This window comes from Pseudoalteromonas sp. MMG010, from assembly GCF_018100905.1.
GTDB lineage: Bacteria > Pseudomonadota > Gammaproteobacteria > Enterobacterales > Alteromonadaceae > Pseudoalteromonas.
In genome coordinates this window covers 1-100,889 of sequence record NZ_JAGJEG010000013.1, presented here as the reverse complement: position 1 = coordinate 100,889, position 100,889 = coordinate 1, and the positions used below count along the sequence as shown (strand labels likewise).

At 37.8% G+C, this 100,889-nt stretch carries 87 protein-coding genes; 59 read left to right on the top strand and 28 right to left on the bottom strand.

Features of this window, described 5'->3' with window-relative positions; all coding sequences use genetic code 11:
- Nucleotides 1–539: 539 nt before the first annotated feature.
- Nucleotides 540–1,511, bottom strand: coding sequence for a Solitary outer membrane autotransporter beta-barrel domain (locus J8L70_RS13240; RefSeq protein ID WP_211056071.1), 972 nt, complete (start codon nt 1,509–1,511; stop codon nt 540–542).
- Nucleotides 1,512–1,724: 213 nt separating this feature from the next.
- Between J8L70_RS13240 and J8L70_RS13235 the strand changes: the two genes are divergently transcribed.
- From J8L70_RS13235 to J8L70_RS13210, 6 genes are all read left to right on the top strand, one after another.
- Complete coding sequence (locus tag J8L70_RS13235; RefSeq protein WP_211056070.1) at nt 1,725–2,531, top strand: VOC family protein; 807 nt, start codon at nt 1,725–1,727, stop codon at nt 2,529–2,531.
- Nucleotides 2,532–2,609: 78 nt separating this feature from the next.
- Entirely contained in the window at nt 2,610–2,972 is a 363-nt protein-coding gene (locus J8L70_RS13230; protein WP_211056069.1) for a hypothetical protein, read from the top strand.
- A gap of 3 nt (nt 2,973–2,975) precedes the next feature.
- Nucleotides 2,976–5,309 carry a fatty acid cis/trans isomerase gene (locus tag J8L70_RS13225; protein ID WP_211056068.1) on the top strand — a complete coding sequence of 778 codons (2,334 nt, stop codon included), beginning with the start codon at nt 2,976–2,978 and terminating at the stop codon, nt 5,307–5,309.
- 106 nt (nt 5,310–5,415) lie between these two features.
- Nucleotides 5,416–7,149, top strand: a complete 1,734-nt coding sequence (locus J8L70_RS13220) for a response regulator (RefSeq protein WP_247664821.1) — start codon at nt 5,416–5,418, stop codon at nt 7,147–7,149.
- Nucleotides 7,142–8,578, top strand: coding sequence for an ATP-binding cassette domain-containing protein (locus tag J8L70_RS13215; protein ID WP_211056066.1), 1,437 nt, complete (start codon nt 7,142–7,144; stop codon nt 8,576–8,578). Before J8L70_RS13220 ends, J8L70_RS13215 begins: the two co-directional genes overlap by 8 nt.
- A 70-nt stretch (nt 8,579–8,648) precedes the next feature.
- Nucleotides 8,649–9,323 (top strand): alpha/beta hydrolase, encoded by a 675-nt coding sequence (locus J8L70_RS13210; RefSeq protein WP_348772160.1) that lies wholly within the window; start codon nt 8,649–8,651, stop codon nt 9,321–9,323.
- A gap of 83 nt (nt 9,324–9,406) precedes the next feature.
- Here J8L70_RS13210 and J8L70_RS13205 read toward each other — a convergent pair whose 3' ends face one another.
- Complete coding sequence (locus tag J8L70_RS13205) at nt 9,407–10,285, bottom strand: TraB/GumN family protein (protein WP_211056064.1); 879 nt, start codon at nt 10,283–10,285, stop codon at nt 9,407–9,409.
- A 585-nt stretch (nt 10,286–10,870) separates the two neighbouring features.
- Between J8L70_RS13205 and ilvG the strand changes: the two genes are divergently transcribed.
- The 6 genes from ilvG to can all read left to right on the top strand — a co-directional run bounded on the left by ilvG (nt 10,871) and on the right by can (nt 18,230).
- Complete coding sequence (gene ilvG, locus J8L70_RS13200) at nt 10,871–12,517, top strand: acetolactate synthase 2 catalytic subunit (RefSeq protein WP_211056063.1); 1,647 nt, start codon at nt 10,871–10,873, stop codon at nt 12,515–12,517.
- Nucleotides 12,517–12,765 (top strand): acetolactate synthase 2 small subunit, encoded by a 249-nt coding sequence (gene ilvM, locus J8L70_RS13195; RefSeq protein ID WP_211056062.1) that lies wholly within the window; start codon nt 12,517–12,519, stop codon nt 12,763–12,765. The genes ilvG and ilvM overlap by 1 nt, the downstream gene beginning before the upstream one ends.
- A 104-nt stretch (nt 12,766–12,869) precedes the next feature.
- The gene (gene ilvD / locus J8L70_RS13190; RefSeq protein ID WP_211056061.1) at nt 12,870–14,726 is read left to right on the top strand and encodes a dihydroxy-acid dehydratase; all 1,857 of its coding nucleotides are present in this window, start codon (nt 12,870–12,872) and stop codon (nt 14,724–14,726) included.
- A 2-nt stretch (nt 14,727–14,728) separates the two neighbouring features.
- Nucleotides 14,729–16,279, top strand: a complete 1,551-nt coding sequence (gene ilvA, locus J8L70_RS13185; protein ID WP_211056060.1) for a threonine ammonia-lyase, biosynthetic — start codon at nt 14,729–14,731, stop codon at nt 16,277–16,279.
- A gap of 96 nt (nt 16,280–16,375) precedes the next feature.
- A complete protein-coding gene (locus J8L70_RS13180) occupies nt 16,376–17,563 on the top strand; it encodes a methyltransferase (protein WP_211056076.1) in 1,188 nt (395 codons plus the stop codon).
- A 7-nt stretch (nt 17,564–17,570) separates the two neighbouring features.
- Nucleotides 17,571–18,230: a carbonate dehydratase gene (can, locus tag J8L70_RS13175; protein ID WP_211056059.1), complete on the top strand. Its 660-nt coding sequence runs from the start codon at nt 17,571–17,573 to the stop codon at nt 18,228–18,230.
- 79 nt (nt 18,231–18,309) lie between these two features.
- Here the strand turns inward: can and J8L70_RS13170 are convergent, their stop codons facing one another.
- From J8L70_RS13170 to J8L70_RS13160, 3 genes are all read right to left on the bottom strand, one after another.
- The gene (locus tag J8L70_RS13170) at nt 18,310–19,344 is read right to left on the bottom strand and encodes a methionine synthase (RefSeq protein ID WP_211056058.1); all 1,035 of its coding nucleotides are present in this window, start codon (nt 19,342–19,344) and stop codon (nt 18,310–18,312) included.
- Between the two features lie 31 nt (nt 19,345–19,375).
- Nucleotides 19,376–20,350 carry a putative oxygenase MesX gene (locus J8L70_RS13165; protein WP_211056057.1) on the bottom strand — a complete coding sequence of 325 codons (975 nt, stop codon included), beginning with the start codon at nt 20,348–20,350 and terminating at the stop codon, nt 19,376–19,378.
- Between the two features lie 436 nt (nt 20,351–20,786).
- Complete coding sequence (locus tag J8L70_RS13160) at nt 20,787–21,053, bottom strand: accessory factor UbiK family protein (protein ID WP_211056056.1); 267 nt, start codon at nt 21,051–21,053, stop codon at nt 20,787–20,789.
- 111 nt (nt 21,054–21,164) lie between these two features.
- Here J8L70_RS13160 and rep point away from each other — a divergent pair, with 111 nt between their 5' ends.
- On the top strand, nt 21,165–23,183 hold the full coding sequence (gene rep, locus J8L70_RS13155) for a DNA helicase Rep (RefSeq protein ID WP_211056055.1): 2,019 nt from the start codon (nt 21,165–21,167) through the stop codon (nt 23,181–23,183).
- Here the strand turns inward: rep and J8L70_RS13150 are convergent.
- The 3 genes from J8L70_RS13150 to elbB all read right to left on the bottom strand — a co-directional run bounded on the left by J8L70_RS13150 (nt 23,180) and on the right by elbB (nt 27,131).
- Entirely contained in the window at nt 23,180–25,750 is a 2,571-nt protein-coding gene (locus tag J8L70_RS13150; protein ID WP_211056054.1) for a diguanylate cyclase, read from the bottom strand. The genes rep and J8L70_RS13150 overlap by 4 nt on opposite strands.
- 166 nt (nt 25,751–25,916) lie before the next feature.
- The gene (locus J8L70_RS13145) at nt 25,917–26,312 is read right to left on the bottom strand and encodes a cytochrome c5 family protein (protein WP_211056053.1); all 396 of its coding nucleotides are present in this window, start codon (nt 26,310–26,312) and stop codon (nt 25,917–25,919) included.
- 171 nt (nt 26,313–26,483) lie between these two features.
- Entirely contained in the window at nt 26,484–27,131 is a 648-nt protein-coding gene (gene elbB, locus J8L70_RS13140; RefSeq protein WP_211056052.1) for an isoprenoid biosynthesis glyoxalase ElbB, read from the bottom strand.
- Nucleotides 27,132–27,624: 493 nt separating this feature from the next.
- On the opposite strand from elbB, the gene polA reads away from it, so the two are divergent.
- Both polA and J8L70_RS13130 read left to right on the top strand, forming a co-directional pair.
- Entirely contained in the window at nt 27,625–30,354 is a 2,730-nt protein-coding gene (gene polA / locus J8L70_RS13135; protein WP_211056051.1) for a DNA polymerase I, read from the top strand.
- A gap of 426 nt (nt 30,355–30,780) precedes the next feature.
- The gene (locus J8L70_RS13130) at nt 30,781–31,365 is read left to right on the top strand and encodes a YceI family protein (protein ID WP_211056050.1); all 585 of its coding nucleotides are present in this window, start codon (nt 30,781–30,783) and stop codon (nt 31,363–31,365) included.
- Nucleotides 31,366–31,614: 249 nt separating this feature from the next.
- Here J8L70_RS13130 and yihA read toward each other — a convergent pair whose 3' ends face one another.
- Nucleotides 31,615–32,259, bottom strand: a complete 645-nt coding sequence (gene yihA / locus J8L70_RS13125; RefSeq protein WP_211056049.1) for a ribosome biogenesis GTP-binding protein YihA/YsxC — start codon at nt 32,257–32,259, stop codon at nt 31,615–31,617.
- A 282-nt stretch (nt 32,260–32,541) separates the two neighbouring features.
- On the opposite strand from yihA, the gene J8L70_RS13120 reads away from it, so the two are divergent.
- The 3 genes from J8L70_RS13120 to J8L70_RS13110 all read left to right on the top strand — a co-directional run bounded on the left by J8L70_RS13120 (nt 32,542) and on the right by J8L70_RS13110 (nt 35,093).
- Complete coding sequence (locus J8L70_RS13120) at nt 32,542–33,174, top strand: c-type cytochrome (RefSeq protein WP_211056048.1); 633 nt, start codon at nt 32,542–32,544, stop codon at nt 33,172–33,174.
- 792 nt (nt 33,175–33,966) lie between these two features.
- The gene (gene yihI / locus J8L70_RS13115; protein WP_211056075.1) at nt 33,967–34,566 is read left to right on the top strand and encodes a Der GTPase-activating protein YihI; all 600 of its coding nucleotides are present in this window, start codon (nt 33,967–33,969) and stop codon (nt 34,564–34,566) included.
- 11 nt (nt 34,567–34,577) lie between these two features.
- Nucleotides 34,578–35,093, top strand: a complete 516-nt coding sequence (locus J8L70_RS13110) for a DUF2489 domain-containing protein (RefSeq protein ID WP_211056047.1) — start codon at nt 34,578–34,580, stop codon at nt 35,091–35,093.
- A 79-nt stretch (nt 35,094–35,172) separates the two neighbouring features.
- Here the strand turns inward: J8L70_RS13110 and hemN are convergent, their stop codons facing one another.
- Together hemN and yjgA are read right to left on the bottom strand one after the other, a co-directional pair.
- Nucleotides 35,173–36,546 (bottom strand): oxygen-independent coproporphyrinogen III oxidase, encoded by a 1,374-nt coding sequence (gene hemN / locus J8L70_RS13105; protein WP_211056046.1) that lies wholly within the window; start codon nt 36,544–36,546, stop codon nt 35,173–35,175.
- Nucleotides 36,547–36,668: 122 nt separating this feature from the next.
- Nucleotides 36,669–37,193: a ribosome biogenesis factor YjgA gene (gene yjgA, locus J8L70_RS13100; protein ID WP_211056045.1), complete on the bottom strand. Its 525-nt coding sequence runs from the start codon at nt 37,191–37,193 to the stop codon at nt 36,669–36,671.
- A 145-nt stretch (nt 37,194–37,338) separates the two neighbouring features.
- Here yjgA and pmbA point away from each other — a divergent pair, with 145 nt between their 5' ends.
- From pmbA to J8L70_RS13085, 3 genes are all read left to right on the top strand, one after another.
- On the top strand, nt 37,339–38,688 hold the full coding sequence (gene pmbA / locus J8L70_RS13095; RefSeq protein WP_211056044.1) for a metalloprotease PmbA: 1,350 nt from the start codon (nt 37,339–37,341) through the stop codon (nt 38,686–38,688).
- A 56-nt stretch (nt 38,689–38,744) separates the two neighbouring features.
- Entirely contained in the window at nt 38,745–39,221 is a 477-nt protein-coding gene (locus J8L70_RS13090) for a DUF721 domain-containing protein (protein WP_211056043.1), read from the top strand.
- A 229-nt stretch (nt 39,222–39,450) separates the two neighbouring features.
- Nucleotides 39,451–41,523, top strand: coding sequence for a M13-type metalloendopeptidase (locus J8L70_RS13085; protein ID WP_211056042.1), 2,073 nt, complete (start codon nt 39,451–39,453; stop codon nt 41,521–41,523).
- A 63-nt stretch (nt 41,524–41,586) separates the two neighbouring features.
- Here the strand turns inward: J8L70_RS13085 and glpD are convergent, their stop codons facing one another.
- The 9 genes from glpD to hslR form a co-directional block, all read right to left on the bottom strand.
- Entirely contained in the window at nt 41,587–43,083 is a 1,497-nt protein-coding gene (gene glpD / locus J8L70_RS13080) for a glycerol-3-phosphate dehydrogenase (protein ID WP_211056041.1), read from the bottom strand.
- Nucleotides 43,084–43,191: 108 nt separating this feature from the next.
- Nucleotides 43,192–44,709, bottom strand: a complete 1,518-nt coding sequence (gene glpK / locus J8L70_RS13075; protein WP_211056040.1) for a glycerol kinase GlpK — start codon at nt 44,707–44,709, stop codon at nt 43,192–43,194.
- A 15-nt stretch (nt 44,710–44,724) separates the two neighbouring features.
- A complete protein-coding gene (locus J8L70_RS13070) occupies nt 44,725–46,056 on the bottom strand; it encodes an alpha/beta hydrolase-fold protein (RefSeq protein WP_211056039.1) in 1,332 nt (443 codons plus the stop codon).
- A gap of 144 nt (nt 46,057–46,200) precedes the next feature.
- On the bottom strand, nt 46,201–47,355 hold the full coding sequence (gene galK / locus J8L70_RS13065; protein ID WP_211056038.1) for a galactokinase: 1,155 nt from the start codon (nt 47,353–47,355) through the stop codon (nt 46,201–46,203).
- On the bottom strand, nt 47,345–48,406 hold the full coding sequence (locus J8L70_RS13060) for a UDP-glucose--hexose-1-phosphate uridylyltransferase (protein ID WP_211056037.1): 1,062 nt from the start codon (nt 48,404–48,406) through the stop codon (nt 47,345–47,347). Before J8L70_RS13060 ends, galK begins: the two co-directional genes overlap by 11 nt.
- A 1-nt stretch (nt 48,407) precedes the next feature.
- On the bottom strand, nt 48,408–49,421 hold the full coding sequence (gene galE, locus J8L70_RS13055; RefSeq protein ID WP_211056036.1) for a UDP-glucose 4-epimerase GalE: 1,014 nt from the start codon (nt 49,419–49,421) through the stop codon (nt 48,408–48,410).
- A gap of 231 nt (nt 49,422–49,652) precedes the next feature.
- The gene (locus J8L70_RS13050; RefSeq protein ID WP_211056035.1) at nt 49,653–51,191 is read right to left on the bottom strand and encodes a phosphoenolpyruvate carboxykinase; all 1,539 of its coding nucleotides are present in this window, start codon (nt 51,189–51,191) and stop codon (nt 49,653–49,655) included.
- A gap of 262 nt (nt 51,192–51,453) precedes the next feature.
- On the bottom strand, nt 51,454–52,299 hold the full coding sequence (hslO, locus tag J8L70_RS13045; RefSeq protein ID WP_211056034.1) for an Hsp33 family molecular chaperone HslO: 846 nt from the start codon (nt 52,297–52,299) through the stop codon (nt 51,454–51,456).
- Between the two features lie 13 nt (nt 52,300–52,312).
- Entirely contained in the window at nt 52,313–52,735 is a 423-nt protein-coding gene (gene hslR / locus J8L70_RS13040; protein WP_211056033.1) for a ribosome-associated heat shock protein Hsp15, read from the bottom strand.
- A gap of 215 nt (nt 52,736–52,950) precedes the next feature.
- Between hslR and gspC the strand changes: the two genes are divergently transcribed.
- Genes gspC through J8L70_RS12975 form a run of 13 tightly spaced genes read left to right on the top strand, consistent with a single transcriptional unit; the run spans nt 52,951 to nt 64,862 of the window.
- Entirely contained in the window at nt 52,951–53,865 is a 915-nt protein-coding gene (gspC, locus tag J8L70_RS13035; RefSeq protein WP_211056032.1) for a type II secretion system protein GspC, read from the top strand.
- Between the two features lie 23 nt (nt 53,866–53,888).
- A complete protein-coding gene (gspD, locus tag J8L70_RS13030; protein ID WP_211056031.1) occupies nt 53,889–55,946 on the top strand; it encodes a type II secretion system secretin GspD in 2,058 nt (685 codons plus the stop codon).
- Complete coding sequence (gene gspE / locus J8L70_RS13025) at nt 55,939–57,498, top strand: type II secretion system ATPase GspE (protein ID WP_247664820.1); 1,560 nt, start codon at nt 55,939–55,941, stop codon at nt 57,496–57,498. Before gspD ends, gspE begins: the two co-directional genes overlap by 8 nt.
- A 2-nt stretch (nt 57,499–57,500) precedes the next feature.
- Nucleotides 57,501–58,736, top strand: coding sequence for a type II secretion system inner membrane protein GspF (gspF, locus tag J8L70_RS13020; protein ID WP_211056030.1), 1,236 nt, complete (start codon nt 57,501–57,503; stop codon nt 58,734–58,736).
- A gap of 58 nt (nt 58,737–58,794) precedes the next feature.
- Nucleotides 58,795–59,217: a type II secretion system major pseudopilin GspG gene (gspG, locus tag J8L70_RS13015; protein ID WP_211056029.1), complete on the top strand. Its 423-nt coding sequence runs from the start codon at nt 58,795–58,797 to the stop codon at nt 59,215–59,217.
- A gap of 40 nt (nt 59,218–59,257) precedes the next feature.
- Entirely contained in the window at nt 59,258–59,842 is a 585-nt protein-coding gene (locus tag J8L70_RS13010; RefSeq protein WP_211056028.1) for a prepilin-type N-terminal cleavage/methylation domain-containing protein, read from the top strand.
- A 2-nt stretch (nt 59,843–59,844) separates the two neighbouring features.
- A complete protein-coding gene (gene gspI / locus J8L70_RS13005) occupies nt 59,845–60,219 on the top strand; it encodes a type II secretion system minor pseudopilin GspI (protein ID WP_211056027.1) in 375 nt (124 codons plus the stop codon).
- Nucleotides 60,220–60,852, top strand: a complete 633-nt coding sequence (gene gspJ / locus J8L70_RS13000) for a type II secretion system minor pseudopilin GspJ (RefSeq protein ID WP_211056026.1) — start codon at nt 60,220–60,222, stop codon at nt 60,850–60,852.
- Nucleotides 60,842–61,828 carry a type II secretion system minor pseudopilin GspK gene (gene gspK / locus J8L70_RS12995; protein WP_211056025.1) on the top strand — a complete coding sequence of 329 codons (987 nt, stop codon included), beginning with the start codon at nt 60,842–60,844 and terminating at the stop codon, nt 61,826–61,828. Before gspJ ends, gspK begins: the two co-directional genes overlap by 11 nt.
- Entirely contained in the window at nt 61,825–63,033 is a 1,209-nt protein-coding gene (gene gspL / locus J8L70_RS12990) for a type II secretion system protein GspL (protein WP_211056024.1), read from the top strand. Before gspK ends, gspL begins: the two co-directional genes overlap by 4 nt.
- A complete protein-coding gene (locus tag J8L70_RS12985) occupies nt 63,030–63,503 on the top strand; it encodes a type II secretion system protein M (protein WP_211056023.1) in 474 nt (157 codons plus the stop codon). Before gspL ends, J8L70_RS12985 begins: the two co-directional genes overlap by 4 nt.
- 3 nt (nt 63,504–63,506) lie before the next feature.
- Nucleotides 63,507–64,265 (top strand): type II secretion system protein N, encoded by a 759-nt coding sequence (locus J8L70_RS12980; RefSeq protein ID WP_211056022.1) that lies wholly within the window; start codon nt 63,507–63,509, stop codon nt 64,263–64,265.
- Between the two features lie 15 nt (nt 64,266–64,280).
- On the top strand, nt 64,281–64,862 hold the full coding sequence (locus tag J8L70_RS12975) for a UPF0149 family protein (protein ID WP_211056073.1): 582 nt from the start codon (nt 64,281–64,283) through the stop codon (nt 64,860–64,862).
- Nucleotides 64,863–64,880: 18 nt separating this feature from the next.
- Here J8L70_RS12975 and J8L70_RS12970 read toward each other — a convergent pair whose 3' ends face one another.
- Entirely contained in the window at nt 64,881–65,087 is a 207-nt protein-coding gene (locus J8L70_RS12970; RefSeq protein ID WP_211056021.1) for a hypothetical protein, read from the bottom strand.
- Nucleotides 65,087–65,446, bottom strand: coding sequence for a hypothetical protein (locus tag J8L70_RS12965; protein ID WP_211056020.1), 360 nt, complete (start codon nt 65,444–65,446; stop codon nt 65,087–65,089). Before J8L70_RS12965 ends, J8L70_RS12970 begins: the two co-directional genes overlap by 1 nt.
- A gap of 407 nt (nt 65,447–65,853) precedes the next feature.
- On the opposite strand from J8L70_RS12965, the gene ccoG reads away from it, so the two are divergent.
- From ccoG to J8L70_RS12945, 4 genes are read left to right on the top strand one after another with little or no spacing between them, the layout of a single operon-like run.
- A complete protein-coding gene (gene ccoG / locus J8L70_RS12960; RefSeq protein WP_211056019.1) occupies nt 65,854–67,284 on the top strand; it encodes a cytochrome c oxidase accessory protein CcoG in 1,431 nt (476 codons plus the stop codon).
- 48 nt (nt 67,285–67,332) lie between these two features.
- The gene (locus tag J8L70_RS12955) at nt 67,333–68,307 is read left to right on the top strand and encodes a serine/threonine protein kinase (RefSeq protein ID WP_211056018.1); all 975 of its coding nucleotides are present in this window, start codon (nt 67,333–67,335) and stop codon (nt 68,305–68,307) included.
- Nucleotides 68,308–68,331: 24 nt separating this feature from the next.
- Entirely contained in the window at nt 68,332–68,955 is a 624-nt protein-coding gene (locus tag J8L70_RS12950) for a thiol:disulfide interchange protein DsbA/DsbL (RefSeq protein ID WP_211056017.1), read from the top strand.
- Nucleotides 68,956–68,971: 16 nt separating this feature from the next.
- Nucleotides 68,972–69,610 (top strand): thiol:disulfide interchange protein DsbA/DsbL, encoded by a 639-nt coding sequence (locus tag J8L70_RS12945; protein ID WP_211056016.1) that lies wholly within the window; start codon nt 68,972–68,974, stop codon nt 69,608–69,610.
- A 39-nt stretch (nt 69,611–69,649) separates the two neighbouring features.
- On the opposite strand, the gene J8L70_RS12940 is transcribed toward J8L70_RS12945, so the two are convergent.
- The 4 genes from J8L70_RS12940 to J8L70_RS12925 form a co-directional block, all read right to left on the bottom strand.
- Nucleotides 69,650–70,690, bottom strand: a complete 1,041-nt coding sequence (locus J8L70_RS12940; protein WP_348772159.1) for an O-antigen ligase family protein — start codon at nt 70,688–70,690, stop codon at nt 69,650–69,652.
- Nucleotides 70,691–71,046: 356 nt separating this feature from the next.
- Entirely contained in the window at nt 71,047–71,523 is a 477-nt protein-coding gene (locus tag J8L70_RS12935; protein WP_211056014.1) for a hypothetical protein, read from the bottom strand.
- A gap of 15 nt (nt 71,524–71,538) precedes the next feature.
- Complete coding sequence (locus tag J8L70_RS12930; RefSeq protein WP_211056013.1) at nt 71,539–73,524, bottom strand: EAL domain-containing protein; 1,986 nt, start codon at nt 73,522–73,524, stop codon at nt 71,539–71,541.
- 8 nt (nt 73,525–73,532) lie between these two features.
- A complete protein-coding gene (locus J8L70_RS12925; RefSeq protein ID WP_211056012.1) occupies nt 73,533–74,195 on the bottom strand; it encodes a transglutaminase-like cysteine peptidase in 663 nt (220 codons plus the stop codon).
- 424 nt (nt 74,196–74,619) lie between these two features.
- Between J8L70_RS12925 and wecB the strand changes: the two genes are divergently transcribed.
- From wecB to J8L70_RS12830, 19 genes are all read left to right on the top strand, one after another.
- Nucleotides 74,620–75,756, top strand: coding sequence for a UDP-N-acetylglucosamine 2-epimerase (non-hydrolyzing) (wecB, locus tag J8L70_RS12920; protein ID WP_211056011.1), 1,137 nt, complete (start codon nt 74,620–74,622; stop codon nt 75,754–75,756).
- Between the two features lie 42 nt (nt 75,757–75,798).
- Nucleotides 75,799–77,049 carry a UDP-N-acetyl-D-mannosamine dehydrogenase gene (gene wecC / locus J8L70_RS12915; protein WP_211056010.1) on the top strand — a complete coding sequence of 417 codons (1,251 nt, stop codon included), beginning with the start codon at nt 75,799–75,801 and terminating at the stop codon, nt 77,047–77,049.
- Between the two features lie 26 nt (nt 77,050–77,075).
- Nucleotides 77,076–77,624, top strand: coding sequence for a serine O-acetyltransferase (locus tag J8L70_RS12910; RefSeq protein ID WP_211056009.1), 549 nt, complete (start codon nt 77,076–77,078; stop codon nt 77,622–77,624).
- The gene (locus tag J8L70_RS12905) at nt 77,625–78,779 is read left to right on the top strand and encodes a VpsD family glycosyltransferase (protein WP_211056008.1); all 1,155 of its coding nucleotides are present in this window, start codon (nt 77,625–77,627) and stop codon (nt 78,777–78,779) included.
- 49 nt (nt 78,780–78,828) lie between these two features.
- Nucleotides 78,829–80,244 carry a lipopolysaccharide biosynthesis protein gene (locus J8L70_RS12900; protein WP_211056007.1) on the top strand — a complete coding sequence of 472 codons (1,416 nt, stop codon included), beginning with the start codon at nt 78,829–78,831 and terminating at the stop codon, nt 80,242–80,244.
- A complete protein-coding gene (locus J8L70_RS12895; protein WP_211056006.1) occupies nt 80,237–81,439 on the top strand; it encodes a VpsF family polysaccharide biosynthesis protein in 1,203 nt (400 codons plus the stop codon). Before J8L70_RS12900 ends, J8L70_RS12895 begins: the two co-directional genes overlap by 8 nt.
- Nucleotides 81,436–81,867, top strand: coding sequence for a DapH/DapD/GlmU-related protein (locus tag J8L70_RS12890; protein ID WP_211056005.1), 432 nt, complete (start codon nt 81,436–81,438; stop codon nt 81,865–81,867). The genes J8L70_RS12895 and J8L70_RS12890 overlap by 4 nt, the downstream gene beginning before the upstream one ends.
- 83 nt (nt 81,868–81,950) lie before the next feature.
- The gene (locus tag J8L70_RS12885; protein ID WP_211056004.1) at nt 81,951–83,309 is read left to right on the top strand and encodes a phenylacetate--CoA ligase family protein; all 1,359 of its coding nucleotides are present in this window, start codon (nt 81,951–81,953) and stop codon (nt 83,307–83,309) included.
- Nucleotides 83,306–84,385, top strand: a complete 1,080-nt coding sequence (locus J8L70_RS12880) for a glycosyltransferase family 4 protein (RefSeq protein WP_211056003.1) — start codon at nt 83,306–83,308, stop codon at nt 84,383–84,385. The genes J8L70_RS12885 and J8L70_RS12880 overlap by 4 nt, the downstream gene beginning before the upstream one ends.
- Nucleotides 84,375–85,553: an aspartate-semialdehyde dehydrogenase gene (locus tag J8L70_RS12875; protein WP_211056002.1), complete on the top strand. Its 1,179-nt coding sequence runs from the start codon at nt 84,375–84,377 to the stop codon at nt 85,551–85,553. Before J8L70_RS12880 ends, J8L70_RS12875 begins: the two co-directional genes overlap by 11 nt.
- A gap of 33 nt (nt 85,554–85,586) precedes the next feature.
- A complete protein-coding gene (locus J8L70_RS12870) occupies nt 85,587–86,348 on the top strand; it encodes a WecB/TagA/CpsF family glycosyltransferase (RefSeq protein WP_211056001.1) in 762 nt (253 codons plus the stop codon).
- A 6-nt stretch (nt 86,349–86,354) separates the two neighbouring features.
- Entirely contained in the window at nt 86,355–87,479 is a 1,125-nt protein-coding gene (locus tag J8L70_RS12865; RefSeq protein ID WP_211056000.1) for a right-handed parallel beta-helix repeat-containing protein, read from the top strand.
- Nucleotides 87,480–87,871: 392 nt separating this feature from the next.
- The gene (locus tag J8L70_RS12860; protein ID WP_211055999.1) at nt 87,872–90,091 is read left to right on the top strand and encodes a choice-of-anchor A family protein; all 2,220 of its coding nucleotides are present in this window, start codon (nt 87,872–87,874) and stop codon (nt 90,089–90,091) included.
- 109 nt (nt 90,092–90,200) lie between these two features.
- Nucleotides 90,201–91,601, top strand: coding sequence for an undecaprenyl-phosphate glucose phosphotransferase (locus J8L70_RS12855; protein ID WP_211055998.1), 1,401 nt, complete (start codon nt 90,201–90,203; stop codon nt 91,599–91,601).
- Nucleotides 91,591–92,799, top strand: coding sequence for an outer membrane beta-barrel protein (locus tag J8L70_RS12850; protein ID WP_211055997.1), 1,209 nt, complete (start codon nt 91,591–91,593; stop codon nt 92,797–92,799). The genes J8L70_RS12855 and J8L70_RS12850 overlap by 11 nt, the downstream gene beginning before the upstream one ends.
- A 14-nt stretch (nt 92,800–92,813) precedes the next feature.
- Nucleotides 92,814–93,317 carry a polysaccharide biosynthesis/export family protein gene (locus J8L70_RS12845; protein ID WP_247664822.1) on the top strand — a complete coding sequence of 168 codons (504 nt, stop codon included), beginning with the start codon at nt 92,814–92,816 and terminating at the stop codon, nt 93,315–93,317.
- A gap of 8 nt (nt 93,318–93,325) precedes the next feature.
- Complete coding sequence (locus tag J8L70_RS12840) at nt 93,326–95,545, top strand: polysaccharide biosynthesis tyrosine autokinase (protein ID WP_211055995.1); 2,220 nt, start codon at nt 93,326–93,328, stop codon at nt 95,543–95,545.
- A complete protein-coding gene (locus tag J8L70_RS12835) occupies nt 95,484–96,281 on the top strand; it encodes a CpsB/CapC family capsule biosynthesis tyrosine phosphatase (protein ID WP_247664819.1) in 798 nt (265 codons plus the stop codon). Before J8L70_RS12840 ends, J8L70_RS12835 begins: the two co-directional genes overlap by 62 nt.
- Nucleotides 96,256–96,972, top strand: coding sequence for a VpsP family polysaccharide biosynthesis protein (locus tag J8L70_RS12830; protein ID WP_211055994.1), 717 nt, complete (start codon nt 96,256–96,258; stop codon nt 96,970–96,972). The genes J8L70_RS12835 and J8L70_RS12830 overlap by 26 nt, the downstream gene beginning before the upstream one ends.
- 9 nt (nt 96,973–96,981) lie before the next feature.
- Here J8L70_RS12830 and trmA read toward each other — a convergent pair whose 3' ends face one another.
- Nucleotides 96,982–98,079 (bottom strand): tRNA (uridine(54)-C5)-methyltransferase TrmA, encoded by a 1,098-nt coding sequence (trmA, locus tag J8L70_RS12825; RefSeq protein WP_211055993.1) that lies wholly within the window; start codon nt 98,077–98,079, stop codon nt 96,982–96,984.
- 164 nt (nt 98,080–98,243) lie between these two features.
- Between trmA and J8L70_RS12820 the strand changes: the two genes are divergently transcribed.
- Together J8L70_RS12820 and murI are read left to right on the top strand one after the other, a co-directional pair.
- On the top strand, nt 98,244–99,371 hold the full coding sequence (locus tag J8L70_RS12820; RefSeq protein ID WP_211055992.1) for a DUF5610 domain-containing protein: 1,128 nt from the start codon (nt 98,244–98,246) through the stop codon (nt 99,369–99,371).
- A 78-nt stretch (nt 99,372–99,449) separates the two neighbouring features.
- On the top strand, nt 99,450–100,253 hold the full coding sequence (murI, locus tag J8L70_RS12815; RefSeq protein WP_211055991.1) for a glutamate racemase: 804 nt from the start codon (nt 99,450–99,452) through the stop codon (nt 100,251–100,253).
- Here murI and J8L70_RS12810 read toward each other — a convergent pair.
- Nucleotides 100,216–100,695: an RNA-binding protein gene (locus J8L70_RS12810; protein ID WP_211055990.1), complete on the bottom strand. Its 480-nt coding sequence runs from the start codon at nt 100,693–100,695 to the stop codon at nt 100,216–100,218. The genes murI and J8L70_RS12810 overlap by 38 nt on opposite strands.
- Nucleotides 100,696–100,889: the final 194 nt, after the last annotated feature.

Sequence of the window (100,889 nt, the reverse complement as noted above, 5' to 3'; positions counted from 1 at the left end):
TAGCGTCTCCTAAGCGAAGCGCCTCTGTGTGCATAAATATCTTAATCCCTAGCTTTAATCACTAACAAATCAAAGACAAAAACCATTGCTCACAAAGAGAAGTAAATGAGCAGTGAAAAAACAAGCACAATCACTAAATTACTAGGTCACTAAATCACTACTCTAAAGCGTAGCGTCTCCAAAGCGAAGCGCCTCTTTGTGCATATATGTCTTAGTTACTTAAAACCAAAGACAAAAGCCATTGCTCACAAAGAGAAGTAAATGAGGGTAAATGGGAAGCCAAAAAACAAAGACCATTACTAAATTACTAGGTCACTAAATTACTACTCTAAAGCGTAGCGTCTCCAAAGCGCAGCGCCTCTTTGTGCATAAATGTATTAATCACTAAAAAACTAAAGACAAAAAACATTGCTCATAAACAGAACAAAATGAGGAGACAATAAAAGCTTTCGTCATTGCATGATTTTTTTGTAAATATTTTTTATTACTTAAAACAATGCTGGAATAATAAAGACTCTGTTTATGTTAGAGAGGGAGATTCAAGTTTCATTGAAATATATCACAACGCTGCCACCACTAATGACACTACCTGTATTAATATTTACACCAATCCCTATATTTTTTAGCCACTGTGTTTGCGCCGGCATATCCCATAAAAAGCCTAATCCATATTCATAATAGTGGTTGGTGTCAAAAGGGGTTTTACTATCGCCGGTTAAATCAATACGTTGAGCTTTTAAATAAAAAGACTGCTCAACATCGTTAAAACTAAACATGTTAAATTTTGTTTTTATCGTATTATTAATGGTACTTGTTTCTGGATTTATTTTATTGAGTTGATTGGGCTGTGATAATGCCCAGCCAAAGAAATACTGTGCTTTGAGTTTATATCTCAATTCTCCCCATCCAAATACATTAGAGTAGCCTAAAGTAATGCTGGGATTAATGGCCAAAGTATTGCTGCTATTATTGACATATACCCCATCTATTGCGGGCTTTATAATCATTGAGCTTTGTTCACTTAAATAATCGTAATCGCTACTGTAGAGCATATACTGGCTATTTAAGCCAATTTGATAATACCAATGATCATTTATCGGCTTGTTAAGCTTAATGCCAATAGTCGCTGTTTTCATTTGCTCTGTGTAATTATCTGCGGGCACTTGATCGAACAGTAAAACCTTTTGTGTTTGTTTTAAATAACTAACTTGGGTTAAAAGCTGGGTGCTAAAACCAAGCACTTGCGTCTCTAACTGCCATTTTAAAGGCAAGCTATATAAATTAAGCTCACGTCGTACATCGAGCTCTGTTTGTTGTTGTTGATCGCTATGATGCGGACTAATTACGCTACTGGGATTAAATTGACTAAATCCAAGAGTGACGTTGTCACCATCGTTAAGGATTAACGCTACAGCATAGGCCTGCTCAATGAACTTACTTGGATGCAGCGGTGTGGCGTGAATTGAAACAGAGGCACTTAACAAGATAAAAACGACTGGATATTTAAGCATAAAGGATTGGTTTTAGAAATAAATAAAGTGTAGATAGTGAATTAGCAAAATACAACCTACCTCAGTTTTATTGTAAAACTGAAATGTACTAAATCGACAGTAATAAAAAACTCACCTAAGCTGATTACATTGCATTGCTGCGACACCGGTTAGTGATGCTTAAGATGATGACAAAGAAATCACCATATCATTGCGCTGTGAGCAGGAGATCAAATGAGTAACATTAACAAATATCAGCAAGGTCAATTTTGTTGGGCTGAGTTGTGCACAAGCCATTGGGCAAAAGCTAAAACATTTTATACTGGCGTATTTCAATGGGGACATGACGATCAGCCCATCGCAGAAGATGCGTATTACACTATGTTCAATAAGCAAGGTGATAACATTGCTGCGATGTATCAAATGCCAAAAGAGCAGTTAGCTCAAGGCGCAGCTAGCCACTGGTTGGCCTATATTGCGGTTGATGATATTGATGCGTGTGCACAAAAAGTTAAAGCGTTAGGCGGGCAGCTCATTGTCGGGCCACATCAGGTAATGAATGCTGGTAAAATGCTGTTATTGCAAGACCCCTCAGGTAGTGTGGTTGCATTATGGCAAGCTATAGAGCACCCCGGATGTAAACGACAAAATGAGTTCAATGTGCCGTACTGGCATGAGTTAGCCACTCGAAATACGGTGAGTTGTCGAGACTTTTATTGTCAATTATTAGGATGGCAGTATGAAATAAAGCCGATGGAAGGTATAGATTACACCTTATTTTTATTAGCAGGAAAACCTGTCGCTGGAATGATTGAAATGGATGAGCAATGGCCAGAGGATACTCCACCCCATTGGATGGTTTATTTTGCTGTATTACACTGCGATAGCACAACAGAGCAGGTAAAGCAGCTAGGAGGGGAGGTATGTGTTGTTCCTACTGATATTCCAGATGTTGGGCGTTTTAGTGTCCTAACCGATCCTCAGGGAGCTGTTTTTTCAATACTTGAATCGGCGTTTGATGATGTTAGCTGCGATCAATAATCACATTGTAGTTTTATCATAAATTTATTTAGGTTTGTTATACTACAGGCATATGTATTTAAGTATTGAGAACAACAGATGGAATTAGCACAAGATAGTCATTTAGCGCTGCCGCTATTTATTTTTGATGAAACCTTAAGTGAGCGAGATGTGGCTCAGCCTGACCTTGAAGTAAGCGCTGTTCTTAATGAAGAATTGCTCAGCCAGTTATGCCAAAATCCAGCCCCAGGTAGCAGTATCGCAATTACACTTACTGACTACCAATTAACATTGGTCAATCCACAGCACAATGAAGTACTTAACCTGCAACATAGTGCACAGCTAACAATAACACATGGTCCGTTATTAAATGCGGTGTTAAATACAGATCAAGAGACTATGTTTGTATCACCACAAGTCGATATGATGCCGACATTTGATTTAGGCGATGAGGATGAATAATGTATGAAAAAAATACTCATATGCACATTTATTTTAATTATTTTAACCGGTTGTGCATATTTAGGTAATGAGCACTACAACGAGCTATTTGGTGATGAACACACTCAAACCCGAATCGTTGCACATAATAGCGATGGCGGAGCTAAGTTTTTACAACATGTTAAACCGGTACTTGATACTCGATGTGTCGTTTGTCATGGTTGTTATGATGCTCCTTGCCAGCTTAAGTTGTCATCACCAGAGGGAATCGATCGAGGTTTAAGTAAAGATAAGGTATATGATGGTACGCGCTTACTCGCTACTAATCCAAGTCGATTATTTTACGATGCACAAAACACTCAGCAATGGCGCGATAAAGGTTTTACTGCTGTTTTAAATGAGCGAGCACAAACACCTGAAGCTAATTTAGCTGGCAGTGTATTATTTAATACCTTAGTACTTAAGCAAAGTTCGCCATTACCTAAAAATGCAGTGTTAGGTGATGAATTTAATTTTGCACTCGATCGCTCGCAAACTTGTGCTTCAATGGGGGAGTTTGATTATCTTGCAAGAAAACAGCCTCATGCTGGTATGCCTTATGGATTACCAGGGGTGTCGCGAGAAGAATTTAATCACTTACAAACATGGTTGCAAAGCGGTGGCAAAATGGCAAATATTGCCCCCCCAAGTAAACTAGAGCTAGCGCAAATAAAGCGCTGGGAGGCATTTTTAAATCAAGATGATTTAAAATATCAGTTAGCTGCACGATACATTTATGAACATTGGTTTTTAGCTCATATCTATTTTACCCCAGATAAGCCTAAAAGCTTTTTTAAATTAGTACGCTCTAGTACGCCAGTAGGTGAAGATATAAAGTTAATTAGTACGAGGCGGCCTTATGATGATCCAAAAGTGTCGCGTGTGTATTATCGTTTTATGCAAGATACAACCACTATTTTGTCTAAAACACACTTACCTCTTGCATTAAATGATGCAAAATTTACCCGAATTTATCAGCAATTTATTGAACCTGATTATACCGTAACAAAGCTGCCTAGTTATGAGCCCAAATTAGCATCAAACCCATTTAAGTCATTTGATGTTATTCCAATAAAATCAAAATATCAGTTTATGCTTGATGAAGCTGAATTGATTATTATGGGGTTTATTAAAGGCCCTGTTTGCCGTGGGCAAATTGCCTTAAATGTAATAAATGATCATTTTTGGGTGGCGTTTGCAGATCCAGATAAAGTTGCAACTCCTGCAGTCGGTGAAATGCTATTACAGCACGAAGACGAACTCGAGCTGCCTGCGGCAGAAGAAAGTAATGCATTGCCTGTATCTAATTGGATAAAATATTCAATTCGCGAGAAGAAATATTTACAGGCAAAAAGCAAATTAGCCAATACCTTGTTCAAAAAGGGAGAGCATTTAACCACTGATTTGCTATGGCGTGGAGAAGGGCATAATAAAAATGCAGCATTAACTATATTTAGGCATTTTGATAGTGCTACCGTCGTAAAAGGGTTTATTGGACAAGAGCCAAAAACAACTTGGATACTTGATTACGCTTTATTTGAGAGAATTCATTACTTGCTAGTTGCTGGGTTTGATGTATATGGCAATATTGGGCATCAGTTAGTTACTCGTTTATATATGGACTTTCTTCGTCATGAAGGTGAGCAGAACTTTTTAGCCCTACTACCGGAAAATAAACGAGATGAAATTAAAAGTGAATGGTATCGAAAATCACCGCCGGATTTATCTAAGTTCTTTAAAAATAATAAAGAGTTTAGCCAGCCAAGTGGGATTTCATATAAAACACAAGACCCACAACATGAGCTATATAGCTTAATGAAAGATACCTTAAGTGATGTGCTAAGTGAGCGTTATGATTACACTAAAGTACCTAGCCCGCTCAATAAACTAAATAGTTTACCGGCCAAAGCAATCAACTTATTACCACAAATCTCTTATATTCTGCATAAACAAGATGATGGTAGTCATAAAGCGTATACTTTGATTCATCATAATGCGCATTATAATATCTCAAGCTTACTTAATGAAGATGGGCAGCGTGCGTATAATGAAGATACAGCAACTATCGTACCTGGCTTTATTGGTGATTACCCCGCGGCCATTTGGTATTTAAATGCTGATGAGCAAGTTAATGAATTTGCACAGTTGTTACCTATGATGCAAATCGAAGCGGATTATCGTAACTTAAAAGAGCAATTTGGAATACGTCGCACTCATCCAGAGTTCTGGCATTATAGTGACATTTTGCACAATACCGCCAAGCAGTATAGAGGTATTGAATTTGGAATGTTTGATTATAATCGACTAGAAAACCGCTAGTCAGTCATACCCACAGCAGTGTTTGGCAAAAATAAGCCCAGCACTGCTGAAGTTTTATATAAAAAAGGCTATCTTTGATTATATAGATACTTTTTTGGCTACTCTTTTGGATATTATTTCAAATATACGTAACCGCTATCGCTGGGCCTTATTAGCGATAGCGCTATTAATTAGCGCCTCAGCAATACTATTACAGTATTGTTTTTCGGTGCAAAGTTATGATGCTAAAATAATTAATATGGCAGGTAAGCAGCGGATGCTAGTGCAAAAAATTGCTTGGCATGCTAATACCTTACTCACTTCAACAAATTTTCAACCACAGCATGCCCAATCATTAAAAGAAGCGCTTAATACATTTATAACAAACCACCACTATTTATTGTCAAAAAATAAAAGTGGGGAATATATATTTTTAACCTCCGAACTGAAAAGCTTGTATTTTAGTAAAGCGACTAATTTAAATGCAGGTTTTGTATATTATAGCGAACAAGCCACGAGCGTATTAAATAATCAAAAAAATAGTACGCAAGCCTTTACTATAAAGCATGTTGATGCACTTATAAATCAACTTGATGAGGCGGTTACCTTATTTGAAGTAGCGGCTACCAATAAGGTTAACTGGGTGTCTAATATCGAATTGGGTTGTTGGTTTTTTGCTATTTTATTACTTATGTTTGAAGTGAAGTTTGTTTTTCTGCCTATGGAAAAAGCAGTAGAAAAGCATCTTATAAAATATAAAAAGCAAAAAGAATTCTCGCAACAGGTTAGTAAAAACAAAGATCATTTTATATCCAGAGCAAGTCACGAATTTAGAACACCATTACAAGGGTTAATCAGCTCAATTGAAAATTTAACCGTTTCAGAGCAACAACAAAACGTAAAAAAAGAAGCCGCTTACTGCGCTTTACGGTTGTATTCAATGTTAGATGAATTGCAAGATTTACAAACATTGAGCCAAGGAAATTGGCAGCTAAAACCGTATTCAGATAATTTAAAAAACGTATTTGAACAAGCACTAATCCCTTTAATATTTGACTGCGACCGCAAAAAGTTAAAGCTGTCAGTCACCTTGGCTGATGAGCTAAACACGGATTACCTTTTAGACCATCACCGTTTTAAGCAGGTGTTATGTGAGTTAATAATTAATGCAATTAAATTCACAGAGCAAGGTGAAATATCTATAACAGCCAAGGTAGATAAAAATCGGCTGGCAGTGTCTATTTGCGATACAGGGCCTGGCTTTGAGTACGAAATTAAAAACTTAAATGAAAGTGCGACAGAGCAAAGTAGCCATTTTCAGGGATTAAGGACGGGCTTAACACGCGTGCAATATATAGTTAATGCGTTTGATGGAAAAATAAACTTTGAAAATAATACGTATGGCGGTGCTCTAATTACCTTAACGTTACCTATAAAAGTACCTAACCAAAAAATAACTACACACACACCAAAAGTTATAAAGTATGCTCTAATTGTTGAAGATAATACACTTAATACGATGCTATTAAAGAGGATATTAGATTTATTAAACCTAAGTTATGATTGTGCTGAAAATGGTGAAGTAGGGTGTCAAATGGCTCTTAAAAACAAGTACGATATTATATTTATGGACCTAAATATGCCGGTGATGGACGGTTACCAAGCAATACACGTTATTCGCAATAAATTAAAGCAATCAGTCCCTATTATTGTAGTAACGGCTAATACATCAGAGCAAGATATTAAACGTGCTTATGAGTGTGGTGCGAGTGAGCATATATACAAGCCAATCAACAAACAAATAATATTATCTGCATTAAAAAATTTAAATATGGCGCCATCAAAATCTATTAATGAATAATAAAGGGGGGGATGTGAAGTTTATAAAGTTCACAGGGTTTAATGGGTATTTAGCAGAAAAAAAACACTCACTTTATCCAATACATAATCTTACTTGGCAGGTAAATGAAGGTGAGCATTGGCTATTATTAGGTGCAAATGGAGCGGGTAAATCTGCATTAAGCTTTGCACTTACTGGGGCTGCAAAATCTGAAAGTGGGGAGTTTTATAGCACTTTTAATCACATCGAAATCGTCTCCAGCGATATACAAAAACAAATGCTTAAAGAAGAGCTAGACAAAGAAAGTCCAACATTAAACTGTGATTTTTTATATAGCTCAACCCCAAATAATATTGATATTTCCCTAAGTAAGTCATTAATAAATTTGTTTAACTTTGAACATTTACTACAACGTTATTTTAGAGATTTATCAACTGGCGAAACACGTAAACTTTTACTGATTAAAGCGATTAGCAGCCGCCCCGAACTATTAGTTTTAGATGAGCCATTTGATGGCTTAGATACAGAGATGGTTAAAACATTACATGCGTTACTGCAAACGTTGAAGAACCAAGTTACGTTTGTTTTTGTATTAAATAGGTACGGCGAAACGCCGCATTTTGTTAGTCACTATGGGTATGTTAATAAAGGTGAGCTACAACATACTATTGCAACCCCAAATGCAGAGCAGCGTGATGATTTATTAAAATTATTACACTTAGAGCGTACCCCATTAGTTATCCCACCCCCGAACTCTAATCAGGTTATCACTCAGAAAAATGTTGTGAGTCCATTAGTCACCCTTAAAGAAGCTAAAGTTACCTATGCAGATAGGGTTATTTTTTCGAATTTAAACTGGCAAATAAACAAACATCAACATTGGCAATTAACCGGTAGTAATGGGTCGGGAAAAACATGTTTACTCAACCTTATTACCGGCGATAACCCACAGTGCTACAGCAATGATATAAACGTATTTGGCTTTCAGCGTGGTAGTGGTGAGAGTATTTGGGATATTAAGCAACATATTGGTTATATTTCAAATGCATTGCACATGGATTATCGAGTGAGTGTGTCTGCTTTAAATACTATTATTTCGGGGTTTTTCGATAGCATTGGCTTATATCAAAAACCCACAGATGAGCACATTGTCGTGGCAAAAAAATGGCTGGCTTTACTTGGCTTAGCCGACAAGCAAAATATTTCATTTACGCAGCTTTCGTATGGCGATCAACGAATGCTATTAATTGCTCGGGCTATGGTAAAGCATCCAACTTTACTTATTTTAGATGAACCTTGCCTTGGTTTAGACGAGCCCAATCGACAACGCGTTTTATTATTAATAGAAAAAATATGCGCTGCTAAAAGTAGTACTGTGGTGTATGTAAACCATCATAGCGAAGATAAAATAACGGGTATAGAACACTACCTATCAATGAATGATTATTAATAAATGTCATTTTTAAATTATGTTTACGCGTAAATAAACAAGGATATTCGCGATTAAAACACTTTATTTATTGCCCGGTACTTTGTGTAATAAACTGCTTTGGAGTGCGTTATCCCCGTTATTAGAAAATGGCTTTGAGCTAATTTACTTAACTATTCCAACCGGTAAAAGCATGGATGAATTAGCTGATTTTTATAATGATACCCTTGGCGATGATAAAATTAACTTAATAGGGTTTTCTCTGGGCGGCTATATTGCGACCTATTTTGCGGCAAAGTTCCCAAAACATGTACGCGCATTATTCATTATTGCTAATAGCTCTACATTATTACCATCTTTTGAAATTAAAAAGCGAGAAGCTGCCGTTAAGTTTATAGCTAAAGGAGGGGGGTTAAAGCTCAAGGAACAGCAGGTTAATAGGTTGTTTGATAAACCTGCAGATAATAAACAGCAAGTTGATTTAGTCATGCAAATGATACGTCAGCAAGGTGAAAGCGAGTTATTGAGTCAGTACCAACATACTAGCGACAGAAAAGATTTAGCTGAGCAGTTAAACACCCTTTCTATACCTATGTGGTTTTATTATAGCGAACATGATCCTTTAGTGAATGCTAGTTGGTTTAAGCAACTTCACTTAAAAAAGCAATTAACAATTAGCAGTACCACAGGAAGGGGGCATATGTTGCCATTAGAAAAGCCAGCAGAGCTGGCTAATCATATTATTACTTGGGCTGGGACGTATTAATTTTTATAGATTGCAATGTGTTTAAATAAAATAGCGCAAAGCGTTTGCTAAAATAACTCACATAACTTTCATTCGGGCTTATGCTATAAACGAGTCACATTAAAGCCATTGGCTTGTAACTGTTTAATTAAACCATGCTTCTGAGGTAGGTGTAATGCGCCGACTGCAATAAACAAACGCGCTTTAGTCAAGCGTTCAGAAAGCGCCTCGACCCATTTATTATTACGATTAATCAGCATCACTTGCTCACTCATTTGGCCATATTGATCGTTATCAAACGTTTTATTGTAATAATGGCTAAGAGTCGCCATGTCACCTTTTTTCCAAGCCGTCACTAAATCTAAAAAGTAAGTTTGTATATCGTTTAACTGCTCAAATGTTTCTTCAATCATTTGGTTATTTAACGTGGTGAGTTGATCAAACATTTGCATTTGTACTTCAAAAGTTTCTAACTCGCCAATCGGCTTGTTTTTATCTTTGGCAAAGGCAAGTATTTGTTTATCAATTCCTAGCTGATCAGAGTAACCTGCATTTTGAAACTCAATTTGTAGCATCGTCATCATCACAGCCCATGGCTTTAAGCTGTTAAACATCGCAATATTAATATTCTTTTTAGCAAAGTAATTTGATAATTTAGCGTAGTTTTCAGGGCTTAACTCTGTTTTTAAACTTTTACCAGGGCTCAGTAGCATATAAGGCATAGAACGTTGCTGCATTTGTAGTGGCGTTAGTTTTGTTATATCAACCTCTACAATCACTTCTTCACTGGCTGTAATTGCGTGTTTAACGTTCTCGGGTAAGCCTTCCATACTGGCATTACCTACATGCACAGTGCCAAATAAATACGACTGCATACCATTTTTTTCAACTTTAAATAAAGCGGGTGCAGCATGGCTGTTCGTACTAAAAATAAGTATAAAAAATACAATTAAAATGTAATTAAAGCGTTGTAAAGCGTGCATGACATGATCCTAAATAAAAAAGCGTAACCCAAATGCTACCTAAATTTTAATTTTTCGCCATGTTTTATTGTTAGCAGTAAAAATTTGCAAAAAGAGGCTGAAGTCTTAAAGGTTAATATTTTTTTTAAAACATATTAAATATAATGATAACTAATGAGATTTATAAAGAACACCCAAGTTAAAGGGAGTGAAATAAATAGATAGCAAATATTAAAAATTATATTTTGCGCATGATTTTTTCTCTATATGTAATTATGTTGAATTATTAAATCATGTAATTTCATTTTAAGTGTTTTTTTTGGATTAAGTTAGGTGTTGACTTAAAGGCTGTAGGGCTGTAAAAAGAGACTAACAAAGCAAAAAGTTAATTTTTGCTGCAATATAAACAAATTTGGTAAATGACATGCTTGCAAATGCACTAAACCTAGTCCTGATTATTATCGTGGTAATTATTACCGCGGGGGCCTTGTAGTGCTATAAAGTTTCAAGCATTTAAAAGCCCTCCGCACTCACAAGTTCGGAGGGTTTTTTAGTTTAAGATACAAATAATGTAATAGGTTATTACACACGAATAAGGGGTTACACATGACGGGCGCAGAGTTAACAATAGACTTATTAGCTAAGCACGGCGTAAATGAAGTATTTGGCTACCCAGGTGGTGCAATTATGCCTATTTATGATGCGCTATATGGTGCCCCTGTGAAACATTATCTTACTCGTCATGAACAAGGTGCTGGTTTTGCTGCTGTTGGTTTCGCACGCAGTACCGGTAAGCTTGGCGTGTGTTTTGCTACTTCAGGTCCCGGTGCGACTAACTTAATTACAGCACTTGCCGATGCGATGATGGACTCGGTGCCGTTGTTAGCTATTACAGGGCAAGTGCCGACTGCGGCAATTGGATCTGATGCCTTTCAAGAAGTTGATGTATTAGGTATGTCGTTATCATGCACCAAACACAGTTATATGGTTGAACGCGCTGAAGATTTAGCCGAAATACTACAAGAAGCGATGCATTTAGCTCAAAGCGGTCGTCCAGGCCCGGTGCTAGTCGATATTCCAAAAGATATTCAAATGGCACAAGTGCCATTTAAACCGTGGTTAGCAGCCGATGAATATTTACCTGAGCTTGATTTGGCTCAAGTCGCAATAGCAAATCAACTATTACATGATGCTAAACAGCCCGTGGCGTACATCGGTGGTGGCGTACAGGCTGCCAATGCACAAAATGAATTAATGCAATTTTTAACAAAAACACAAATGCCGGCTGTATCTACTTTAAAAGCACTAGGCAGTGTGATGCCACAATACGAATACGATTTAGGTATGTTAGGCATGCATGGCGGGCAAGCTGCCAATATTGCGGTGCAAGAATGTGACGTATTAGTGTGCATTGGTGCTCGCTTTGATGACCGCGTGACGGGGAATTTAGCTAAGTTTGCGGCAAAAGCAAAAATTATCCATTTAGATATCGATGCGGCCGAAGTAGGCAAACGAAAATCAGCACAAGCATCGTTAATTGCCGATTTAAAAACATCATTACCGGCACTTGATGGAGTGTTAACTCCAACGCAATGGCGTGAGCATAATAAAGCAATGATGTTAAAGCATGCATGGCGCTATGATTACCCGGGTGAAAAAGTATTTGCCCCGTATTTATTAAATCAACTAAGCCAACGTATGCCACAAACGGGTGTTGTGTGTTGCGATGTCGGGCAGCATCAAATGTGGGTAGCCCAGCATATGAAATTTAATCACCCTAGTAATCACTTAAGCAGTGGTGGTGCCGGTACTATGGGCTTTGGTTTACCTGCCGCAATTGGCGCTCAAGTAGCTCGCCCTAATGACTTTGTTATTACGGTATCGGGTGATGGCTCTATTATGATGAACATACAAGAGCTAGCTACAATTCGTCGCAATAACTTACCAGTAAAAATACTGATTTTAGATAATCAGCGTTTAGGGATGGTTCGTCAGTGGCAAGAGTTATTTTTTGATGGCCGCTACAGTGAAACTAATTTATCTGATAACCCTGATTTTGTGCAATTAGCTGGCGTTTTTGGTATACCAGGCCAAACAATCACTAAAGCAACGGAAGTTGATGATGCAATTACTGCCTTGGTTAACAGTGAAGGGCCGTATATTCTACATGCCTGTATTGATGATAAAGAAAATGTATGGCCGCTAGTACCGCCAGGTGCTGCAAACGATGAAATGATGACGGAGAAAGCGTAATGAAACATAATTTAACAATTGCCTTAAAAAGCCAAAGTATTGCAATAGAAAGGTTTTTACGTGTAGTTCGTCATCGTGGTTTTGAGCTACATAATTTGCAATTAACAATGGTTAATGATCAATATCATGTCGAGATGAGTGTTGATAGTGACAAACCCATTTACTTATTAACGACACAATTATCAAAGTTAATCGATGTAAAAGATGTAATAGTGAATGACAAACAACATACAGCTGTAGCAATATAACGATACAGTGCATAAATAGTATTTAATGCTGAGGTAAGTCGCCTCGCAAATAATTTTTTGAATGAGGAATGCTGTTTTCATAACAGCAAAACATTGAGGTAACTATGGCTAAATTAAGAAGTGCAACCACCACTGAAGGACGTAAACGCGCGGGTGCTCGTGCATTATGGCGTGCAACCGGTATGACCGACACCGACTTTGGTAAACCAATTATTGCTGTAGTTAACTCGTTTACGCAGTTTGTACCAGGGCATGTTCACCTAAATCAACTTAGCGAATTAATGGCTGAAACGATTACTCAAGCAGGCGGCGTACCAAAAGAGTTTAATACTATTGCGATTGATGATGGTATTGCCATGGGACACGGCGGTATGCTGTATTCATTGCCTTCACGCGATTTAATCGCTGACTCTGTTGAGTATATGGTTAATGGCCACTGTGCCGATGCGATGATCTGTATTTCTAACTGTGACAAAATCACACCAGGTATGATGTTAGCAGCGCTACGATTAAATATCCCTGTGATATTTGTATCAGGTGGCCCAATGGAAGCGGGTAAAACAAAACTAGCTAACATCGACATTAAACTTGATTTAGTTGATGCCATGGTCAAAGGGGCTGATGAAACAGTCAGTGATGCTGACTCAGAACAAGTTGAACGTTCAGCATGCCCTACGTGTGGTTCGTGTTCAGGCATGTTTACTGCAAATTCGATGAACTGTTTACTTGAAGCGATTGGCCTAGCCTTACCAGGTAACGGCACTACACTTGCAACTCATAAAGACCGTAAGCAACTGTATGTTGAAGCCGGGGCTCGTATTGTTGACTTGTGTCGTGAGTATTACCAAAAAGATAATAAAGACGTACTTCCTCGTGCCATTGCAAACAAAACTGCTTTTATGAACTCTATGGTGGTTGATATCGCTATGGGGGGCTCGTCAAATACCGTATTGCATTTACTTGCAGCAGCGCAAGAAGCGGGCGTTGATTTTGATATGTCACACATTGACGAGTTATCTCGTAAAACTCCATTTTTATGTAAAGTAGCACCGGCTACACCTGAGTATCACATTGAAGATGTGCACCGTGCTGGTGGCATGATGGCCATCGTACGTGAGCTTGGAAAAGCGGGTTTAGTCGATTTATCAGTAAACCATGTTGCTGGTATGACTATGGGCGAATTAGTTGAAAAATGGGATGCAACTAATCCTGAAAATGAAGCCGCGAAAAAGTTTTATCGTGCAGGCCCAGCAGGTATTCGTACAACAAAAGCAATGAGCCAAGAATGTCGTTGGGATGAGGGCGATAACGATCGCGAAAATGGTTGTATTCGTAGTGTTGAACACGCCTTCAGACAAGATGGTGGCTTAGCTGTGTTGTCGGGTAATTTAGCTGTTGATGGCTGTATTGTTAAAAGTGCGGGCGTTGTCGATGAAATGCTTCATTTTGAAGGAACAGCCGTTGTCTACGAATCTCAAGATGACTCTGTTGAAGGCATATTAAACGACGAAGTTAAAGCGGGTGATATCGTGGTTATTCGTTACGAAGGCCCTAAAGGCGGTCCTGGTATGCAAGAAATGCTTTATCCAACCAGTTACTTAAAATCAAAAGGCCTTGCAGAAAAATGTGCGCTGATTACCGATGGCCGTTTCTCTGGAGGCACCTCGGGTTTATCTATTGGTCATGTCTCACCAGAAGCTGCAAGCGGTGGTGCCATTGCGTATGTTGAAAATGGCGACAAAATTATCATTGATATTGCCACCCGCGAAATTACATTAGCACTGAGCGATGAAGAACTAGAAGCCCGTAAGCAAAAACAACTTGCACGTGGTAAGCAGGCTTATAAACCGGTTGATCGTGAACGTTACGTATCATCAGCATTAAAAGCGTATGCCTTGTTGGCAACCAGTGCAGATAAAGGCGCGGTTCGAGATTTAGCTAAACTGGAGGAGTTGAGCTAATTATGGTGTCTCAAGAGCTCGATTATTTTCGCGCTATTATTCAAGCCAATATGGAGCCGTTGGCGAAAGTGACTGAGGTCAGCGAAATGCGTGATCTCAGTGCTAAGTTAGGTAATCAAGTTTGGCTAAAACGTGAAGATCAGCAACCTGTGTATTCATTTAAGTTACGCGGCGCGTTTCATAAATTAAATCAGTTACCTAAAGGGTCGACAGTTATTACGGCATCGGCTGGCAACCATGCACAAGGTGTGGCGCTGAGCGCATCACATTTAGGGCATAAAGCAACGATTGTCATGCCAGTTACTACACCCGAAATTAAAGTAAACGCAGTGCGAGCATTAGGTGGTGAAGTGGTGTTGCATGGTCATCATTTTGATGCAGCGAAAGCACATGCCCTCACACTAACAGAAGCGCGTAATGGGGTTTTTGTTCCTCCTTTTGATGATCCCGATGTGATTGTTGGGCAGGGCACGGTTGCCCGTGAATTAATGCAGCAACTTAATGATTTAGATGCGGTGTTTATTCCTGTCGGTGGTGGTGGTTTACTTGCTGGCATGGCTGTATATATAAAATCGTTACGCCCCGATATACAAGTTATTGGGGTTGAGGCTGATGAAAGCGCCTGTTTACAAGCGGCACTAAAAGCTGGTGAACCTGTCGAGCTTGAACGCGTAGGGAGCTTTGCTGATGGGGTTGCAGTTAAAATCATTGGTAAGGAAACATTTCGTTTAGCGCAAAAGTTTTGTGATGAAGTTGTCACGGTCACTGGCGATGAAATATGTGCTGCAATGCAAGATATATTTGTTTCGACTCGTGCTATTGCTGAGCCCTCTGGCGCACTTGCCACCGCTGGATTGAAAAAGTGGAGCACGCAATCGGGTCGTAAAGGGCTTAATTTAGCGGCTATATTATCGGGCGCTAATTTAAACTTTGATCGATTACGTTATGTTGCAGAGCGCACCGCGTTAGGCGAAAAAAACGAAGCTTTATTAGCCGTGACTATTAAAGAAGAAAAAGGCAGCTTTAAACAGTTTTGTCATTCTTTAGGTGGTCGGGCTATTACAGAATTTAATTATCGCTATGCGGGGCCGGGTGCGGCGCAAATATTTGTTGGTATTGCACTGCGACAAGGCGAGCAAGAGCTTAACGAATTAAAACGTGATTTAACCGAAAATAATTATGAATTTTGCGATCTATCAGATAACGAGCTTGCTAAATTGCATGTTCGTTATATGGTCGGTGGCAAAGCGCCTGAGCAATTACAAGAAAGGCTCTTACGTTTTGACTTTCCTGAGTACCCAGGTGCATTAGCACGTTTTTTAGATACATTAGGAAGCAATTGGAATATCACGTTATTTCATTATCGTAATCATGGTGGTTCTATGGGCAACGTATTGGCTGGTTTTGCCATTACCCCTGAACAACATGATAATTTTAATGAGCATTTAAAGCGCTTAGGTTACAGCGTGCAAGATGAAACAGATAACCCTTGCTTTACACAGTTTTTAACTTCGCAAAATGTCATAAAGGCAGATAAGCTCGCTTTAAAATAAAACTTAAACCCGTAATTACTCAGTGTATTACGGGTTTATTTTTGCTTTGTGGTATGCTTGAAAAAATAGCCTTAATGAATGATTAGCTTACCCACAATGACGTTAACTGAGCAATTTACAGCTTTAAATTCTTTATTAATAACGACCCGAAAATACTGGCAATGTACCGCGTTTGATTTTGACGTATTACCATGGCCAGAATTAGCCAGTGTATTACATAATTTAACTGATATTGAAGTTGGGCAGTTAGACGCTGATCAGCATCAGTTATACCGTTTTTTTGCGCCTTATATTTCGCAACTACAGCAATTACCCATATTATGTGAACTACAGGGGGCGAATACGACACGCAAAACTTATCCTTTTTGGATTAGTAACGGTATTAAAGGACGAAAATTTACTCAGTTACAAGATTTTGTATCGGCGCTCCCAGATAGTACCGAACCGGTTTTAGAATGGTGTGCAGGTAAAGGGCATTTAGGGCGAATGCTGGCATTTAATGGGGCACCTAATGTACACAGCATCGAGCTACAACCCCACTTATGCGAACAAGGGCAGAATAGTGCTAAACAGCAAGGGTTGGCAATGCATTTTAGTCAAGCTAATGTATTAACCGATAATACCGATGCTGTCTTTAGTGAAAACATGCATGGTGTTGCATTGCATGCTTGTGGTGGCCTTCATCAACAGTTTATGCGCCAAGCATGTAAAGCCAAAACTAAAAAAATTAGTTTATCGCCGTGTTGTTATCATTTATTTACGGATAATCAGTATCAAGCAATGAGTGAACTGGCGGCTAACAGTGAATTAAATTTAAGTCATCGTGATTTAAAGCTCGCATTGCAAGAAACCGTCACCGCGCCAACTCGGGTCGATAAAGTACGTAAAACAGAAGTAGAGTGGCGGTTAGGTTTTGATGCACTGCGTAAGTCAATAACCGATGAGCAATGTTATGTCAGTGTACCATCAGTGGGGAAGGCTATTTTTTCACAGTCGTTTGCATCGTTTTGTGCATGGGCAGCAGATAAAAAAGCCATAAAAATACCTCAAGATACTGATTATGAAAAGTTTTTAAAAATTGGCCAAGCGGGCAAAAAAGTCACCGAGCGAGTTGAACTGGTTCGACATGTGTTCAGAAGAGCAATAGAAGTTTGGCTTGTACTCGATCGTGCTTTATATTTGCAACAGCAAGGCTATCAGGTGCAGATTAAAACCTTTTGTGAGAAGCAGTTAACGCCTCGTAATATTTTAATTCTTGCGAATTTATCATCTTCAACTAATTAGAGATACAATGAGAAAATTAAAAAACTTATTCGAAAATAATAAACGTTGGGCCGCTAGAACCAGTGAAGCAAATCCTGACTTTTTCAAAATTTTATCAATGCAACAAAATCCAGAGTATTTATGGATTGGTTGCTCAGACTCTCGCGTACCTGCCAATCAAATAGTTGATTTATTACCCGGTGAATTATTTGTTCATCGAAACGTTGCTAATGTGGTTGTGCATACCGATCATAACTGTTTATCAGTGATGCAATATGCTGTAGAAGTCCTTAAAGTTAAACACATTATGGTGGTTGGACACTACGGGTGTGGTGGTGTACAAGCTGTTTTAAGTAACGCAAAGTTTGGTTTTATTGATAATTGGTTACGCCATGTCGGTGATGTAAAAGAAAAGCATTTAACACACCTTGAGTCGATGCCAGAAGAAACGCGTTTAAGTCGCCTTATTGAGTTAAATGTTATTGAGCAAGTACGTAACGTATGTCGAACCAATATCGTACAAGATGCGTGGGAGCGCGGCCAAGAGCTTTCTATTCATGGTTGGGTATATGGTTTAGAAAATGGTCATATTCATGATTTAGAGTCTGTTGTTACGTGTGCTTCAGAAGAAGCACAAACGTATAAAAATGCGGTTACGCATGTTTTGCAAAAAGCCGGCTGCGCATAAACGCTGTTTAACAAGCACGGTTTTAACATTAAAAAAGCAGCTTAGGCTGCTTTTTTAATGATTTATACCATGTGCTTAATTAGTTATTCTGACTAAGCTCTTGTCTGATTATTTGTGCCCCTTCATGGAGGGCATTTAGTTTGGCATTGGCAACTTGGCGCGACAAAGGAGCCATGCCACAGTTAGTGCATGGGTAGAGTTTATCTGCATCAACATACTTTAAAGCTTGTCGTAACGTGTTGGCCACTTCTTCTGGTGTTTCAATAATATCGGTGGCGACATCAATCGCACCAACCATTACTTTTTTACCTCGTATCAATTGAAGTAACTCGATAGGAACACGCGAGTTATGACATTCTAATGAAATGATGTCGATATTAGATTTTTGTAATTTAGGGAACACTTCTTCATATTGTCGCCATTGTGAGCCAAGCGTCTTTTTCCAATCGGTATTGGCTTTAATTCCATAGCCATAACAAATATGTACCGCAGTTTCACATTTTAAACCTTCAATTGCTCTTTCTAATGTAGCAATACCCCACTCATTTACTTCATCAAAAAACACGTTAAACGAAGGCTCATCAAACTGAATAATATCAACACCCGCGGCCTCTAATTCTTTTGCTTCTTGATTAAGTATTTTAGCAAACTCCCATGCTAGCTTTTCTCTGCTTTGGTAATGCTCATCATACAATGTATCTATCATGGTCATCGGGCCTGGCAATGCCCACTTTATTGGTTGTTTTGTTTGTTGGCGTAAAAATTTTGCATCTTCAACAAACACCGGCTTTGAACGAGACACTTCACCAATAACGCAAGGGACGTCAGCATCATAACGGTTACGGATTTTTACCGTTTTGCGTTTATTAAAATCGACACCATTGAGGTGCTCTATAAACGTCGTAACAAAGTGTTGGCGACTTTGTTCACCATCACTAACAATATCTATACCAGCATGCTGTTGTTGCTGTAAAGCAAGGCGCAGAGCATCTTGTTTTGCTTCTACTAATGCATCGCCTTGTAATTTCCAAGGTGACCATAATGTTTCGGGTTCTGCTAACCAAGACGGTTTAGGTAAACTACCAGCGGTTGAAGTGGGTAATAATGGTTTCATAGTAAATGCTGCTCAATTGTTTAAGTTGTTATTAGGCTAAATCTAACGATAAGTCGTTAATTAATGCTTGGTACGGTTTTATAAAATGTTGTTCTGCAAACTTTCCTTGCTCAATGGCTAACTGGCTACGCTCTTGACGATCGTAAACAATTTGGGTTAACGAATAATCGTTACTTTGTAAATTGGGCTGGTAGCATTGTGACGCTATCGTATTAGCGTTATAAATTTCGGGTCTATAAATCTTTTGAAATGTTTCCATGGTACTAATCGTACTAATAATCTCTAAATTACTGTAATCGTTAAGTAAATCGCCAGTAAAGTAAAAAGCTAAAGGGGCAGTACAGTGTGCCGGCATAAAATAGCGTACGTGTAAGCCCATCTTTTTAAAATACAACTCGGTTAATGATGAGTCATTAGGTTGATACTCAATCCCCAGTACTGGATGTGTATTGCTAGTGCGGTGATAGGTTTTACTATCCGATACGCTCAGGCATATAATAGGAGGTTTTTTAAACTGCTGTTTATAGGTATTTGAGCTAATAAAGTCTTTAAATATATCACCATGTAGCTGGCCAAATTGCTCGGGAATACTGAATGTGTTTTTTCCATTATTGTGCTCAAGCAGTAATATACTAAAGTCATAATCACGAACATACGAAGAAAAGTTGTTGCCAACAACGCCTTCAATATAACTATCTGTTTTGCTATCAAAAATCGTGGTTTTTAATACTTCTATCGCAGGAAATGGAGCTATATCTGCGTTGAGAGTCAGGGTGACTGATATAATTTCAAGTTCAACACGGTAGCGGTTCGCTGTTGGGTTATCCCAGTGAGCTAATGCGTTAAAAGTATTATTAATCATCGCAAGTGCATTGCGTAAATTCTCTTTACGACGACTGCCTCTGGCTAAGTTCGCAAAGTTAGTTGTTATGCGTGTATTATCACAAGGATGATAATTCTCATCGAGGTTGATACGTTTAACTGTAAATTCAAAGTCTGTTTTCATGGTGTTCTGTTATCCAATCTTCTGAGATAAAAGTGAAATCTATTTTTACTCTTACAGGACTTTCTAATTAAGGTGGATAGAGGAAACGACCCAACAACTTAATTTAAAATTACCTTACAGATTATTCCTAGCTAAGAGCTGAGTATGATTTATACGGGTTTTGAACACGAAAAAAAAACGGTTTTATTTCATATAAAACATGAGCCATATTCACTTAATGTTTTAACGAATGTGGGGTATGAAAAGTAAGGTGATTTAATAACTTATAATCTGGCGCTATGCAGGCTTGTGAGTGTTGATAGTCTGGTGACTTGATTAAAATTCAAATTGAATATGAGTGGGTTTCATGCGGTAATTAGCCAAGTAAATGAATGGCTAAGTAGATAAAATAACGATTAGTGATAAAAAAAGCAGCTTAGCTGCTTTTTATGTAACTTTATTCTGTTTCTATATTGTTATTGTTCAGCTGCGCTTCTAATAACGCGACTTTCGCTTCTAGCTCAGTTAGCTTTTCGCGGGTGCGGATCAGCACTTGGCTTTGTATATCAAACTCTTCACGACTCACAAAGTCCATTTCTGCTAACTTGTTTTGTAACACTTGTTTTGTTTTACCTTCTAACGTATCGGCTAGGTTTTTTACACCTTGTGGCATGTTATTGGTAATTTGTTTAGCGATTTCTTCAAGTTTTGCTGGGTTGATCATAGTGGTCTCTTGGTTTTGCTAAAATGATTATATTTAATATTACCTTATTGCCTATGCGTAGTGTAGTGATTACGGTAAAATTGCTCGTCTTTTAAAATCTTTCTGGTTGCTATGAAACTCAATCCAAAACAAGATGAAGCAGTAAAGTATATTAGTGGTCCATGCTTAGTGTTAGCAGGTGCTGGCTCGGGGAAAACTCGCGTAATTACTAATAAAATTGCTTATTTAGTACAAAAATGCGAATACAAAGCGCGTAATATTGCTGCTGTTACTTTTACCAATAAAGCGGCAAAAGAGATGCGCGAACGTGTGCTGCAAACGCTCAGTAAAGCAGAAGCGAAGGGATTATGGGTTTCTACTTTTCATACATTGGGTTTAGAGATCATCAAAAAAGAATTAAAAACGTTAGGTTTCAAACCTGGTTTTTCGTTATTTGATGATCAAGATACCAACCAACTGTTAAATGATTTAACCGAAGATGAGCTAAAAAACGATAAAGACTTATTAAAGTTATTAAAAATGCAAATTGGAAGCTGGAAAAATGAGCTCATTTTACCAGAGCAAGCAGTGCGCGAAGCCCGTGAACCGCAAAAAGCCTTATTTGCACAACTTTATGCTCGGTATCAAATTCAATTACGGGCGTATAACGCTCTTGATTTTGACGATTTAATTATGATCCCCACTTTATTGTTGAGCAGCAATGAAGCCTCACGAGAGCGTTGGCAACAGCGCTTTAAGTACTTATTAGTCGATGAGTATCAAGATACTAATACCAGCCAATATCAGTTAGTAAAACTATTAGTGGGTGAGCGTGCCCGTTTTACTGTGGTAGGTGATGACGACCAATCTATTTATTCGTGGCGTGGAGCGCGTCCGCAAAATTTAGTGCTACTCAAAAAAGACTACCCAGGCTTAAGGCTGATTAAACTAGAACAAAATTATCGCAGTGCAGAGCGTATTTTAAAAGCGGCCAATATATTAATTGCAAATAACCCTCACGAGTTTGATAAAAAGTTATTTAGTGAATTAGGTTACGGTGAGCCAATTAAAGTGATTGGCTGTCGTGATGAAGAACACGAATGTGAACGGGTTGTCGCTGAAATTATTTCTCATAAGTTTATGAAGCGCACCAGTTATAAAGATTACGCTATTTTATACCGTGGTAATCATCAGGCGCGTGGTTTTGAAAAATCATTAATGAGTAACCGTATACCTTATAAAATTAGTGGTGGGATGTCGTTTTTCTCTCGTTCAGAAATTAAAGATATTATGGCCTACCTTCGTTTATTAGTGAATCAAGACGATGACAATGCTTTTTTGCGTATTGTGAATACACCTAGACGTGAAATAGGTACAGTTACGTTAGAAAAGTTAGGGACTTTAGCCAACGAAAAACACCAAAGCTTATTTGCTACCTGTTTTGATAATGATTTAGGCTATCGTTTAAAAGGCCGCGGATTTAATGCATTAGCTGGTTTTTCTCGTTGGGTGGTTGAGTTATCAGACAATGCTGTTAGAAGTGATACTTTAGAAGCGGTTAAAGATTTAGTTCGTAATATTAATTACGAAGCGTATTTATACGAATCATCACCAAGCGCTAAAGCTGCCGAAATGCGAATGAAGAACGTCTCTGAGTTATATCGTTGGATCACCGACATGCTTACCGGCGATGCGGATAATGAGCCGATGACTTTAGCTGAAGTGGTGAGCAAATTGACTCTTCGCGATATGCTTGAGCGTAACGAAGAAGAAGATGAAAGTGATGCCGTACAGCTACTTACCTTACATGCCTCTAAAGGCCTTGAGTATCCCTATGTATTTATGGTCGGTATGGAAGAAGGATTATTGCCACACCAAGTGAGTATTGACGAAGATAACGTAGAGGAAGAACGTCGTTTAGCGTATGTAGGTATTACTCGAGCACAACAAGAGTTGACGTTAACTTACGCAAAAATTCGCCGTCAATTTGGTGAAACATCGCAAACAGAATTGAGTCGTTTTGTGCAGGAATTACCGCAAGATGATCTTGCATTCGAAAACAAAAAAGCACCTAACTCGCAAGCTCAGCGTATGGAGAAAGGCCAAGCCCGCGTTGCTAATTTACGAGCGATGTTAAAAAAGTCTGATTAGTGACTGATTGAATTCGATAAATTGTCTGTATTATCAGTATATTGAAGGTCATGTTGTTTGCTGATAAAAAAGGCTAAGCCGTGTTTATCAAGTAGGGCCCTGAAGTTTAAAATTGATGGCCCTTTTGCAATGACTTTAATGTTAGTAATGGTTGTTATTGCAAGCACTCCTTGTAATTGGAGGTGGTAGCGCTCTTCTTGCAACACGCGTTTGCTAAATGTGGAACTTAATAATAAATAATCAAAATTAATTTCTGTAAGCACATTTAATTCACAGCGATCTTTGGCAAAATCATTTAAGCCGATTGAAAACCCTGCGAGGGTTAGGTTTTTTAAGTTTTCTATTTGACTGGCGCACGCATAGCGAATTTCTTGTTCATTAAATAATAAACACAGTTGGCTCGGCCCTTGTAACTTATTAAGTGTATTAAGTAGCTGAGGGAACTCATAGTGTTCAAGCAATAAAGCCGAGCAAGGTAATAAAGCCATCGCAACATTGGCTTGTAAAGCTTGTTCATATGCTTGTTCCAGTAACATTAGCTCTACTTTTACATGTTGTTCTTTATCATTGGCGAACTTCTTTAAAATATCAAAACTGGTACTCCCTAATACCGAATGCTCGCCAAATGCTTCAAATAATGACTCAGATTCATTGTGCTCATCTAAAGTGATTATTTCTGAGCATTTAAATGACATCGGTAAGGTGTCTAGGTGATGCATTTCTTGTTCAAGGGTATTGTGCGCTAATGCTTCTGTGAGTAATGGGTGGTACAACTCATATCGATTGCGTCCTGCGTTCTTAGCATAATACATGGCCGCATCAGCATCACGAATAATTTCATCGGTATTTTTATAATTTTGGTTTGAATAAGTGATACCAATACTTGCCCCACTTTGTAAACAAGTGCCTTTTGCGCAAAAGGGTTTTTTCATTATTTCTATAATGCGATTAGCAACATCTTGAGCTTGCTGATGATCGGTTAAATGAGTTAATAAAATAACGAACTCATCGCCACCAAGACGAGCTAATAAATCGTGCTCACGAATACATTGAGAAAATGAGTCTGCAACACTAATTAAAAACTGATCACCTTCATGATGACCAAGCTGATCGTTAATCTCTTTAAATTTATCTAAATCAATAAATAGCACAGCAAAGTGGTAATTAGGAAAGCGTTGAAAATGCTGTAAGGTTTTTTCTAATTGAGTTAAAAATAAACTCCGGTTAGGTAACCCAGTGAGCGAATCGTGATGTGCGTCATGATAAAGTTGTTGTTCTATTTTTTTCCGTTCTTGCATTTGCATTTTTAGATGCAAATTAGTTTGTCGCAATTCTTTGGTTTTTTCATGCACGTGCTGTTCAAGCGCTTGATGACTTTTCTCTAATGCCTGATTTGCCAGCTTGGTTTCTAATACCGAAGCGATTTGGTGAGAAACAAATGTAATGAGTTCGCTATCTTCATTATCAAATACATGATTGTGGTTATAGGCTTGGCAAACAATCAGGCCAATTACGCCTTGTGATGTTTTCAGTGGGGCGCCTAACCAACTGGTTGAAACGCGCTCTTTAGCAACCGGTTGTTCTCGGTGGACCACACCACTTTGGATCAATGCTTTAGCGCGTATGGGATCTATCAATTGCGTGCTTTCGGTACTAATTACCAGCTCACTGTAGCCTTTAGAAAACTGTCTAGGTTGAGCATTTTCTTGAAATTGGTCTGCATAATAAGGAAAGTTCACCCATCCAGAAGCTTTATCGTAAAGCGCTATATATAAATTTTCAGCGTAGGTAATGGTTTTTATTATTTTATGAACATTTAGATAGACTTCATCAAGGTTTTTTACATTTGTCGCCAGTTCAGATATTTTAAACAAAATTTGTTGGCGTTGTAGTGCATTTTTACGTTGTTGTATTTCTTGACTTAAGGCGTTATTGCTTTGCGTTAACTCTTTAGTGCGCTGCTTAACTTTTGCTTCTAATAGTTCACGTTTTTTAACACGTTCTATGGCGGTGGTTAAATAGAGCGACATAAACTCAAGTAATTCGATTTGTTGAGAGCTGTAACCTAAGTTTTCATCGTAACTTTGGGTTACCAATACACCAATGATTTCGTTTTCTTGATAAACAGGTACACCGACCCAGTGAGCTGCTGGCGTTCCAAGCACTTTAAACATGCCTTTCGCTGCATAGTCCAGCATTTGAGATTTTGTAAAGTAAGTGGTATTTCCGGTTTTATAAATATAGCCAGTGACACCTTCATCTAAATTAGTAGATTGATCTTGGGTGATAGAAATGCCATCTTTCTCATCACTAAAGTATGATATTTCAAGGTTTTGTGTATCTTGATTGGCTAGTGCAGCATAAAAACTTTTGCTAGGCAGGTATTTTTGTAAGATGTCATGAATAGCAGGGTATAGAAGACTCAGTTCCGCGACGGTACTTGCTTGCTCTGATAGTTGTATCAATGCACTTTGCAATTGGTGTGATTGCTTATATTTTTCAACTAACGCTTTAAGTTTTTTATTTTTATAGCTTAGTCTACTCAAGGTTATTTGTAGATCGTCCAATGAGCCTGCCAGTTTTTATTATAATTATTGTACAGTTAATAGACTATTGTTTCACTTGTAAAAAAAATCGTCAAGCATTTATATCAATTTCAGGTGTATTTTATTACATTACATAATAAAAAAGGCTTACATATAGTAAGCCTTTTTTAATTATCAAATGAGATAATTACTTTGAAGTCATAAAATCAATTGCTGCACTAATTTCATCTTCAGAACAATCCATACAAGTCCCTTTTGCAGGCATTTGATTAAAACCATTCAGTGCATGCTGTAATAGTACATCTTTACCTTTAGCAATACGCGGAGCCCAGTCATCAGCAGATTTAGGCGCACCTAATGCACCTGTACCGTGACATGCAAAACATGTACTTTGATAAACTTGCTGACCTGAACGAGGGCCCGCAGGTACTACTGGCCCTGCAGGTTTATCACCTTTTAGGTATACAGCACCGATTGGCGCTAAACGTTTTTTAATTGCATCTTCACTCATAGAGTTATCATATGGCTGTGCGTATGCGGTGGTTGCTAGCACTAATAATGCAGCAGCAGTAAGTTTTTTCATTTGCCTTGCTCACTTCGATTGAACGTGATCAATCACGATATAGATGACGGAATTTAAAGCGATTATACATTCGTGTAACAATTTATAAAACGCCAAGCCGCAATTTTCTTAATAAAAATACGCAGATATTGCGCTAGCGCAATAAAAACCAATATTTTATAGCGGGTTACCTTAAGTTAAAGCTAAAACATGATGTACTAATTTTGCGATGCCTTTTTCTGCTTCAAGCACGCTTTGCGCTAGCATATAGGCAGGTGTTGTGACTATTTTATTATTTTTATCCACAATCGTATCATCGACTTGGCAGGGTTGATGAGTCGCACCTAAATTATTTAATGCCTGTGCAGTATCTGCATCAGTGCCTATTGTTAGTGTTGCTTGTTGATATACAAATGGAATTAAGCTGGGCGCAATACACATATAACCAGCAGCTTTTTGTGCATTGGCAAATAGTTTACATGCGTTTAGGACGTCAGTATTAACCGTTGCTTGAGTACCTTTAATCGCAAAGTTAGATAAGTTTTTTGCTGCGCCAAAGCCACCCGGTACAATAAGCGCATCATAATGAGCAATATCAAGTTCGTTTACATTTTTTATATCACCGCGCACAATACGTGCTGCTTCAACTAATACATTGCGTTGTTCTGGCATTTCTTCGCCAGTGATATGATTTATTGTATGGTATTGCTCAATATTTGGGGCAAAGCATTGATAGCTTGCATTGTTTTTCTCTATATGGAGTAAAGTGAGAACAACTTCATTAATTTCACTACCATCAAAAACACCACATCCAGCTAAAATAACGGCTACTTTTTTCATTGTTACCTCTATCAAGTTTTCTTTAAGTTTATCACGGTAAAAAATAAATTTAGCATAAAAAATAGGCGTTAAACTAAGGAATATCGGGCTATATACTTTTTCTCTTTTGAGAGGGATAAAAAAAATATAAAAGGATCGCTATGATCTTTGATCTATTATGCTAGAATATCTCTCCTGTTAAATAAATACGTAATAATTATGTTCGTATTGAAAACTAGCAGGATGTGAATAAAACCTTTGTCCACATTGGTTTATAAATAATAAAAAAAGAACCTCGCAATATCTTTTTTAAATAAAAACATATAGTTAATACTTTTTCTAGGCGTTTTAATATGCTTCGGAAGAACACTTTGTGCCTGTTGTCAACACAGTTATCCACAGGAAGTCCTGTTTTGTATGCCATAGCAAACTTTAATTCGCAGTCGTTTTATTTATTACCTTATGGCATGCTTGTCATTAATTTATTTATTTGTCTTTAGGATCCAATTTCACCATGGCTCAGATCCCCGAAAACCCACTTATTCTCGTTGATGGTTCATCATATTTATTTCGCGCTTATCATTCGCCACCTCATTTAACTAACTCTAAAGGTGAAGCGACCGGTGCTATTTATGGCGTAGTGAATATGCTTAAAAGTTTGATCAAGCAATATGATCCCTCTCATATGGTGGTGGTGTTTGACGCTAAAGGGAAAACATTTAGAAATGATATGTACAGTGAGTACAAAGCAAATCGTCCGCCTATGCCTGACGATCTTCGTACGCAAATAGCGCCATTGCACGAAATTATTAAAGCAATGGGCTTTCCGCTGATTAGTATTGGAGGGGTTGAGGCGGATGATGTGATTGGTACTTTTGCGCGTATTGCAACCGAGCAAAAACGTCATGTATTAATATCAACCGGTGATAAAGACATGGCGCAGTTAGTTAATGAGCATGTGACTCTTATTAACACCATGACCGATAGTATTTCTGATCCTATTACTGTCGTTGAAAAATTTGGCGTGGGACCCGAACTTATTATCGATTATTTAGCGTTAATGGGTGATAAGGTCGATAACATACCTGGTGTAGATGGATGTGGACCAAAAACAGCAGTAAAGTGGTTGCAAAAGTATGGATCGCTGCAAGGTGTACTTGATAATGCGGGTGATATAAAAGGTAAAATAGGTGAAAAGCTCGCCAATGCAGTCGCACATTTACCTTTAAGCTATGAATTAGCGACGATAAAATGTGATGTAGACGTTGAATCTGACCTTAATAGCTTTAATTTAAAAACACCTAATAAAGATGAATTAATAAAACTATTTGGCGAGTGTGAATTTCGCCGCTGGTTAGCAGAACTGATTGATAATCCAAAAGATGCGCAAAAAGCGGTACCAACAGAAGTAAACGAATTACCAAAAGTTGAAGATGCCCATTACGAAACTATTTTAACTGAAGCTCAGTTTGACGTATTAATTGAGCAATTAAATGCAGCCGAGTTATTTGCCTTTGATACCGAAACAACTAGCTTAGATTACATGCAAGCTCAGTTAGTCGGTATGAGCTTCTCAGTAAAAGCAGGTGAAGCGGCTTATTTACCTGTTGCGCATGACTATCCTGGCGCACCAGAGCAACTAACACTTGATTATGTCATGCATAAATTAGCACCTATTTTAGCCGACCCCACTAAAGCTAAAGTCGGGCAAAACCTTAAATATGATAAAAGTGTATTAGCTAATGCAGGCTTTGCGCTTAATGGTATTAAGTTTGACACGATGCTTGAGTCGTATGTGTTCAACAGTGTAGGCACTCGCCATGACATGGATTCATTAGCTTTAAAATACCTTGGCCATAAAAATATCAGCTTTGAAGATATTGCAGGTAAAGGCAAGAAGCAGCTGACATTTAATCAAATTGAGCTTGAAAAAGCAGCGCCTTATGCGGCAGAAGATGCGGATATTACACTGCGTTTACACCAAGTACTATGGCCAAAAATCGAAGCTGATGAAAAGCTAAAATCGGTATTTGAAGAAATAGAAATGCCACTTGTCAGTGTGATTTCTGATATTGAACGTACCGGTGTTGCAATAGATAGTAATATGTTAGCAGCGCATAGCCAACGTTTAGGCGAGCGTTTAATTGAGCTTGAAAAAGAAGCATTTGAAATAGCGGGTGAACCCTTTAATTTAAGTTCTCCAAAGCAATTGCAAGTATTGTTATTTGAAAAGCTTGAGCTGCCCATTATTAAAAAAACCCCTAAAGGTGCGCCTTCTACTGCAGAAGAAGTGCTGCAAGAGTTAGCACATGACTACCCTTTGCCTAAAGTTATCATTGAGCACCGCGGTTTATCAAAACTAAAATCAACGTACACCGATAAGCTACCATTAATGGTGAATGAGAAAACACAGCGCGTACATACCTCTTACCATCAGGCAGTCACAGCGACGGGGCGTTTAAGTTCAACCGATCCTAATTTACAAAATATTCCTATTCGCTCAGAAGAAGGGCGTCGTATTCGTGAAGCATTTATAGCTGCGAAGGGTTATAAAATTATCGCTGCCGATTACAGCCAAATTGAATTGCGTATTATGGCGCATTTGTCACAAGATAAAGGCTTACTAAATGCGTTTGCGAATGGATTAGATGTTCACAGCGCCACCGCTGCAGAGGTATTTGGCGTGGAGCTTGATGATGTCACTACCGATATGCGTCGTAAAGCAAAAGCCGTAAACTTTGGTTTAATTTATGGGATGTCCGCCTTTGGCTTGTCACGTCAACTTGATGTACCTCGTCATGAAGCACAGCATTATATTGATAAATATTTTGAGCGTTTCCCTGGTGTGCTTGAGTACATGGAAAGTACCCGCGAAAGTGCAGCCGAAAACGGATATGTAGAAACAATATTTGGTCGACGTTTGCATTTACCTGAAATAAACGCCCGTAATGGTGCTCGCAGAAAAGGCGCAGAACGCGCCGCTATTAATGCACCGATGCAAGGTACTGCCGCTGATATCATTAAAAAAGCAATGCTTAGCGTAAATGTATGGGTGAAACAACAAGCCCCAGATACGATTAAATTATTAATGCAAGTACACGATGAATTGGTATTTGAAATAAAAGAAGACTGCGCTAAACACTATACTCAACAGATCTGCCAGCTTATGTCAGAAGCCGCGCAATTAGATGTTCCATTAGTTGTTGAAGCTGATGAGGGAGATAATTGGGAGCAAGCACATTAACCATTACATGTAGGTCATTGCTGATAAAGTTAACTTATTTTATCAGCATTAATTAATTTTATTTTAGTTAAAACTTAGTTAATTTATGGCTTATTTTGTAGCAATTAGTTATATGTTTATCAATTTTTATAAAATTCATACATTACTGTTGTATTTTGAACTTTGATTTTGCTAAAGTGCGCCCGTCCTCATCCTGTTGGACATCCTGTTGATGATGTACTGAAAGGTACAGCAAATTGCATAGCGTTTATTTAAATTGCTATACCGGCCTACCTGTTTTTGGTGGGCCGTTTTTATTTTTAGCCCTAAAAACCTCCTTAATTCTAAACAACGTATCTTTATTATTTTGTAACCAACAATTGCACTAAATACTTCAAGTGATACCATCGAATAGGTATTTATTTTATTCGTTTTTTAGGAGGTGTTATGTTTAAAGCATTCGTTATAGCAGGGTTGTCGTTATCAAGTTTAGTATTGTCTAGTTTTGCTCATGCCAATTGGCAGTTAGATAATGATAAAAGCCAAATTAGTTTTGTCTCTATAAAAAAAGATAGTATTGCAGAAGCCCATCATTTTAAGCGTATTACAGGCGAATTATCTGATGAGGGAGCACTGACAATTAATATCGATTTAACCTCAGGTGAAACACTCATCCCTATTCGTAATGAACGTTTGAGTAAGCTATTGTTTGAAACGGCTCAGTTTCCAAGTGCAACGCTTACTGCAAACTTAAAATCAACGCTCGATGGTTTTAAAAAACCGGGGCAATATGTTGTAAAAGGCATACACAGTGAGCTTGATTTTCATGGTAATAAAAAAGCACTCAGTATCGATGTATTAGTAACAAAAACATCAGATGGTGATCTGTCTGTATCCTCCTTCACGCCTGTTGTTATTAACAGCAATGATTTTGGCGTAACAGAAGGAATTAAAACATTGCAAAAACTAGCCGGGCTTCCGTCAATTGCGACTGCGGTACCTGTGACATTTGCGCTGAGTTTTAATAAGTAGTGATATAATATTGAGTGTGCTTGGTTTGCTAATAAGTGAGCCAAGTCGTTTATTTTAAAATGGATTATAAGCGCATGTTTATATTTATGAGCGTTACTAATTAGTTGATATTAACAATGTTGGCAGGTTTATAGTCGTGAAATGCGTACAGGACGGGTTGTTAAAGTAGCCGCTTAGTTATAAAAAATAGCCGAACACGATGAGGGCGGCTATTTTATAATTAAGCAAAGACTTTATTTTAATTAAGACTTAATCTTCAGATTCTTTAGGAGCTGTTGTAACGACAGGACCTAGGTACCATTCGTCTAATTTTTTTGCAACTTCAGGTAAGCCAACCCCTTTTAATGATGAAAAGGCATGCACTGTAATATCGCCGTCTAAATTACTTAACTCTCTGCGTACTTGTAATACCTGTGCTTTGCGAGCACCTTGCTTTAATTTATCGGCTTTAGTTAATAGTGCAAGTACAGGAATTTCGCTGCCAATAGCCCAATTAATTAAATCACGGTCTAAATCTTTTAATGGATGACGAATATCCATTAAAATAACAATGCCTTTTAAGCTTTGACGCTTTTGTAGGTATTCACCGAGTGACTTCTGCCATTTTTTCTTCATTTCGATCGGGACTTTAGCAAAGCCATAACCGGGTAAATCTATTAAACGCATATTGTCGACATCAGCAAGCTCAAAGGTATTAATTAACTGAGTACGTCCAGGTGTTTTACTGGTCCGTGCTAGCTTTTGATCGGTAAGTGCATTTAAAGCGCTCGACTTACCGGCATTTGAACGACCAGCAAACGCGACTTCAATCCCCGTATCAGCAGGTAACTTAGTGATATCTGGTGCGCTAGTTACAAAAGACGCGGTATTGTATTTGATACGAGATTTGAGCACGAGCTCTCCTAAACTTTAAAAATAATTGATTAGAGTAAACTAAATTCACTCAGGGCGCGTATTTTATACTATATAGCGCTTATTAAAAAGTGAATTTAAGTGTGTAACTTAGCGATAAAAAGTCCTTTAAAATAGTAATAAAGCTTAATCTAGGTCAAAACCCTATAAATTATAAGCTTAATATGTGTAGAAAACGTGCCAGAGAATTTATTATCGTGTAGAATACATCTATTACAACATGCATATTGTAGATGATATAGGGTCGGGAACAGAGAATTCACCATGAAAAAAATAGCACTAACTATAACAGTATTGCTTGGTGCGTTGTCAGCAAGCAACGCAACAGCATTTGATGGCGATGTAAACGCAGGTAAAGAAAAATCAGCAACGTGTGCGGCTTGTCACGGCCCAGACGGTAATGCGCCAGTTAATATCTATCCTAAACTTGCAGGTCAACATCCAGATTATATTCTTAAGCAACTTAAGGATTTAAAGCTAGGTATGACATCTGGTGGGAAAGAAGGCCGAATGGATCCTGTAATGAGCGCTATGGCAATGCCATTAAGCGAACAAGATATGGCTGATTTGGCTGCGTATTTTTCATCATTAAATATGAGCGAAGGCGCAACACCTAAAGATGTTGTTGAAGTTGGCAAGAAATTGTACAAGTCTGGCGATGCTTCACGTGGAATTCCATCATGTACAGCATGTCATGGACCACGTGGTAACGGTTCATCGTTAGCTAAATTTCCTAAAATTTCATTTCAACATCCAGAATATATCAAGTCTCAGCTTGAAAAGTTTCGAGATGGCACCCGTAATAATGACTTAAATGGCATGATGAGTGATATTGCATCTAAATTAACTGATGATGATATTGAAGTGCTTTCGAAGTATTTAGGCGGCTTACACTAAAGTCTAATGTACTTTTCTAGATTCTTCATTTTGTCTTATGACAAATAACGAATAAAAAAGCAGCAATCGCTGCTTTTTTTGTACCAAAAAAACAAACACCATTTATTTTCTTGTAAGACATTGACCATGGTGCTTTGTGAGTTAAATCTTATTTTAAACAGTTTAATTAATGTAAGTCATTGTTATTAAAGATTATGAATGTTAACAGAAGTGATGGTTGTAAGAAAATAGATATAAATTAGTTGTAACAAAATTATTAACGAGTAGATTAACCACTGTCGCAAAACAACAATAACAAAATGGAATAAAGTATAAGGAAAGTACGGCGGCACGACTACATAGCACAGGTTTGGTGCTACTAAAGGAAATAATAAAAAAGCGTCAGGATGACCGAAAATAATAAAATCTCATGGAAGTTTAATAATAAAAACAAAAGGGAATGTTACACGGAAGGTTAATATAATAACAAAATGGAAATGTACTAATAAAAATAATAAAAGACTAAAAAAGTCGAAGGGAGAAGTGTCCAGAACTTGGCGCTCAAATTAGTAGGCGGTAGAGATGTTTTCTCTACCGCCTTTTTATTTGTCCTGTTACAATACTCACCGTTTATAACATCATGAATCATGCTATAAGTTATTTTTATTTAAATAGCCCTATAGCAGCAAATTACATAACCCAAGTTTAAATATTTGCCCATGATACAAATCGAATTCTTCTGGCTATGCCAGCATTGCAGCGCAAGTAAGTAACTGAGTTGTGCAAAACCTCTTAAGTGAGATGATCAAAGATATGAGTAGAAAGAAAAAGTCGCGTAAAATCCCATCAAATGGCCCTGTACGCTTAAGCCAAGATAAGCTTAAAGAAATGCGTGCACTAAAAGAGCAACGTGTTAAAAAAACGAAAGGCGCTAAGCCTGGTTCGCGTAATGCACCTGAGTTGCTTGAAACTGATGTAAATCAGAGTAGTACAGGAGTTAAAGATAAACGTGTTGGCAGTAAAAAGGCGGTACCTTTAGTCGCACCTGTTGCACAGCCTAAAGTTGAGATGAAACGTAACTTAAAGCCAATGGCTGAGTTGAAGAAAGCTGCTGCACCTGAGTTATCACCTGAACAAGAGCTTGAAGCATTAGAAAATGATGAGCGTTTATTGAAGTTAGTTGAATTACATGAAAGTGGTCAAATGCTCACTGGTAAAGATGCTAAATACTTTAATAGCCGTATTGCTCGCCATCAAGAACTGTGTGAGCTATTAGGAATTGAAGAAGAAGACGATGATTTTGATGGTGATGATTTTGAAGATGATTTACCTGCACAAGGTAACTCTGACTTTGATCAATACCTAAGTGACGATTTAGCGAATGAATGGCTTGACGACGAAGACGATAAATAAAGGGCATAGCAATGAGTAGTGCACTGATTATAGCCTTATTGATAGGTGCAGCTATTATTGCTGGCTTAGCATTTTATGCGGGTCAGTTACTTTATAAGCTGAATTCACAAAAGAAATTAATCGTGAAAAAACGAGTCGAGCAACAGCAAAAGCTTGAGCAGTCTCGTTTAACGCGAAATGCCAAACTTGCCGATAGTATTCATTTAATTGCACGAGCAATGGCCCAAGAGCAGTGTGAGTTTTCTGAAGGTTGTTTACGTATATGGGTATTAATGTCGCAATATAGTTTTGCCCAAGAGCGTGATTTAACACAGGCATACGCCGGTATCTTTAAAATGTACGAGGTCGTTAAAGAAATGCCAACTCACGATGCTCGTAAAAAGTACTCTAAAAAAGAGATATTTAAATTAGATACCGCCCGTTGGCGCGCAGAACAAAACTTAAGTGATGAGATTAAAGCTGATTGTGAAAAAATTATCTCTGAGTTTAAAGCAGCGCCTGGCAGTGAAAATGTAGTATTTAATTAAGTAGAGCGAGTTTGCGTTTAACAATGAGTAAACGCTTATATCGATATAAAAAAACAGACCTAGGTCTGTTTTTTTATAGTTAAATAACACGCGAAAAGCGTGTCGCGTTAATTTGCTTTTGTAAATGGGCATCAAAACACATACAAATTATACGAATAAATAGATTTCCCTGAGCAGTAACCGTGATTTTTCCATTCGCAATTTCAACCATATTATCTGCAATTAAAGGCTGTAATGCCGATAACGATGTCTCAAAATAGCTGTTAAAGTGGATGGTGTGTTTTTTACTAAATTGCTGCGTATCTAGTTCAAACTGACAAATAAGTTGCTTAATAGCATCGGCACGTATGACATCATCTTGTGTTAAATGCATGCCTTTATTTGTTGCGCTCCCGCTTTGTGTCGATATTGCATGATAATACGATTTTAAGTCTTTTTGATTTTGTAATATAGCGCTGCCTATTTGCGATATAGATGACACTCCAAGTCCGAGTAAGTCACAATTTCCGTGTGTGGTGTAACCTTGGAAATTACGGTGTAACTGTTGACTATTTTGCGCTACAGCAAGTTCGTTATCGGCTTTGGCAAAATGATCCATACCGATAAACTGATAACCCGCTTCACTCATTTGAGCTAATGTATTTTTAAACATGGTTAGTTTGTCGTGGGCACTGGGTAAATCGACGGTTTTAATTTTACGTTGTGCAGCAAAACGCTCTGGTAAGTGCGCATAATTAAATACACTAACTCGATCGGGGTTTAGTGCAATTAATTGCTCTATGCTTTGCTTGAAGCTGCTGGGTGTTTGTAATGGTAGGCCATAAATCATATCGGCATTAATCGAGTTAAAACCTAGGTCACGTGCCTGACTTATTAATGCTTTTATTTTATTCACTTGCTGGGGGCGATTAACCGCTAATTGCACCTCATCGTTAAAGTCTTGAATACCAAATGAAATACGATTAAAACCCAACATACGTAAATCAATAAGCATATTATCGGCTAACGAGCGAGGATCAACTTCGATGCCGCGCTCTGTTGTGCGGGTAAAGTTAAAGTGTTGTTCTAATAATCGCACCAAGCGCGACATTTGTTGGGTGGTTAAAAAGGTTGGAGTCCCTCCACCAAGATGTAGTTGCTCTAGTGTATAATCTTTAAAAAATGGGGCTTGCGCTGCTATCTCTTTGGCTAAGTAGTCTAAATAAACATCGGCTTTAGATTGATGGCGCGTGACGACTTTATTACAGCCACAATAGTAACAAAGCTGACTACAAAAAGGGATGTGGATATATAAAGATAAGGAACGAGAACCTGATGATTTAATTGCACTTAGCACATCGTGTTGAGTGTAACCTTCGGTTAATGATAACGCGGTTGGGTAAGAGGTGTATCGAGGTCCTGAAATATTATATTTGTTGATCAGAGCCTGATCCCACTGAGGTAGTTTTATCATTACGCGCACCTTTAAATTATATAAGGTGGGTATTATAAAAAATGTGGAAGGTGTCGATTTGATCTATAACAAAAAAAGGTGCATTGGCACCTTTTTTCATTTATTAATGTAAAACAAAAACGTTACATTATGGCGTCTTTTAAGTACTGAAATAGCTCTTTATAACCACGAGCTGGTTTTTCTGCTTTGACTTCTTTAGCCGCATTACGGACTAATTGACGCATTTTTTGACGCTCAAGCGATGGATACTGCTCAATGGTTTCGTTAATCAAAGAATCGCCTTGTTCAAGTAAGTCACTTCGCAATTGCTCAATCTTTTTAATCATAACCTCAGCTTGGTTATTTTTATTAAGCATAATGTCCATAATACCTTTAATATCTTCGATATTTTCAACAGTACGAAGGGTTTTAGCAATATAGTTTAAGTGACGACGGTACGCATCGCTTTTATTGCTAATTTTATCGGCAACAACCATTGCTGCCTTTAAGTCATCATTTAAAGGTAGGCGTTCGCGCTGTTTTTTACCCATTTTGGCAATTTCAGAACCTAACTGATGAAACTCTTGCGCGTCACGCTTAAGTTCACTTTTTGATACATAAATAATTTCTTCTTCAATTTCAGCAGGCTTGCCTTTTTTCTTCGCCATGGGGTGCTCTTTAATAAAAATAACTTTCGCTATTATACGCGATTCTTTTAATGATTAATATTAGCTGATGTGGTGTAACGAGTGTGTTAGCATTTAAACATTAAAAATGCGTGCATTACAGCCTTAAAGCTCTAGGATTATATTTATGACAAGCCAATCAAATTCTCCCATTTATTCACAAATATCTCAGGTTAAAGAGGCGGTTGCTGAAGTACTCGAACATGCAAAAAAATTAGGCGCTACAGCCGCTGAAGCCGCGATGTCTAGTACATCGGGATTATCCGTTAGCACGCGTATGGGAGAGGTAGAAACGATAGAATTTAATCAAGACGGCGGTTTAGGTATCAGCGTTTATGTTGGTAATCATAAAGGATCTGCGTCTACTGCCGATTTAAGTCCAAAAACTTTACGTACCGTGGTCGAAAAAGCCATTGATATTGCTAAATTCACTTCCGATGACCCTCACAATGGTCTTGCAGATAAAGCATTGCTTGAATTTAACCCTAAAGATTTAGACTTATATCACCCTTGGGATGTTTCGCCTGAACAAGGTATTGAGTTTTGTCATGAGGCAGAACAAGCAGCCCTCAATGCGGATGAGCGTATTGTAAACTCTGATGGCGCGAGCTTTTCATCGCACCAAGGTCTTCGTGTTTACGGTAATAGCCATGGTTTAATTGTAGGTTACCCACGTACACGCCATAGCATTAGTACGATGGTAATAGGTAAAGAAGGCGAGCAAATGCAGCGTGATTCGGCTTATACCGTTGCACGTGATCAAAGTGGATTAGATGAGGCAACAGCTGTTGGATTAGAAGCGGCAAGCGAAACGCTAGCAAAGTTAAATAGCCAAAAGCTGGGCACGATGAAAGTCCCTGTTATCTTTAGAGCAGATATTGCTAATTCGTTATTTTCTCACTTAGTGTCAGCTATTGGTGGCGGGGCGTTATACCGTAAATCAAGCTTTTTACTCGATAGCTTAGGTACACAGGTGTTTAACGATTGTGTGAATATCACAGAGCGCCCTCACATATTAAAAGGCCTGGCTTCATCACCTTTTGATAGCGAAGGCGTAAAAACCAGTGATAGAGATATTATTCAAGATGGGCAATTATGCACATATTTACTTGCAAGCTACGCTGCAAGAAAAATGAATATGACCGCAACAGGCCATGCCGGTGGAATACATAATTGGTTGGTTGAGCAAACCCATGATGATTTAACTGCATTACTCAAAACGATGGGAACAGGTTTATTAGTCACTGAGTTAATGGGACAAGGGGTTAACACTGTAACAGGCGATTACTCACGAGGCGCGGCAGGATTTTGGGTCGAAAATGGTGAAATCCAATATCCAGTAAGTGAAATTACCATTGCCGGTAAGTTACAAGATATGTTTAAAGGGATTACTGCAATCGGTGGTGATATAGAGCGCCGTGGTGGTGTTCAAACAGGGTCAGTGTTAATTGAGCAAATGCAAATAGCAGGTGCTTAGTGAGTTGTATTGTTAGCCCTAAGAACAGACTTAGGGCAATTTTCTGTAGGTAATTTATGGCTAAAGATAAATACGCACCAAAGCCATTGGGCGACATTATGGCTGGTTGGAACAATCGGTTGTCGGCATATGCAGGTAAAAGTAATACCTTAGATAAGCAACAAACCTTATTAAGTGAGTTTTTAGGCGCTAAGTTAGGCGATAAATGTCGTGTGAGTAATTATCGTGAAGGGACGTTAATGATAGAGGCTGTTTCAGCTCCTATTGCGTTGCGTCTTAATTATTTAAAAATGGACATAATGTCGCATTTTAGAGCCGCAGGTATTATTGATTTAGCACAAATTAAAATTACCGCTAACCCACAAGCGACTCAACGCATTACCGGCAATATAAAGCGAGCGACTAGCAACAATAAACTCACGTCACTAACAATGAGTAAAGATACTGCAGAACATTTACAAGCTTTAGCTGCATCAGCACCGGCATCGCTAAAAGAAAAGTTAGAGCGCCTGGCTCAGCACGCCAAAAAATAACACTTATCTTATCTATATGCGCTTTATCGCATAGAAAACACTTTGTTACATATTCTATTTTATAGTTTTAAAGTTCAGGTTTACTATAGCTCATCAGAGTCATATTACTTTGTACAATATTAACGATGGTACTTTTCCCAATACATTGTTTTAAATAAAATTAATTTTATTTGCCTTATTGAGCATGTACTGGGGTTGGTATTAATTCTAACTAACAAACGAGATGTTTATGAAAAACGTAACAATTACCGCAGCAAGTATTGCACTTGCTTTGGGTTTGGTCGGTTGTGGCGAAAAACAACAAGAAACTAATCCAACGGAGCAAGTTGTCACCAGTGCCGCTGAAGTTAAGCCAATGGCGTTGGGTATTGAACTTGAAAATATGGATAAGTCTGTGCGCGCACAAGATGACTTTTATTACCATGTTAATGGTCAGTGGCTGGCAAGCACTGAAATCCCAGGTGATAAGTCTAACTATGGCTCTTTTTCTCAACTGTACGATGACTCACAAGCAGCCATGAAAACCGTACTTGAAAGAGCGGCTAAAAGTGATGCAAAAGCCGGCTCTGATGAATATAAGCTAGGTGCATTCTTTAAAAGCTACATGGACTTAACAACGCGAGAAACATTAGGCGTTAAACCACTTGAGCCCGTTTTAAACTCAATTGATATGCTTAAATCAAAAGCTGATTTAGTTTCACTTATGGGTGAAATTCAAGTTCAAGGCGGCGATTTACCATTTGGTTGGTATGTTAATAATGATGCAAAAAACTCAAGCGAAAATGCGCTTTATGCTTACCAAGCGGGCTTAGGTTTACCTGATCGTGATTACTATTTAAAAGAAGATGCTAAATTTAGCAAAATCCGTGATGCCTATCAGCAATATGTCGCTAATGTTTTAGAAAGCGCAGGCATTGAAAATTCAGCACAAGCGGCAAAAGATATCTTAGCGCTCGAAAATAGCATTGCTCAAGCGCAGTGGAGCCGAGTTGAAAGTCGTGATGCGACTAAATCATATAATAAAATGAGCTTAAGCGAAGCAAATGAACTAATGGGTGATTTTGATCTTGCTGCATTTTTTACTGCTATTGGTGTTGATGTAAACGATATTATTGTGCGCCAACCTAGCTACTTTGAAAAATTTGCTGCAATTTATAAAGCGACCGATTTAACTACGTGGAAAAATTACTTAAGTTTTCACTTTGTCAGTAATTACGCACAGTTACTTAATAAAGATCTTGTTGACCTTAAATTTGATTTTTACAGTACAACATTACGGGGTGTAGAAGAGCAGGCACCGCTTTGGAAAAAAGCCGTTGATGCATCAAACAGTGTCTTGGGTGAAATTCTTGGTAAAGTATACGTAAAAGAAAACTTCCCGCCAGAAGCAAAAGCACGTATGGAAGAGCTTGTTGACAATGTTATTAAAGGTTATGGCGTAGCGATTGAAGGACTGGAGTGGATGAGTCCAGCAACCAAAGTGGCGGCTCAAGAAAAACTAGATAAATTTACACCAAAAATTGGTTACCCAGATAAATGGAAAGATTATTCAGAGCTTGCCATCAATTCTAGTGAATTAGTCGGTAACTATATCCGCCATAGCGAGTGGGCTTATGCTGACATGATTGCTAAGTTAGGTAAGCCAGTTGATCGTTCTGAATGGCATATGACACCGCAAACTGTGAATGCGTACTACAATCCGGTTAATAACGAGATTGTATTCCCAGCAGCTATTTTACAGCCACCATTTTTTAATCTTGAAGCCGATGATGCCGTAAACTATGGTGCTATTGGTGCTGTGATCGGCCATGAGCTAGGTCATGGGTTTGATGATCAAGGTGCTAAATACGATGGCGACGGTAATCTACGTAACTGGTGGAGCGAATCAGATTTAAAACAATTTGAAGAACGCACAGCCGCATTAGTAGCACAATATAGTGCGTATAAGCCATTTGAAGATGCGAGCGTAAATGGTGAGCTAACACTGGGTGAAAATATTGGTGATTTAGGCGGGTTAACGGTTGCTTATAAAGCGTATCAATTATCTTTAGGTGAAGGTAAAGCGCCGGTAATTGAAGGTTATACTGGTGATCAGCGTTTCTTTATGGGCTGGTCTCAAATTTGGCGTCGTAAATACCGTGATGAAGCACTGCGTAACCGCTTATTGACAGACCCTCATTCGCCAAGTCATTACCGTGTAATTGGTATATTGTCGAATATGCCTGAGTTTTATCAAGCGTTTGATGTTAAAGAAGGCGATAAAATGTATATCAAGCCAGAAAATCGCGTTAAAATTTGGTAATGCGCTTTATCTAAAAAAAATACCCAAGCAGTGCTTGGGTATTTTTTTGTTCAAATGTTGTGTTTAGGCGTGCGTTAGTTGTTCAATATAACGGTTCAGTGCAGAGGTCTGTGTTTCATCTAAACGTAGGCCTAGTTTAGTGCGACGCCATAAAATATTATATGCAGTGTGTGCCCATTCATTAGCCAATAAGTAATCGACTTCAGCTGCAAATAGGCCATGGCCAAAGTGCTGGCCTAAATCATCAAGTTGGGTTTTATCTATTAATATGGCATAAGCACGAGTGCCATAAGTACGTGCGTAGCGATTAAGTGTTACTTCATCTAACCAGTTATAGCGTGCTTTTAGATCCGATTTTAATGTATCTATAGAGCTAAAATCGCCACCTGGAAGTGCACTGTGCTTCGTCCAAGCGTTACCCATTTGTGGGTAAAATGCTGCTAACTTATTAACGGCTGCTTCGGCTAGTTTTCGATAAGTGGTAATTTTACCGCCAAATACACTTAATAATGGTGTGTGACTGCCTTCACTTGAAAGCTCTAATTTATAGTCGCGGGTGACTGCTTGTGCATTAACCGATTCATCATCAAGTAGTGGGCGTACACCAGAAAAGGTATGTACGATGTCTTCACGCTTAATATGATTTTTAAAGTAACTATTTGTAATTTCAATGAGGTAGTCTATTTCCACATTGCTAATTTTAGCATCTTGTGCAGCCCCATTATGCTCAACGTCAGTGGTGCCAATAAGGGAATAGTCATCTTCAAATGGAATAACAAACACAATACGCTGATCTTTATTTTGTAATATATATGCTTGAGTGTCTGTATGAATACGGGGTACTACAATATGGCTACCTTTAACTAAGCGAATATTTTGGGGGGATTTCTCTGTCAATGCTTCATCAAATAATTTAGCAACCCAAGGACCCGCTGCATTTACAATACCTTTAGCAGACACTGTATAGTGGTTTTTATTACTTTGTTGTTCAAGGGTTACTTGCCACTTATCTTGCTTTCGTATTGCTTTCACACATTTTGTTTGGGTTGCAACGGTTGCGCCTTTTTCTTGCGCAGCAAGCGCATTTAAAATAACTAAACGAGAATCATCAACCCAGCCATCGGCATATTCAAATCCTTTTGTAATTGATGCATCTAATACACTCTGATCTGAAAATTTAATCCCTTTAGAGGCGGGGAGTGTTTCTCGTTTTGCCAAATTATCATACATAAATAAGCCAATGCGGATCATCCACGCTGGGCGCAAATGTGGTTGGTGCGGTAAACGAAATATTAAAGGCTTCATAATATGTGGCGCGTTTTTTAATAATACTTCACGCTCCGCGAGAGCCTCTTTTACTAATCTAAATTCGTAATGTTCAAGATAACGCAAGCCACCATGAATTAATTTAGAGCTATTTGATGACGTTGCAGATGCCAAATCTGATTGTTCACAAAGCAGGACTTTTAAACCTCTACCCGCGGCATCGGCCGCAATACCAGTGCCATTAACACCGCCACCGATCACCAGTAAATCATATTCGTTATTAACTAATTCCACAGCACTACCTTATTTATATTATTAAATATTACATACCGCATTTAAAGATAAAGCATTGCGCTGGGCGCGATTTAGCCATGCTATAAATGTGGTTAGTAAAGTTAGTATTTAATGATCAGCATTATGTGTTTTCTTACAGTTTTCATTAGTTAAACGTACCTGTGCTACACAATGTTGCCATTGGTCGTATAAGCTGTTTCGCTGTTGAACACTCATATCTGGTTCGAAGCGGCGATCACAGCGCCACATTTCGGCTAATTGCTCCGTAGATTTATAAATACCGGTTTGTAAACCGGCTAAGTAGGCAACGCCAACAGAGGTTGTTTCACTTAGCATGGGGCGTTCGACAACAGCACCTAAAATGTTTGAGAGAAATGTAAGTACCCAATTATTTTTTACCATCCCGCCATCAACTCTAAGTACACTTGGGCGTAAGCCATCACGCTCCATTGCTTTTTGTAAATCTTTAGTTTGATAACCTACAGACTGCAAAGCTGCGGCAACGATGGTACTGATCCCTGAATCACGGGTGAGCCCTAAAATAGCCCCGCGCGCATTAGGATCCCAATACGGGGCACCTAGGCCGGTAAATGAAGGGACTAAAAAAACCCCATGATCTAATGGCACATCTTTTACGAGCGATTCACTTTCTCCAGCATGGCTAAGTAATTTAAGCCCTTCGACAATCCATTGCATCGTTGCTCCGGCCATAAAGATACTGCCTTCTATTGCATAAGTTGGTTTACCATTTAAACGATAGGCAACCGTCGTTAAAAGACGATTTTTTGAAGTAAGGGCTTTGTCGCCAGTGTTAAGCATTAAAAAGCAACCGGTACCATAAGTGCTTTTAGCCATGCCTTGCTCAAAACACGCGTGCCCGACTAAGGCTGCTTGTTGATCGCCTGCAATAGCACAAATACGAACAGGGCTGCCAAATATATCCGAGTGAGTGGTGCCAAACTCGTCTGCCGAATCCATAACTTGTGGCAGCATAGATAGCGGAATATCAAATAGCTCGAGTAGCGCTTTGTCCCACTGTTGTGTGTGAATATTAAATAACATAGTACGCGATGCATTGGTGGCATCGGTTCGGTGTACTTGGCCTTTGGTTAAGTGCCATAGTAAGTAACTGTCTACAGTGCCAAACGCCAACTCGCCATTACGTGCTTGTTGTTGTGCATTTTCTACATTATCTAAAATCCAACGGATTTTTGTCGCTGAAAAGTAAGGATCGAGTAATAATCCGGTTTTTTCGTTAATGCTCTGGCTAAGCTCTTCGCTCGCCAGCTGTTCACAATAATCACTGGTTCTGCGATCTTGCCATACAATTGCATTGTAAATAGGTTTACCGGTTTTTTTATTCCAAACAATGGTTGTTTCACGTTGATTAGTGATGCCAATAGCAAGAATGTCATCTGCAGAGATTTGGTTATTCGAGAGTACATTACGACTGGTTGTTAAAACACTGTGCCAAATATCATCAGGGTTGTGTTCAACCCATCCATTATTTGGAAAATGCTGAGTAAATTCTTGTTGTTCAGCGCCTTGTATCTGTGCTTCTTTATTAAATAAGATAGCACGAGAGCTGGTGGTACCTTGATCAATTGAAAGTATATATTTAGACATGATATTTATCTTTTTTTAGTGACTTATCGCGGGATTGTTTGTGCTACTTGTTTGCCAAGTCATCCCGGTGGAAAAGCGATTATCAAAACCTGTCCAAGCAGGCGTTGGCATACCATTATGATCAAGTTGATCGCCTGAAAACGGTAAATTTAAATAACGACATTGAGTGCTTATTTTTTTTACATGGCAATCCATCATGGCGAGTATAAAGTGCTTGTTCGTTTCGTTTAGTGTTCGTGTAGACCAAGATGGTTCGTAATAATGACCTAGGTCTAATTCACCCGTACGCATAGCGATAGCAGTAGCGGGGTGCACGGCAATATTATGTCGTGCGTTTTTATATGTAAGCAGGTACTTACTTTTGCTTCCTGTATTGTTATAAATACCTTTAATGCCTTTATAGCCAGAAATATCATCTAGATCGCCAGCGATATATAATGAGGGTACGCTGATATTTTTTAAGGCTGTTTTTGCAAACACCTCGTATTGTCCACCCCATGGGGCTAACGCCACCATCGCTTTTATACTCTTATCGACAGTCGCTTCGCTGTATTGCCCACCTGCACAGCTATTAAGTAATTGCTGTATTTGTTTAATTTTTTTTGACTCAGTTAAGCCTGTAAACTGTGTCACTGTTTTGCTATTAAAATCATAACAGCCTCCCACCGTATTGATGGCGCCATAGCCTCCCATAGAATAGCCAATAATAGCGGAGTTGTTCGAATCGACTTGCTCGCTAAGAAAACCTGCTTGTTTATTAAAGTAGTTTAAAACAAATTGCTGATCTTTAGAGCGGTTTAATAACGTGCTAAAAAAACCGGCAAAGGGGGCATGTTTAAAATCAATTTCAGCATTTGTAGAGTCAGTGTGATCAATCGCCGCAACAATATACCCATGAGAAGCTAAATGTTCGCCAAGGTAATACATAATAGTACGATAGCCTGTATAGCCGTGTGATAAGACTATAACGGGGTATTTCTTAGCTGTATCGGCTGGTGCATCACGCATGGCAGCAGCCTGCAAATTAAATGCCTTTCCGCTGCGGGTCACATTATGATAATGGGTCAATGTTGTATGACTGCTGATATTTGCTGGGTACCATACTTCAAGTGTTAATGGACGGTCTTTGTGGGTTTGACTTTGTGGGTCAAACTGCTGAGGGTTAATCACTTGCAGTGTTTTAACGCCAATAGCATGCGTGCCACTAGCGGCTAATTCAGGTAATACTTCGCTGGTAAGAGGGGGATACAATTGCTCGATCTCTACAGCCTGTGTGGTATTGCCATAAAATGCAATAGCGCTGAACAGCACCGCTTTTTTTATTCTCTTTAGTGTGTATGTTGTCATTGTTTACCTTGTGTTTTTATTTGTGTGATTGTTAACCCAAGTTAAGCCTTGTGATGCAATTTTGATTAAACGTTGCCATCGTTATTCTATGTCGTTAAATGCGGCATATTGTGTATTAAGCCTGCACTGTGTGATGTCACTACGTTAATCTGTCAACGTAGTGATTGTTAGCCCAGAGCCGGCTGTACATACATAAATATCGCCATGAAGATTAAAGCGGGCGTGATAATGTGTATTAACAGCTTCTTGCACGAGTGCTACATCTTGGGCGCGACATAGACACACAATAGCACCGCCGAAACCGCCTCCGGTCATACGTACGGCTCCACGATCGGCTAAGGCTTCTTGACATATTTCGACTAATCCATCGGTTGCAGGAACCGTTACTTCAAAGTTGTGTTTAAGTGATTGATGAGAAGCGCTCATGAGTTCACGCAGTGCATCCATATCATTATTTTTTAAAGCGTTTGTTGCTGCAATAACGCGTTCGTTTTCACTGATCACATGATGCGCACGCTTATATTCGTTTACCGTTAGTGTGTCTTTTGCGTTAATTAACTTCGTCATTGTTGCATCACGTAACGTCGCTATATTCATTTTTTTAGCGGCTTGCTCACAATCGATACGGCGTTGGTTATATTCACTATCGACTAATTTACGGGGGTAGTTAGAGTTAACGATAACAATATTTAAATCATCTGGGATTTTTACAGCCGAGGTCGCTAAGTTTTGGCAATCAATGAGTAAGGCATGGCCGCTTTCGCCTTTGGCTGAAATTAATTGATCCATAATCCCACACTGACAATGCATAAAGTCGTTTTCTGCTTGCTGACCAAATAATGCAATTTGTTCGTTATTTAGCGCTAATCCAGCAATATGATTAAACATACCTGCAATGGCAACTTCAAGTGCTGCTGATGAAGATAAACCACTACCTTGTGGTACATCACTGCTTATGAGTAGATCAGCGCCTTTAAGTGTATGACCTGCGCGTTGGAGTACAAAAGCAACGCTACGAATATAATTTCCCCATTGTGATGGCCCAGCAACAATTTCATCATGAACTGTAAAGCTATCGTGTTCTGATGGGTAATTTAGTGAATGAACCGTAATGACATTATCATCACGTTGTTTAAACATCACCTGAGTGCGAAAACCTAGTGAGCAGGGTAATACAAAGCCGTTGTTGTAATCGGTAAATTCGCCGATTAAATTAACACGCCCAGGCGCATCAGCAATACCTTGTGCATGAGTGCCAAACAGTGACAAAAAGTGTGTTTGTAGTTGATTAAGTGTCATGATTTTTTCCTGCTGTCGCTTTGTAATGAGTGGTACTGGCTGCTTGTAAAATTGAAGCGGCGGTTTCGGCGCTTAGATCACGCTGACTTTCGCCGAGCATTTCATAGCCAACCATATGCTTTTTTATACTTGCTGAGCGCAATAATGGAGGGTAAAAATGAGCATGCAAGCGCCAATGTTGCTCATCTTGTCCGCGGTTTGCAGGGGCGTTATGCCAGCCCATTGAGTAAGCAAAGCTACAATTGAAAATATTATCGTATTTTGTTGTCAGTACTTTTAGCGCTTCAGCCAGTGTGTCTATTTGTGTGCTATTTAATTGACCAAAATGTTGCACATTATCTTTACTCAGTAAGAGTGTTTCAAATGGCCATGCGGCCCAAAAAGGAACCACCACTAGCCAGTGGGTATTTTCAAACACGGTGCGAGTGCCATCGGCTTGTTCTTTTTTTACATAGTCGGCTAATAGCGCAGTGCCCCGTTTATTAAAGTAATCAAGTTGCTGAGTATCTTCAATGTCTACTTCTGTAGAGAGATGCTGGTGGGCCCATATTTGTCCATGCGGATGAGGTTGTGAACACCCCATTATTTCCCCTTTATTTTCAAATACTTGCACACATTGATAACGCTGACTTAACTCATTATATTGCGCTTGCCATGTGGCGACTACGGCGCATAAAGCATCGTGCTCTAGCTCGGGTAACGTTTTATTATGTTCAGGCGAAAAACACATAACACGGCACTCGCCACTGGTGTGATCGGCGCTAAATAAATCATCATTTAAATTATCAGCGGGTAAATCGTTGCACGACGGTGTGAGTGCACCAAAGTCATTATTAAATACATGGGTGTATTTATAATCTGGGTTACTTTCACCATTTGCACGAGTATTTGTAGGGCAGAGCGGGCAGGCTTCATCATAGTTGACTAATGTTGTGTTATTTGGCGCTTCAGTTGCACCTAACCAGGGGCGGTTGTTTCTGTGTGGAGACACTAAAATCCAACGTCCAGTGAGTGGGTTTTTCCGTCTATGTGTAGACGCTAATAACGACATATTAACTCTCCAAGCCATTAGGGTAATTTGTTTGCCAGCGCCATGTATCGTTTGTCATATCGCTAAGGGTTTTTACGGCGTACCAGCCTAATTTTTGTTGTGCTTTAGTTGCATCAGCATAGTTACAAGCAATATCACCTGTGCGTCGAGGTGCTATTTTATAAGGGATCGTTATATTCGCAGAAGCGCTAAATGCATTAATCATTTCAAGGACTGAATAACCCCGACCCGTGCCTAAGTTATACCTATGGTATCCGGTATCGTGTTTATGGTGCATAAATGCAGCAACATGGCCTTTTGCTAAGTCTTGCACATGTATGTAGTCGCGTACTCCCGTACCATCTTTAGTTGCATAGTCATCACCATATATACTGACTACGTTACGCTTTCCAACCGCGGTTTGGGCAATAAAGGGCATGAGATTATTAGGTATACCATTTGGACTTTCTCCAAGCCAACCACTTTCATGAGCGCCGACAGGGTTGAAATAACGTAACGCAATTGCCATAAATTGGGGGTTAGCAATGCATAAGTCGTGAAGCACCTGCTCAAGCATGACTTTACTCCAACCATAAGGGTTGTTAGCACGAATTGGGTGTGCTTCATCGATAGGTAAATATTCAGGCTCGCCATATACCGTAGCAGATGAGCTAAAAACAATGTGATTAATATTGCACTGTTGCATGCTTTGCAGCATAGCAATCGTTGCAGATACATTATTTTGATAGTAATAAAGAGGTTGCTGCGTTGACTCTCCAACGGCTTTCAAAGCTGCAAAATGAAATACAGCGCTAACCTTACTTTGCATTAATGCTAATTTAAATTGCTGTTGATCTTGGATATCACCTAAAATAAATTCAAAACGGCTACCCGTCACTTTTTCTAATTGATCGAGCACACGAATGCTGGCATTTGATAAGTTATCGTAAATAATAGGAGTTATACCTGCGTTATACAGGGCAATACAGGTGTGACTGCCGATATAACCCATTCCTCCGGTAACTAACACTCTCATAATTAACCTTTAAATTTATTTGTATGATAAATAATACTATTTGGGTGTTTAAAGAACAATAGTTTTAATTTGGGTTAATGGCAAGCATTTTAAAAATTAATTTTTATATCGCGTTTCAGTCGGGGGCGGTATAGCAAGTAAGTAACTCGATTGGCGCAATGAAAAAGAGAGGGGGTAAATACGAAAAAGGCGCTAAATAGCGCCATTGTTATGGTGTTGTCTAAAGTTCAATTAGGCGTTGGGGCCGGCATGTTTAATATCATCAGAAACGTCATATTTGGCAAAGTTTTCGTTAAAGTCTTTTGCTAAACTTTGTGCAAATTGCGCATATTTTGCTTTGTCTTGCCAAGTATTAATTGGGTTTAATAGCTGTGTATCAACACCCGGGACTGATACTGGCACATCGAGATTAAGTACATCTATATGCTGTGTAGCCACATCAACTAATTTTCCAGACACAATAGCGTCTATAACAGCGCGGGTTGTTGGAATATCAAAACGTTGTCCTGTGCCGTAAGGACCGCCGGTCCAGCCGGTATTCACTAAATATACTTTAGCCCCAAATTCACGTACGCGTTTCATTAGTAACTCAGCGTAAACACCAGCAGGACGAGGGAAGAATGGTGCACCAAAACAAGTTGAAAATGTAGATTCTATATCGCTAGTGGAGCCTATTTCAGTAGAACCTACTTTTGCTGTATAACCACTTAAAAAGTGATATGCCGCAGCTTCTTCGCTTAAAATAGAGACGGGTGGTAAAACCCCGCTTACATCACAGGTTAAAAATACCACCGCTTTTGGTTCACCAGCACGGTTTTCTAGTTTACGCTTTTGTACATGCTCCAGTGGGTAAGCTGCACGAGAATTTTGCGTGAGGCTGGTGTCGTTGAAATCAGGTACGCGATTTTCATCTAATACGACATTTTCTAAAATAGTACCAAAACGAATCGCGTCCCATATTACCGGTTCATTTTTTTGTGAGAGGTCGATACATTTAGCATAACAGCCGCCTTCAATGTTAAATACGCTACCTGGCGCCCAGCCGTGCTCATCATCACCAATTAAAAACCGAGTAGGATCTGCTGATAGGGTTGTTTTACCGGTGCCCGATAAACCAAAAAATAATGCCGTGTCACCAGGCTCGCCCACATTTGCAGAGCAGTGCATTGGCAGCACGCCTTTTGCGGGTAGTAAAAAGTTTTGCACTGAGAACATTGATTTTTTCATTTCTCCGGCATAACGCATACCTGCTAATAGTACTTTTCGTTGAGCAAAGTTGATTATAACGGTGCCATCGCTGTTTGTGCCATCGCGTTGAGGATCGCAAACAAACGAAGGGACATTCATCACCTGCCATTGTGGCTGGTTTGATACGTTATAGTTTTGTGGCTCAATAAACATATTTTTAGCAAAAATATGATGCCATGCAGTTTCTGTCGTAACGACAACGGGTAGGTAATGCTCTGGATCTGCGCCAACTTCTAAGTGAGAGGTGAAGTGGTCATTCTCATGAACATATTTTTCTACGCGCGCCCAAAGAGCATCAAATTTATCGCTATCAAACGGGCGATTTACATTGCCCCATTGAATGTCCTTTTCAGTTGTTGCCTCTTGCACGATAAAACGATCTTTTGGTGAACGACCAGTACGGTTACCAGTAATTGCAACAAAAGCCCCATTGGCAGCTAAAGTACCCTCGCCGCGATTAATTGCGTGTTCGACGAGTTCGGCTGCTGTTAAATCGACAAAACGTGTAGCGCTTGAAGTCATGTGTGTGTACCTAAACGTTAGTAAAAAATTGAACGGGATAGCTCTGGAGTGTGTGGCTCTAAGCTAAAAAGATAGTAACAGAAGGTTTTGTGATATTCGATAGCGCAAGGGAGATAAAACGACGGTTTTTGATAAAAAACTTCAATAATTTCAATGACACCGGTATCAATGTTACGTGGCTTTTTATGACACCGGTATCATCTTTTTATAATATAAAACCGCATTTTTTGCGGCTTTATACTTAAACTAAAACAGCGATATTTTAATTAAAGATACTTTTAATTTCTTGTTCATTAAAAGAGAATTCTTCTAGACAATAATGGCAGCTAATATTTACACTGCCATTTTTAGCAACATCGTCAAGTAGAGTTTGTTGCCCTACATTAACCAATGCCGTAATGGTTTTATCGCGGCTACATCCACACTTAAATGCGATCGGTTGTGGGTCAAATACACGTGGATTATCTTCGTGATATAAACGCGTTAGTACGGTGTTTGCATCAAGGTTTAATAATTCATCATTTTTAATAGTGCTACTTAATGCTTCAAGGTGGGCAAAATCGTCAATTGACTTTTGTTTATCTACAGGCAGTACTTGTAAAAATAAACCACACGCTTTTTCTTCTCCAGATACCGTATTAGTGGCAAACCATAAACGGGTTTTTAATTGTTCAGATTGTTCAAAGTAGCTTTCTAAGCATTCGCTTAATGTATCGTGTTCAAGTGGCACAATACCTTGGTAACGCTCTCCTTTGGTGGGGGTGATCGTTATCACCATATAGCCATTACCAATAAGCTGCTTTACCGTCGAGCCGTTCACATCACTTTGCATACGAGCAATGCCACGCATGTTTTGTTTATCATCACCGTTTATAACCGCATACTTAACAGGACCATCACCTTGTAGTTGTACCGCTATTTCGCCTTCAAATTTTAATGTTGCTGTTAATAAACAGGTAGCGACTAATAACTCACCTAATAAAGCTTTAACGGGTTCTGGGTAATTATGTTTAGCGACCATTTCGCTATAAGTACTTTGAATTTGTACGAGCTCACCACGCACATCTAATTGGTCGAATAAATAACGGTGAAGTAAATCTTGTTGCATGAGTGGCTATTACCTAACTTGATTTCATTTTTAAAAGTTCGCGTCTTTGCTTCTTATCGGGCTTACGCTTTGGATGTGGGGCAAAGAAGCTGTTATTTTTGCGCGCAATTGAATTTTCTTCGCGCTTTGCAATACTTGCATCTGATTCTTGATACAAGGTTTGAGCAATGGGGGCGCTTTGACGTTTTTCAAGCACTTTTAATACGGTGACTATTTTTTCGTCAACACCCTGAGCGAGTTTTATAACGGCATTTGGTTCCACTATTTTACTCGCTTTTGCACGCTGACCATTATAATGTACTTTGCCTCCTTGTACCATTTCGCGTGCAATCGCACGGGTTTTATAAAAGCGTGCAGCCCATAACCATTTATCTAAGCGAACTTTTAGCTCTTGAGTAGGGTCAGAGCTTGCATTATTGGAATTTTTTTTGCTCATTTAGAGAACCTGTTCTACATAAGTTTTCAATAATGTAAAACTTACCACGAAATGAGATATTGCAGAAGTAGAGCGAATGCCTGTTTGTTTTTTATACAAGCTATAAAATATTAAAGTTCTTTACAAACTTTAATATTTCATAGCTTGTTGAATGAAAACTGAAAAGGTACTATGGGATGTGATTAAGCATGTAATTAAAATAAGAAACCCTATTTATGGAACCGCAAATTCAACAGCTAAAACAATTTTTAACGCGTTTACCTCACGCCAAATTAAGTGCGCTGGTAATGATGTTAGTTGTTGTTTACATTGCATTTTTATTGTCTAAGTTAGTTTGGTTAACTTGGCCTATGCCTTCGTTTACTCCCTTAAAACCACTGCATGCTAATAAAAATAACACGGTATCTGAGAACCGTATGGCACAAAATATTGTGGATCAATACTTATTTGGTAAAGCTCAAACTGTTAAAGGTGCTAAGGCGGTCCAGACTAAAGTAATAAATGACGCCCCTGAAACCCGCTTACGTATTAACTTAACTGGTATTGTTGCGGTTAGTGATGATGATAAGGCGGGAGTCGCCATTATTGAGTCTCAAGGAAAGCAAGTTACTTATTTAATCGACGAAGTCGTAAAAGGGACTCGCGCTAAATTAGTTCAAATACTTCCAGATAGAGTGATATTAAGCACTAGCGGGCGCTTCGAAACGCTCATGCTAGATGGTATTGATTTTACTAAAACGGTATCAATGCCGGTATTGGCAAAAAATAATAATACTGAAAAAGATATGCAAATTAACGCTACCGCCGATGCGAGTGTAAAAAAAGAGCTAATGCAAACACGCGAAGAATTACTAAAAGAACCCGGTAAGCTGTTTGATTACATTCGTGTATCACAACAAATGGATAATGGTGAGCTGGTTGGTTATCGTTTAAGTCCAGGCAAAGAGCCTGCTTTATTTAAAAAAATGGGATTAAAAAATAACGATCTAGCTGTTTCTATCAACGGCTATCAATTAAATGATTTAAAACAGGCTATGCAAGCTTTTAATGAGTTGCGTAATAGTTCAGATGCAATCATCACTATTGAGCGCGATGGTGCGCCCATTGATGTGCAATTTAGCCTGCAATAACTTAGCTTTGGAGTTTTAACATAATGGTTCAGGTGCTACACCTCAAAAAGATTAAAAAAGGGTTAGCTAAGTATGCAGCACTTTTTTTAGCAGCAAGTATTTCTTTATCTGTATCAGCTGTCGAATACGCAGCAAATTTTAAAGGTACTGATATCAATGAGTTTATTAACATCGTTGGTAAAAACTTAAATAAAACAGTGATTATTGATCCAAACGTACGCGGTAAGGTAAATGTGCGTAGTTACGAGTTAATGGATGAATCACTTTATTATCAATTCTTTTTAAATGTTTTAGAAGTCTATGGCTATTCAGCAGTTGAAATGGCTAATGGCATTATAAAAATAGAAAAAAGCTCGGATGCTAAAAAATCAAACGTGCCATTAATTACCTCAAACAGTGAGGCTATGGGTGACATGATGATCACCCGCGTAGTGCGTGTTAAAAATGTAAGCGTACAAGAGTTAGGCCCTTTAGTTCGTCAATTTAGTGATCAAAAAGACGGGGGGCATGTCGCTAACTTTAATGCAGCTAACGTCATGATGCTTACTGGTCATGCAGCGTCGGTTAATCGGTTAGTTGAAATCATTCGCTCTGTTGACCAAGCCGGTGATAAACGTGTTGATATTGTGAAGCTAAAATACGCCACCGCAGATGATGTTGTCTCTGTGGTTGATAATATATACAAAGACAGTGGCAAAGGCAGTATTCCAGAGTTTTTAATCCCTAAAGTGGTTGCCGATGGTCGTACAAATAGTGTGATTGTTAGTGGTGAAGGCCAGGCTCGTACGCGTGCTATTGAATTAATAAAACGTTTAGATGGTGAGCTTGAAAGTAACGGTAATACGAAAGTTTTCTACTTAAACTACGCCAATGCTGAAGAGCTAGTTAAGGTTTTACAAGGTGTGAGTAAATCATTAGCTGATGATGGTAAATCAGGAGCATCTAAAACTCGCAGTACTTCTGAGACCAGCATTGAAGCTCATTTAGCGTCAAATTCATTAGTTATAACCGCTCAGCCCGATACAATGCGTTCTTTAGAGACCGTTATCGAGCGCTTAGATATCCGCAGAGCTCAAGTGTTAGTTGAAGCCATTGTTGTAGAAGTAATGGAATCGGATGGTATTAACTTAGGGATGCAGTGGATTTCTGAAAGTGGCGGCATGTTGCAATTTAACAATGGCTCAACGGTCCCCGTTGGTTCATTGGCGGTTGCCGGTGTTGAAGCGCAAGGTACAACGACAACGCAAACTGTAATTGGTTCTGAAACAGGTACTGTCACCAGCTATGATGAAACAACCGAAGGTGACTACACTGGATTGGCGTCGTTATTAAGTGGTATTAATGGCTTAGCTTTAGGTATTGTAAAAAATGACTGGGGCGCCATTATTCAAGCCGTTTCTACGGACACGAATTCAAATATTCTTGCTACACCTTCTATAACCACAATGGATAATGAAGAAGCATCGATGATTGTAGGTCAAGAAGTACCTATTATTACTGGTTCGCAAACAGGTGCTAATAACTCAAACCCATTTCAAACGGTTGAACGTCAAGAGGTCGGGGTTATGCTAAAAGTGACTCCTCAAATTAACGATGGTTCTGCTGTTCAATTAATGATTGAGCAAGAGGTGTCAAGTGTTAGTGGTGCTACATCGGTGGATATATCAGTTAATAAACGTGCAATAAAAACGACCGTTATAGCTGATGATGGTGGCATGGTTGTACTTGGTGGCTTAATTGATGAAGATGTACAAGAAAGTGTTTCTAAAGTCCCATTGTTAGGTGATATTCCGATTATCGGGCATTTATTTAAATCAACAAACACGTCAAAAAGAAAGCGTAACTTAATTGTATTTATTCGCCCTACTATTATTCGTGATGGTATTAGCATGAATAAGTTAAGTTTTAATAAATATAACTTTATTCGTGGTGAGCAATTAAAAGAGCAAGATGATGGTATTGAGTTAATGCCATTAACCGATACGCCACTATTACCAAAGTGGGATGACGAGCTGACTCTTCCTCCTACTTACGAAGAGCATTTAAAAAGCCAAAATGATCAAGAGCGTGAAAATGACTAGCGCAGTGGATCATAATGACGATATTGAACCTGTGTTAATACCCAGCGAGCCAATATTAATCGGTGACGAGTTGGTGGAATTGCCGCCAAAACGTCTCCCGTTTTCATATGCTAGGCGTGCGGGTGTCTTATTGAGTCAAAATAAAGATATACGCATCGTTTATCATCGGGGCGATCTAAACGTTGAAACTCTTTTAGAGGTTCGTCGAATTGCAGGCGCTGACTTTAAGCTTGAGCAATTAGACGATGATAAATTTGAATTACTCCTTGAAGCTTCTTATCAGCGTGATAGTTCTGAAACTCAGCAGATGATGGAAGATATTGGCAATGAAGTTGATTTATTTTCTCTTGCCGATGAGCTACCGCAAACTGAAGATTTATTAGCCGGTGACGATGATGCGCCGATTATAAAATTAATCAATGCGATGTTAAGTGAAGCGATAAAAGAAGGGGCTTCAGATATACATATTGAAACCTTCGAACAAGAGCTTGTAATACGCTTTAGGGTTGATGGTGTACTTAAAGAAGTACTTAAACCTAATCGTAAATTAGCTTCATTACTGGTATCGCGTATTAAAGTAATGGCTAAGTTAGATATTGCTGAGAAGCGGATCCCTCAAGATGGGCGTATTAGTTTACGTATTGCCGGTCGTGCGGTTGATGTTCGTGTATCAACAATGCCTTCAAGTTTTGGTGAACGTGTTGTACTGCGTTTACTTGATAAAAATAACGCACGCTTAAACCTTGAAGACCTAGGTATGACGGTTGAGAATAGAAAACTATTTTCAGAATTAATCGCTAAACCTCATGGTATTATTTTAGTTACCGGGCCAACAGGTTCTGGTAAAAGTACCACGTTATATGCTGGTATGAGCCAAATTAACTCTCGCGATCGTAATATTTTAACGGTTGAAGATCCCATCGAGTATGAGATACCTGGCATTGGCCAAACCCAAGTAAATGCGAAGGTTGATATGACCTTTGCTCGTGGTTTACGTGCTATTTTACGACAGGATCCCGATGTGGTTATGGTCGGTGAAATACGTGACTTAGAAACCGCACAAATTGGTGTGCAAGCATCTTTAACGGGTCACTTAGTGATGTCGACTCTTCATACGAATACGGCCTCAGGTGCGATTACGCGTATGGAAGATATGGGCGTTGAACCATTTCTACTCTCTTCTTCATTACTTGGCGTATTATCTCAACGCTTGGTAAGAACTTTATGTAAAAGTTGTAAAGAAGGGCATGTTGCAGATGAGCGTGAATGCCAATTATTAGGCGTGCCAGTAGAGAATGCCCCTACGATTTATCGTGCGGTGGGTTGTGAAGAATGTAACTTTAATGGTTACCGTGGTCGTACTGGTATTCATGAGCTATTGGTGGTTGATGAAACAATTCGTGAAATGATCCACAACGGTAAGGGTGAGCAAAGTGTTGAAAAATACATCCGTACTAAAAGCCCTAGCATTCGCCAAGATGGTTGCAGTAGAGTGCTCGCAGGTAAAACAACTCTCGAAGAAGTTTTACGTGTAACCCGTGAGGAAGCATAGTCATGGCGGCGTTTGAATATCGCGCGTTAGATGGTCGCGGCAAGGAAAAAAAAGGGCTACTTGAAGCGGATACGGCTAAACAAATTCGCCAGATGTTACGCGAACAAAAGTTAACTCCTTTAGAGGTTGTTCCTGCAGGTGATAGTGAAAAGCAAGTAAAGGGAGCTAAAGCCCCTTTATTCGGTAATTTATTTAAGCCTTCTATTTCTACTTCAGATTTAGCCTTAATAACACGTCAACTTGCGACACTGATTCAATCGGCATTGCCTGTTGAAGGTGCGGTTATGGCCGTTGCTGAACAATGTGAAAAGCCTCGTTTAAAACGTATGTTAATGTCGGTGCGCTCGAAAGTGGTTGAAGGGTATACGCTAGCTGATGGAATGAGTGAATTTCCACATGTATTTGACGAATTGTATCGAGCTATGGTTGCCGCAGGTGAAAAATCAGGACACTTAGATCAGGTTTTAAATCGCCTTGCTGATTACACTGAACAACGCCAGCATATGCGAAGTCAAATTACCCAAGCCATGGTTTATCCTATTATCTTAGTCGTTTTTGCGATTGCAATCGTATCTGTTTTATTAGGTACAGTGGTGCCTAAAATCCTTAAAACGTTTGAAAAAACCAAGCAAGTCTTACCATGGACCACTGAATGGGTGATGGCAGCTAGCCATTTTGTTCAGAATTATTGGTTCGTTAGTTTAATTATGATTACGTTAATGGCGGTTGCGATTAAGCATGCACTTAAAAAGCCAAAAGTTCGATTTTGGTATGATGACAAAATATTACACATGCCAGGCATTGGCAAAGTAGCGCGTGGAATAAATACCGCCCGATTTGCTCGTACTTTAAGCATATTATCATCAAGTTCGGTACCGTTACTTGAGGGGATGCGTATCTCAGGTGGCGTATTAGTAAATGAAAAAATTAAACGGGCTGTTGCTGATGCGGCTGATAGAGTAAGTGAAGGCGCAAGTTTAAGGGCTGCTTTACAAAAAACCAAATTATTCCCACCGATGATGCTACACATGATCGCCAGTGGTGAAAAATCAGGTGAGTTAGAACAAATGCTAGAGCGCGCGGCTAATAACCAAGACCGCGAGTTTGAAAGCATGGTTAATGTATCACTAAAGTTACTTGAACCTGCCATGATAGCCTCAATGGCTGTTATTGTATTGTTTATAGTAATGGCAATTTTACAGCCAATAATGGCAATGAACAAAGCTGTAGGGCTTTAATTTATATTTAATGGGGTGTCTCTAGCTCCTTAATTTTTATTTAGAAAGAGGTAGTTACGTGAAAAAACAAACAGGTTTTTCTTTACTCGAAGTAATGGTTGTATTGGTTATTATTGGTATGATCATGTCGATTGTTGCACCTAATATTATGGGCCAACAAGAAGAAGCAGCTATTGATAAAGCGCATTTAGATATTCAACAAATTGAAGATGCAATGAGTCTGTATAAGCTTAAGAATAAAAGCTACCCAAGCACTGAGCAAGGCTTAGAAGCATTAGTGAATAAAACAAGCATCGAGCCTGTTCCAAAGCGTTTCCCTGATGGTGGCTTTATTGATAAATTACCTGAAGATCCTTGGGGTAATCCATATCAACTAATTAGCCCAGGAGAAGTGGGTAAATTTGATATTTTCTCTTTAGGTCCTGATGGTGAAGTAGGGACTGATGATGATATTGGGAACTGGGATGAAGACGAGCAATAATGCACGCTTTTCGTCATATCACTTCTAAGGCTTACTGTTTATGCAAGTAAGCCTTAATCGTATGTCTAAAAAGTGTTTAGGCTTTAGCTTAATCGAAATTTTAGTGGTGTTAGTCATTATTGCTTTTGCAACCAAAATGGTGGTGTATAGCTTAGATGGCGGAGCTGAAGATGAGCTAGATGCTCAAGCACTTCGATTACATACTACCATTAATTTAGCTTCTGAATTCGCTGTGTTGAATCAAGTAGAACTTGGTTTTATGGTCGAAGATGATGTATTTGAATTTTTAGTGTTTGATGGCGAAAAGTGGGTAACTTTAAATCGAGAGGAGCTATTTGCGCCATTGAAGCTTGATGAGCGTATTAAACTGACTTTAAATTTAGATGAGCTTCCATGGGCACAAGATAATTTATTAGAACAATCAAATTGGCGTGAGCTAATGAGTGGTTCTGATGATGACAGCTTATTAGACCTGAAAAAAACCAAAATTCCTCAAGTATTAATTTTATCTTCTTCTGAGGTTAGCGCCTTTCAATTAGTACTTGAATTAAAAGATGAAAGAGAACCTATTTACTTTATTGAAGGTAAATTTAGTGCGCCAGTTGATTTAAGGCGGGAACCCTAATCATGCAACATATTAAAGGCTTTACATTACTAGAAGTACTGGTTGCATTGAGTATTTGCGCGATGGCAGGCATTGCTGCAATGCAAGCAACCGGCGAGCATATTCATCATTTATCTACACTTGAAGAACAAACGTATGGTTCATGGGTTGCTGAAAATGTATTAGTTGAACAGCGTGTTAAAGGCTCTCAGTGGCAAGGAAAAAGTGGCCAACGAGGAACAGAAACATTAGCGGGTGTACCGTGGTATTGGCGCCAAGATGTTGTGGCAACAAGCGATAAAAGTTTTGTTAAAGTGACCATTAATGTTTTTACAGATGAAAAAAATGAGTACCCGGTTTACGAACTTTCAACTTATTTTAATAAAGGTGAAAAGTAAGTGAAGCAACGCGGATTTACCTTGTTAGAAGTAATGGTAGCTTTGGGGATTTTAGCATTTGTAATTATGGCTACTCACCAAATACTTGATTCGACAACGAAAGCAAAAGACGCATCAGATGAAAAAATCACTGAATTAAACGCGCTGCAAACAACATTTAGATTAATGGACCAAGATTTTAGTCAAATGACTAAACGCAAAGTGCGAAATGAATCGGGTGATTTTCAAGAATATTATTTATTAGCAGGGCGCTATATTCTCGATAGCCAATACGATGGCATAGGCTTTGTTAGAGATGGGTGGATTAATCCAATTAATTTATTACCGCGCTCACAGCTACAAGCGGTTGGCTATAGGGTCATTGATGATAATCTAGAACGCGTTTATCGTGTTTATGTTGACCAACTTGATGATATTGAGCCCCGTGTTCAGGTGTTACTTAAAGGGGTTGCCGATTTAACATTTGAGTTTTTAGATAATAAAAACGAATGGCAGTCGCAATGGCAAGTGAAATCACTGCCAAGTGCCGTTGCTGTAACGGTTCAGCAGATAGATGGCGACCCTATTCGTAGGGTGTTTTTAGTCCCCGGTAGTGGCCAGACAGAAGGCCTAGAGGAAGATGATGAAAATTAAATCCTCGCAAGGTGCTGCCTTAGTTATTGTATTATTTATTGTGGCTTTAGCTGCTATATTAGCGGTTGAAATGAGTGCAAATTTAATGGTTCAAGTTCAGCGAAGTACTAATTTGCAAGGGCATCAGCAAGCCAAATGGTATGCCTATGGCGCCGAAGAGTTAGCGATAAAAGCAATTATACAAAGTAAAAAAGATGCACCAGATAAAACCTCATCAGATCAGCTTTGGGCGCAACAAGGAGACACTCCATTTCCGGTTGATTATGGTACTTTAAGTGGCAAAGTAACTGATTTACAAGCTTGTTTGAATTTAAATTCGCTAGCACAAGCGCCAGATGAAACGTTAGCTAGCAAAAGTAATCATGGGCATGTTGCGTTGTTAGCATTGTTAGAAAATATAGAAGATTTACCTTCAGAAGAATCAGAAGAGGCTATGGCTGATAGCGTTCTTGACTGGTTAGATGAAAATAGTGTGGTATATCGCAGTGGTGCCGAAGAAGGTGAGTATTTGTCTCTTGCCTCTCCATATATGACCGCCAATACTCTCTTTGCATCAACCTCAGAACTACGTTTAGTGAAGGGATTTAATCCATTGGTAATGGAAAAGTTATTACCTTATGTATGTGTTATCCCAGGTAACCAGGCATTGGTTATTAATGTAAATACAATTATATCAGAGCAAGCTTTGTTATTAAGCTCGCTTATTGAAAACCTTGATCTATCCGGTGCACAAGCCGTGATTGCAGCCAGGCCAGATTCGGGTTTTGAAAGTAAAGATGAATTTTTTGAAGAAGTACAACAACAAGGTGGTAAAAACTTAACTGACGTTGAAGACTTGTTCGATATTAAAAGTGACTATTTTAAATTACAAACGCAGGCAGAATTTGTTGATCTGCGTTTTTCGATGACCACTTTACTGTATGCCAATAGTGGCAAAGTAACTATACTGGCGCGAAAATTTGGAGGCGTACAGTGACAGAAATATTATTGATCCGCACAGGCTTAAACCTGCAAGATAATCTAACGTGGCTGGTTTATTCACCACAAGAACAAGAAATTATTGCCAGCGGTGAGCTTGCATCAGCAAGTGAATTAAATACGTTGACTGAAAAGTCGGACAACCGGGATGTAATCGTATTATTGCCTAGCGATCAAGTGCAACTAAAAACAATTCCGTTGCCAACAAAGTGGAACAGAAAGCTTGAACAAGCATTACCCTATATGCTTGAAGAAGATTTAGCCTGTGATATTGATGATCTACATATTGCGATTGGCGATCCAGGCATGATTGAAGAGCAACATACAATTAATGTGGGCATTACAGATGCCACGTGGTTTGAGCAATGGTTAGAGGTATTTCGTGAAAATGAAATTACAGCTTATACCGTGCTCCCTGATGCATTATTGCTACCAAACAGTGCGCCTGATGAACTTGCTGGTATTGAACTTAATGACCAATGGTTATTTAAACTCAATGATTGGCATATCGCGGCTGTTGAGCAAAGCTGGTTAGCCGGTTATTTAAGCGCACTGGGTAACCCAGATGTAAATCATTATAGTCCAGTCACTGATTTCCCTGAAGCAGTTACCTTAAAGCCTCAAACTCAAGATTACGATCTTCCTTTGGCGCTTTTTGCTAAACAATTACCGCACGTAAAGTTTAATCTTCGCCAAGGGCGTTATCAGCTGAAGAAGCAAGGGTCGCTTTGGTGGGGGTATTGGAAAAGTGCGGCGATAGCCGCAAGTATTGCCTTAATTTGTAGCATCACTATAAAACTTGTTGAGCTAAATCAATTGAATACCCAAGTTGCTCTGAGTAAAGCACAAGTTGTTGATCGTTATCAACGTGCTTTCCCTGGTACAAAAGTGAGGCCGCAATTAATCCGAAGCCAAATAAAAGGGGCACTTGCTAAAATATCAGGCGGGAGTGATGTTGGCTTTTTATCACTGACAAATGAGTTGGTGAGTGTTTTTAATCAGGTAAACGAATTTACTCCAGAAACATTACGCTATGATAATCGCCGTGGTGAACTACGACTTCGTGCCAGAGCAAAAGATTTTCAAACGTTTGGCAAAGTAAAAAGCATATTAGAGAATAATGGGTTAACGGTTGAGCAGGGGTCGCTCAATAATGATGGAGATTTTGTTGTGGGTGAAATTAAGTTGCGAGGTGGTGCATGAAAAACCAGTTAATTAACTATTGGCGCTCACTTAAAAACCAAGAACAGCAATTAGTAATAGCTGCATCGATTATCTTAGTCATATTTATTTTAGTCATCGGTATTTTTAGGCCATTAAATAGCGCTATAGATGCAGCCCAGCAATCACAAATTAAACAGCAAGAGTTATTAGCATGGGTAGATAGCAGTATTATTAAGCTAAAAGCCGGTGGGGCAAATGCGATTGTAACTAACCAAAATATTAGCCAAGTTGTTAATTCGACTCGAGGGCGGCACAGTATCAGTATTAGTAAAATGCAGCCAAGTGATGGCTCTCTTCGACTGACCTTAGATTCGGTTGAATTTAATAAATTGGTACAATGGTTAGATGAGTTGGTAAACAAGCATGGTTTGAAAATAGAAAACCTCGACCTAAGTAATGATGATAAACCAGGCTATGTACGTGTGAGCCGATTGGTATTAGAGAGCTAATTAATGAAAAAAATAACCTTTTTATCTTTGCTATTTATTATTAGCTTTACTGTTTTTTGTATTATCAAGCTTCCTGCTGCAGTCGTGCTCGATATCGCGAAACCTTATTTTCCTAAGGATTTAAAAGTAGGCACCGTGATAGGTACTGTTTGGCAAGGTCAAGCAATGCAAGTGCGTTACGATAAAGAGCAGTTAAATAATGTTCGTTGGGATATTGCTGGCTGGTCTTTATTTACAGCATCATTAAATGCGAATGTAAAATTTGGCGATCCAAGAGAGCGCAATGATATTTCAGGCCATGGTCATATCGAGTTTGGTCTGTTTAACCACGATCTTAAATTAAGTAAAGCGATTGTTCGCGGGACAGTAGAACGTGCATTAGAGTATGTGCAATTACCTTTACCAGCAACGGCTAAAGGACGTGTGATTTTAACGTTAAATACCTTTACTGTAGGTAATCCATATTGCAGTACTTTAAATGGCGATATTTCTAGCCCTGATATAGATGTAAAGGGGTTAAATGGTTGGTTTAACATTGGGGCATTAAGTGGCGATTTAAGCTGTAAATCGGGCGCTGTGGCGATTAAGGTTGACCCTGATAACAAGTTAGGGCTAGAAGCTGATGCAACTTTAAGTGCGAATTACAACTTCAAAGTCGCGGGCTATGTAAAACCAGATGCAAGCTTACCAAAAGATGTACACGATGCGGTAAAGTTTTTAGGTATTCCTGATGGCAGTGGCCGTTACCCATTAAACTTTTAATATGAGTCTATAATGATGCATTTCCCCGAGTTTACCGAACAACATATTCAACAATTAACTGCTTTTTTAGCAGAGCAACCAAACTCAATGACATTTTCGCAAAGCGAAGGTTATTTATTTGCTGTCATTTGCTCACCTGAGCCACTTGAAGTGCATCAATGGATGGCAAATATCATCGCTGATGAAAATGCAGTTGGTGAAGAGACATTGTTTTTATTTATGGCGCTATATCATAAGATTAGCGAAGCGGTATTTAATACAGGATATAAGCTTCCAGCAGCATTTAATGCTCAGTGTATGTCGCAATGGTGTAATGGTTTTATCACGGGGTCATCGGCTTATAGTGATAAGCTGCTCAAACAAACTCAATTACCGGCTGAATATGTGCAAGCATTAAGTAGTGCTCAAGCTAGTTTAAGCTTTTTTGCGTTAACTTCTGAAGCCATTACAGAAATCGCAAAGCAAAATAATATGTCGAAAGAGCGACTGATTGAGCAACAATATGATTTAATGAAAGATTTTTCATTAGGTTATGCTGAACTGATAGAGGTTGTTGCGGTTAATAGTGGCTTGTATACGGACGATGGCTGGGAATAGGGATGTGCTTGACTGGGTCTAGCCGCCTAGCTCTAAAAGTATATGTGTACAACCTGCCTGACAACTAATTAGACCCTTATTATCGTCATTATTATTTAAATTTAATGATAGTGGCTTGTTACAGCTATCACACTGGATCTCTTGCCCTTGAGCGAGTTTCTTTAATATATTACGTTGGCGATGAAACGAGTTACTGGCTTGTTTATTTATTGCTGAAAAGTCCATTAGTTACTCCGTTTCATATCAAGGGCTACATTTATAGTATTACATACTTGATCTAAACGCTCTTCATAAAAATACAAATTAAGATCGTGCTGCTTACAATAGCGTAAGTGGAATAAGCGAACAGACTCATCACTGGTAAATGTTTTATTGATATACTCTCGCTCTGAATCAGATAGGCGAATTTCTTTGGTTATAAGGTTTTTTGTTAATGTGGCTACAGGAGAGCGGTTTACTTTTGCTGCATCACTTAGGTAGCTTACACTATCACCGAGTAATTGAGCGCGATATTTGTTTAATAGTGGATGATCAATACTCAGCAAAGCAAATAGAATAATTATTAAAATTATAAACTTTTTCATTTTTTAAACCTAAAAATTTAACCGATATTATAAATAAACTTTATAGAAAACAATGCACTATTTAGCTGCATAATAAAGTAAAAAATTGCCTACCTTAATTTGCGATGAATAATACCAGAGTTTAACAATAAAGGGTTAACTATTAACTTAAAGTTCCTACTATGAGTTTAGTTTTTTACATATTATAAATATTTTAAGTAGATATACCTACCCGTGCTTTACTTTGTAAAACTTATCTAATAGATATTTTTATCCATTTATTATTAAAAAAGCTGATATAATCACATCGGTCAGATGTTTCAGAAATATCTGAAAGTATGCGCGGGTCTTTTAGCGTATACTAAAAAATAAAGTGTTGAGAATTTATTAGCATTTTTTACGTTTCCAAACGATGTTGAGGGGCTTCGATGGATAAACAAATAAAAGTTAAAAATATACCGGTTGAGGTAAAAATAGCAAAACCAGAAACCAATGCAGAGGGAGATAGGTTTAATCCTCGAAATCGGATTTATGTTCGTGCAGTAAAAGGGCTACACCAATTATTGAGGCAGCGTATAGGCTTTTTAGGTATGTTGGCTTTTATGGCCCTTCCTTGGGTGAACTTTAATGCTCAGCAAGGCGTGTTATTCGACCTCATTGGTCAAAAATACAATATATTTGGTTTAACATTGTGGCCGCAAGATTTTACTATTTTGGCATTTATTCTAATGCTAGCAGCATTCGCACTATTTTTGGTTACCACTTTTTATGGTCGAGTGTGGTGTGGTTATACCTGTCCGCAAACCGTCTGGACTTTTATTTTTATTTGGTTTGAAGAAAAGTTTGAAGGGACGGCAAATCAACGTAAAAAGCTTGATCAACGCCCAATGGACTTTGATAAATTTTGGCGAAAAACAGCAAAGCATGCAAGTTGGATCTTATTCTCTTTATACACCGCTATTTCGTTTGTTGGCTACTTTACGCCAATTAGAGAATTGCTCCCAGACTTTGTCACCTTTAATACAGGTGGATACGCATTAATCAGTATTATATTTTTCGCAGCATGTACCTATGCTAATGCAGGGTGGATGCGTGAAATTATGTGTTTACATATTTGTCCTTATTCACGTTTTCAATCGGCAATGTTTGATAAAGACACCTTTACTGTAAGTTACAACGAAAAGCGTGGTGAAAGTCGTGGGCCTCGTTCGCGAAAAATTGCTCATAGTGATTTAGACGTTGGTGACTGCATTGATTGTAACTTATGCGTACAAGTATGCCCTACCGGAATTGATATTAGAAACGGTCTTCAAGCTGAGTGTATCAACTGTGGTGCCTGTATTGATGCCTGTGACAATGTAATGGATAAAATGCAATATCCTCGTGGTTTAATTTCGTACACTACAGAGCGCAACCTCGAAACACCAGAAAATAAAACGAACCCACTGCGGGCTAAAATTATTGGTTATGCAGTGATTTTGGTTCTTTTAAGCAGTGCGTTAGTGGCGAATATCGTATTAAGAAAGCCTATGGGGTTTGATATTATTCGCGATCAAAATCAACTTTATCGAGTTGATTTTAATGAGATGGTAGAAAATACCTATACCTTAAAAGTCATTAATAAAGCGCAGTATGAACAAACCTTCACCGTGGCAGTTGAAGGATTAGATAATTTTAAATATATCGGTAAAACTTCATTTACTGTACAAGCCGGTGAATCACATAATGTGCCTTTATCGATCGTGATGGACCCATATGATTTGAAAAAGCCGGTAACAGAGTTTCATTTTGTGCTTTCGCCGATTAATGATAAAACAGTCACCATTACGCAATCGAGCAATTTCTTTAAAGCGCTTTAGTGGCAATCAATATATTAGCGGGGCTCTCCCGCTATTTTGAAGGATAATATGAGTAATTTTAGCTTTGTTGATTTAACACCTGACTTTATTCTCGATGCTATAGAAAGTGTTGATATTTATGCTGAATCTGGGTTGTTGGCACTCAATAGTTACGAAAATAGGGTGTATCAATTTAAAGCACAAGATGGTCATCGCTATGTCGTAAAGTTTTATCGGCCAAACCGTTGGAGTCGGGAGCAAATTCAAGAAGAACATGATTTTGCATTTGAACTTGCTGATGCAGAAGTACCTGTTGTTGCACCTATTAAATATAATGAGCAAAGTTTATTTGAGTACAAAGGCTACTTGTTTACATTATTTCCCAGTGTTGGCGGACGCTTATTTGAAGTTGATAACTTAGATCAACTTGATGTGCTTGGTCGACTGATTGGTCGTATGCATCAAGTGGCAAAAGTGAAAGATTTTTCTCATAGGCCGGTCTTAGGGTGTGAAGAGTATTTAAATACAGCTAAAATTCAGTTACAGGAAAGTAACTTAGTACCAGATAGTTTAAAAAATGCGTTTTATACGATCTTAGACTTGGTGATTAAGCAAACGAAAGAACAGTACAATAATGTTAAATCAATACGTCTACATGGAGATTGCCACGCAGGTAATATATTATGGGCAGGTGATGCATTGATGTTTGTTGATTTAGACGATAGCCGACAAGGGCCGGCCATTCAAGATCTATGGATGATGCTAAGTGGTGATCGACAAACGCAGTTATTACAACTCGACACTTTAGTGACGGCATATGAAGAGTTTTGTGATTTTGATCATAATGAACTCAAACTAATCGAACCTCTTCGTGCTATGCGTATTATTCACTATATGGGGTGGGTGGCAAAACGATGGGATGATCCTGCATTTGTTAGGAACTTTTCTTGGTTTGCAGAAGACAAATATTGGGAGCAGCAAATACTTGCTTTAAAAGAGCAACTCGCCGCTTTGCAAGAAGCGCCATTAAGGCTATTACAATAATTTTATAAATGAGACGAGACAATAATGCTAAATAAATTAAAACTAGGTCTTTTAATACTTTGTTTACCCATTGCTGCATTTGCTGCAAGTTTTGAAGAAGGTAAACATTATGAAACCATTAAAGTAGAAAAAAGTAAAAACTTACAAATCACAGAATTTTTCTCATTTTATTGTCCACATTGTTACAATTTTGAGCCTGTTGCTCATGCGCTTGAGGAAAACTTACCAAAAGGGGCGGTGTTTATTAAAAATCACGTTAACTTTTTAGGTGGGGCATCACCACAAGCACAATCTAACTTAAGTTACGCGTATTTAATTGCAAAAAAACACGGTGTGGAATCAGCTGTAGCAGCTCAAATATTTAACTCTATTCATAAGCTTAGAGCGCCATTACTTAATATCACAGACGTGAAAAAACTCATGGAACTTAACGGAATCTCAAACGAGGTTTTTGATAAAGACTTAGTGAGTATGCCCATCGTTGTTGCTGAACAAGAAATGGAAGATAAGCAAAATCAATACTCAAAACTAGGTGCTTTAACAGGCGTACCTACTTTTATTGTGAATGATAAATACAAAATAAATGTGAATGCGGTTAAAAGCCAAGAAGAACTAAACGAATTAGCCACATTCTTACTAGCACTATAATGAGGAGTTTTAAATAATGATTAAATTAGTAAAAGCTGGATTGCTGAGTCTGTTATTACCTTTAGCGGCTACTAGCTATGCAGCAACATATGAAGAAGGTGTGCATTATAATGTTGTATCTGAGCGAGCAACTAAAAAGCCTGAAGTAAAAGAGTTTTTCTCATTTTACTGCCCAGCTTGTAATAATATGGAAACATTAATTACTGAGTTTAAGCCAAAGCTAGATAGTAATATTAAATTTAAGAAAAGCCATGTAGATTTTGTTGGTGTGCGTAATGAAGAGAATCAGCAAATGATTAGCCAAGCGCTAGCAACGGCAGAGGTTTTACCGCAAAAAGACAAAATAATAGCTGCAATGTTTAATCACATTCACGTAAAACGCGCTAAATTTAATGAGCTTGCAGATGTAAAGGATGTTTTTGTAGCGCAAGGCGTTGATGGTGAAAAGTTTGATAAGCTATACAAAAGTTTTTCGGTACGTACCCTTAGCTCTAAGATGAAACGTGACCAAGCTTTCTATAAAGAAAAAGGGGCGTTACGTGGCGTACCAACCTTTATTGTAAATGGTAAGTATAAATTAAACCTTGGCCGAGATACCGGGTTAACAGAACCAGATGAAATTAGTAAGCTTATTAACTATTTAGCGAATAAGTAAAAAGCAATACCTGAAAAAGCGCCAGTTGTGGCGCTTTTTTTATGCACTTTGCTTTTTATAGGATTTTTCGAAAGGTAAGTGTTTAGCAAGGTAGCTAATCGTTAGAATCAATATAAATACAAAGGAATTGGCCCCTGCTTGTAAGGAGTAATCTACAGCACTGTGTAATAGCATGTGTATAATAGCGACCGCACAACCAAATGCGACCCCTTGATAAAACCCCGTTTTTCTTTTAATCATCACATAAGCACAGTTTATTAAACTAAATAAAATAAATGCTCCCAGCGCTAATGTCATTGGTATACCTAGCTCTACCGAAAATTGTATATAATCATTGTGTGCATTGTCGTAATAGCCAGAATAGGGTTGAGTTTGGTAGGGCATAAATGCAGTATAGAAGCTCCCACCACCGGATCCTAACCAGGGCTTGGCAAGTATCAGCGTGACAGAATCTCTGACTACCTCATCTCTTGTTTCTGATGCTAGGCTGGTTTCTACAAGCCTATCTTTTACTTTTTCTACTCCAAATAGAGCGCCAACAATAATGAAATCAAGGACAAAGAAACTGATAATTAAAACCCGTAAATAATGCGGCTTCTGACGATAAAAAAAGATAGAGAAAAAGCTAACTAATGCTAATGCAATGAAAAATGCAGAATTTCCCATGCGACTACGCGTAAGTATTAAGCCGACGATCATAATGATTAATGCTAAGCGCAAAGCAACCTTATTGCTTAACATTATACGAGATAGATCTCTTAATAATTGAATAGGCGTTTTCTGTCTATTCTTTATCTTAAGCTCACTGATCAACACACCTATTCCTAGCGCTAAACACATGGCGAGGTAATTTGCTAAAAAATTAGGATATGTAAAAGATCCTACCGCTCTTTGGGTATAAGGTGAGTTAAACACTAAACTGTTTATATTAGGTGAAAAATTTAAGTACGTGGCGTATATAGCTTGGCATACGCCGCTGCCGATAAGCGTAAAAATCACTAACCTTATTCGCTTTATAGTATTACAACGGCAAAATACCAACCAACTAAATAATAATAAAAATACGGTTTTAAGAGCCATGCTTGTTGTTTGATATGGATCAATTGAGGCTACGCCCGTATGCGGAATGAGTTGGATACATAATATGAATATGACAGCCATTAAAATTGACAGTAATGGCCAACTATAACGTGGCGGATAGAGCTTATAATTATGTGTGCTATTGGGAATTAAACAACTTATGCAGTGCAATATAAAAACAAAGCAAATATAACAGCCGATAGCAAAAATAGCCCAAGGTCTATAGCTCCCTAATGGGACGGGTAATAAAAAAATTAGAGCACACAGGCTCATAAAAATAAGTTTATGCAAAATGATTACGGACTATAAAAAACAAAAGAAAATAAGCCCTATTGGGCTTATTGTGTGGTTAAAAACTACAGTTCAGAGATACCTGAATCACCGCCGCCGCCGCCATTACCAATAGGTATGTTTGGTGCGGTAATATTGCCAGGGGTTGCATTTCCTGGCCCCGCGGCAGTTGCCTGTGAGGCAACAGTTGGATCGACACCAGCGGCAATAGCAATAACAGTAATGGTATCTGCATCTAAACAACCAAGCGCACTCTTTTGTAGTAACTCTTCTATGAGTTCATGCTCGGGCCCTAATTTATCAATTAAGATAGCGAGTAAACGCTGTGCTAAATCTGAATTATCCATACACGCGTACTCCATTGATACGTTAAGTAATGCGAGTATGTTCGAAGGCTCTTTTTCTATTAATGTATCAATGACTTGCTCTATAGGTGTGTTACTTTCAACCAAGTCATAAAAACGTTGTTGTAAAGTATTTTGCGCACCATAAAGTGAAAATGAACTTACGCATAAAAGTATGGTGATATATTTTAAATTCATACCAAATCCCTCAGGTTAATTTAATAAATGTAAAATGTTTGGTGAAAAGGCAAACGACTTTACATCGTTTTCCATTCTTACCGGTGATTGAATCATTTGGCCCTGTAAGCCGTCGCACCCTAAGTTATCAAGTGTTGTAAATGTGTCTTGATCTTCAATTAGGCATGCTAAAACTTTTATACCAAAGCCATGGCAAATTGTGTTTACGGTATTAATAAAAAACTGGCTTTGAGTATTATTATTTACATCTTGTATGTAACTACCATCGAGTTTGACAAAGGTAATATCTAAACCTTGTAAATATTTAAATGATGTTAAGCTGGTGCCAAAATGTTCTATACAAACAGATATGCCAATACGTCTGTAACATTGAATACTTCGTTTTGCAGCTGCAACATCGTGTAGTAATGATGATTCGTTTATTTCAAATGTTAGGTTTTTTTGGATACAGGGATTTCGTTTGGCGAACTTTACTAGCCAATCTAAAAACTCTTCACAGTACAGTGTGGCGTGGCTAATATTTAAAGCAAATAGCCAGTTCGGGAAATGTATTTTATTTTCTATGAAGTCATTGATCAGCTTTTTGTCTAGCTCTATGGTGAGATCTAATCGTTCAGCCATCGCAAATAGGTGGCTATTGTTAATTAGTTTTCCTTCATGATTAAACTTCGCAAACACTTCAAAATAATGCGCTTTTTTAGTTTTTGTATTTAGCACCGGTTGCAGTGAATATTCTATATGGGCACTTTCAAGAATTTCATGTATAACATTTTTCCATTGAGACACACTAAATGTATTATCAACAGGATTATTCACTTGTTGTGAATGTGTGATTGTAGACCCAATATCTAATGTAGATAGTGTATGCGATAAAGAGTTAGGTGAGGCTAAAGTTAAGCTTGCTGAGTGGGCAAACCCAAGCGCGTAACGTGTATGACTTTGTTGTTTAAACTTATCATTTAATTGACTTTTATGTTCTATTAATAACTCTTCAGCAAATGGCGCTATGACAATAAATGAACCTCCAGCAATACGAAATACCCGGCACGTTTTAATAGCAGAAAATGTTTTTAAAATAATATCTCTTGCGGTTAATACATATTCATCTCCCGATTGATAGTTTAATTCTAGATTAATGGAAGGCAAAGAAGGCAGTGTAATTAAAAATAAAGTCATAGGTTGTTCTTCATCGATTGACTTTGACAGTGCAATATAATGATTTTCAAATGCTCGTCTATTTCCACATTGTGTGAGCTTATCTATAAATAATTGTGAGGTAAGTCTTTGTGTTTGTTTTGTCAGCGAATCAAATGTGTGGTGTAAATTACTTACCATGTTATTAATTGCTAATGTCACCGTTCGCAATTCTTTAGTAATTGGCAGGGGGGAATTAAGCGTAAATTGTTTTTGTGTTACCAGTTTGGCTTGGTGAGTCAGTTTTTTTAAAGGTTGCAACACAAACGATAAAATTATAATAGTAATAATTATGCATAAAATAAGGACTAGAATTGCGCCATAAAAATTATTTTTGCTTTGTTCCCATAATTTTAAATATGAAATTCCAGGGTGACTGGTCACGTATAAAGTTCCTGCTATTCGCCATCCCGAATTAACTTCGGAGCTGCGAATTGGGGTGTTTAGCTCAAAAGCGTCAATAAACCAAGTCGGAACACTTTCAACTGATTTTGGACTACTGCGAGTAATAAGAACTTTCCCTTGTGGATCAATAAATTCTATTTTTTGATAATACCCAGCATCAAAGATTGCCGATACCATGGTTTGTGCAACAACCCTATCATCGGGAGCTAAATAATGAGTAATAGATAGCCCTAAGCTGTTGGCTGTATCTTGGGCATGAATACTCATTTGTTGTTGTAAATAATCTCTCATTGTATCTATAGAAATATACAACCGACCTAAGAATGACAATAAGGCAAACAGTACAATCAAGCTAATAAATTGAGTTTTTAAACTAAGTCCATTTTTTAAAAATAATTTCATGCTCTTCTCTAATTTCTATTTACTTGCAGCGTTTCAATACGATTCAGCATTAAATTCCAGTGGCTGAATCCCTTATTTTTAGTGTTAATTTTGACACCGAGCCCCTTTGCTTTTGCAAGCCATAAACCTTGAGCATTAAAACTATAAATAGGCTTTAAATCTTTGCGTTTATTTGCTGGTAACAAAGCTGTTTTATAATTATCCAATACATAAGGCACGGTGTTAGGCTCTGAAAAATAAATTAGCACCATGTGAGGTTCATTTATTTCTAATTGCCTTACATACATTAATCTTAACTTTACTGGTGCAACGCCTAAGGCTAGTAAGCTAAAGTATTTTGCAATTGCGTAATCTTCACAATCCCCTGCACCTTGAGCTAACGTTTCGATAGGTGTGGCCCAATAATCATTTTTCTTCCATAAAGTTAAATCTGAGCGATATGTTATGTTTTTATTAAAGAAATCATTTACTAAATGTAACTTTTGCCACTCAGAGCTTAATTCAGATTTTTTTAAAAACGCCAGCCAACCCTTTGTTCTTTTCACGCTATCACTGGAGTATTGTTGATTAATTTTTTTGAGTACTTCCACAGAGAGTAATTTTAAAGTGATATCGTTTTTTGCAACTACACAACAAGTTAATATTAATAAAATAAGTAAGCCTCCTTTCATTCTATTTACCTATTATTTATCAAGCTTGTTGTATATCTATTAATTTAGCGTAATTATTGGTTCTTTAGTAGTATTTATTTGTTTTTGTATTTTGTTTTTATATTTTTAATTACTAAATTTTATATTAAACAGTGATTTAAATATTAAAAAAGAACTATCTTTTATTTGCTGTTAACATTTTATATTTGTTTTGTAGTTAAAAAGGTTGAATTATGATGGTTATTGAGTATTATGCGAAAAATAAAATGGATTTATTGCTTGATTATATAATCGTTATTCTTAAGTCAGAAACAGGGAGTGTTTAGTGATTCTTAACATACAACCTACCTTAAAGCTGTTTCTTACCTGCATAGCGTTTTAAACCACCGCAATTAAATATTTTGCTGTGCGTTCAGCAATTTTAAATAATTAGTTGAGTTTATATATGAAACTGAAAGTTGTTAGTGTGTTTGGCACTCGCCCAGAGGCTATTAAAATGGCCCCATTAGTGAGTTTACTAGCGAGCGAAGAGGGGATTGATGCAAAGGTATGTGTCACTGCACAGCATAGGGAGATGCTCGATCAAGTATTGGAGTTGTTTTCAATATCACCGGATTACGATTTAAATATTATGAAACCCGGACAAAGCTTGTTTGATATCACCAGTAATATTTTGCAAGGGTTGAAAGCTGTTTTTAATGATTTTAAACCAGATATAGTGCTAGTACATGGTGATACCAGTACTACATTTTCAGCTAGCTTGGCCGCGTTTTATCAACAAATACCCGTTGGACATGTGGAGGCCGGTTTACGCACTGGCAACTTGAGCTCGCCTTGGCCAGAAGAAGGAAATCGCAAGTTAACAGGAGCAATTACTCAATTACATTTTGCACCTACAAATACGTCATATGATAATTTGAAACGTGAAAATATTGCTCACAATTTAATTAGCATTACTGGCAATACGGTAATTGATTCACTATTGCAAGTTGTTAATAAAATAGATAATGACCCGCAATTACAGACTACTTTACAAGCTCGTTTTCCACAGCTAGATAGCAATAAAAAATTAATTTTGGTAACAGGGCATCGCCGTGAAAGTTTTGGAGAGGGGTTTGAGCGAATTTGTACCGCCCTTGCAGAAATAGCCTCGCAGCATGACGATATACAAATTTTATATCCAATGCATTTAAATCCTAATGTACGAGAACCTGTTAATCGTATTTTAAGTTCGCTTGACAATGTTTTTCTTATCGAACCACAAGAGTATTTACCTTTTGTTTATCTAATGAATAGAGCGCATATCATTGTTACCGACTCAGGCGGTGTACAAGAAGAAGCCCCGAGTTTAGGTAAACCCGTTTTAGTTATGCGAGATACAACCGAACGACCTGAAGCCGTGTTAGCTGGCACAGTAAAATTAGTAGGTACTGATCCTCAATGTATTGTTGATGAAGTAAATCGTTTATTGAATAACGCTGAGCACTATAACTCGATGAGCTTAGCGCATAACCCTTATGGCGATGGGCAAGCTTGTTTGCGAATAATCAAACATATTAAACAGCATTTTAATATTAATTAAAAAGTCATTTATTTTTAATCACACAAAAAGGGAATTTAGCACATGATGATAAAAACAGTATGTGTAGTAGGGTTAGGTTACATCGGTCTTCCGACTGCTGCGATTATTGCCTCGCGTGGTATGCAAGTAATTGGTGTGGATGTAAATCAAACCGCTGTTGATACCATTAATGCGGGTGAAATTCATATAGTCGAGCCAGATTTAGATATTATTGTTCGAAGTGTGGTGACTACGGGTAATTTAAAAGCGACCACTACAGCCGAAAAAGCGGATGTATTTATGGTGGCTGTACCCACTCCTTTTACACAAGATGATACCTGTGATCATGCAGCCGATTTAAGTTATATACAAAGTGCTGCACAGGCCATTGCACCAGTATTAGAAAAAGGCAATTTGGTGGTGCTAGAATCAACTTCGCCAGTCGGGGCGACAGAAAAGCTGGCACACTGGTTAAGTGAAGCACGTCCAGATTTATCATTTCCGCAAGATAAAGGTGATTATGCCGATATTAATGTAGCTCATTGTCCTGAGCGAGTCTTACCTGGGTATGTATTGCAAGAGCTGGTATCGAACGACCGAGTGATTGGTGGAATGAGCCAAGCATGTAGTGATAAAGCCGTGGCACTGTACCAAACATTTGTACGTGGTGAATGTATTACTACGCATGCCAGAACCGCAGAGTTGGCTAAATTAACCGAAAACTCATTTCGTGATGTCAATATCGCATTTGCCAATGAACTGTCTGTGATTTGTGACAAATTAAAAATTAATGTTTGGGAATTAATTAAACTAGCAAATCGTCATCCGCGGGTGAATATTTTATCACCTGGTCCTGGGGTTGGTGGACACTGTATTGCTGTAGACCCTTGGTTTATTGTCAGTAGTTGCCCGCAAGAAGCAAAGCTGATTCGACAAGCTCGATTAATCAATGACGCTAAACCTTTCCATGTTATTGATAAAGTTGTGCAAGCGGCCGATGAGTTTAAGCGCCCCGTAATAGCATGTTTAGGATTGGCATTTAAAGCCGATATTGATGATTTGAGAGAAAGCCCTGCGTTACAAATTTTACATGAGTTGGTAGATAAAGAGGTGGGTACTTTATTAGCCGTAGAACCTAATATTAAAACTCTACCAAGCAGTTTAGCCCAGAGCAAAGTTGAGCTTACCACTCTTGAAACTGCATTAGATGTTGCCAATATTATTGTCGTTTTGGTTGATCACAAGCAGTTTAAAGTAGCAGACAAAACCCAGTTTGCATCTAAAGTTGTCATTGATACTCGTGGCATTATTTAACGTGATAGATGGTGAGGCTTGATAATATGACGCCATTTCAATTAATTAAAGCCGATTTATTTCGTTACACGGCACAATATTCGTTTAGCGCTTTAATAAAAAACCTATTAAATAGTAATTGTGGTTTTAAGTACATGTTTTGGTTTCGGTTATGTCTTAGCAAAAACTATATTGTGCGGTTTACCGCTCAATTTATGCACCGCCATCTATCTATTAAGTATCAAATACAAATACCAAAAGAAACTAAAATTGGTCCTGGGCTCTATTTAGGTCATGCCACTTCTATTGTTATCAACAGCACCGCGGTTATAGGAAAAAACTGTAATTTAAGCCAGTTTACTACAATTGGTTCGAATTATGGGCAAGCAGCCGTTATTGGTGACAATGTTTATATTGGGCCGAATGTGTGTGTTGTCGAACATGTGCTTATAGGAAACTGTGCGGCTATTGGGGCAGGTAGTGTGGTTGTGAAAAATGTATTGGATAATTGCACAGTGGTGGGTAATCCAGCACGCGTAATATCTGATAAGCAAGAGGGGATTTTTATAGTTAACCCATTTGAAGGCGATCATTAAGTGAAAAAAGTATTATTAATAGTCCCTTTATCAACTTTAAATTGGGGTGAAAAAAATACAGGAGGGGTTGATTCTGTATGCCAAGTGTTACTGAGTGAGTTACAAAACACACCATCAAAGCACTTTCATTATCGTGTTATAGCTTTTGATCCGACTAATTCAGTCGCCAGTAATGCTCAGTTAACACAAGTGCATCAAGGCTTAGAAATTATTCAATATAATGTGGCAGCTAATACGACGAATAAGTGGCTTAAAATGCCAAGCTTGTGTTATCAACTCAGTATTATTCGTAAAGAAATAAAACATTATCAAGCCGATATTATTCATAGCCACCTTATTTCTTGGTTGATTTTTTTAGGTGCAAAAGCTCCTTTACTTGCAACGTTACATAGCTATAAAAAAATTTGTAGAAAGCCGCAGGGGCGATTAAATAACTTTCTTTATGAGAGGCTTATTCCATTTATCGCACCTTACTTTATCACTCGTTATACGTGTGTGAGTCGCTTCTTAAAAAAACAAGTCGAGCCTGAACTAAATGAACCTATAGATGTAGTTTATAACCCTTTAAACCCACTTTTTTTTACATCACGCAAACCAGAGTTATCAAATGACACCATTCGACTGGTAACTTGTGCATTGCTAACACCTCGAAAAGGCATTCACCACATAATTGAAGTTGTTGAATGTATTAATAAGCAAAATGTGAATGTTGAGCTAGTAGTGATTGGCGCTCAAAGTAGCCCTGTTTATTTTAAGCAGTTAACTGCGTTAATTTTAAAAAAGGGTTTGCAAGAAAAAATAACGTTTGTTGGTTCTAAATCGACAGCGCAGATTATTTCTTTGTATTTAAAAAGTCATGTTGGTGTGTTTCTGTCATCGCAAGAAACATTTGGTTTAGTGCCATTAGAAATGCTCGCCACGGGGTTAAAGGTCGTGTCTAGCAACACCGGAATTGTAAATGATTTCTATGAACACAATATTTTTGGGGACCACTTACATATTATGGATAGTAAGGATTACGAAGCCATTGCAGATAAAATTGTTAACATAGCTAAATCCCCCCTTGATTCAGGGAGTTTAATTGAAGAAACTTTTTTACCTTCACATATTCTACAGTCATATGAAGCTTGTTATAGAAAAATGGTAAATAAATGATCTATATAGTTAAGCAATCGGCTGCATATAGCCGTGTAGGTTTATCTGTATGTTGCTAAAACTATTTACTTACGCACCAGTGCAACTGTTTTCTGCAGTGAGTATATTTGCATTAATTAGTATTCATACCAAGTATTTAACTATTGTTGAATACGGAATGTTGTCACTGATTTTTCTCTCAATGGAAGTGGTGAGAGCGGTGGCCGCACAATGGATCAACGCGAGTATGTTGCGTTTGCTCCCCGAAAAAAATAAACAAGACGCATTAGAATACGCAGGGCTTAGTTTACTCATTCTATTGTTATGCACGCTCCCGGCGTTTGTATTGATTAGTGTGTGTTTATACCTTGTTGAGCTATTAACTTTAAAAATACAGATACTGACTTTTGTGCTGTTTTTTAGCAAAGCATTGTATTTCTTTTATCTTGATTATACTCGCTTAAATGAGCGTGCCTCACTTTTTAAATTAGCGGCGATGGTACAAGCCTTGTTGGTTATTTGTATTAGCTGGTTACTACTACACTTTAATGCCGATATGAGTATGGCGATTTACGGCATTATTATTTCGCATATAACCGGCGCTATTATTTTGTTTTCGCGCTTGCCACTACAGTTTCAATTTTTAAAAACCGATAACTGTAAAGCCCTTTGCAGCTATGGGTTACCTTTAATGTTAAGCGGCGTGATCTTGAGTATTTATTCTCGTATCGACAGATATTTTATAGCCGAATACTTAGATTTAGCGCAAACCGGAGTGTTTGCCGCGTTAGCGAATATTGTCCTTGGTATTGGCGCGTTACTTTTTACTTTAGTGGCGTTACCTAGTTACCCTGAATTATCAAAAAAAGCACATCTACCAGAGCAACTGCAAATCGCTCATGGACAGTATTTGAGTATTTTACTGGCTGTGACGTTACCCGCATTTGTTGGCTTTAGTTTATTAGCCGAATCGATTATTCCTGTACTGCTAAGTCAAGACTATATGCCCGAAAATAGCGCTATTATTTATGTATTATGCGCATCTGTTTTTTTATTAAATTTAAAAGGGCATTACATAGATCATGGGCTGCAGTTTACGCTCACTACTAAGTATTTGGTGCACAATAGCGTGTTCACCTTAGCCTTAAATATACTGTGTATAGTGCTATTGCTGCCGACTTTTGGCTTATTAGGTGCTGCTCTGGCAGGATTATGTGCCAATGGCTTTGCCATTTTGTTTAGTTTTATTGTGGCAAAGCGCCGTGGTTATAAATTCAATATACCGATACAAGTACTAAAAATAACGATAGCAACGGGTGTTATGCTAATTAGTTTACTGTTTTTAAAACCCATTATTTTACAACTGAATTTATCGCCATACATTGCGTTAACATGCCTTATTGCTTTAGGTGGGGGGGTATTTGTTACGGTATTAATTCTACAAAATATCAAGCGTTGCTTAATATGGTGGGGGAAATATGTCTGATAACGCAATTTATTATTGGCATCAGCTTGTTTTATTTAGTGCTTTTATTTTAAGTGCTTATTTATTGGAAAATTTAGGTATTCAATATGTTTCTGAAGGTGGAAGCGCGGTTATAAAAATTCATTTTTATAGTTATTTATTAATGTTATTGACGGCATTTATTTGTATTACCAGAGGGATAAATCATAGTTGGTTACAGTTAGGGGGATTCAGACTCGTTTGGTTGTTGAGTATTATTAGTATTGCGATAGTTATCGTATACGGGCTAATACGGTTTGGAACCTCAGGGATGGCTTATTTAATTGATACTATCTTCGTACCGCTCTTATTATTTTTTACTTTGGCTCAACTCAATACAAACCATAAAATTAAGTTATTACGATTTATTGCATACATGCTGTTGTTAAATTCTGTGATTGCAATTTTAGAGTTTGCAATGGGCACGACGTTAATGGCTGTTGAATTTGCTCATTTTAGTTTTTTTCGTTCAACGGCGCTTTTAAATTTTCCGTTAAACAATGCTTTAATCACCGCGGCATTAACACCTATTTTACTCAATCACACTCGCTTACCCGCATTAGCTTATTTTGCTATTTCTTTTTTAGCCTTATTTGCATTTGGGGGGAGGGCTGCTCTGGCTATATTTATTGTTGGTATGTTGTTATTTATGCTACCTGAAGTGGTTCGGTTTTTTAGTACGGGAGTAAAAGTAACAAAAGTACAGTTTGCTTTAATACAAGGCCTTTTCTTCTTTTTGATTATGGGTCTTGTACTTATTTTAGCTTTAACGCCCATCGGAGCTCGTGTACTAAGCAAGCTTTATATAGATAATAGTGCCCAAGCACGGTTTGACGTTTTTACCATTTTAGATCAATTAACTGTGGAGGAGTGGCTATTTGGTGCATCACAGCAACTAATCAATAACATAGCGTTTTATATTGATATTAATGTTATCGAAAATTATATCATTGGTTGGGTAGTGAGCTTTGGTCTGCTTTGTACGATGTTATTAATGATTAGTTGTTATAGCGTTGCGGTTAACTTGGCATTTAAAAGAGGTATTAAGCTCTTTGTACCTTTGCTGGTATTTGTTAGCGTATCGGTGACAAATAATGCGCTTACCTCTAAAACGCCTGCCTTACTGCTTTTATTTAGTTCTTTTTATTTGTATGCAACCTGTAGGATAAAACGATGAAATTATACCGAATTGGCTCTTATTTCTATCGCAAAAACATTCCATTTTTACCTAAATGCATAAATGCATTGATCCGTTTTGTTCATAACAGCGCCGTATTTTCTGAGAGTCAAATTGGTAACAATGTCACTTTTGCTTATGGTGGAATTGGTGTTGTGATCCACAAGCGATGTGTCATTGGTGACGGCTGCACTATAGGATCTAATGTCACGATTGGCGGTAAATCACACTCAATAGGTGTACCAATGATAGGTAAAGGGTGCTTCATTTCGACAGGGGCTAAGATTTTAGGTGATATTAAAATTGGTAATAATTGTGTGATTGGTGCTAATGCCGTGGTCATTACAAGTGTCCCTAATAATTGTGTCGTTGCAGGTATGCCGGCAAAAATTATCAAGCAAAATATTAATCCGAAAGACTATTACTGAGTATTTCATTTGGTGTTACTGGTAACAGCTAAAATTAGTTTTTCCATAGAAATAAGTTAAATAACAAAAGGACAGGTTATTTTATGTATACATCTTTTTTATATCAACATGCTCCGGTGCTGGTGCAAAATATTATGCTTTCAGTACGAGCGCTCATACGTAAGTTGATTAGGGAAAAGCATGGCAATGCTAAGCTACTTCAGCAAATCACTGCACATAGTTATAACGAACAGGCGATAAACTCATTTGCCGCTGAACAGCTACAGCACACTTTAGCAAACGCCGCTGAAAAGGTCCCTTTTTATCAGAAACTAAATATTAATATGGAATTGGGAATTACTGATTTTCCTTTTATAGATAAGGCGATGTTAAAGGCACAGAAAGAGCAGTTTTTCAGCCATGATTCTAATGGTGTGATAGTGAAAGGTGAAACCAGTGGTACAACAGGGCAGGCGTTAAGCATTCCTCAAAATTTAAACTCGGTATTACGAGAGCAGGCGTTTGTATCGCGTTATTTAACCTGGGCGGGCTTTAAAAAAGGCGATAAACGTGCATGGTTACGTGGCGATATGGTGGTGCCTGTCGCGACTAAGTCAGCCCCTTTTTGGCGGTATTCATATTTTGAAAATATGATTCTCCTCTCTTCGTTTCATCTTACAGTGCAATCAATGCCTCTATATTTACATGCAATGCATGAATTTGGTGTCGACATTATACAAGCATACCCGTCTTCTATCGTTGCCTTGGCTAAGTACTTACAAAGCACTGACGCTTATTACCCTGGCGAATTAAAATCGATTGTAACTTCCTCAGAATCCTTATCTAAAGAACATAAAGCGTTAATAGAGGAGCGCTTTAAATGTGTAGTTTTTGACTGGTATGGGTTATTCGAACGAGTGGCTGCGATTGGGAGTTGTGAACATGGTCGATATCATATTTTTACCGATTACGCTTATGTGGAGCTACTACCTGCAGGTAACATGATTGATGGCCGAGAACGCGCAGAAATTGTGGGAACTAACTTTAATAATTCTCTTTATCCATTAATTCGATATAAAACCGGTGATTACGTTGTTATCTCGCACGAGACAAGCTGCCCTTGTGGCTCTTCATTCCCTATTGTCGAGCAGATAGAAGGACGAATTGGGGATTACTTGATAGGTGAAGATGGACAAAAAATAGCGATCTTAAACCATATTTCTAAAGGCGTTAAAGGGGTGTTGGCGTGTCAATTTTATCAACAGCAAAAAGAAAAAATTGAGATTAGAGTGGTCGTCGAACCGAATGTGTTTGATGAGCAGCAAAAAGCTATTTTGATTCACAATACACATGAAAGGGTTGGTTATTCAATTGAAGTACAGGTAAATGAAGTACCTCAATTAGAGCAAACAAAGGCAGGAAAAATACGCCAAGCAATTTGTACGTATAAGGAGCATAAATGAGGAAGTTAACAAATATCACACTGGCTACATCACGAAACGGTAAAGGGGGAGTGGCTTCTGTTGTATATAAGCTTCATGACTCTGGCTTTTTTTCAAAATGGCACGTTAAGCATATTGTTACGCATGTGAGTGGGAATGACCGGTTTGGCTTTTTACGTGTAATGGTTTATTTGTCGGCTTTAATTATTACTTTTTTTACTTTGGTTCTATCTCATGTTGGGATTGCGCATATTCATATGTCTTCGCGTGGCAGTTATAAACGAAAAGCATTGTTAGTGAAGCTGCTACGTTTGTTTAAAGTGAAAATTATTTTGCATTTGCATGGTGCTGAATTTAAAGAGTTTTATCATGATGAAAGTGAAAAAAAACAACAAATAAAAATAGCTAAAATATTTAATCAAGTTGATAGAGTGATTGTACTCTCTAGTCAGTGGTTACAATGGGTTAGCACAATAATAGACGATAGTTCTAAAATTAGAGTGATTTATAATTCGGTTGATTCATTAACCTTTGATAGAGAAAGCATCCAACCAGGAACTATTTTATTTTTAGGTCGTTTAGGGGGTAGAAAAGGGGTCGCCGATTTAATTCAAGCCTTCTATCAGGTGCATAAAAAGGTACCAAACAGCAGGCTAATACTGGGGGGAGATGGTGATTTAAATGTGTTTAAACAACAAGCCAAAGAGTTGGGTATTGAAGAGCAAGTGATTTTTTTAGGCTGGGTGAATGGCCAAGACAAGTTAGATTGGTTGGCGCGAGCCGATGTGTTTTGTTTACCTAGTTACAATGAAGGTTTTCCTATGGGGGTACTTGAGGCGATGTCGGCTCAAAAAGCGATTATCGCTTCAAGAGCTGGTGGTATCCCAGATGCAATAGAGGATGAAAAAAGCGGCTTATTGTTTGATGCAGGGGATGTTGCTGAGTTATCTCGGTTGTTGACTTTAGCAATCGATAATCGGTCGTTGAATACGGCATTGGCTAAAAATGCAAAAAGTCGTTTTGAAGCCAAATTCTCTGCCCAAGCAATTATTCCGCAATTAGATGCTCTTTATGAGGAGCTACTTAATGAATTGTGATGTGCAAGCAATTGTTAGCAGTACTCTAAATAGAGCAAAGCAAAATAACTTTGCCGGGTATGATCCGTTTGATGGGCTAAATGCTGGCTTTTTTGATCTCTGTCCGAAATTAAAACCTGGGATGTTTGGTTTAGCTTGGACACAATTAAATAAACGTAGCCCGATTAATGTTCGCCCTTTATTTGCTACTCCTAAAAAAAGAAACCCAAAAGGCGTTGCGCTGTTTATTTTGGGTTTAATAGAAGATTATTTACATCATGGCGATACATCTTTTTTAGATACTGCATATGAGCTTGCCGATTGGTTGCTTGATCAGCAATGTGATCAAAAAATATGGCAGCACAGTTGTTGGGGTTATCATTTTGATTGGAAAGCGCGCGCTTTTTTTGTACCTAAAGGTAAGCCGAATGTAATTACTACTGTGTATGTTGCTCAGGCTTTATTTGCTTTAAGTGAAATCAGCCAAAACTTACAATATAGAGAAGCTGCACTTAATAGTGCCGATTTTATGGTGAATCGGTTATTTACACAGGTTGAAGGTCAGTCATTTTTTGCTTATATCCCAGGCGAAACAACATTTGTTCATAATGCAAATTTATGGGCCGCAGCTTGGGTTGGCAAAGTAGCGACGTTAACTGATAACGATACATACAAAACGTTAGCATTGACGGCGGCAAGATCCTCTGTCGCAGCACAAGGTAGCGATGGCTCTTGGATGTATGGTACACGTCATCATCACCAGTTTATTGATGGTTTTCATACTGGATATAATTTAGAGGCGCTAACTTTACTTAGTGAAGCGTTAAAAACCAACGAATTTTCTCAAGCATTAGAGCTAGGTTTGCATTTTTATAAAATGCAGTTATTTGAGCCTGATGGAACCGCTAAGTATTTTAGCGAAAACCAATACCCGCTAGATATGCACAGTGTCTCGCAAGCAATTCTGACCTTAATTAAAGTGGGCAATAGCCGTATCGATTTTACCTTTGTAGATAAAGTGATCGTTCGTGCTATTGACTCTATGTACATTGCAAAAGAACAGCGTTTTATTTACCAAAAAAATAAATGGTTTAGCAATAACGTGGATTATATACGTTGGACCCAAGCATGGGTTTATTACTCTTTTTCACTTTATTGTCGAGCTAAGTCAGACATTTTACTTAAATAAAACCCTTATATTATAAATGGAAAGAGCTAGGTTATGAAACGGATAGAATTTTTAAAATCGCCAATGGATATTGCAACGATGTCGGAAACGGTGAGCTATATTGAAAATAAAATTGCACATGGCGAATTTTTACAGCATGTAGTTGTTAATGTGGCAAAAATTGTAAATATGCAAAAAGACAGTGATTTAGCGCAATCAGTAAAGGCGTGTGATTTAATTAATATTGATGGAATGGGAGTTGTCTTTGGGGCACGCTTTTTGGGCTTTGATGTACCCGAGCGTGTTGCCGGTGTTGATTTATTTCATCAATTATTAGTGATGAGTTCGCGCTGCCAATATCCCGTTTATTTACTCGGTGCAACACAGGATGTTGTACAGGCGACAGCCGAAAAAGTACAACAACACAATGAAAACCTAATAATAGTGGGTTATAGCCATGGTTACTTTTGGGATGATGAGCAAGCAGTCGTAGATAAAATACGCCAGTCGGGCGCAAAGCTATTATTTGTTGCGATTACATCACCCAAAAAAGAAAATTTTATAAATAAATGGCAAGACAAATTAGGCGTAGATTTTGTTATGGGGGTTGGCGGGACATTTGATGTGGTGGCAGGAAAAGTAAAGCGCGCACCAATTTGGATGCAAAACTGCGGGTTAGAGTGGCTCTATAGAGTGCTCCAAGAACCAAAGCGAATGTGGAAACGCTATTTAGTGACTAATAGTAAGTTTGCTTGTTTGTTGATAAAAGAGAAGTTTAAAGTTAAGTCGGCGCCAATTAACTCTCGCCAAAAGTAACTTAAAATGAATAAGCTTATTTTACTTTTTACGTTTTTTTTACTCAATAGCTGCCATGTACCATTATGGACTGAGTCAAGAGAGCCTCTATCGCTTAGGGAATTAACAGAACAAGCGAATATTGTTTTGTATATTCCTGCTGGGGATTATATTTTTTGTCAGGATGTTTATTTAAGCAACTTAAGTAATGTGTCAATTATAGGGCGAGGAGAAGTTAATTTTCATAAGTGCGATAACTTTAACGGTGAATACTTACTGCAAATTTTAAATTCAAATAATGTTCTAATTAAAAATATTAACTTTTTTGGTAATACTTTAGATACAAACAAATATCAGTGGGGAGAGCAGGGCTTATTATGTGCAGGCTGCTCTAAATTGCAGATAAACGGTAATCAGTTTTACAATTTTGGTGATGCAGCGATACGAGTCACCTCTTCAACAGGGCACCTATCTGGGGCCTCTATTAATTCGACTCGAGTTGATATTATTAATAATTATTTTGAAAATGTAACGCAAGTTACTACGACACATCCTTGGACAACACGCTTTGGTGGCGTAGATAAAATACACATAGCAAATAACATATTTAATAAACTGAAAGGGGGGGTTAAATTAGCGAGTCGATCGTACGTAGAAAAGGCAACGATATCTGGGAATATATTCTACGCCAATAAAGGGACTGCCATAGAAAGTGTATATTATTCAAAGGTTCAGATAAAAAATAATATGTTTATTAATAATGATGGATTTATTTTAAATGTATACCCAAACAAAACAGAAAATGTTAGCACTAGAATTGATTGGCAGGGGATCAGCTTTATTGAAAATATAATTATTGGGGCTAAAAAAGGACTTCTTTTTCAATCAGATGTCGTTGGTGAATATAGCTCCTCTAATATAATCACTAATATTGCTATTACTAACAATTATTTCTTTACGACAAATCTATCAGCAGAGCCGGTTAAAACACGTTATTTATTTAATTTTTTCTCGATGGGGCCAAAGTATTTTGACGCAGTAGAAGTGAAAGATAACTTTATTGGTGCATTACCTTGTAAATACCTCATAAAGCATGAAGTGCCTATGCTTATAGAAAATAACAGTCGAGGAAAATTAAACCGGGCGTGCTAATCTGCATTTTTTACTGCAAACCATCTTGTTTTCCTCTCTTATTAAGCACTTTGATGTGTTTACTCTAACTTTTAGCAACTTCTATTGACCAATTTTAAAGACGTCAATTTTCATATTACAATTCTCTTTTTTAGGTACTAGCATTTTAGTGCTTTATTTTTTTTGTTCGTTATTTTAACTCTATTTTTATGGTTATTATTCATTAGTTTTAATGTGTTGGTTTTGCATTCGTTAAATTAATTTACTTTTTATACAAAAATAATAATCTTTTAGTACTGCTTTTATTGTTTTTTGTATACAATATAAATAGGAAAACGGTAAGAACCCTCTTAATAAATGCTAAATAGTTGTTTATTAGGAGAGATTTCAGAAACCAGAAAAGGGAAAATAAAATGAAATTGGTTAGTAAGTATAAAAAAGTAAGTATGTTTGTTGCTTTAAGTTGTATGAGCTCGTCAGTATTTGCTGCAGATCTAGGGACTGCAAATGGTTTATCTGCATTAGCATTTGATAAATTTCACGCTTTTAGTGGAAGTGCTACTGGACCAATTGTGGCTGGTGAAGTGGATTTATTTTGGTATCAGCTAGGTAAAAATAGAGCATCGGCCCCCGATGACTATTATCTAATTAGTGAAGAATATATTAAGTACACTTTTGGCCGTCAGTTTGTAGGAAGTATGATTGCAGCCGATCATGAATATGTTTCAGCTAAGGTGAAAAGAAAAATGGAAGCGGGTGCGGGTGTTTTACAAAATGTGACATCTGATGACTTACCGGTAGATTTTGATCAATTAGAAAACCGATACAATGAAATGAGCGATCAACTAGCCTCGTTAAGCCCCACTGGAACAGTTAAAAACTCTTGGTTTAAAACCTATTTAACAGGTGATGGTGTTTCAAATACTCAAGTATTTAACGTATCAGAGCATAACTTTTATTGGACACACAAATTTAAAGTATCTGGTATTCCTGCTGATGCCACCGTGATTATAAATGTAACTGGTGGCCCAAAAATGTGGTCAGTGCTCAAGGATTTATCGGCATTAAAGCCATTTAGTAGTAAAACAATTTTTAACTTTCCTGATGCGCAAAAGTTAGAAATAAAACTCACTAATTGGGAGGGTGTTATTTTAGCACCTAAAACTGACGTGAGTACGTGGTTAGGAAAGGCGTCAAGAGCTGTGATAAGTGAACGCTTTTATGGTTCTATGTCGTTACTTGCAGGTGAATTTGATGGTTATTTACCAATTGATTTACCGCAAGAAAAGCTTAAGTTAAAAGAGAAATGGAGTTGGACTCAAACAACCTTTAAGCCAGACTCTGTGCAAGTAACTGCAACTCCTGTCGTTGCGCAATTAAATGATGATAACGAAGATGGCTTTATCAATAATGACGATATTGCAGATGTTATTTTTGTTTCTTATAAAGGTCACGATATAAATCGCACAGGCACTTTACGTGCGTTAAATGGAGCCAATGGTACCGAACTATGGAACTACACCAATGGTGGGATATCTGCTGATGCATATTTTAGCCCTGTTGTAGCAGATGTTGATGGTGATGGTATTGTTGAAATATTTGCTTTTGATAATACTGCCAAAGTATTGAATGTCGTATCGCCCAGAGGCGCTTTAATTAAGCAATTTACCCCCGACCCTTCTTTAGCATTATCCATTGGTAATATTTCTATTGCTGATATTGATAGCGATGGAGTTGCAGAGCTTATTGTTGGACAGAGCGTATTTAATTATGACACGGGTAATAGCTTCGAGTTAGCGCAATGGTCTCCGACAAGTGTCGTCTTTGATGCCAATGATGATGGCCAGCAAGAAATATTAGCAAATGGAAAACTACACGATATTAATGGTGTTGTACTTTGGGAGTATCCTCATGGTAGCGAGCATGCCTGGTTCTCCTCAGTAGTAAATCTTGATGAAGACCGCTTTCCTGAAGTGGTTATTTCTATTCCTGCACATTCAACTACAAAAGAGCAGCATCGTCTGGCTGTATTAGAACATAATGGCAATGTGAAATGGGAGCTTAGTAAGCTTGAAAACACCGGTGGCGGTGCGCAAGCTGTATCCACATTTCTTGGTCCAAATCAGCTAGGTATTGTATATGCAGGCTATCAGGCTGTTGATATGCATGATACTGATGGGAATTTGGTGTGGTCGGTTGCCAATGATGATCATAATAGTGGCAAAATAGGCTTAAGTGCATTTGATTTTAATGGTGATGGTATCGATGAAGTTATCATTCAAAGTAACACTGAAGTGAGGATCCTTGATGCAGCAGATGGCACTGTATTAGCAACTGTCGCTAACTCTTCAAATACCCTTTGGGAATCGCCTATTGTTGCTGATTTAGAAGGTGATAATAATGCTGAGCTTATTGTGGTAGCCAATGACTTTAACACCTTACTAACACCGATTAATCATGGGGTTAGAGCTTATGAGTCAGCTAGTCAATTCCAAAAATGGATGAATGCTACGCGAGTATGGAATCAGGCGTCGTATCACCAAACCAATATAGAACAATCTGGAAAATTACCTCAAGTAGAATTGAAAAGCTGGTTACATAATAACAGCTATCGTTCAAGTACCTTAAAGTAATTGACTTAGTAATAGCCAGCCTGGTTTTAGTGGCTGGCTATTATTGATCTATTTTGGTGGTTTATCGATTTTTTTGAAAATCTAATTTTTCTTCATGGAATGAATTTAAATGAGACACGATCATATGTTTGAGCAAAAGCAAAGCCTTAGCTCGTTGGTTTATCGCTTACTTGATGCAGTAATAATATTTTTTTCATTATTATTAGCCGCTCAATTTTATGGTGCCACATTATCCTCAGAGCACTTTACTTTCTTTTTAATTGTATTGTTAAGTTTTTTTTATATCGCAGAAGCGTTTACTTTATATCGTTCTTGGCGAGCAGGTAAGTTTAGGCATATGGTGATCAATGCATGGATCACATTTTTTCTTGCTTTTATTGTGCTGTTTATCTTGGCGTTTATTTTTAAATTTACGGCTCAATTATCTCGGATTATGTTTTCATTTTGGTTTTTTAACACAATTATAGGCCTGTTTACATGGCGAGTTTTAAGTCAGTTATATAAATTAAATCGTCGTAGATTAGGTTTAAGCATTCAGAAGGTTGCCGTAATAGGTGCAACAGAGTCGGGTGTTAAAACATTTAACGAGATAAATAAACATGCTGAGTTAGGATTTGAATGTGTCGGCTTTTTTGATGATAGAAAACCGGATCGTTTATTTCAAAGCTCTGCTCTGAATTTAGCTGGAAGAATTGAATTAGCAGTCAAGTTGGCTAAAGACAGTAAAATAAATGTGCTTTTTATTGCATTGCCATTTAAAGCCGAAAATCGAATTCAAGATATTATTACTCGATTAGGTGATACCACTGTTGATGTACATTATGTTCCAGATTTCTTCTTATCTAATTTAATGCAGTCTCGAGTTGATCACTTAGGTGACATGAATACCTTAAGTGTTTTTGAATCACCTCATCGTGGGATTAAAGAATTAATAAAACGTACAGAAGATATACTTATTGGGGGTTGTATTCTCGTATTAATTTTCCCCTTGCTCATACTCATTTCTTTACTGGTTAAGTTAACTTCAAAAGGCCCTATATTTTTTAAACAAATGCGATATGGGTTAAATGGAGAAACAATCAATATCTATAAATTTCGCTCTATGACAGTAATGGAAAATAATGAAAATGTGCAGCAAGCAACGAAAAATGATAAACGAATCACTCCCTTCGGGCGTTTTTTAAGACGCACAAGCTTAGATGAGTTACCACAATTTTTAAATGTAATTAAAGGAAATATGTCGATTGTAGGACCTAGGCCACACGCTATTTCGCATAATGAAACTTATCGTAAGCAAGTGTCATTTTATATGCTTAGGCACAAAGTAAAGCCAGGGATCACTGGATGGGCGCAGATAAATGGTTGGCGTGGAGAAACCGATACGTTAGAAAAAATGAATAATCGGGTGATACATGATTTGCACTATATCAAGCATTGGTCTCTTTGGTTTGATATTAAAATTATTCTATTAACTATTTTAAAAGGATTTATAAATAAAAATGCATATTAAAAAATTAACAGCAATCAGTTTATCAATATCACTTGCTACTTTTAATACTTATGCTGAAGTTGGCAGCTATCAATTTAATAGCTTTATAAGTGAAAGTGGTATAGAGCTAACACCTACATTAATGGTGGGGGTTAGTAACGATAATAATTTATATTACCAACCTGACAATGAAAAAAGCACTAGCATATTAAATATCAGTCCTAAGTTATTGGCTGTAATACAAGATGGTGTGAATTTATATGGTTTAGAGCTTAGTACTAATAATGGGAATTATCGCTATGATTCAAGTGATAATTATGGTCATTTTAATATTGAGTTAGCCACTCATAATGAATTTACCGATAAACATCGGCTAGATGTTGAAGCTCGGATATCTGCCCATACAGAAGACCGAGGAACGGGGTTAAGTGAAGGTACCGCACAATTAACCGCTGAACCGGTTGAGCTATTAACCAAAAACATTTCAGCAAATTATGAATTTGGTGGATTAGCTTCGGCTGCAAGAGTGGCTATCGCGTCGCGATATTTAGATAAACGATACCAAAATTTTCGTGAAATTTCTAAATATCGCGATCATGAAAAGCTTCGCTTTATGGGGACTGCATTTTATAACACTCAATCAGGGTCAGATATTTTTTTAGAGGTGAGCCAAGATGACATTCAGTATGGTACTAAAGCCGCTGACACGGATTTGCTCGACTCTATGGATTATCGTGTTTTAGTTGGCGTGAATTGGGAGGCGTCCGCGCTGACTTCAGGTAAGGTTAAAGTCGGTTATCAAAAAAAGAACTTTGATGCTCAAAGCCGTAACAACTTCTCAGGCTTAAGTTGGGAGGCTGGTGTAACTTGGCAACCTTTAACGTATTCCCAATTTGGATTTGTTACTTCACAAGCAGCTGAAGACCCTTTAGTTGAAGGAGATTACGTAAAAACCACACGACTGGGCTTAAATTGGTCTCATGAATGGCAAGAAAGAGTAAGAACGCACATAAAGTATCAGCACATTAAATCTCATTTTGTCGGCATAGAACGTAATGATTATATAAATAATGTACGCCTTTCTCTGGACTATAAAAGTAGTTTTGGTGTAGTGAGCTCGTATATGAGTTTTACAGATAAAAATTCAGACTTAACCGCGTATAAATATGAGAAGAGAGTATTGGGTATTGAGGTTACGCTTGGCCTTAGGGATAAGTAATGGCAAGAGTACTTATGTTTATTTACTTCATTTTTTCTATCAATCTTTTTGCGAATGATATTGATAATTATCAATTAGGTGCAGGCGATAAGGTCTTAATAAAAGTCTTCGGCCAAAGTGATTTAGATGTAGAAGCGTTGCTAAGTATTAGTGGTTTAGTGAACTATCCATTTTTAGGTGAAATTAAGTTAACAAGCCTAACTGTAAAAGAGGTTGAGGGGCTTATCACTCAGGGTCTTAAAGCTGGGTACTTAAACAACCCTAATGTCTATGTGCAAGTGATAGAGTATCGTCCTTTTTATATTCATGGAGAAGTAAAAAAACCGGGAGCATATCCTTATCAAATTGGTATGACAGTTAACCAAGCCGTTGCTTTAGCTGGTGGCTTAACTGAACGGGCATCTGAAAGTAAAATCTATTTATTTAAAGAGCGTGCCAAAAGCGAGGGACTATTGGTTAAGCTAAGTAGTGTTGTTGGCGCGGGTGACACTATTAGGATTAATCAGCGATTATTTTAGGATTTGTAATGGACTATAAAAACTTGAATCTAACTAACACGCATAAAAATGAGGTCATTAATATTAATGCCTACTTAAATGTGCTTAAAAATAACAAATGGAAAATAATAAGCTTTGCAGTTGTAATCACAATAACAGTTGCAATGTTTACCATGACCCTGATCCCTAGATATAGTGCAACGGCGACTTTATTAATAGAATCAGAATCGACAAAAGCCGTTAGCTTTGACGAAGTTTATGGCTTGGATTCTTCTAAAAAAGAATATTACTTAACCCAATTTGAAATATTAAAATCAAGTAATATCGCTAAAGAAGTCATTAAAAATCTTAATCTAAAAAGTCACTCTGACTTTATGTCTGAGCCTAGTTTCACCCAAGTAAGTATTAATTTTATTAAAGAGTTATTCCCTTTTTTACCAAGAAATATAGAACCGATTTTATCCCCGACGATACAGGCACAAAGAGAGCTTTTAAACTTAGTGCATATTTTTAAATCAAGGTTAATTATTTCACCTATTAGAAAAACCCAACTGGTTAATATTACTTTTGAATCAAATGATCCACAAATGGCTGCCCTGGTTGCTAATTCTGTGGGTGAGGTTTACATGCAGAGCAATTTAGATGCAAAAGTAGGTATAACAAAAAAAGCATCAGATTGGCTCAATGTTCGCTTATCAGATTTAAGAGAGCAATTAGATACGGCAGAAAGCAAATTGCAATTATATAGGGAGACTGAAGGCCTGATTGATATAGAAGGGGTTGCAAGCTTAATTAGTCAAGAGTTAGAGCAAACATCAGAACAGTTAGTTGAAGCTAGAAATGAGCGTAATAATTTACGCAGTATCAATAAAATCATTGCAGAGTATGGTGAAGATAGTATTGAGCGATTAGGTAATATGCCTGAAATTACCTCACATAGAGTTATTCAAGATGTGAAAAAGGAAATGATTTTAGCTCAAAAAAAGGTTAGTGAACTGGGTGATGTGTATGGTATGAAACACCCTAAAATGATTTCTGCTCAAGCTGAATTAGCCGCAGTTCGAGATAATTTACATTCACAAATTAAGGGTTTAATTGTTGGTATTAAAAAAGAGTATAGTAGAGCGAATGCTACCGTTGGTGCGTTAGAGCGTGAAATTGAAAGTATTCGATTACGCTATCAAGCGGTTTCGCGAAAAGAAACCGAATATAATCAACTATTACGTGAAGTTGAAACAAACCGTAGTATTTTTAACACTTTCCTTTCTCGTTCTAAAGAAACTGAAGTAACCAGTGACTTTAACTCTGCTGTTGCCCGCTTTACCGATCGAGCTCAAGCACCTCTTAATCCTAGTAAGCCAAGAAAAAAATTAATCATAATTATCACTTTTATTATTAGTTTGGGTTTCGCTGTAGTCACTGTGTTCATTTTTGATGCTTTAAATGACACGGTTAAAAGTAAATTAGATATTGAAAGTAAGTTATTACATAAAATGCTAGGGTTGTTTGCGCAAGTTAAAGTGGAAAAGAATGGGCATTTATATACATATGCTTATTTAGACGCTCAATATAGTCATTTATCTGAGTCAGTGCGTACGCTTCGCACTGGGTTAGTGCTTACTCAGCAAATGGATAGGAAGCAACATGTATTTTCTATTACATCAACGCTGTCAGGTGAAGGGAAAACAACAACCGCAATTAACTTAGCGTTGTCATTATCACAAATAGGAAAAACACTATTAATAGATGCTGACTTAAGGCGTCCGTCATTAAATAAACGTTTTAATATACCCCCAAACAAAGGGGGGCTATCAACATTAATCATTGATAACGGGACTACAAATGATTGTATTGTGTGTGACGATAAAAGTGACTTACATATTCTTCCAAGTGGCCCGATCCCTACAAATCCTCTAGAGCTATTAACCTCTACTCGCTTTACTCAGTTAATAGAGCGTTTAAAACAACAATTTGAATATATTATTATTGATACTCCTCCCACCCAAGCTGTGAGTGATCCTCTTATAATAGCGAATAGCTGTCATGCCGTTTTATATGTAGTAAAAGCTGATTCAACACGCACTAGCCAAATTAAAAATACACTAGATAGGTTTTCAGAAATTAATACGCCGATTGCAGGTGTACTATTAAATAAGGTCGATATATCAAAAGGCACTGATGCTGAGTATGCTGATTATTACAACCCATATGGATATGACGTACAAACTAGCAATGATGGTTCGGTTTAATATGATAGATATTCATAGCCACATACTGCCAGCGCTTGATGATGGTGCGAAAAATGTTGAAGAGTCTATCGCATTAATCACCCAAGCGATTAATGATGGTATTACACATATTGTCACAACTCCTCATATTCACTTGGGGCGGTATGATAATACTATTGATAATATTTATACGCAGTTTTATTTGTTGCAGCAGTATGTCGCGTCTAAAAATTTAGACGTTAAATTAGCTATGGCGGCAGAGGTTAGAGTTGATGTTGCGATTATCGATTTAATTGAAAATAAACGAATACCGTATTTAGGGAAGTATGGTAAAAATAACTGTGTATTACTCGAGTTTCCGCATTCACATATGCCCCCTGGTTACGATAATTTTATTACTTGGTTAGGTGAAAAAAATATAACCGTAATCGTTGCTCATCCAGAACGAAATAGAGATATTCAACAAGATATTAGCTACTTAAATAAGTTAAAAAAGCTAGGTTGCTTATTACAAGTTACAGCGAGCAGTATTACAGGAGACTTTGGGCAACGAGCTTTTAATTTATGCGAAATAATACTTAAATATAAATTAGCCGATTTTGTGGCATCTGATGCACACAATGTTAAACGTCGTCCGGCTGTTTTAAGTAAAGCATACCAGTTTATTTGCAATCATTATGGCGAAGCTTATGCAACCGCTTTACTGTATACAAACCCAAGGTGTTTAACGGATGCTTTGTTTCAAAAATACAACTAAACCATTTATTACACGTATTATTACGGTGTTTATCTTTTGCATTTTTGTTGGGGTTATTGGTTATATAAGTTACTTAAAAAGTGTAGCAAATGCGCAATATTTTTCGGTCTATAATAGTTTGAAATCTTGGCAGATAACGCCAGAGCGTTTGTCGCAAAAGCAATTTAATTCTATGCTCAATACAATGTCATCGGTGTTATTGAAAGACCCAAAGAATCCACATTATTTACATATTAAGGCAAATCTATTGGTATTAGGGATTAGTCATAAATGGTTACCTAAAAACGAATTAAATACAGCAAAGCAATATTTAATTGATGCCGTTAAATTAAGAGCACTTTGGGCTAAAACGTGGATTGATTTGGCATTATTACAAAGTTATCTTAGCGGTGTAGATGATGAAACTATTATGTATATTCAACAGGCAGAAATAGCAGGCCCTTTTGATTACGATGTGAATCAAGCTGTTGTTGATATTTTATTAGAGAATTGGGGGAGTCTTAAAAGTCGCTATAAACCACTATTGTTTAAACATTTGGATTTAGCGGTAATGCACGGCTCTCAATTTGTAGGAGTATTTAAGTCAGCAAAAAAAAGAGGCCAATTAAAGTTAATATGTTTGATCATAAATAAGAATGAACAGTTTAAGAATATACAGAGCTCGTGGATGAACACGAGCTACTGCTCATAATAACTAAATTTATTTTTTCTGTAAAAATACACCAGATTCAATATGGTGGGTGTATGGGAATTGATCAAAAATAGCAAACCGCTTAACAGCATGAGTTTGAGTTAGGTGTTCTAAATCGCGCTCTAGAGTTTCAGGGTTACACGAGATATAAATGATATTATCGTAGTTCGAAACTAAATCACACGTTAGTGTATCCATGCCTGCGCGAGGAGGATCAACTAAAATGGTTTGGCAATTGTAGCTCTTTAAATCAATACCTTCTAAGCGAGAAAATGTTCGCTCACCATTCATTGCTTGGGTGAATTCTTCGCTCGACATGCGAATAATATCTAAATTATTTACCTTGTTTTGTGCAATGTTGTATTGCGCTGAGTAAACTGATGATTTAGATATTTCTGTTGCAAGGACACGATCAAATGAGCCGGCCAAGGCAATAGAGAAGTTACCATTACCACAATATAACTCTAATAAATCATTTTTTAATGGTTTACATAAGTCTTGTGCCCACTCAAGCATTTTAATATTTACATTCGCATTTGGTTGAGTGAAGCTATTTTCTACTTGTTGGTAAATAAGGTTTTGGCCATTTACATTTAATTGCTCTGTTACAAAATCATCGCCCAATACTTCTTTTTGCTTACGCGCGCGGCCAATAAAATCTATTTTATAATCACGACTCAGTTTTTCTTTAAGTGTTTTTATTGCACTTAGCCAATGTTCATCTAACGGCTTGTGATAAAGTAAGCTAACTAAAATTTCCCCACTGAGCGTTGATAAATAGTCAATCTGAAATAGTTTACGGCGTAGTATTTCATTGGGTTTAAGATGCTCAATCATTACCTGCATTATTTCTGATACCAACGGTGCTGCCGGATCAAAAGTATCAACCCTAATTTTTTCTTTGGTTGTTTGATCAAACATTATATGGAATAGATCATCACCATCATGCCAAACTCTAAACTCTGCTCGCTGACGGTAGTTAATTGGCTGTGAATCGAACACCTCTAACTGCTCAATACCAAAACGTTGGAACTGAGTAATAATGCGTAACTCTTTTTCTTTTAACTGTGCATCATATTGAGTGGTATTTATTTTAATAACCGCCATTAATACTATTACCTTGTATGTTTACTGTTTATCGGCGCTATTGTAGGGGGCACATATTATTTGTCTAGTTTTGGCTTATATTTAATTGATGTTTTTCTATGCTATTTACTTCAGATTTATTAACACAGGCCGATAATAGTTTATGCATCTTTAGGGAGTTAATCATGAAAATAGGTAATTTTAATTTTACACCAAGTAACAATGTCAATAAATTCAATGGTAAAGCTAATATACATGAGCCCGCAACTAACTCTGTACAAGATAATTACCAACACAATTCAAAAGAATTGGCTGCTAAGGTGCTCGGCGACAAAATGGCTGAACAGCTCGGCTTACCTGTCGCTGGAAAGACAGAAGACAAATCACTTTTTGATTTTGATGAAATTGTTAATAATGTCCTCAATTTTGTAACTGGTGCAGTTAATAGTGCAAAAGCTAATGGTGCAGACGATGAAAAATTGCAAACAATGCTCAATGACGCAAGATCAGGAGTAGAAACAGGTATTGATCAAGCTATCGAAGAGTTAAAAGGGACCGGTGTTTTTAATGACGATATAGAAGAAGGCATTAATAACTCTAAAGAAGGTATATTTAACGGCCTAAATGAATTTGAAGATGAGTTATTTAACCCTCAACCCTACAATGTTGGTATTTCACAAGCGCAATATGTCAGTATGAGCAGTAATGCCGATTACACCTTTACCACAGCCGAAGGTGACGAAGTGAGCATAAGCTTTAGTGATGCTTTTGAATCTCAATCTGCCAGCAGCTATCAGAGCAATAGTAATGGAGAGTCATTTGCAAGCTCTTCATCACAATCACGTGAAGTTTCTTTTTCAATGTCAGTTAATGGTGATCTTAATGAACAGGAACAAGAAGCAATTAACGCAATGATGGAAGACTTACAAAGTGTAAGTCAGACATTTTTTGGTGGTGATTTAGATAAAGCATTCGAACAAGCCCAAGAGTTAAGCTTAGGTAGTGATCAGTTAGTTGCATTCTCAATGGATCTAAGACAAACAAAAGTGGTTGCAGCGGTTAAAAGTTATGAGCAATATTTACCTACACCAGAAAAAGACATTGCCAATACATTAGCCCCATTTAATGACGAACTAAGAGATGTGTTCGAAAAGGCCGATGAATTAGGTTTACAAAATCAACTAGCAGGCATTATGCAATGGTTAAACCAAGATCAAGAGCAAATAGACAAATTAGTTGAGTACACGCAATCTATGTTTGATAATCTTAATGAGTTAAATGCAGCAACAGAAGATTTATCTAACTTAAACTAGGGTAAAGCGTAAACTACTTTATTTTATGTAGACCCCATGGCAAACTGCCGCTCTTAGTTATTTAAAGGAAGTTGTAGTTTGCCAGCACATATATTGGTATTTGACTCAGGTATCGGTGGTACAACTGTGCTTGGACATATTCAACGGAGTATTCCGTATGCTCAATATAGTTACTTTATGGATAATGAGCTATTGCCATATGGAGCGCAAACACAACAAACTATTATTAACAGATTAAGCGCATTAATTCGTTATATAGAACATAAAAAATTAAACGTCGACCTTATTGTAATCGCTTGTAATACAGCCTCTACCTCAGCATTAAGTGCAGTACGACTCATAACTAACATTCCAATAGTAGGGGTTGTGCCCGCAATTAAGCCTGCTGCCCAGCTTACTCAGTCAAATAAAATTGGTTTACTTGCAACTCCAGCGACAATAGCGAGTGAATACACAAAAGAATTAATACGTACCCACGCATCATGTGCTCATGTTAGTTTATTGAGCAGTGTTGAATTGGTAACAATAGCAGAAAACTTCTTCTTCACAGATGAGTTAAAGATAGAGAAACTTCACAAAGAGCTCGTAAGACTTAATATAAGTCCAGAGATTGATGTACTTGTTTTAGGGTGCACACACTTTCCTATATTAGCTGATGCAATTAATGAGTTTTTAAATAAACAGGTGAAATTGTTAGATTCAGGGCAAGCGATTGCTAACCGAGTATATGACTTATTATTAAACACAGACAAACTAACAGTGACTGCGAGCGCAACAAAAAAGCCGTTACACTTTTATGCAACGGCTTATACTTCTGATAATGTATTATCTACACAAGATATTATTACGCAGATTGATCTGACTCAGTACGTACAGAGTTAGAATCCTCTTCTTGTTTTTGCTTTGCTTCACGAACTTTTAAAGTACGTTGCTGAAATTCGCTATCATTAAGTTTAGCAATAGCACTATCTGCATCCGCTAAAGCCATTTCAACAAAACCAAAACCACGTCGTTTACCCGTATTCTTATCTTTTAATAAACGAACATTAAACACTTTTCCTTGCTCTTCAAATAAAGCACGTACTACGCCTTCATTTGCTCTATAAGGAAGGTTACCAACATAAAGTGTTTTAGTTTTAATTTCGGCTTCTTCAGATGCTTCAATTGAAAGCATTGAAATAGCAACAGCGCCAATGAATAAACCAGCTGCAAATAACAACGCTGAGTCTAATTCAAAGCTTGCTAACGCAAACTTAGCAATAATAAATCCAACGACAGCAAGTATAACTGCCAATATAAGAGATTTTTGATCGGGTGATTTCATTTTAGATCTACCAATAAACAGGAAATAAACATTAATTTAACATGTGAGCTTGTTATATTAACGCGTAAATTAAACTTAGCAATGATATTTATAGTAAATAATGCATATAAGTATAAAAAAACAGCATGGCATCCGTCGTTTTAGGTATTTTTAACCATATTTGATTGAAAAATGTCCGAACGATCAAAAGTTTT

Coding starts and splice junctions, on each gene's coding strand:
- J8L70_RS13145 (WP_211056053.1), bottom strand. CDS start 26,312: ATGAAAAAACTTACTGCTGCTGCATTATTAGTGCTAGCAACCACCGCA.
- gspE (WP_247664820.1), top strand. CDS start 55,939: ATGACTAGCGCAGTGGATCATAATGACGATATTGAACCTGTGTTAATA.
- J8L70_RS12900 (WP_211056007.1), top strand. CDS start 78,829: ATGTTGCTAAAACTATTTACTTACGCACCAGTGCAACTGTTTTCTGCA.
- J8L70_RS12955 (WP_211056018.1), top strand. CDS start 67,333: ATGAGTAATTTTAGCTTTGTTGATTTAACACCTGACTTTATTCTCGAT.
- J8L70_RS13230 (WP_211056069.1), top strand. CDS start 2,610: ATGGAATTAGCACAAGATAGTCATTTAGCGCTGCCGCTATTTATTTTT.
- J8L70_RS13090 (WP_211056043.1), top strand. CDS start 38,745: ATGGCTAAAGATAAATACGCACCAAAGCCATTGGGCGACATTATGGCT.
- J8L70_RS13205 (WP_211056064.1), bottom strand. CDS start 10,285: ATGCACGCTTTACAACGCTTTAATTACATTTTAATTGTATTTTTTATA.
- yihI (WP_211056075.1), top strand. CDS start 33,967: ATGAGTAGAAAGAAAAAGTCGCGTAAAATCCCATCAAATGGCCCTGTA.
- J8L70_RS12830 (WP_211055994.1), top strand. CDS start 96,256: ATGCTTTGTTTCAAAAATACAACTAAACCATTTATTACACGTATTATT.
- J8L70_RS12975 (WP_211056073.1), top strand. CDS start 64,281: ATGCATTTCCCCGAGTTTACCGAACAACATATTCAACAATTAACTGCT.
- hslO (WP_211056034.1), bottom strand. CDS start 52,299: ATGCAACAAGATTTACTTCACCGTTATTTATTCGACCAATTAGATGTG.
- J8L70_RS12845 (WP_247664822.1), top strand. CDS start 92,814: ATGTTTATTTACTTCATTTTTTCTATCAATCTTTTTGCGAATGATATT.
- J8L70_RS12940 (WP_348772159.1), bottom strand. CDS start 70,690: ATGGCTCTTAAAACCGTATTTTTATTATTATTTAGTTGGTTGGTATTT.
- J8L70_RS13060 (WP_211056037.1), bottom strand. CDS start 48,406: ATGTCGTTATTAGCGTCTACACATAGACGGAAAAACCCACTCACTGGA.
- polA (WP_211056051.1), top strand. CDS start 27,625: ATGGCTCAGATCCCCGAAAACCCACTTATTCTCGTTGATGGTTCATCA.
- J8L70_RS12865 (WP_211056000.1), top strand. CDS start 86,355: ATGAATAAGCTTATTTTACTTTTTACGTTTTTTTTACTCAATAGCTGC.
- J8L70_RS12820 (WP_211055992.1), top strand. CDS start 98,244: ATGAAAATAGGTAATTTTAATTTTACACCAAGTAACAATGTCAATAAA.
- galE (WP_211056036.1), bottom strand. CDS start 49,421: ATGAGAGTGTTAGTTACCGGAGGAATGGGTTATATCGGCAGTCACACC.
- J8L70_RS12810 (WP_211055990.1), bottom strand. CDS start 100,695: ATGAAATCACCCGATCAAAAATCTCTTATATTGGCAGTTATACTTGCT.
- J8L70_RS12880 (WP_211056003.1), top strand. CDS start 83,306: ATGAGGAAGTTAACAAATATCACACTGGCTACATCACGAAACGGTAAA.
- ccoG (WP_211056019.1), top strand. CDS start 65,854: ATGGATAAACAAATAAAAGTTAAAAATATACCGGTTGAGGTAAAAATA.
- J8L70_RS12985 (WP_211056023.1), top strand. CDS start 63,030: ATGAAAAACCAGTTAATTAACTATTGGCGCTCACTTAAAAACCAAGAA.
- J8L70_RS12885 (WP_211056004.1), top strand. CDS start 81,951: ATGTATACATCTTTTTTATATCAACATGCTCCGGTGCTGGTGCAAAAT.
- J8L70_RS13240 (WP_211056071.1), bottom strand. CDS start 1,511: ATGCTTAAATATCCAGTCGTTTTTATCTTGTTAAGTGCCTCTGTTTCA.
- yjgA (WP_211056045.1), bottom strand. CDS start 37,193: ATGGCGAAGAAAAAAGGCAAGCCTGCTGAAATTGAAGAAGAAATTATT.
- J8L70_RS12935 (WP_211056014.1), bottom strand. CDS start 71,523: ATGAATTTAAAATATATCACCATACTTTTATGCGTAAGTTCATTTTCA.
- J8L70_RS12945 (WP_211056016.1), top strand. CDS start 68,972: ATGATTAAATTAGTAAAAGCTGGATTGCTGAGTCTGTTATTACCTTTA.
- J8L70_RS12950 (WP_211056017.1), top strand. CDS start 68,332: ATGCTAAATAAATTAAAACTAGGTCTTTTAATACTTTGTTTACCCATT.
- glpK (WP_211056040.1), bottom strand. CDS start 44,709: ATGTCTAAATATATACTTTCAATTGATCAAGGTACCACCAGCTCTCGT.
- J8L70_RS13050 (WP_211056035.1), bottom strand. CDS start 51,191: ATGACTTCAAGCGCTACACGTTTTGTCGATTTAACAGCAGCCGAACTC.
- J8L70_RS13110 (WP_211056047.1), top strand. CDS start 34,578: ATGAGTAGTGCACTGATTATAGCCTTATTGATAGGTGCAGCTATTATT.
- trmA (WP_211055993.1), bottom strand. CDS start 98,079: ATGGCGGTTATTAAAATAAATACCACTCAATATGATGCACAGTTAAAA.
- ilvG (WP_211056063.1), top strand. CDS start 10,871: ATGACGGGCGCAGAGTTAACAATAGACTTATTAGCTAAGCACGGCGTA.
- elbB (WP_211056052.1), bottom strand. CDS start 27,131: ATGAAAAAAGTAGCCGTTATTTTAGCTGGATGTGGTGTTTTTGATGGT.
- J8L70_RS12980 (WP_211056022.1), top strand. CDS start 63,507: ATGAAAAAAATAACCTTTTTATCTTTGCTATTTATTATTAGCTTTACT.
- wecB (WP_211056011.1), top strand. CDS start 74,620: ATGAAACTGAAAGTTGTTAGTGTGTTTGGCACTCGCCCAGAGGCTATT.
- J8L70_RS12850 (WP_211055997.1), top strand. CDS start 91,591: ATGCATATTAAAAAATTAACAGCAATCAGTTTATCAATATCACTTGCT.
- J8L70_RS12910 (WP_211056009.1), top strand. CDS start 77,076: ATGACGCCATTTCAATTAATTAAAGCCGATTTATTTCGTTACACGGCA.
- gspD (WP_211056031.1), top strand. CDS start 53,889: ATGGTTCAGGTGCTACACCTCAAAAAGATTAAAAAAGGGTTAGCTAAG.
- J8L70_RS12835 (WP_247664819.1), top strand. CDS start 95,484: ATGCTGATTATTACAACCCATATGGATATGACGTACAAACTAGCAATG.
- can (WP_211056059.1), top strand. CDS start 17,571: ATGAGAAAATTAAAAAACTTATTCGAAAATAATAAACGTTGGGCCGCT.
- gspF (WP_211056030.1), top strand. CDS start 57,501: ATGGCGGCGTTTGAATATCGCGCGTTAGATGGTCGCGGCAAGGAAAAA.
- J8L70_RS13225 (WP_211056068.1), top strand. CDS start 2,976: ATGAAAAAAATACTCATATGCACATTTATTTTAATTATTTTAACCGGT.
- J8L70_RS13170 (WP_211056058.1), bottom strand. CDS start 19,344: ATGAAACCATTATTACCCACTTCAACCGCTGGTAGTTTACCTAAACCG.
- J8L70_RS13130 (WP_211056050.1), top strand. CDS start 30,781: ATGTTTAAAGCATTCGTTATAGCAGGGTTGTCGTTATCAAGTTTAGTA.
- J8L70_RS12890 (WP_211056005.1), top strand. CDS start 81,436: ATGAAATTATACCGAATTGGCTCTTATTTCTATCGCAAAAACATTCCA.
- J8L70_RS13010 (WP_211056028.1), top strand. CDS start 59,258: ATGCAAGTAAGCCTTAATCGTATGTCTAAAAAGTGTTTAGGCTTTAGC.
- ilvA (WP_211056060.1), top strand. CDS start 14,729: ATGGTGTCTCAAGAGCTCGATTATTTTCGCGCTATTATTCAAGCCAAT.
- J8L70_RS13120 (WP_211056048.1), top strand. CDS start 32,542: ATGAAAAAAATAGCACTAACTATAACAGTATTGCTTGGTGCGTTGTCA.
- J8L70_RS12965 (WP_211056020.1), bottom strand. CDS start 65,446: ATGAAAAAGTTTATAATTTTAATAATTATTCTATTTGCTTTGCTGAGT.
- ilvD (WP_211056061.1), top strand. CDS start 12,870: ATGGCTAAATTAAGAAGTGCAACCACCACTGAAGGACGTAAACGCGCG.
- hemN (WP_211056046.1), bottom strand. CDS start 36,546: ATGATAAAACTACCTCAGTGGGATCAGGCTCTGATCAACAAATATAAT.
- ilvM (WP_211056062.1), top strand. CDS start 12,517: ATGAAACATAATTTAACAATTGCCTTAAAAAGCCAAAGTATTGCAATA.
- J8L70_RS12925 (WP_211056012.1), bottom strand. CDS start 74,195: ATGAAAGGAGGCTTACTTATTTTATTAATATTAACTTGTTGTGTAGTT.
- J8L70_RS12875 (WP_211056002.1), top strand. CDS start 84,375: ATGAATTGTGATGTGCAAGCAATTGTTAGCAGTACTCTAAATAGAGCA.
- wecC (WP_211056010.1), top strand. CDS start 75,799: ATGATGATAAAAACAGTATGTGTAGTAGGGTTAGGTTACATCGGTCTT.
- J8L70_RS13180 (WP_211056076.1), top strand. CDS start 16,376: ATGACGTTAACTGAGCAATTTACAGCTTTAAATTCTTTATTAATAACG.
- J8L70_RS12930 (WP_211056013.1), bottom strand. CDS start 73,524: ATGAAATTATTTTTAAAAAATGGACTTAGTTTAAAAACTCAATTTATT.
- hslR (WP_211056033.1), bottom strand. CDS start 52,735: ATGAGCAAAAAAAATTCCAATAATGCAAGCTCTGACCCTACTCAAGAG.
- J8L70_RS13215 (WP_211056066.1), top strand. CDS start 7,142: ATGAATAATAAAGGGGGGGATGTGAAGTTTATAAAGTTCACAGGGTTT.
- pmbA (WP_211056044.1), top strand. CDS start 37,339: ATGACAAGCCAATCAAATTCTCCCATTTATTCACAAATATCTCAGGTT.
- J8L70_RS12870 (WP_211056001.1), top strand. CDS start 85,587: ATGAAACGGATAGAATTTTTAAAATCGCCAATGGATATTGCAACGATG.
- J8L70_RS12970 (WP_211056021.1), bottom strand. CDS start 65,087: ATGGACTTTTCAGCAATAAATAAACAAGCCAGTAACTCGTTTCATCGC.
- rep (WP_211056055.1), top strand. CDS start 21,165: ATGAAACTCAATCCAAAACAAGATGAAGCAGTAAAGTATATTAGTGGT.
- J8L70_RS13160 (WP_211056056.1), bottom strand. CDS start 21,053: ATGATCAACCCAGCAAAACTTGAAGAAATCGCTAAACAAATTACCAAT.
- galK (WP_211056038.1), bottom strand. CDS start 47,355: ATGACACTTAATCAACTACAAACACACTTTTTGTCACTGTTTGGCACT.
- J8L70_RS12855 (WP_211055998.1), top strand. CDS start 90,201: ATGAGACACGATCATATGTTTGAGCAAAAGCAAAGCCTTAGCTCGTTG.
- J8L70_RS13235 (WP_211056070.1), top strand. CDS start 1,725: ATGAGTAACATTAACAAATATCAGCAAGGTCAATTTTGTTGGGCTGAG.
- J8L70_RS13085 (WP_211056042.1), top strand. CDS start 39,451: ATGAAAAACGTAACAATTACCGCAGCAAGTATTGCACTTGCTTTGGGT.
- gspK (WP_211056025.1), top strand. CDS start 60,842: ATGAAAATTAAATCCTCGCAAGGTGCTGCCTTAGTTATTGTATTATTT.
- gspI (WP_211056027.1), top strand. CDS start 59,845: ATGCAACATATTAAAGGCTTTACATTACTAGAAGTACTGGTTGCATTG.
- J8L70_RS13165 (WP_211056057.1), bottom strand. CDS start 20,350: ATGAAAACAGACTTTGAATTTACAGTTAAACGTATCAACCTCGATGAG.
- J8L70_RS12860 (WP_211055999.1), top strand. CDS start 87,872: ATGAAATTGGTTAGTAAGTATAAAAAAGTAAGTATGTTTGTTGCTTTA.
- J8L70_RS12895 (WP_211056006.1), top strand. CDS start 80,237: ATGTCTGATAACGCAATTTATTATTGGCATCAGCTTGTTTTATTTAGT.
- J8L70_RS13070 (WP_211056039.1), bottom strand. CDS start 46,056: ATGACAACATACACACTAAAGAGAATAAAAAAAGCGGTGCTGTTCAGC.
- J8L70_RS12840 (WP_211055995.1), top strand. CDS start 93,326: ATGGACTATAAAAACTTGAATCTAACTAACACGCATAAAAATGAGGTC.
- gspC (WP_211056032.1), top strand. CDS start 52,951: ATGGAACCGCAAATTCAACAGCTAAAACAATTTTTAACGCGTTTACCT.